The following is a 115,343-nucleotide window of genomic DNA, read 5'->3' as shown; positions in this document are numbered from 1 at the left end:
TATTTTACTTCTAGATTACCAAGTATCATCAGAGTGCTATGATGTTAAAGTTAGAATTTTTGATAAAGAATATACTTATAAATTACCTAATATTGGTAAGCATAATTTACTTAATAGTATATTAGCTATAGCGAGCGTAGTTGCTGCAGGTATAAAGCCAGCTGAGTTTTTATCAAATACTCAAAAAATTAAGAGCTACAAAGGACGATTTACCAGTGAAAAAATAACTGATAAATTAACTTTAGTTGATGACACTTATAACGCTAGTGTTGCTGCAATGAAAGCAGCTGTTGATGATTTAACTGATTTTAAAGGTAAGAAAATACTTGTTGCAAGCTCTATGAAAGAGTTAGGTGATGAAGCTGAGAATTACCATAGGCAAATGGGACAATGGCTAAAGCAAGCAAACTTAGATAAGGTATTTTTATTTGGTGATAGCCAATTGATGAATTGTGTGCTTAAGCAAGTAGATGGTCATAGAGTAAGTTATTATAAATCAAAGCAAAGCTTAAATAATGACTTGCTAGATTTTATAAAAAAATCTCAGCTATCTGAGACTAAAATAATAGTCAAAGGGGCTAGAAGCTATAAGATGGAAGAGATAGTTGAGCATATAAGAATTTCTTTTTCTAAAAAAAATAAATAGTATATAATCGAATCAACCTATAAATTTATAAGAGTATTTATATGAAGAGATTATCAGTATTTGTGATGTTGTTATTCACGTTAACTTACGCGTATTCTTCAACTGCCACGAAAAACTTTAATTGTCCAGTTTTTAAACCTGGACAGGTATGTACTAGTGTTAATCCATTCTGTGGCGATAATTGTAGTAATACTCCATTCTGTACAACAACTTGTTGGCCTACTAGTGCTGGATCTGCTTGGGCTGGCGCGGGTGTAACAAGTGAAACTAAACAGTTGTATTGTCCTCAATCGACATTTGCAAATTGTCACTTCTCAGGTCCTCCTACTCCTACAGGAGTAAACCCTAGTGAGAATCCAAGCCTGCCTTGTAAAGTAAACAAAGATGGTAAAACAGCTAATTGTAGATGTAAGGTTTTTACTGGGCCAAGCTATGTCAATATTGATGGCATTATGAATTTAGGAGTCTATTATGAAACAGTTGCTGTGTGTGGCAAAGATGGTTCTAAATGCAAAAATTTATCTACCTGTGAGCCTGGAGGGAAAGGTAAGTGTGTAGGTAAAATAGCTCCTGTATGTTCATACGTTGCTGCTCAAAATAGAAAAGATGATAGAGTTTCATTTATACCTGGGTATGATTTAATATCAACTTATAGTTTTGATATGAATAAAGCCTATGATGCTGCAGGGCCAAAAGGTGGTCCAGCGTGCTCTAATATAGATGTAGCTGGTTGTATGGCTCAACCGTGTAAGTATGAGAAAGGATCTAAAGAGTTTGCAAATTGTACTTGTCCTATCACTAAAAATGTTAAATCATTTAGGTTACATTCAAAAATTGCATCTTGTGATCTTCCAAAAGGTTATGTTTGGGAGTAGATTTAGGCTTAACAATTATTCTTTTTTATCTTAGATTTTTGTTTTTATGATATTTAATACTCTTCTTAAAGGTTCAGCTGCGCCCCAAAGTAGCTGGTCACCTACTGTGAAACAATGAAATATATCATCAGCTAATAGCGATGGTTTAATACGTCCAATAGCAATATCTAAAGTTCCAGAAGTTGCTTGAGGTGTTAGGTCTCTTAATGTATCTTCTTTATTGTTTTCAACTACTTTGACCCATTCATTACCTTTAGAGATCTTTTCTTTAATTTCTTCGATAGTTAGTTTTTCTCTAAGCTTTATAGTTAGTGCTTGAGAATGAGATCTTAAACTAGGCACTCTTACACATACGCCATCAACTGGAATAGTTTTCTTAGTATCAAGGATTTTGTTAAGCTCTGTTGCTGCTTTATACTCTTCTTTAGTTTGACCATTATCCATAGCAACATCTATCCATGGCAGAAGGTTATAGGCAAGTGTCTGACCAGTCTTTTGCTGAGGTATCAAATCAGCATTTTTTGATAGTTTACGTAGAGTTTTCTCTCTTGTTAAAATATCTTGGTTAGTATCGTCAGCTTTGTTTAATAAAGATGTTTGCTCTAGTAACTCCTGCATTGCTGCAGCACCAGAACCTGAAATAGCTTGATAGGTGCTAGAATTAACCCATTCAACAAGATTTTCTTTTAATAAACCAGCTATAGCAAGGGACATTAAGCTAACTGTGCAGTTGCTTCCAATAAAATCTTTTTTACCATTATTTATAGCTTCAGCTATTTGATCGTGATTTAATGGATCTAGTACTAGAGTGCTGTTTTTATCTAGGCGCAGTGTTGAAGCAGCATCTATCCAAAAACCTTGCCAACCATGGGCTCTAAGTTTTGGATGGATATCTTTTGTATATTCTCCGCCTTGACAACTTAACAGGATATCCATTTTACTAAGTTGCTCTATATTAAAAGCATCTTGTAATACGCCATATTGTTGCATAAAACCCGATGGATTTTGCCCAGCTTGAGATGTTGAGAAGAAAGTAGGTGAAATGTCATCAAAATCTTTTGATTCAATCATTCTAGACATTAAAACAGAGCCAACCATTCCTCGCCAACCAATAAAACCAACTTTAAGCATAAAATCCTCCATAACTACTAGTGTATATAACCTAATGATAAAGTATAATACAAAACTAACTAATTTAATATTTGTTAAAATCTTAAGGTATAAATATGATAGTACATAAATTTGGAGGAAGTAGTCTCGCTACAGCAGAAAAAATAAAAAATGTGTCTAATATTATAGAATGTCATGATGAAGCTGTGGTTGTTTCTGCATCAGCAAAAACTACGAGCAATTTGCAAAAAGCTATAGATCAAGCAATTCTAGGTAGTGACTACGATGAGACACTTAATCTGATTTTGGAGCACCATACTCAGATTATTAATGAGCTAACTCCAGAAGATACAACTATCAAAGCCTTAGTTATTAGAGATTTACGGAATATAAGAAATATATTAAATACTATTACTATTACAAACTTTTGTGCTGATAACTTAAGATTCTTTATTCTAGGGTTTGGGGAAATATGGTCAGCAAATATCTTAACAGCATATTTAAAATCAAAAGGTAAGAATGCATACTTTATAGATGCTTCTGATTGTTTGATTGTTAATGATCGTAGCTATCCTGTTACTGTAAATTGGCAGAAAAGTTTAGAAGAACTTGAAACTATCAAAAGAGAAAATCCAGCGGATGTATATGTTATAACAGGGTTTATTGCTCAGAATAAATATGGTAAGAGAACTATTTTAGGTCTAAACTGTAGTGACTATTCAGCAGCAATCTTTGCAAAATTATTACAAGCTGAGAAACTATATATTTGGACAGATGTAGCAGGTGTATATAGTGCAAACCCTCAAGTTGTGCCAGAGGCAAAACCTCTAACTCAGTTAACTTATAAAGAGGCGTTGGAGTTAGCTTATTTTGGCGCATCTGTTGTTCATCCTCTGACTATTACACCTATGGCTTTAGAGAGAACTCCTATTTATATAAAAAGTAGCTATGCTCCTGAAGAACCAGGTACTAAGATTTGTGCAGATAAAGATGAAAATCAAGGACTTATTAAAGGTTTAACAAGTGTATCAGATGTTGCTATAGTTCGAGTACAAGGTGCTGGGATGATTGGGGTATCAGGTATATCATATAAAGTATTTGGAGCTTTAGAAAAAGCCGAAATATCTGTGATGATGATATCTCAAGCAAGCTCTGAGTATTCTATATGCTTTGCTATAGATAGCATAAATGCGGATAAGGCTACAGAAACTTTAAAGCAAGAATTTGCTAGTGAAATAAAAAGCAATCTTATAGAGGAGATAGTTGTTCATAAACATCACTCGTTAATTACCGCTGTTGGTGAAGGTATGAGAGCGAAAACAGGATCACTCGCAAAATTAGTAAACTCACTTAGATTAGCAAATATAAATATACATGCTATTGCGCAAGGATCATCGGAACGAAGTGTTACTTTTGCTGTTAAAACAGAAGATGAAGCACGCGGCGTTCAAGCAATGCATCGTCATTATAATACTATAAGTGATGATATTGCTATTGCTGTGATTGGGGCAGGAAATATTGGTAAAGAGTTTATCAAACAAATGAAACAAACATATCAAAAATGGTATGAAAAGGGTATTAATCTTATACTTATTGGAGCAACTAATTCAAAGCAGATGAGAATTGTATATGAAAATCTGTTGTTTGAAAATGTAGATACTTTACTTGAAGAAAATATCGAGCCAGTAAATTTAGAGAAATTAGCAGAATTTATGTCTCGTGCTTCAGCAGTTAAAAAAATCATTATTGATACAACTGCAAGTGAAGAGGTATCAAAAAGTTATATTAACTTCTTACAAAAAGGTATAAGTATTGTAACACCAAATAAATACGCAAATTCTGGTAACTATGATTATTATCAAGAATTAAGAAAGGTTGCTGGTGAGAGTGGCTCTATGTTTCTATATGAAACAAATGTTTGTGCAGGGTTACCTCTTATTGCGACTTTACAGAGTATGGTGCGAAGTGGCGATCAGGTTAAAGCAATTAGTGGTATTTTCTCTGGGACATTAAGCTATTTATTTACACAGCTAAACAATGGTGTGATCTTCTCAGATGCTGTAAAAATGGCATATGATGCTGGTTATACTGAGCCTGATCCACGTCAAGATTTATCTGGAATGGATGTGGCTAGAAAGACTATAATTTTAGCTAGAGAAATAGGCTTAAATCTTAGCTTAACTGATCTAACAGTAGAAAACTTAGTTCCAGAAGAACTTAGAGAATGTAGCGTTGAAGAGTTCTTTGAAAAGCTGCCAACATTTAATGATCAGATAATGAATCAAATAAAAGAGAAGAAACAAGATCTAGCAGGGGTGCACTATGTAGGCTCTATTAATAATGGAGCTGCAAATGTTGGTATTCAGGCTTATAATGAAGCTAGCCCCTTTGCTAATGTTAAAGGTACTGATAATATAGTAATGATAAACACACAAAGATATACACAGCCAATGGTTATTCAAGGAGCTGGTGCAGGTATCGAAGTAACTGCTGCGGGTGTTTACGGTGATGTTATAACTGTAATAAGAGAAAAATAATTATGAAATTAGCGAATGTAAATTTTGCTAAAGCTTTTGCGCCAGCTACTAGTGCTAATTTTGCGGTTGGCTATGATCTGTTAGGCTTTGCTTTAGAAGGCGTAGGTGACACTATAGAGCTTATCAAAAGAGATGATAATAACTTAGTTATAAAGCAAATATCTGGTACAACAGGGGCAGATAAGCTTCCATATGATAGCGATAAAAATGTTGCTACAGCTGTTATCAAAAAATTCTTAACTGATAAAAATATAAACATAGGCTTTGATGTTTATATTCATAAGGGAATAACTCTTGGTTCAGGAATGGGTGGCTCAGCAGCATCTTCAGTAGCAGCGCTAGTCGCTATGAATGCTTTCTTTGAACAGCCATTATCATATGATGAGCTGGTTGATTATGCGATCTATGGTGAGAGTCTTATATCTGGTGCTTATCATGGGGATAACGCAGTACCTTGTATGTACGGTGGTTTAGTTTTACTGCAAAGCTCAAAACCATGTAAAAAAATACAGTTACCAATTGCTGATTGTAAAGTGGCTATAGTTTGTCCTGACTTATCAATCGAGACAAAACAAGCTAGAGAACTTCTAAAAGAACCATATGATTTATCAACAATCGTTAAGCATGGTGCATGTTTAGCTTCAGTAATAAGTGCTTTGTATACAAAAGATTTAGATTTATTAAGTGATAACTTAAAAGATATACTTGTTGAGCCAAGAAGAGCAAAATTAATTACTGGTTTTTATGATGTCAAAAATGCTGCATATAATGCTGGTGCACTTGGATGTGGGATATCAGGATCTGGACCTACAATGTTTGCACTGGCAACAGAAGATAATATTGCAAAAGTTAGCCAAGCTATGCAAAATAAATTTAATGAATTTAACTTAAAGTCTGACAGTTGGATTAGCACTATGAGTGACAAAGGTGCATATATATTAGAGAAAGGGTAGTAAAGGTTATTAACTATGAATTTTATTAGTACAAGAGATAAAGATATTAAAGTTTCACTAAGTGAGGCTATGCAGTCAGGGTTAGCTCCTGATGGTGGATTATTTGTCCCAGAAAGATTCCCAACAGTTAATTGGCAGAACTTTGATGAAAATATAAGCTATGCTGAGTTTGCTGCAAATACATTAAGAGAGTTTTTTAAGGGTGATGAGCTAGAAAGTTCATTAGATAAAATCTGTAAAAATGCATTTACTTTTGCAGTGCCAGTAAAAAGATTGGATGATAATACTTCTATTTTAGAACTTTTTCATGGTCCAACTTTGTCATTTAAGGACTTTGGTGCAAGGTTTTTAGCAAATTGTTTAAGCTCTATCAATAGTGATAAACCTTTTACTATATTAGTTGCAACTTCTGGTGATACTGGATCTGCTGTAGCAGCAGCATTTCATGGTAAGAGCAATATCCGAGTGGTAGTGATGTTTCCTAAAGATAAAATATCTAAGAGACAGGAAAAACAAATAACTTGTTGGGGTGATAATATCCAAGCTGTAGAAGTTGAGGGTGTATTTGATGACTGTCAAGCACTGGTAAAAGAAGCCTTCAAGACATCTTGGTGGACAGATAAGACAAAACTAAATACATCAAATAGTATAAATATTGGTAGATTGCTACCTCAATCAACTTATTATGCATATACTTCATGGCAGTATTATCTACAAACTGGTAAAAAAGCTAACTATATTGTACCATCTGGAAATATTGGTAATATAACAGCTGCTTTTTGGGCTAAGCAAATGGGCTTCCCAATCGATGAAATATCAATGAGCTTAAATGCAAATGATACTGTCATAGACTATTTAAATACAGGTGAATTTAATCCAAGAGCTAGTGTCGAGACTTTAGCAAATGCAATGGATGTTGGTAATCCTAGTAATTTTGAGAGATTATTATATCTGTTAGGTAATTATGAGAATTTCAAAAATAATATAAAAGCTACGTGTGTATCAGATGCCGAAATAAAGGATGAAATAAAGCAAGTATATAAACAATATAACGAAATTGTTTGTCCTCATACAGCAACTGGCTTTGTAGCTAGAAAGCAAAGTGATAGCAACAAAGATTATATAATTGTAGCTACAGCGCATCCAGCTAAATTTGAATCTGTTATTGAGCCGGTATTAGATATAGAAGTTGCTCCAACAGAAGCGTTACAGCAATTATTAGATAAAAAGCAACATAAAGTATCAATAGATAAGTCTATGAATGAGCTTTGTGAAGTTTACTCAAAGGCTTTTGATATTTAATCCAATAAATATATAACTTACTATTTACTTGTAGAATATTATTTGAAAACCATAATTTAACATTATCAATAATAGAACTCTATAAAAATCATTGTCATCCTCGTGCTTGACACGGGGATCTCCTGGTTATTTAAGATATTTCTGTCTTCGTGGGGAAATAACAGCAAGTCATTAAATCAAAAGTCTTTGAGATATGTGTTCGAGAACCTGTTTTTTTGAAGAAGACAGGTTTACCCAAAATATAATCCAAAGAATAAAAGAGGCTAAAATTGCAACTAAGCCAATTAAAGGAATCATAGATAGGAAGCTAATGCCAAAATAGCAATAAAACAAAGTTGGATTATAAGTTGCTTTTATGCCAGTATTCTGAGAGAAAGTTTTTGCTTGTTCAGATATTTTAGTAACACAAACGATAATAGCTACCATATTCCATAGCGGTATTAGTTGAGTCCAAAACCACGCACCACTAATTTTATCTGTTTGGTTGGCATCACTATAAGCATTAGATAAGCTCTGTTGCGACATGATATATCTAACAGAAATAAATATGTAGATAGCAAAGAATACTAGAAATATTATAGGAAGTAGAGTCGCTCCAGCAGAATCTTGATAGTCATTAAAATCGGCGGCCATTGAGATAGATGATAATCCAATTAGACTCGAAAAAGTAATTAATGATTTTTTTAACATTATTCTACTCCTTATATTATCTAAAAAACTAGAGAGTTATATTAAGTAGAATAGAATATGATAGCAATTTATTCAAAGTATTTATTAATTTATTTAGCTGATACTAGTGACTTGTGTTATGTCACCATTTTTAGATATTTTTATATAATTACCATTTTTAAACCAATCTCCTAATACGTATCTAGTATAGTCATTATTGGTGTGTATAGCCATTTTATGGGTATGACCATGAATCACAATATCACAATCTTTACGATACTTGTTGATAGCTTTTGCCGTGACATCAATATTTGGCTTTTGGGTGTTTTTAGAATAGCTATGGCTACGGGCTGTTTTAGCTAGTCTTTGACGGAAAAAGAGTGGTAGTTTTAAAAATATGAATTGTAAAACTCTATTTCTAGCTAGAGATCTATAAAACAAATAGCTTTTATCATCGCCACACATACGATCCCCATGAGCTAAAACTATTTTTTCATTAGCAATATCTAAATAATATGGATCTTTGATTAATTTAACACCACTTTGCTGAGTAAACTTTTTACCAATTAGAAAATCGCGATTACCGTGCATAAAAAAGATTTCTAAACCTTTATCATGAGCTTGTTTTAGATATCCTGTAATTTGGTGATAAAACTCATCTGTATGATCATCACCTATCCAATAATCAAAAAAATCACCGAGAATATAAAGACAATTATTTTCAGATGAGATACTTTCTATGAACTTTTTAAATACTTCAGCAGTCTCAACATGAGAAATATTTAGGTGTAAATCTGCGATTATATATATATCTTTATTATGAGCCATATTTTTTACGGTAATCTTTAAATTTATTAATCATCTCTTTATCAAGATTCTCTTTAACATACTCAAAGATGCTTTCAAAGTTTGTCACAGCTAGCACAGGTATATTAAAGTCTTGAGAGATCTTTTTTGTCGCTGAAATATTACTATCTTTAGCTTTTTCTTGGCGGTCGATCGACAGTACAACGCCTGCAATTTCTGCATTTATTGTTTTAAGTTTATCATATGATTCATAAAAAGCTGTACCAGCTGTCATTACATCATCAACTAACAAGACTTTTTTATCTGTCATATCAGCGCCAACAAAAACACCACCCTCGCCATGAGCTTTAGCCTCTTTGCGATCAAAAGCATAGGGGATATCAATATTATATTTGAGAGCCAAAACTGTTGAAATAGCAGCTACCAAAGGGATTCCTTTATATGCAGGGCCAAATAAAACATCGTACTTAATATTACTTTGAGCAATTTTTTGAGCATAATAATCTGCTAATGTTGCAAGCTGACTACCAGAGTTAAACAAACCAGCATTAAAAAAATATGGACTTATACGTCCTGATTTTAGAGTAAACTCCCCAAATTTAAGAACTTTACTTTCCAGAGCAAACTCGATAAACATAATTTATCCTCAGACATTTAAATCTTGATATAAGTATAAATAATAATTTTTGTAATACCAAGATAATCTATTAAACGAGCTAGATTGCTTAAGCTATAAAGTATAAATAAACTACAAGTATATTTAAAAATTATAAACTGCTATAATTTAGCAAATTTTGTAAATGCTTAAAATCAATTAATGTCAAAACATATTCATATCTTAGGTATCTGTGGGACTTTTATGGGCTCTTTAGCTGTTTTAGCAAAACAAAAAGGCTATAAAGTTACAGGATCTGATACTAATGTATATCCTCCGATGAGCACATATCTTGAATCTCAAGGAATTGAAATATTACAAGGGTTTGATTGCTCACAGTTAGATATAAATCCAGATGAAATTATTATTGGTAATATTATGACAAGAGGAATGCCAATAATAGAAAAGATTCTTGAAGATAAACTAAATTACTTTTCAGGTCCAGAATGGTTATACCAAAATATTCTTAAATATAAAAAGGTTATTGCAATAGCTGGAACTCATGGTAAAACCACTACTACAACAATGACTATAAAGGTTCTTGAACAAGCAGGTCTAAATCCTAACTTTTTGGTTGGTGGTGTAAGTAGTGATTTTGGTGTTTCGTCACGTTATACTGATTCTGAGTATTTTGTTATAGAAGCAGATGAGTATGATACGGCCTTTTTTGATAAACGTTCAAAATTAATACATTATGCCCCGAGTATTTTTGTTATAAATAATATTGAATATGATCATGCTGATATTTTTAAGGATATTGATGCTATATATTGGCAGTTTCATCAGCTTATTAGAAAAATGCCAGCTAATGCGAATATTATCTATAATGCAGCAGATAAGAATGTACAAAATATTATAGCTATGGGTTGTTGGTCTGAAACTACAAAGATTAATTCATATGAAGGTATTCATATTCGCGAAAACTTACCTGATTTCTCTGAGTTTAAGCTGAGTAATGATCACAAAAATGTAGATATCTCATGGGGATTAATAGGTGAACATAATGCATTAAATGCGATGAGTGCTTATGCTGTAGCAAAGCAGCTAAATATCTCAGATGATGATATTAAAAAAGCTTTAGCGAGTTTTAAAGGTGTTAAAAGACGTTTAGAAGTCTTATCTAATAAAGATAATATTACTTTGTATGATGATTTTGCTCATCATCCAACATCTATAAAGCTAACTATAGAAGCTGTACGTAACAAGGATCCAAAAGCTTATATTTTGGCTTTAATTGATCCTCGTTCAAATACTATGAGACAAGGTGATAACAAAGATAATCTCCCTATGGCTATAGTTGATGCAGATCAGGTCCTTTTATATAACCATAGTTTATTAAAGTGGAATGCTAAAGAGCTTTTGAAGAATTCTAATAATGTTAGTTTTATGACTAATGTAGAAGATTTTATTAAAAATATTAAAGACTTAATAATTAAACATCAAAATAGTAATATTCAGATTGTTATGATGAGTAATGGTTCATTTGATGGTTTAAGAGAAAAGCTAGTTGAGCTTGTGGAGGCATAGGTGAGTAGTTTAATTTATGGAATACATGCAGTTGATAGTTTGGTAGAGTCAAATCAAGCTAAAGAAGTGATTGTATTTAAAAAACAGCAGAGTATTAATCCTAAAATAGAGAGTATTATCTCTAATGCAGAGATAAAAAATATTAAGATCACTTTTATTGATAACTTTAAAGCATTACCGGGTCGTATAAGAAAAGATGCTAATCATCAAAATATTTTTGCAATAGAGAAAAATGATTTTAAAACATATACAGAAAAGGATATAAAAAATCTAATACCTGAGGATAAAAATACCTTTATCTTAATATTAGACAGTGTTCAGGATCCTCATAATTTTGGTGCGTGTATTCGTAGTGCTCACTCTGCTGGAGTCGATTTTATTATTGTACCTAAAGATAATAGTGCGCCGATAAATGCGACAGTCAAAAAAGTGGCTTGTGGAGCTGCCGAGCATACAAAAATAATGGTAGTTACAAACTTAGCTAGGGCAATTGAAAAGCTAAAAGAACTGGGTGTTTGGATTATTGGTCTAGCTGGTGAAGCAGATGAGAGTTTATATGATATGAATTTAAGTGACTCTATTGCGATAATTGCAGGTGCAGAAGGAAGTGGTATGCGTCAGCGTACTAAAGCAAGCTGTGACTTTTTAGCTAAACTACCAATGTTTGGTGAGGTTTCAAGCTTAAATGTCTCTGTAGCTACTGGTATTGCTTTATATGAAACTGTAAGACAAAGAATTTAATTATTAGCTCCTTTTGTGAACTTAACTATATACAGTGTAGCTACTGTAATTAGAATAATAGTTAACTGTTGTATTGGGAGGTTTGATAGTAATTTATGTCCAGCAGAAAAACTCATTATAAAGTTCGCGAATCCAGCTAATGAGAATTTGAAAAAGTTATTTAAAGCAGTAGCAGATCCAAAATTGATTGAGACTAGTTGTAATGATTCGCTTAAAAGTGATGTTGAACTTAGACTCACACCATAGCATATGGCTAGCATTATAATCATAAAAATATATGCATGATTAAAGCCACTATGGTTATATAACAGCATCATTAATACTCCAGCAAGAGATATGCTAAGTCCAGCATATGAGAAGACTTTTAATGGAAATGATTCGCTAAGTTTTTTTAAAGTAAAATTTGCCAATATTAGTCCAATTACAGTTATTGCAAAATAGATCACATATAAAGCATATCCAGTATTGTAAACTTTAAGGTAGATAATTGAAGCAGCTCCAACATAGCTAAAAAAGGCAGCAAATAAAAGTCCAGAACAAATAGTATATGCTATAAACTTTATATTTTTAAAATGACAAAAATAGGCAGTGAGTAGTTTTTTTATAGATCTTTGTCTTTGTTCAATATGATGAGTTTCAGGTAATAGACTACATAGAATTAGTAATAATACGCCAAATGTAGATAAAAAATGAAACGAACTCTGCCAACTAGATGTTAAAACTATTAAGCCCGTTCCTATCATTGGTGAAATCATCGGTGAGATTAGCATTATTATTGATAGAGTTGCAATAGTATTTGTTAATTTCTTGCCATTGTAACAATCTCTTGCAATAGCTAATGCTATTACAGTTCCAGATGAATCAGTTAAACCTTGAATTAATCGAAATATTGCAAGCTGTGAGAAACTTTGACTATGAGCACATAGAAAAGTGCTTACTATATATAGAAACATTCCTGAAATTAGGCAACGTTTTCTACCATATTTATCCGATAGAGATCCCCATAAGAGCATACCGATTGAAAATCCAATAAAATATGTTGTAAATGTAAAAATTACATCACTAGGTTGTACATTAAAATGATTTGCAATATCGGGAATAGCAGGCGCATAAGTATTTACCGCAAACGGTGGTAGCATAGCTAAAAAAGCTAAGGTCAACAGGAATAGTTTACTATCTTTTTTTATTATCATGAGAGAATCCTTTAAGATCTAAGAGGTAGATAATTTAGCATGGTATATTTTAGCAAACAAAGATATTAAAGAAAGAAATTTGTTATCAAACTTTATTATAGAAATAAGTATATTTGCTGCAAAAAAAATGTGATTAATTAAAATTTAATTTATATTTAAATTATAAGTTAACACTTATTTGCTATATGAAAAAAACAATAACGATTATAGTGTTATCATTTTTTATCTTCTTGGTAGGCTGTACTCCAAAGAGTAACTACCAAAACTCTAGAGTTATAGAAACACCTAATTCTATAAATGTTAGAACAGTTAGAGGTTGGCCAAATCAAGCTTGGCATATGGCTACTTTTAACAATGGTGTTAGAGTTGTAGCAAAAAAAGGTAATACAACTATAAAAGTAATATGTCCTAAAGGTCAGGTTTTACTTGTACAAGATTCAGTTAATGCAGGCTCAATTATTGGTAAAAAATGTAATGCTAAAGATGGATGTATCGCTTCAGGTGTCCAGTTTATTTTAACAGGAGGCAAATCTAATTTTGTTGCCTACAATAAAACTATACAAACAGGAGTTACCATAGAAGATCTAAATGCATGGATTCTAGGTCCGGATAATGGACTTTCAGCAGTAAACTGCATACCTAAAAATCACATTAATGATTGGACAGATGCTTAATAATATAATTTATCTCAGTGTCTTTTAAGAATCTCAAATTTTGTTTAATATTATCTCTAGTACCTTATATAAGATTGTGAGATTTACTTAATAAATAAATAAAGTATGAGGCTGTAAGGTAGATGATTTAATCATCTAGGTTTTTTTTATAAATTTTAATTGTATATATAATAGCTACCGTAATTAGGATAATAATAAGCTGAAGCATAGGAAGGTTTGAGAGTAGCTTATGTACACTTGAAAAGCTCATTATAAAGTTTGCAAATCCAGCAAGTGAAAATTTAAAAAAATTGGTTAAAGCAGTTGCGGATCCAAAATTAGCAGGCACTAACTGTAATGACTGACTTAAAAGAGATGTTGAGCATAAACTTTCACCATAGCATATATTAAGCATTAATATCATAAAAATATAAGCGTGTCTATACTGAGTATGAGTATATATCAACATGATAATGACACCTATTAATGCTATGCTAATACCAATAAATGTAAATGTTTTTAGCTGGAAATAATTACTAAGTTTTTTTAAGGTGAAATTTGCTAAGATTAATCCTAGTGCTGTTGCAGCAAAATATAAGATATATAATATATATCCAGTATTATAGACTTTTAGATAGATGACTGAAGATGCACCAACATAGCTAAAGAAGGCGGAAAATAAAAGTCCTGAGCATATGGCATATGCTATGAATTCTAAATTCTTCAGATGCTTTAAATAAGCAACCAACAGTTTCGTGATAGATTTTTGTCGTTGATTAATATGATGTGTTTCTGGTAATAAACTACAAAGAATAATCAGTAACACCCCAAAAGCAAATAAAAAATAAAATGAGCTTTGCCAGCTAGCTGTCATAACTATTAGTCCTGTTCCTATCATAGGTGATATAATAGGGGCAATAAACTTTATTATAGATAAGCTTGCTAGAGTAGTTGTTAGTTTTTTACCATTATAACAATCTCTTGCAATAGCTAATGCTATAACAGTTCCAGATGAATCAGTTAAACCTTGGATTAATCTAAATATTGCAAGTTGCTGAAAACTTTGACTATGGGCACATAATAAGCTGCTTACTATATACAAAAACATTCCTGATATTAGACAAGGCTTTCTGCCATATTTATCAGATAAAGATCCCCATATAAGAATACCAATTGAAAAGCCTATGAAATATGTTGTAAAAGTAAAGATTATACTATTAGTTTGTATATTGAAGTGCTTAGCAATATCAGGGATTGCTGGTGAATATGTGTTCACTGCAAAAGGAGCTAACATTGTTAAGAAAGCTAATGTTAGCAGGAAAAGTTTACTATCTTTTTTTAACATTATGAAATAAATCCTTTTAAGACTAAAGAAGGCGATAATTTAACAGCTAGATGTTTTAGCAATAAAGCGATTAAAGAAAAAAGTTTATTAAAATATTAGCTGTAGTTATACCGTTTCAAAAAGTCACTTTATGCTAAAATATTCTAAAGTTAGCATCTAATAAAGTAAAAGATTATGCAATTTGCTTTTTTAAATAGCAATAAATATGCAGCTATTAATGCTTTTAAAGCAAGTGTTGCTGTAATGCTAGGGTATTTAGTCGGAGATATATTAGGTGATATACTTGATATCCAAAGAATGTATTTATGGATTGTAATAACAATACTTGTTGTGATGTCAACCCAACCAAATTTGGGTGGTGCATTAGATAAAGCTATTATGAGATTCTTAGGAACACTTATAGGAGCAATTGTTGCTACAGTAATAGTAGCGTCTATAGATAATAATATTATCCAAGTTTTACTATCTGTACCATTTATATTTTTAGCAGTATATTTTGCTGGAGCATCTAAGTACAGCTATGCAGGAACTTTAGCAGGTATAACACTAATTATTATTGTATTGAATCAACAGCCTGGAGTCCAAGTTGCAATATATAGAGCTGTAGAGATATCTTTAGGGATAATAATTTCTCTAATTGTAAATAGATTTATTTTTCCTATTAGGGCTGAGACTAGACTCAAGGAGAGTTTTGCTAAAACTATTTCACAGATTCATGACTTTTTTGATATTCTCTTTATCGAGCGTAATCATTCTCACAAAAAACTTAGAGAAAGCATTTTTCATGAGTTTACTAAGCATTTGACACTTGTGAAAGAGTTAAAATATGAAAAATCTGCTAAAAAAGTGCGTGAGTTTGAGAAAATGAGCCTATATATTCGCAGACTATATCGATATATGATCGTTATGTATGAATATATAGAAGCATCATTTGATGCTAAAACTATCGAGAAGTTAGATAAAGAGCCTGCTTTTATTGAGTTTAAGAAATATATTATGCAATCATTGTCTGATATTTCTAATGATATTAAAGTTAGAAAAAGAATAAGTTATAAAGAATTATTGCGCTTTGAAAAACATATATTGCCTTTATTAAAAGATGTTGAGTTCTTAAATGATAAAGATGAAAGTTTTACTTTTTATATCAATATGTTTTTAAATGCTTTAAAAAGATTATCCTTAGAATATAACTATATTCTGCAAATTTCAAAATATTGATTAAATAGAGGCTTTAGGATAGTATGTAGCCTTGAGATTTTATTATTACATTTTTATTTATATGAGGTTTAATATATTATGAATCTTCACTCAAGGAATATCTTAATTCCTATACTTATCATAACAATTATTGTTGATATTATGGGGGCTGGTTTAGTTTTTCCAATAATGCCGTCATTATTTTTTGGTAAGGCATATATTACATTTGGTGATCCAGGGGGTAATTTCCAAAACTGGTATTATTCAATTGCCTTAGCTTGTTGGCCACTAGGCTTACTAATAGGATGTCCAGTAATTGGTGAATTATCAGATAAATATGGTCGTAAGATCATATTAATCGTTGCACTAATAACAACATGTATTTCATATATGCTATCAGCGTATGCGATATATTCGCATGATTATTTATTATTTATTTCAAGTAGATTCATTAGTGGTTTAGCAGGAGGAGCTTTTGAAATTGCTCAAGCAGCAGTTATTGATATATCCTCAGAAGAAGAAAAATCTAAGAACTTAGGTTATATTACAATGGCGGCATCATTAGGTTTTGTGGTTGGTCCTATTGTAACTAGTTTTGTCTCATCTATGAGTATTAATCATATGATACCATTTATGTTTGCTGCACTTTTATCTTTTATAAATATGATCTTTATTGTGATAGTTATGAAGAAGGATCTGCCTAAAAACCCTGGGTTAGTTGTTGAATTAGAAACAATATATAAAACGATATCATTTTTACTATCTGATAAAAGAGTTAGGCTAATTGGGGTTGTTTACTTACTTATACAATGTGCATGGGGATTTTATGGTCAAGGTGTAGCATTATTCTTGAATTTGACATATCACTATAGTATATCTCTAACAGGGCTTTTCTATGCAGTAATGGGGTTATCGACAGCTATTGCAAGTATTACAATTCAGCCTAAGATTTTTGCTAAAGCATCAAAGCAAGTAGCTTTTGTTCGATCTGCTGTTATATGCGGTATAGGTTTTGCATTCGTTGCTATTTTAGCTAATCAAGAAGTCCAATGGCTATTAGCCGTTATAGTATCGGTTGCTCAGCTAATTTGCTATACAGCTTTACTATCAATGATATCTGATGCTGTTTCTGATAAAGAACAAGGTAAAGCAATGGGGGCAGCTGGAGCAGGATTTGGATTAGCGTGGTTCTTAAATGATATTATGATGGGGCATTTATCAGCAATATCGCCATCATCGCCTATATCATTTGGTTCGATTATGTACTTTAGTGCTGCGATTATTTTTGTATTTTCTATCAAAATCTTGCGTGAGAGGGTACAATAATAGCCAATTTAATTAATATTGTTTTATTTTCTTAAATGCAATTAATATCTTTAAAAAATATAAGTCTTAATTTTGGTACACATATAGTTTTAGATCAAGTTGATCTTGATATATCTAAAGGACAAAGAGTGTGTTTGATTGGCCGTAATGGTACAGGTAAATCATCTTTATTAAAAGTCATTGAAGGAAAGGTCATTCCAGATGATGGCGAAGTTATAGTTCACAATAATGCTAAAGTTGCTAGCATGATTCAGGAAGTTCCTAGTGATATTAGTGGGAGTATTAGTGATGTTATACTACAAGGTTTAGGCGAGCTTGGAAAAAAACTGATCTCATACCAAAATGTTCTAGAACATGATCCTCAATCAGCAGAGTTAGAATCTTTACATAAATATATAGATGAAAATCATGGTTGGAGTTACCTTAATGATGTAGAAGTCTTAGCATCAAAACTTAGTCTTGATTCAAAAGCTCAATTTAAAGACCTATCTGGTGGAATGAAAAGAAGAGTTATACTTGCTCGAGCATTGATAAATAGACCTGATTTATTACTTTTAGATGAGCCAACAAACCATCTTGATATAGATTCTATTAAGTGGTTAGAGGAGTTCTTGGCTAATTTTAGTGGAGCTATACTTTTTATTACACATGATAGGAAGTTTTTAAATAATGTTGCAAAAAGTATTATTGAGTTAGATAGAGGACACTTATATTCCTTTGATGGGAATTACACTAAGTTTTTAGAAAAAAAAGAGCAGATTTTAGATGCACAAGAGAAAGCTAATAGTGAGTTTGATAAGAAGCTAGCTCAAGAAGAAGCATGGATTCGTCAGGGTATAAAAGCTCGGAGAACAAGAAATGAAGGGCGTGTTAGGGCTCTAGAGCAAATGAGACGTGAACGTAAACAAAGACGAGAAGGTGTTGGCAGGGCGGATATCAAAGTTGCACAAGCTGAGAAATCGTCTAAGAAAGTTATCCAAGCAAACAATATTGGTTTTGAGTATCAAGGAAGCTATCTTTTTAAAGACTTCTCAACAGAGATTCACAAATCAGATAAAATTGCGATAATAGGTCAAAATGGTTGTGGGAAAACTACACTTTTAAATTGCTTATTAGGTATTGAAAAACCTACACAAGGGAATGTGGTATTAGCAGATAATATTAAGATAGCATATTTTGATCAGCTAAGAGATCAGCTAGATGAAAGCTTAAGTATTATTGATAATGTTAAAGAAGGTTCTGATTTTCTTAATATAAATGGCAAAGAAACTCATGTAATAACATATTTACAAAAGTTCTTATTTACACCAGAGAGGTTGCATTCTCCGATTACACATTTATCAGGCGGGGAGAAAAATCGTTTACTATTAGCTAAGATTTTATCTAAGCCTAGTAATGTAATAGTTCTTGATGAACCTACTAATGATTTAGATATTGAAACTTTAGAAATCCTAGAGGAAATGCTAATTAACTATCAAGGTACTATAATTTTAGTTAGTCATGATAGAGAGTTTATAAATAACGTTGCGACAAGTTCAATAGTATTTGAACAAGGTCATTTAAATGAGTATGTTGGTGGATATGATGATTGGATATCACAGCAAAAACAAGTTGAGCAAGTTAAAGCACCTAAAAAAGTTGATGAGCCTAAAAATAAACTGACTTATGAGCAACGTAAACAATTACGAAATCTACCTAATCAAATAGAGAAATTGGAGAATAATATCTCTAAGATAGAGGCACAAATGGGTGAGTTAGATTTTTATCAACAAGCTCAACAAGAAATAACAAAAACTCAAAATCAATTAGATCAGCTGAACCAAGAATTAGAGGAAAAATATGCTCTTTGGGAAGAGCTTTTAGAATTAGAATAATCAAAATTTGTTAGTTTATCTATGTTATTATACTAGTTATGTTCATTTAATTTTTAATTGTTATTACTAAAGTATGGTTACACAAAAAATAGATTCTAAAGATCTTAAAGAGGAAAAAAAAGTTTTAGCCATAACATCATTAGCAGAATTCGCTGAGAGATATGGTTATTACATAATTCAATCATTATTAATATTTTATTTGATAGATAAATTTCAAATATCTCAAAGCTTGTCAGCATCGTTGGTAGGTACTACTCTTGCGATGGTGTATATCTCAGCTATTTTAGGAGGATTTATAGCAGAACGATATCTTGGTTATTATAGGGCTGGATTACTAGGATCATTTTTTATGGTTGGCGGCTTTTTTATCATAGCGGTATCAACTAGCCAAACAGTCTTATATTTAGGACTAAGCTTTATCTCGGTAAGTACAGGGCTTATAAAATCTAATATGTCTGCTTTTATAGGAAGGTTTTATGATAAATCTACTTTAAATGATTCAAAAAGAGATTTTGGTTTTAATATTTTCTATATGGGGATAAACCTAGGTAGTTTTGGGGCACTATTTATAGCTAGCTGGTTAAAAGATAATTATGGCTTTGGCGCACCGTTCTATAGTAGCATGGCTGTTAGTATCTTTATGCTATGTTTACTTCTTTTAGGATTTAAGTTTGTAGGCAAACATATTATAGATTTTAAACTTACCGTATCGATTATTTTAAAAGTAAGTGTTTTATTAGCTGTGTACATTGTTATTTTATTTTATATATTTAAACAACCTATAATAGCTAATTTTTCTATAATTGTGGCTTTGGTTGGAGCTATAGTAATCCTTGTACTTTCGATAAAAAAATCTAGTATTAAAAAAGTTATAGTAGCAGGAATATTTTTCTCATTATCAATAATATATTGGGGATTGTACTTCCAAATGTTTATTAGCTTATTACTATTTACTCAATATTCTGTGGATAACTCATTACTAAATCCGAGTCAATTTTTAAGTGTTGAGTCACTTAGTGTTTTGTTTTTTGCGAGTATCTTGGGTAAGTTTTGGATATATTTGGATAAGAGAGGCAATAAAATAGAAGATGTCGATAAGTTTAATATAGCTTTTGTACTAATGATTGTGACATTTTTAATTATACTAGTTTCAATACTTGTCTCTTCAGAGGGGACTAAGGTTGCTGCCTATGGGATTATATTTGGTTATATAATTTTGGGTATTTCAGAGTTATCTTTATCTGCAATTGGCTTATCAATGATTACAAAAATAGCGCCAAAAGGTTTTGTAGCATTATATATGGGGATATGGCTAGTTACTTTAGGTGTAGGTGGTAAGCTTGGGGGCTTTATAGCTAGTTTCTTCTATATATCCGAAACTAACCTAAGCTTAGCTAAAGCAAATATGTGTGATGGCTTAGATACGTTTATTGTTTTAGCAGTATTAACAAGTCTTTCAATTTTATTATTAAGAAAGTTTGTAAATAAGAATGTTTAAATATAAGCTAATTTAATGATTAGAAGATTTTAATTTGAAGATTTTACTTTTTTACTTCCCAAGTATTTCTAAGAGTTACAGTTCTATTAAATACAAGCTGATCTTTTTTACAGTCTTTAATATCTGAGATAAAATAACCAATCCTATTAAACTGAAAACGTTGCTCAGGAGTTACATCTTCAAGAGATCTTTCAACTTTAGCATTCTTTATGATTTGTAAAGATTCTGGGTTTATGATTTCTTCGATATTATCAAAACTTCCAGGATTTTCATCATTAAATAAACGATCATATATTCTTACTTCAGCATCTAAACAGTTATTAGCATCAACCCAATGGATAATTCCATTTGGTTTTATACCATCATCTGGCTTTTTGCCACCTAGTGTTTCTGGTAAGTATGAACATTTTAACTCAATAACGTTTCCTGTTTCATCAGTTATAACTTCAAGACACTCGATGACATAACCATTCATTAAGCGGACTCTGCCATTAGGACTAAGCTTTTTCATACCCTTTTCTAGTTCAAATACAAAATCATCTCTTTCGATATAAATCTCTGAAGATATGCTAATATCACGACGACCAAAATCTGGGTCTTGAGGATGGTTCGGTACGTTTAGCTCATGACTAGGCATATCTATAATAGTTACTTTTACCGGATCTAATACGGCATTTTTTCTTAGTGCATTTTTATTTAGATCATCACGGATTGATTCTTCTAAAACAGATACATCAATTATAGAGTCTTGCTTAGATATTCCTACCAGCTCACAGAAGTTACGAATTGATTCTGGCGTGTAGCCTCTACGACGATAGCCTTTGAGAGTCGGCATACGAGGGTCATCCCAGCCATTGACAAGCTTATTATCTACTAGGTATTTTAGTTTTCTTTTACTTGTTATTGTATAGTTCAAGTTAAGTCTAGAAAACTCAATCTGCTGAGGTTTTTCCTCAAACTCTGTTTCAGAGACTACCCAGTCGTAAAAAGGTCTTTGATCTTGGAACTCTAAAGTACATAGTGAATGTGTAATACCTTCTATAGCATCTTCTAGAGGATGAGCAAAGCTATACATAGGATATATACACCATTTGTCACCAGTTTTAGGGTGGTTTGAGAATTTTATTCTATATAGAGCAGGGTCTCTTAGGTTTATATTACCTGAGGACATATCAATTTTGGCTCTTAATGTTTTGCTTCCTTCAGGGAACTTACCATCTTTCATTGCTTGGAAAAGCTCTAGGTTTTCTTCAATAGAGCGATTTCTATATGGACTATCTTTTCCAACCTCTTTTAAAGTGCCTCGATATTCTCTAACTTGTTCAGCTGATAAATCACAAACATAAGCTTTACCTTTTTTAATAAGTAATACAGCTAGCTCATACATTTTATCAAAATATTCTGAAGCAAAGTGAGGGTCATTCTGCCATGTAAACCCTAACCATTGAACATCCTCTTGGATAGCGTTTATATATTCGATATCCTCTTTATCAGGATTTGTATCATCAAAACGTAAGTTACATTTCCCATCAAACTCTTTTGCAATACTAAAATTTAGGCAGATAGATTTCGCATGTCCAATATGCAAATACCCATTTGGCTCAGGCGGAAACCTTGTTAGTATGCTTGAAACCTTTTTAGTTCCTAGATCTTTTTTTATAATATTTTTTATAAAATTAGTTTTGTTTATTTTAGTTTCATTACTCATGATTTTTTATAAAGAAATAGTTGGATTAACAAATTTACTAATAGTTTACTTTATTCACAAAACAATAACATATTTTTTTGAAAAAAAAGTATATACTGGCTATAATTTTCATTTAAAAGCTAATTGTTATTTAAGCTAAGGAACTTTAGCAATGGATCCCTCTACCATAGATGATAATAAATATTTATATACTTCAAAAAATGTATATCGAAATTTATCTTTAGAGCAACTTGCAAGATATGCTGAAAATAGTTGTGGTTTTATACAAAGAGAAGGTAAAACTCTTGTAGTTGATAGTGGTAGTATCAAAGGAAGACTTCCTGATGATAAATATATTGTAGAAACCAAATATGCGAAAAAGAATGTCTGGTGGAATGAAGAAGGCTCTGATAACAAAAGATTAAAGAGAAAAAGTTGGAAGCTTATAAAGCAAAAACTTTGCCAAGATGTTTCTCAAAGGGATTTATTTGTAGTAGATGGCTTTTATAATCATGATGATAAAAGAAAAGTTGCTGTTAGACTAATAACAACACAAGCTTCAGCTGCCTATTTTTTTAAGCTTGTAACAATATCTGATAATAACTTAGGTCACTTTGATCCGCAGTGGGTAGTAATGCACTCTCCAGAAACAGAGATTGAAAATTATGAGGAGCTTGAACTAAACTCATCTAAAGCTGTTGCAACAAATTTAAAACAGAGAGAGAGTATACTTGTTGGAACATATTATTTAGCAGAGATAAATAAAGTTCTCTTATCTGTAATGAGTTATTATTTATCATTGAATGATATTGGTGTTTTTTACTGTGCGGTTGGTGTTGATGCAGAAGCAAAAAGTAGTATGTTTTTTGGATTATCAGGTAGTGGTAAAACAACATTAGCTTTAGATAAGCAAAAAACGTTAGTGACAAATGAGGCTATTGCTTGGACAGAAATGCGTGGAGTATATAGCTTAGAGTCTGGATTAACTATAAAATCTGCAAGCTTTAAAAAAGATGACCCTCGTATTGAGAACTCTTTAAAAGGAGATCTCTTAATAGAAAACCCTAATTTTGATGAAGATCAAAACATTATATTTGGTCAAAAAAGTCAATCTCAGAGTAATACTTATATAACTTTTTCGCGAGAAAATTTTGATAATCTTATTAATACTGATAATCCAAGTACTATAATCTTTCTTGTTAAAGATGCTAAAGGTATTCTGCCAAGAGTTGCAAAGCTAAGTAAAGGCCAAGCAATTTATTACTTTTTATCTGGTTATACATGTACTTCTACAGGCGTTGAATCTGGTGTTACAGAGCCTAAGCCAGAATTTTCAAGCTGTTATGCTCAGCCTTTTTTATTGCTAAGACCAACTAGGTATGCAAGTATTCTTCGTCAAAGATTAAAGCACAGTAACGCTAATATTTATATGGTTAATGTTGGTTGGATTGATGGTGATTATAAGACAGGTAGAAGAGTGCCTACAGAAGAAACAAAAACTATCGTTGACTATTTATTAAATAAGCCAGAAAATGTAGGCTTTAAGTTTGAAAGACAGAAGTATTTTAATTTTAAAGCATTAACATCTATTTATGATAATGATGAAGTATTTCATTTAAATAATATTTGGGATGATAAATCAGAATATAAAAAACAATATAAAGCTTTAGCAAAAGACTTCATTAAAAACTATACACAGTTTGAGAATGATGAGTTTGCATTAAAATATAAAAAGTTCCAGCCAGATATCTAAGAGTTAACCTTATTGGCTATAGGAAAAATATTCTTTATTTATTATAATAACTCTAACTTGTAAAAACTTTAAAACAGAATGTTAATTTATCTTTTTAAATGGCTAAGCCATTACTTCAATGGTTTAGGAGTCTTTAGTCATTATCTTTCTATCAGAATTATTATGATTTCTATCACATCTTTGCTAATAACACTTTTCTTAGGTGGCCCTATGATTCGTTGGTTGCAAAAGATGCAAATAGGTCAAGTTGTGAGAGATGATGGTCCAGAAAGTCATTTTTCAAAAAAGAATACTCCGACAATGGGTGGAGTTTTGATATTAGCATCGATAGTTATATCTTCATTGCTATGGGGGGATTTATCTAGTATCTATTTATGGATTTTAATACTGGTAGTTGTTTTTTTTGGAGCTATTGGGTTTATTGATGACTATTTGAAACTAGTTCTTAAGAACCCTAAGGGTCTAAGGGCTAAACATAAATTTGCATTACAGACCATATTCTCAATTATACTAGCAATAATTTTGTTTTATCTTTTATCAAAAGATGGACAAATGAGTTTATCTATACCGTTTTCAAAGAGTTTATTTATACCTATGGGAATAGTATTATTTATAGTTCTAACATTTTTTATTATTAATGGTAGTAGTAATGCTGTCAATCTCACAGATGGTTTAGATGGTTTAGCAATAGTGCCAGTCGTTTTAGTAGCTATGGGGTTAGGGATATATGCATATATTGAAACTAATAGTACTTTAGCTAATTATCTTTTGTTTAATTATTTAGGTAATCCAGGGCTTGCTGAGGTTGCTGTTTTTTGTGCTGCTGTATGTGGTTCAGGATTAGGGTTTTTATGGTTTAATTCATATCCAGCTGAAGTTTTTATGGGAGATGTTGGCTCATTAACTTTAGGTGCTGTTTTAGGTGTTATAGCTATAATGATTCGTCAAGAGTTAATATTCTTTATAATGGGTTTACTTTTTGTTGTAGAGGCTCTGTCTGTGATGTTACAGGTAGGTTCCTATAAGCTTAGAAACGGTAAAAGAATCTTTAGGATGGCACCAATACATCATCATTTTGAGCTAAAAGGTTGGCCTGAAACTAAAGTAGTGGTACGTTTTTGGATAATATCATTAATACTTTTTTTAATTGGCTTGGCAGCTATTAAGGTTCGATAATGTTCAGTTTTCACTATAATGATATTAAGATTTCTAAGTTATTAATGGTTGGATATGGAGTCACAGGGAAGTCAGTTTGTGATTTTCTGGCAAATTTTATTGATCTTGAAGTAGATATATCACAAAGTGATGAAGAATTTCAAAGTTATGATTTAAATAGTTATGATTTAATAACAGTCAGTCCAGGCATACCACTTAATAAATCACCATATAGAGCATTATCTAAATACAAAGATAAAATTGTTAGTGATATAGATATATTTTATCAATATATTAAAAATACAAAAGCAAAAACTATTGCAGTAACTGGATCAAATGGCAAAAGTACAGTAGTTACTTTACTTGATTTTGTGCTTAAAGAGCTTGGATATAAGAGTATCTTAGTTGGAAATATTGGTACACCTGCACTAAATAAAATAGATGAGAAGTTTGATTACTGTGTTATAGAAGCATCAAGTTTTCAGATAGATATATTTCACTCAGTAAAGTTTGATATTGGTTGTGTTATTAATGTGTCACCTGATCATTTAGATAGGTATGCAAGTTTTGGCGAATATAAGCAATCAAAGTTAAATCTAGCAAACTTTAGTAAGGATTTCTTTGTATATGATGTCCATAACAATGGTGTTAAATATGCCGGAGAGTATGAGATAGTAAGGTCAAGTATATATAAAAATGCTACAAAACTACTTGATATTAAAGATACGAAATTATTCGGCGTACATAATTTAGAAAATATTATTGTTGTATTAAATATATTAGATAGATTAGGTTTAGATGTTTTAAAAGCAATTAATGCTATCAAAAAATTTAAAGGCTTGGATCATCGTTGTAAAATCGTTAAGAGTGTTGATGGTGTAACTTATATAAATGACTCAAAAGGCACAAATGTTGGAGCTACTGTTGCAGCACTTAATAGTATTACTAATACAAAAAATATTATATTGTTATTAGGTGGTGTAGCTAAGGGTGGCGACTTTAGTCTTATGGTTGAATCACTTAGAAGATATGTTAAATATGTCTATATATATGGGCAAGATAAACAATATATTCAAGAGTATATCAAAGATAGTTGTAATTATGAATTATGTAATAATATGCATGAAGCTCTTGAGTTAGCAAATAAAAAAGCACAAGGTAGTGAAATTATTTTATTGTCACCGGCATGTGCAAGTTTTGATGAATTTAAAAATTATGTGAAACGTGGTGAAGCTTTTGAAGATTATGTTGCACAATTAAAATATCTAGGAAGCTAAAAGTGTTATATAGACTAAAACTTTTATTAAGTAGGAAAAATGTAAAAAGAGAGCGCGTAAGGGCAAAACTTGAGATTGATATTTCTATAGTTTTTATAATGCTTGGATTGCTCACTTTTGGTTGGGTTATGGTTACTTCAGCATCTATGGTAGATGCATTATATGATTTTAATGATCCATATCATTATTCTATAAGACAGGGTTTCTTTGCAATCATATCGATATTTTTATTTTTACTAGCACTGCTTGTGCCAACTAAGAATTATGAGAAAAACTATAATGCATTTTTCTTTATAATGCTTCTAGTTTTAGTTGCTGTTCTAGTTCCAGGTTTAGGTAAGAGTGTTAATGGTGCTAGACGTTGGATACCTTTATTAATCATCAATATCCAGGTTGCTGAGTTAGCTAAACTTTTAGCAATTATATTTTTCTCTGGCTATATTGCTACAAATCTAAAAAATATGGGGAATTTTAAAGAAGGTATTCTTACTCCGATAACTTTATTGGGCTGCATAGCTATACTCTTACTAATGCAACCAGACTTTGGTTCTACAGTTGTAATATCAATATGTGTCATGGGTATGTTATTTGTATCTGGTAATAAAGTACGTTGGTATGGATTGCTCTTGGTAGCGATGGTTCTAATGGCATCAATGCTAGTTATTATATCTCCTTATAGAATGCATAGGATTACAGGATTTTTACATCCGTGGGAGAATGCTAATGGCTCTGGTTATCAACTAGTTCAAGCTCTTATAAGTTTTGGTAGAGGTGGTTGGTTAGGTGATGGTTTAGGTAATGGGGTGCAAAAGCAGTTTTTCTTACCAGAGGCGCATACTGATTTTATCACTTCTGTTATAGCTGAAGAGATAGGTGTTTTTGGTTTGATGGTTTTATTATTAGTTTATTTATTTATTGTTTTAAAGGCAATAAATATTGCTAAGCTAGCTTTTGAATTAAAGAGATACTATCAAGCATTTCTTGCTTATGGTATTGGTTTTTGGATTAGTTTTCAGGTTTTTGTAAACGTTGGTGTAAATACAGGGTTATTACCAACAAAAGGTTTAACTTTACCTTTAATAAGTTATGGTGGAAGTAGCTTATTGATAATGTGCTATACATTAGGAATTTTAGTTAGGGTTGATTTTGAGAACAAACTTTTAGCAGATACGATAAACCCTAGATATGTTTACAAGAAAGTTAGATAATAAAAAGCTTATTGTTTTTGGTTTTTTTCTGAGGTATGTACATTTCTAACTATATACAATGGTCTATGTTTTGTTTCTATAAATATTCTACCTATATAGCTACCTAACATACCTATTCCAATCATCTGCAGACCACTAAAAAATAGTATGAAAGTTACCAATGATGGGTAACCAGGGGTGTTAATTCCAAATATTAGTGACTTTAAGATTATTATTGAGCCGTAAATAAAGCTTATAAAAGCAACAAAGACACCAATATAAGACCATATCTCTAAAGGAGCTTTACTAAAACTTGTAATTCCATCAATTGAGAATTTAAATAATTTCCAATAGTTCCACTTAGTCTGTCCAGCGACCCTTTCTTCTCTTGTGTGATAAACAAGCTTTTCTTTAAAACCTATCCATGTTAATAGCCCTTTATTAAAGCGAACTTTTTCTTTTAGCTCAAGGAAAGCATTTATTGCTGCTCTGTTAAGTAGTCTATAATCTCCAGCATTAGGTGTAAGTTTAGTATCACTAATACGGTTGATAAGCTTATAAAAAAGACCCGCAGTATGTTTTTTCGTTGTTGTATCAGTATTACGATTTTCTCTAACAGCAGTTACAACTTCATAACCATCTAACCAATATTCAACCATCTCTAAAATAAGCTCAGGAGGATCTTGTAGGTCAGCATCTATAGAAATAGCAGCATCTCCCTTACAATTTGCAAAACCAGCAAATAGAGCAGATTCTTTACCGAAGTTTCTTGATAGGTCAACCACAACAATTTCTGGAATATCTTGCTGTTTTTTTAGCAGTAAGTCTAGAGTGTTGTCACTACTACCATCATTAATAAAAACTACCTCGTATTTTGTTGGTAGTTTCTTTAGAATAGGCATTAATCTATCGAATAAATGATCTATAGTATCAGACTCATCTTTTACTGGTATTAGTATACTGGTTAGCTTATTTTGATTGGTCATTTAAGAAATTGTGTCCTTTTGATTTCTTTAAATATTTTAAAATTAATACTATTCTAAAGCAAACTTAATATATGCAATCAAGTGAGTATTACATTACTATCACTTTGATCTTTTAGTGCTTGCTCTGATTGGAAGTATTTAAACTCATTAACTCTAGATTTTGATATGGGATCTTTTTCATCAATGTCTATAGCTGGGTGACACATTATTAGTCCACCATCTGTGATTTCTGAATACGCTTTTAACATAACTTTTCTAAAATCTTGATTATTACTCTCAAGTGAATATATTCCAGAAAAACTAGTGTTATGATTAATGTTATTATCCACTAATAATTTGTTGAATTTCTTTGCACCACTGCGATAGATTATTAATGATTTAAAATCTGATTTATCCATGTTAAATGTTGAGCGGATATATGTTTGTTTTTTAAACATATCAAAGTCTTTGTACAAATCTATGACAACTTTTCTAACTATAGGAAAATGGTGTACATGTTGATGTCCATCAATAAAATCCGGCAAGTCTCCCCATTGAGCTATAAAATTGTCTATTTGAGCTTTAAGTTCATTATAGACATCAGTATAGCTTATTGCCCTTAGTTTTGATTTAGCAAGTAGTTTTGATAGAGGTAAAAATTCTTTATTTCTGCTAATAGAAGTAGCTTTTGTAAAAGGAGTTCCTTCTGTTAGGTTTAGGTGTATACCTACATCGATAAAGTTACTATAGATATTTTTTAAATTAGGTATACCGCGTTTTAACGCGGCCATGTTTGACATACAGCTTGTAGCATTGATGACTTTTTTTTCAAGAAGTCTAATAATGCCTTCATTAACATTATCACTTAGGCCAAAATCATCAGCACATATTATTATTTTTTTGTACATACTATATTAAGGAAGTGATATTATATTGCAAACTTTGATTCTACTATACTTTCTTTATGCTTTCAAATAAGAGGTATTTTTATTCACAAGCTTTAATATTTATATTCTTTTTTTACATATTCTCCTGTATGCCTTTAATGGTAGATGATATTTGGAGATCTCAGCTAGCAGCTTTGTACAATCATACAGTTTTTGTAACGTTGACTCATGACTATATGACTCATACAGGAAGAATATCAGCAAAACTGTTAGGTTCTATATTTTTTAATAAGCCAATGCCTTATATGATAACTATAGCTGATGCGATTAGTGCACTATCTTTTAATATACTTATTATATATTTATACAAAATTATTACTGGCAAAGAAAAGGTTGTTTTTGATAAAGCCTATATAAATTACTTATCGATTTTTTTCTTTGTATTCACTTTTAGTGCCTTTATTGGGACAACTATGTGGAAAATGGTTGCAATGCAGTATCTTTGGGGAATATCTTTATGTACTTACTTAGCGTATAAATTATTATATGGAAAACAAATAAATATTTTTTTAGCAATTTTCTCATCAGTATTTATTGGTTTATATAATGAGCAAGTTTTTGCGTTTTGCTTTATTCTTTTATTTGTGTTTGCAGTTTATAACTATAAAACTGATCATTTGAATAAAAATATTGTAATTATGCTTTTATTGTTGTTTATTTCAGGTCTTATTGATTGCTTATCACCTGGAAATATTTATCGAGCTCAAGAAGAGGTGATGAAATTTGGCTTTAATATTTATATAGATCAGCTTATTACAATACTTCTTGCAATTTTTAGAGGACTTCTAATTTTACCATTCTTAATTTGGTCTTTTAAAAGTACAACAAGAAACCAAACTCTCACAAATATGCAGAAAACAGCTATTAAAACAGCTTTGATATTAACTTTTTTAGTCGCTTTTATGTTTTTTAGATATGCAGGAACTGGAAGGGTATATATGGTATATATCATTTTGTACTTTTGTACTATATGTTATAACACTAATATAATTAATAAAGTTGCAGATAGTATTAAATTAAAAAGAACGGCATATATCTTTTCTATATTAGCTATATTATTATTGCTTCTAGGAAGTACTTTTATACACCATAAATTTAATCAGAGACTTAAATATATCAATAATCATATAAATCAAAGTGTATGTCTTGATGAAATATACTCACCAGTTTGGTATTTGATTTATTTTAAAGATTTTAATGCTTACGGCGATACTAAAGGTGAAAATGGTTATGGTTACCGTAATTATAATCAGGATTATGCTAGATATTATAATTTAAAGAAGATTTGGTATTGTAAGTAACTAGCATACCTCAAAAAAATATCCATTTTTGGATTTTTAAAGTTATAATTACATTCATTAGTTAGACATTTTTAAAAAGATGACAAATAGGAATATTGAAAATCCGAAACTCTATGCGGTAATACCAGTTTATAATGAAGAAGCGTTAATAGGATCCTTCCTAGAAGAGCTAGCTACTAAACTTGTAGAAATATCATCGAACTATAAGATAGTTGTAGTTGATGATGGCAGTGTAGATAAGTCTAGAGAGATCATTCAAGGGCTTGTTGGTAAGCTAAATATAAAGCTTATTAGCTTTTCTAGAAACTTTGGCCAAGAAGCTGCTATTACAGCCGGATTAGAAGCCTCTTGTGATGCAGATGCTGCAGTTATTATGGATTGTGATTTTCAACATCCGATAGAAGTGATAGATCAGTTTTATGAGAAATGGTGCGAAGGATACTCTAATGTTTATGGTATAAGAACTAGAGATGATCAAAGCAAAACTAGAAGCTTTTTATCAGAAACATTTTTTAAGTTTAGTAAGAGTATGATGGGTGTTGATATTCCAGCTAATGCGGGATACTTTAGATTGTTGGATAAACAATGTATCAAAGCTTTTAACTCATTATCGGAAAATAATCGTTTTATTCGTGGTCTTTTCTCGTGGATAGGCTTTAAAGGTTATGCCATACCATTTCAAGTTGCTGATAGGAAAGATGAAACACCTAGTAGATGGGGATATAAGAAGCTTTTCAAATTAGCTTTTACGGGGATCTTCTCATTTTCATCTGTTCCGCTTAGAATGATATCTCTTATGGGGATGATAATCTCTATATTTGCATTAGCATATGGTCTATATACGATTTTAGCTAATTTACTCTTTGGTGTCGGTGTTAGCGGTTGGCCAACTATTGTAGTGAGTATTATGTTCTTTAGTGGTGTTCAGCTTATTTCACTAGGAGTTTTAGGAGAATATATAAGCCGTATATTTGATGAAGCAAAAAATCGTCCTAAATATATTATTGATGAAGATGAGAGCCGAAATATTTAATTATTCTAAATAAGTTTGTTTTTTCCTTAATCTATTAAGTTTTCCTTCTAATCTAATAAATAGCTTATTGTAAAAGTAATCTGTTTGTTTGATATTTGAAGCTATAACTAAAATTTATTACACAATACAATTAATTCGAAAGAAATATGCCATTCTACGATCAAATTCAGAACTGGCTTTGATAGTAGAGTCTAGTTTTAAACTCGTAATGAGTAGATTCCTATATTCAAACTGTATGATGACAAAGAGATTTCATTCAAAAAATATTCCAATTAGCAATAAGATTAAAATATAAGTAATAGAGAACTATAAGTATAATAACTTTAAAATAGATTCATATCTATTTAGCACAGAGTTAGTCATTGAGATTACTACGTTAGAAGCTTGAAATGAAATCTTCTGTATAATTATTTGGGATATTGTTTAACAATCAATTTTTAATTACTTTTACTACAACGTTTTTGTTGTATCTTCCTTTAACTTGGAAGTCTATATTGGGATATTTTTCTTTAATTTTTTGTAATTGCTTCTCTTTTGTAAAAATAACAATATCTTTTTTAGTTTTTAGAAGTTCACCAAATTGAGGGTAAGTTATTAAATACTTTGGCCATTCGCCATTATGAGATTGCTGATATTGTTTGATACCATAATGGAATTCTCTTGCCCAGTTGTCGATTTCTGGTCTATAAGTTTTCCAGTTATAAACGATATAAATATTATCATTCAATAATAATGGAAGATCTTCTTCATAACCTTTTTTCTTTATCTCTTCTTTTAGGATAAAATGCTTTGGTTGAGGTCTATTATAGTAGACGAATATAGTATCTTTAGGTGAATCGTTTATTACTTTTTCAACTAAAGGTTCAGATGTTCTAATATCAAAATAAGGAATAACTAGTTGCCCTAAGATATTAAGTACCATAAGAGCAGCGATTATTAGAATAATTGCTTGCTTGATTTGTCCTTTTACTGATAGTCTTAGGCTAAATGCAATTGCAAAAGCACATAATGCTACTAGTAAAATATATATTGCTGGGGCGTGAGTATCTAAGAATAAATGTTGTACTATTGGAAATATAGCAACCACAAAACCTGTTATTAAGAATAGTGTACTAGCAGCGATATGCATCTTTTTAAAAGTGTTTACTCTATCACTATTTTTGATTATTTTCTCAAACGATAGAGCCATTAGTAATGATAATGGTCCAAAAATAGGCAAAATATAACTTACAATTTTTGAGCTAGGGATTGAGAAGAATATTAGGATAAGTAGGCACCAAAGAGCTATTAAAAATGTAGTATAATCTTTTTTTCTATTTTGCCAAATAGTTTTAAACCCTTTTGCGAGTCTATTAAGTAGTAAAATACTAAATGGTAAAAATACAGCTAATATAATTACAAAATAAAACCAAGGTCCAATAGCATTATTGAAACCATGTCCAACAAAGCGATAGAATTGTTGGAAATAGAAGAAGAAATATAAGAAATCTGGGTTTTGTTGTTGCGCTAAAACTAACCAAGGTGTGACAATAACCACAAATATAATAGCACCCGTTGGGATATATAACTCTTTTATTCTAGACCAATTATTTGTTACAAGCATCCAGACAAAAATTGTCATGCAAGGAAAGGCTATAGCTATCAAACCTTTAGTTAAAAATGCTAATGCAGATACAAAGTATGCAGCATACATAAAAAAGCGTTTTTTATTGCCTATTGGTTGTTTTAAACTAACTAGACATAAAAAGAATGCAATCCAAAGTAAGTTTGCAACTATAAGATCCATGTTTGCATAGTGAGCCTCAAAGAAATATAAAACATTCGCTGCGAGTATAAAACTTGCTAAGACACCAGCAAAGCGTGAATAAAAATATCTACCGAAAGAGTATATTGATATACATCCTAATATACCAAAAAGCGCTTGGGGTAAGCGAATAGCCCAAGCATTTATACCAAAAAAGTGCATTGAGGTAGCTTCGAGCCAATAGTAAAGGGGAGGCTTATCTAGAAAAGGAACACCATTGATTAAAGGTGTAACCCAGTTGCCAGTACTTAGCATTTCTCTAGCAATTTCAGGGTAGCGACCTTCATCTGGAATACTTAAGTGTCTATGACCAAGAAATATAATAAAATAGACTACATAAATTACTAATAGAATTATGATGTCATAAGCATAAGAGTTTTTAAATTTATTCATTTATGTTTCTAAAAAAGATAAATTAATGACTTAATGTATCTTTTAATTATGATTTTTTCAAGAGAATTATATTAAAAGTAACTAATGGTAAAAGCCAAAAATTATTTTAGGATATTACATTTTTAAGAGTTAAATTTCACTGAATTGCTCTGGTTTATCTTCTTTATTTTCAAATAAGAACTTATGCATTTCTTGTTGAAGGAACTCTTTTGCTTTTGGGTCCATAAGGTTAAGTCTATACTCATTTATCAATATAGTTTGATGAGATAACCAAGCCTGCCAAGCTTTGTTTGAAATTTCTGTATGAATTTTTTTACCTAGCTCACCTGGTAAAGGCTGAAATGGTATAGCTTCTAATTCTTGATTATATTTTTTGCAAAAAACGGTAGACATTTTTTCTCCTTTAAAACTTTTTTAGATACATCTTTTAGGTCTTGGTAGTCCAGCTAATTTGGCAGCTTGTACGGCTGGAGAAACTGGGAATAACATTTGTAAATATAAACTATTACCTATTTTATCGCCATACTTCTCTTTTAGTGCTTTCACAAGTTCTCTAATTGCTGGTGATTTTTTGTTTTCTTGGTAAAAACTTCTTAAAAAGCTAATAACTAACATATGATCTTCAGTTAGATCAATATCTTCATTTGTAGCAGCTAATTTACAGAAATCTATATCCCAAGTTTCGAAATCTATTAAAAAGCCTTGTTTGTCTATGTTGTAGTTATCCACAAATATGATAAAATTTGTTACTAGTTTTACTATCTGACAATTATAGCAAATAAGAATAGTTGTTTTAATCTATAAAAAGGCATATTCAATGAAAGTTACTTTATATACTACAAAATATTGTCCATATTCTCTTAGAGCAAGAATCGCTTTAGCAGAGAAAAAAATGAGTATGGATGTTGTTGAAGCTGGTGATTTAGCACCAGAAAAGTTAAAGAAAATATCACCTAATGGTATTTTTCCGGTACTAAAAGAAAAAGATTATAGTATAAATAATAGAAAAGCTCTTTTAATATATATTGATGAGAGATTCCCGGCACCTGGATTATTACCTAGCTTAGTTAATGAGCGTATAAAAATTCGTTTATCATTAGAAAAAATAGATAATGAATGGTATCCAGTATTAGATCAGATTAGAAAAAATAAAACAGATCATGAAAAATTAGCTGTGTTGTTTAAAGACCTAAAAGAAAGTTTTTTAACAATAGAGAAAGCATTTAGTGAATTTGATTATTTTATATCATCTAGCTTTACTTTAGCGGACTGTTATGTTGCAGCATTAATAATTTGCTTAGAAGCAGAAGGTTTTGTTATAGATGAAACATTTGGTGCTATGCATGATTATAAGAAAAGAGTCTTTGCTAGAGATTCTGTTAAAAAAGCTAATTTAAAAGGCAATGCGAATGAGTCATTGCTAAAAACTTTAAGAGCTCACAGGTAGGTAAAATTATATGTGGTATCAAGGTTTTGTAAATTTTGTTTTTTTTACTCTTAGTGTACTACTTGTTGTAGCTGCTATAATTTTTGTTGTTGGAAGTTTTTTCTCACTACTAGCAAAGGCAAAGCAAGAAGTTGCAAAGTTGACTAAGGGTAAACTAGAAATTAATAAAGTTGGTAATGACTACAAAGAAACTAAAAAGGAAGTTTTAGAAACGTTACTAGATAAAAAAGATTATAAAAATTATCTTAAAGAACAGAAAAAACTAGATAAGCAAGATGATAAGCCTGAAGGAAAAGTTTTTGTAGTTAACTTTAAGGGTGACATACATGCCTCACAAGTTGAAAATCTACGTAAGGAAGTATCTGCTATCTTAGCTGTAGCTAAATCAAATGATGAGGTTATTGTTAGAATAGATAGTCCTGGTGGAGTTGTGAATGGCTATGGTTTTGCTGCAGCTCAATTAGAAAGAATTCGTCAGGCAGGTATTAATTTAACTATTTGTATCGACCAAGTTGCTGCAAGTGGTGGTTATATGATGTCTGCTGTTGGACATAAGATAATCTCAGCACCTTTTGCTATAGTCGGTTCAATAGGTGTAGTTGGAACTATTCCAAATATTAGAGATCTACTTGAGAAGAACGGGATCAATGTCGAGATGCATACTTCTGGCGAGTATAAGCGCACATTAACTACAGTAGGTGAAAATACTGAAGAAGGTCGTAAGAAGTTCAAGCAAGATCTAGAAAATATTCATCAATTATTTAAAAAGCATATTTTAAATTATCGTCCTAATCTAGATATGCATAAAGTTGGTACAGGAGAGTACTGGTTTGGTAAGGATGCTCTTGAGTTGGGCTTAGTTGATGAGATTCAAACTTATGATGATTATTTGATAAGTTTGCTCGGTAAAAGACATGACGTATATGAAGTAAGTTTTGTTAGAAAAAAAGATAAGGGATTGTTGAAGTCTAAACTTGCTATGATCAAAAGAACTATAACAAACTTCTTATACGCACGCAAAATATTATAGGATCAAAGTGTTTTCTTTAAATACACATCAAAAAATCTTAGATAATTTTCTTGAGCAAAAGTCTAAGCAGATGCTACATCATGCTTTTATTTTTAGAGTTAAAGATGCTGTACTTTTAGATAGTTTTATAAACTCTTTATGCCAAGTATTATTAGGACAAAAAGTTGATGACTATAATGAGTCACCATATGTAACAATAGCTAATTCAGAAAATAATGAGATCAGAGTCGCAGAAGTTAAGAAAATAATAAAAAATTGTGAGCTAACAGCACATAATAACTTGGCTAAAATTATTATAATCCCAGAACTTGGATTTTTAAATGAATCTGCAACTAATGCTATTTTAAAAACACTTGAAGAGCCAGCTGAGAATACATTCTTTTTAATGTTTACACGCAACTATAATAATATTTTAGCGACTGTAAAAAGTAGATCTTTAACTTATGATATAAGCTTTGATCAAGAGGATAAGTATAATTACTTAAAATACACATTTGATATGTCAAAAGATGCTATAGAAAAATCTTTATTGATGGCTAGAGATGATGTTAATGTTATTGCTAAGATTAAGTTAGAGCAACATTTTTGGCAAGTTAGAAATAGTTTGATGAGAGTTTTAGTAAATCAATTAAATCCTAATGTTTTTCTTAAAGAGGTTAACCCTAATTTTAAAGATACGCTTTATTGGTTAACAAGTTTAATTGTTGATGTGTATTATCATAAGCTTAATGATGAAGATCAAAATATTGCTAATTATGATAAAATTGCTGTTGTTAAATATCTGGCTGCTAAATTCTCAGAAGATGAAATATATAAGCTATATCAAAAAACATTAGAAGCTAACGATTATTTTCTTAATTTTAAAAACGTTGATAAAGAATTAGTTTTAGAAAATTTAATATTAAAAATTATAAAGTAGGTAAAAAATGGAAGTAAAACAACAACAAAAATTAAAGGCTCAAGCTCACAGCTTAAAACCTGTAGTTTTAATGGGTGAGAAAGGTCTTACTGAAAATGTAATGCTAGAGATTGATTTAGCTTTAGCATCGCATGAGCTTATAAAAGTGAAAGCAGGACGTTTACCAAAAGAAGAAAAGCAACAAATTGCAACTGAGATTGTTAAAGCAACTAAATCAGAGTTAGTGCAAATAATAGGTAATATTTTAGTCCTATATAGAAAGAATCCTAATAAAAATAGAAAATAGGTTTAGATATGAGTTTTCCAATATCACGTCCGCGTAGACTTAGAGTGTCACAAAACATTAGAGATATGGTTGCTGAAACAACCTTAAATGTTGATGATCTAATGTATCCAATATTTGTTGTGCATGGTGAGAATATTAAAAAAGAAATCTCAAGTATGCCAAATCAATACCATTGGTCTATAGATATGCTAGATGAGCTTGTTGAGAGGGTTCTTAAAGCAGGTATAAAAAGTGTTATGATATTTGGAGTACCAAAATCTAAAGATTTAGTTTCATCTGAGAACTATGATCCAAATGGTATCACGCAACAGGCAATTAGAAAAATTAAACAGCTTGCTCCAGAGCTTGTTGTTGCCACTGATGTATGTATGTGTAGCTTTACGCCGCATGGACATTGTGGAATCTTAGATGAAGATGAATATGTTGATAATGACAAAACATTAGAAATTTTAGAAAAAACAGCAGTGTCTCATGCAGAGGCTGGTGCTGATATAGTTGCACCAAGTGGTATGATGGATGGCATGATTATAGCTATGCGTCAGGCTTTAGATAAGGCTAATTTTGAAACTGTAAGCATTATGTCATATTCAGTGAAATATGCTTCAGCTTACTATGGGCCATTTAGAAGTGCTTGTGACTCATCTTTAAAAGGTGATCGTAAAACTTATCAGATGGACTATCGTAATAAGAAGGAAGCTATTCGAGAAGCTATTGCTGATATAGAGCAAGGTGCAGATTTTATCATGGTTAAGCCTGCATTAAGTTATCTTGATATTATAAATGAATTAAACCATATAGTTGACTTACCAATTGCAGCGTACCATGTAAGTGGCGAGTATGCGATGATAAAAGCCGCAGCTCAAGCTGGATTAGTTGATGAAAAAGCTATTACAATTGAAACATTAGTATCTATGAAACGTGCTGGAGCTAAGATTATACTTACATATACTGCCCTAGATGTAGCTGATTGGATCAAGTGCTGATAGGATTAATTGTAATATAAATAATTTTATGTAGAATTTTTGATAAGCACAGTATATTTCTATAAGTAAATAATGACTAGATTCATTAAGTTTTTTTCATTGATAGTGTTAGCTATTACTCTCTCAGCCTGTGCTATTATTACAGATCATAATTTTGTATATCTAGGGCATCCTGTAAAATTACCAGAGTATCAAGTTTATTATGATAAAACCCAGAATCTATATCTATTTATAGATAAGCATAGTTGTTTTGATAAAAGTATTGAGGGGGCTGGGACATGCATGGCCTTAAATCAGCAGGAAGCAGATAACTTTATCAAGCAGATATTGCCACAGTTAAAAGAGATTGAGAGTCGATTAGAAAAAGAGCATAAAGAAGAAGTTATCGAGGCTTTAAAAAAATATAATAAGAAAGTAGTTAAAAGGCCACTTAAACTTGACCTTAAACTACGACCAGTAAAACAAATTAATGCATATGGTAAGAAAGAATATCACTTAGTACCAAGAAAATATAATGTAAAAGTTAACTTAATACTTATGCTAGATGAATCTAATAAGCAAAAAAGTAATATTCGTGTCATATATTCGCTAAGAATGCCAGCAGTTATTCGTAATCAGAAAACCTCTACAAAACCATTTTTAATAGATCCTGAGTATTTAGAAAAGGTTATGAATGAAAAGGCCGTAAAAGACTTTGAAGATTTATATAATAAACATATAAAAAAAACAAAAGCTAAAGAAAATGAATTTGAACATTTTCTAAACGATGAATTACATATATAAGTTTTATAATTAAATTGTAAAAAAAAGGAATATTATATAGAATTTTAGTAATTAAGTTATAAATTTTACTAAGTATATCTGTGAATCGAATAATCAAATTTTCAACTATTATATTTTTAAGTATTATCGCTTATGCTTGCGCAATAATTTCAAAAGACAATTTTGTGTATTTAGGCCATCCAAAATCATATCCTGATTATAATATTTATTATGATAAATCAGAAAAAATGTATCTTTTTATAGATAAAGATGGTTGTTTTGATAAAGATGTAGATGGACCTGGGACATGTTTTGCTCTTAATCACAAAGAGGCGGATGACTTTGTTGGCAATATTTTACCAAAGATGCTTGATAGACGCAGTAAAATCTTAGAAGAAAGTAACAAAGAAAAAATAATAAAATACTTAAAAGAATCCAATAGAAATGCTGTTACAAAAGTAATTGACACTACAGGTATTAAAGTTACTCCGGTTAAAGATATTGAAGTAGATGGCAAGAAACAATATCATTTGGTTTCAAGAAAATATAATGTAAAAGTTAATCTGAGAATTATATTAGATAAAGCTGGAAAAGGTAATGATCTAAGAGTCTTATACTCTCTAAAAATTCCAGGTGTTATAGATATGCCAAATATATCACTAAAACCATTTATGCTTGATCCTGAATTCCTAGATAGAGTAATGGATAAAAAATATATTAAAGACGCTGAGCAGAGAGAAAAGAGTAATTTAGAGCAGCGCAAAAAAGAGAAGCAGAAGTTTAAGGAATTGAATCATTACTTAGACAATAACTTGGAAGTTAAGTAATTTATATGATAAATATAGCTCTATACGAACCAGAAATACCACCAAATACTGGCAATATTATTAGATTGTGTGCAAATGTGGGTGCTAATTTACACCTAATAGAACCTTTGGGGTTTAAGTTAGAGGATAAACAGTTAAGAAGAGCGGGCTTAGATTACCATGAGTTTGCGGATCTTAAGATTTATAAAGACTTTGACGAATTTTATGAAAAAAATAAGTCCAAAAAGATTTGGGCTTGTACTACAAAGGCTAAGCAATATTACCATCAAGTAGATTTTGATTGTGATGATATTTTACTCTTTGGACCTGAAACACGAGGACTTCCTAATGAGGTTCTAGAGCTACTAAAACAAACTCAAATTAAGATTCCAATGCACAAAAATAGCCGTAGCCTAAACTTATCGAATTCAGTAGCAGTTATATTATATGGGGCTTTAAATAATATAGGTTTTGATAAGCTTGGATTGTTATAGTTATCTAGTTTAGTTTGAAAACATCACAAGTATTTTCATAAGTTTGTTTAGCTACTTTTTCATAATTTTCATTTCTTAATTCAGCAAGAAATTTTGCAACATATTTAACATATTCAGGATAGTTCGCTTTACCTCTGTATGGCACAGGAGTAAGGTATGGGGCATCAGTTTCTATAAGAATTCTATCTAAAGGTAATTTTTTTGCAGTTTCTTGAATATCTTTGGCATTTTTAAAAGTTAGTATTCCTGAAAATGAGATATACATTCCCATATCTATAGCTTGTTTTGCCATATCATAATCTTCTGTAAAACAATGTAGAATACCACCGCATTTTTCGACATTTTCAGATTTTAGAATATCTAAAGTATCTTGCTTGGCAGCTCTAGTATGTACAATTATAGGTTTTGCTACTTCAATAGCTGCTTGGATATGATTTACAAATTTAGAAACTTGTTTAGGTTTTGTTTCTTGGTCATTATAGTAGTAGTCTAGACCAGTTTCGCCTATAGCTACGCATTTTGGATGATTTGACCTAGTAATAATTTCTTCAATGCTAGGCTGATGTGAGTCTAATTCACTAGGATGGACCCCAACAGAAAAATATACATTATTGTAGTTTTCAGCTATTTTTTGGATATCACCAATTTCATGCCATGCTACAGCAATTGAAACTATTTTGTCGATGCCTGCATTTTTAGCGTTTGTGATGACATTCTCAAGGTTTGTATCTTCTAGTTTTAAATAATTAAGATGGCAATGTGAATCTATAATCATTTTCAGATAAATTTTTTTTAAGTTGCTACAGATTATAGCAAATATTTTATTTAATATATGTATTGATACATTTGATGAGTAGTTTTGCAGAAAGAGTGCTATTATGTATTCTAATAGGTTTTTATATTAATATCAGAATAACTTATACTAAGAGCTAAATAGTAATGAGTGAAAATAGTTTACATAGTAGTATTTATGATATCTTTCCAAAGTCTTCTAACGATGAGGTTTTCATAGATATTTTAAATCATAGAAATGTCAGCATCGAGAAAATTATTTCTTATGGGCAAGTTACAGATACTAATAAACCATACATCCAAGATCACGATGAATGGGTTTTAGTATTAAAAGGTAAGACAAAACTAAAACTAGAAACTAAAGAATATAATCTTGATGAAGGCGAGTACCTATTAATTCCTAAAAATACTAAACACTGGGTCACCTATACTGCTAATCCAACTATATGGTTAGCTATACATCTAAAAGGAAAATAAATATATGCAGGAATTTTTTGCAAACCATTTTTTTATATTATGCTCGTTTATAATATTGATGGGTTTTTTAGCTAGTTTTATTGATGCTATTGCTGGAGGGGGTGGTCTTATAAGTATTCCAGCTTTGAGTATGACTGGTTTACCAATTGTAATGGTTTTAGGTACAAATAAGCTTCAAGCTAGTATTGGTACAGCTATGGCAACTTTTAAGTATTATAAAAATGGTTTGATAAATTTTAAAACAGTATTGCGAGGTTTGATTGCTGGCTTTATTGGTGCATCTTTGGGTACGATATTGGCTGTTGTGATTCATAATGATTTTATGAATAAACTTGTTCCAATACTCTTAATAGTTGTTTTCATTTTTAGTATTGTAAATAAAAACCTTGGGGTCAATCAAGGCAAAAAAAAGATGTCAGAAGTGGCATTTTTTATATTATTTGGATTTTTGTTGGGAGCATATGATGGTTTTTTTGGTCCAGGTACAGGTAACTTTTGGATTATTGCAATTGTGTATTTTCTTGGTTATACATTCTTACAAGCTTCTGGATATGCCAAAGTATTAAATTTAAAGAGTAATGTATTTTCACTTATTATATTTATTTTATCAGGACATGTGAATTATATATTTGGATTCTTAATGGCTATAGGAAGTTTCTTTGGTGGTATTGTAGGATCTAGAATGGTTATATTAAAAGGATCAAAGCTTGTTAGACCTATATTTATAGTTGTGGTTGGTTTAAGTATTATCTTTATGATAAAAAAGACATATTTCTAAAATACTAATTTTTATTAAAGACCTTAACAAAAATTAATTTATAAAATCAATAAAACTATAAAACCATAATGCTATAATAGTCCTCATATTTTATAGTTAAAATAAATCTTAGTCATATGAGTGAAAAAGCGTTAGAAATAAAAAATCTGACTAAAATCTACAAAGGTGGCTTTAAAGCCGTTAATGATATTAGTTTAGATGTAAATAAGGGAGATTTTTTTGCTCTTTTAGGTCCTAATGGAGCAGGCAAATCAACAACATTAGGGATGATCTCTTCTCTTGTAAATAAAACATCAGGTCAGATAAAAATATTTGGCCATGATATTGATAATGATTTTATAAATGCTAGAAAGCACTTAGGGGTTATGCCTCAGGAGGTAAACCTTAATCTCTTTGAAAAGCCTATAGATATTTTAATTACACAGGCAGGCTTTTTTGGGATTTCTAGAAAAGAGGCTATACCTTATGCAGAGGAGCTACTTAGAAAAGTTGATCTATATGATAAGAGAAATACTCAGGTAAGATTCTTATCAGGCGGGATGAAAAGAAGATTAATGGTAGTCAGAGCTTTGATACATAAACCAAAACTTTTAATATTAGATGAACCAACTGCAGGTGTTGATGTAGAGCTTAGAAACTCTTTATGGGAAATGATTACTGAGTTTCATAAAGAAGGCTTGACTGTAATCTTGACTACACACTACTTAGAAGAAGCTGAATCTATGTGTAATCGTATTGCTCTTATCCATAAGGGTGATGTTCATGTAAATACAGATATGAAAAGTTTCCTAAAAACAGCAGATCAGCATACTTATATCTTTGATTTAAAAGATAAATGCCTAGTGGATATTAAGCTTAGTTCTGGTAATGTAAAGTTGGTTGATGAGTATACGCTGGAAGTAGAAGTTTCAAAAGGTGTTGTGTTAAATGAGATTTTTTCAGAATTGACAAATAAGTATCATCTAGATGTATTAGATGTACGTACTAAAGAAGCAAAACTAGAAAAATTATTTATAGATGTTGCAAGGAATAAATAGGTAAATTTATGAATTTAAAAGATTATTGGATAACTTACGTAACGATCTTTAGTCGTGAATGTAAAAGGATGTTCAGAATTTGGCCACAGACATTATTACCATCAGTTATAACTATCATTTTATATTTTTTGATATTTGGTAAAGTGGTTGGATCGCGTATTGGTTCTATGGGAGATGGTATTACTTATATGCAGTACATCACACCTGGTCTTATTATTATGGCGGTGATTCAAAACTCGTATGGTAATGTTGTAAGCTCCTTCTTTGGGATACGTTTTAGTAAGGCTATTGAAGAGTTGTTAGTTTCTCCTGTAAGTAACCATGTAATAGTTCTAGGTTATATCTCAGGAGGAATTTTTAGAGGTATTATTGTTGGTATATTAGTAAGTATTGCAGCATTTGCATTAGATGGCTTTAGTACTATTCATAGTGTATTTTTAGTGTTAGCTGGGTTTATATTCTGTGGGGCATTGTTTTCACTTGGAGGTCTAATAAATGCTATATTTTCGCAGAAGTTTGATGATACTACGATATTCCCAACATTTATATTAGCACCTCTTATTTACTTAGGAGGGGTTTTCTATAATATAAATAACCTTACAGGTTTTTGGCACTTTATATCTTCATGTAATCCATTATTTTATATAGTTGATTTTGTTAGATATGGATTTATTGGTGTTTCGACTGTTAATCCATATTATGCATTTACAGCAATTATTATCTTTACATTCTTATTGTATTATCTTTGCTGGTACTTATTAGAAAAAGGTATTCGTTTGAAATCATAGAAAATATTTGCTAGAAAAATTACTTGTAAATAATAAATTTAGATTATAATCAGTCAGTTTAATTATATTGAGGCTGATTTTATGGGATTTATTTTTTAAAAAAATATAAGTAAAGATTTAATAATATATTTATTTTTATACTTGTTTATATGGGTTGGATTAACAGCATTATTTTATAATAAATATGCTATTGCTGGGAATGTTGCTGAGAATCTAGCTTGGTCAAACTCTCTTAGTTTTATGTATGATAAACACCCTGGACTAGGCGCTTTTATCTTGAAGGTTTTATCACTTCTAACTTTTGGAAATGCTATCTTAGCAGATGTTTTGTCTAGTGGTTTATGTGTGCTAGTTTCTTTGATTTATATTTATAAAATTTGTAAAAGATTTTTCTCAAAAGAAGAAGCTACCTTTATAACTGTTATTTCGACATTTAGTGCGTATTACATATTACAATATTTTATAATGTATAATCAAAATGTGATACTTTTACCTTTTTGGGTTATCGCATCATATTATTTTATTCTTGTGTTAGATAAGAATCTTTATAAAAATTGGATAATGTTAGCGATATTTACTGCGTTAGGAGTATATGCTAAGTTTGAAATATTATTACTTTCTGGGATAATGTTTTTGTATATTCTTTTTTTCTTTAAGAGAGAATATGTATCTAAATTAATTACATCAGCAATTGTATTTTTTATAGCTATAATACCAGCTATAATAGGTATAATTAAACAAAACTATACTCCTATATTATGGATAGTCAAGGAAACTAATTCATCTGAGAGCGCGCATCACGATGGCTTATTTGCTAAATTTTTTATAGGCCAGTTTTATAATATACTCCCTTTTATATATTTAGCTGCGCCAATTATAATACTTTTAATATTCTTTAGATTAAAAAAGATTGGCTTTAGTGGGAATAAGATTGTACCTAATCTTAAACATCCGTTGGTAGCATTATGGCTATATCCATTAGTTTTTGTTTCTATATTGCAAAGTTTTTATGGAAAACTGCCAGATGGTTGGGTATTACCTTTAATGGCGTTATTTATTCCCGCTGTTTATAAATTATTTAATTTTAAAATGTTAAGCAATATCAATTTTAAAAAGCTTATTGTTATATTAGTAACGCTACAGTTTGTTATTTTTGCATCGTATAATTTAGTTAAATATTTTAATAGTACTATTATTTCAGAAAACACAGGTAATGATATAGCTAATAAAGCAGATATTTTTTGGAGTAAATATTATAAATCACCAATTTTATATGTTGGAGGTTATCAGGTACTTTATTTAGCTTCATTTTCTAAAAGTAAGCCAACTTTTTTAAGAGATTATAATTTAATATCTAAGGGTAAAAAGGTACTTATAGCATTTGGCAATTGTGATAATAAAAATTATCAAGCTTTAGAATCATCAGGATTTAGTATATTACATAAAGAATGTACAGATATAAAAACTGTGAATAAATATAATAATATCAAAAAGAAAATTTCTTTAGTGATCGCTGAAAAGTAATTTGAATTTTGTATAAAGTTTCTAATTACATACTTAAATAGCATAATAAAAATTTTTCTTTTGCTATACTAGCTTTAATAAAAAAATTTTTTAAAGATAATGTTTGAATATCAAAAAGTAGCTATTATAGGTAAGCACTATAAGCAGGATGTTAGTCGAACTGTTGAAATGCTATGTAACTTTCTTATTGAAAAAGGTTTACAAATAGTTGTAGAAACAGAGACTGCGGAAGATATTAATTTAAGAGATCTTGAAGCACTTAGCTTAAAAGAAATAGCGCTTAATTGCGATGTTGCAATTGTTGTCGGCGGCGATGGAAATTTCCTAAAAGCAGCTAGAGTATTAGCATTGTATAGTAATATACCTGTTATGGGAATCAACAAAGGTAAGCTAGGTTTCTTGACGACTATAGCTCCAAATGATAGAACTTTAAAAGACGATCTTTTGAATATTCTAAAAGGTCAAGTTTCTGTTTCTAATGTAAGTATGCTTAAATGTCGAGTCGATGATAATTTACGTGTTCCTTTAGAGGCATCGATAGCGCTTAATGAGATAGCAATAACTTCAAGTAGAGGATTGATGTTTGGTTTAAAAGTTTATATCGATGGTAGATATGCTTTTGATCAGCGTGGAGATGGACTAATTGTATCAACACCTACAGGTTCGACAGCACATGCTATGGCAGCAGGTGGTCCGATTTTAAATCCCAATCAAAATAGTATAGTCCTTGTGCCGATATGTTCGCATTCATTAAATAGTAGACCTTTAGTAATATCAGATGATAGTATTATTGATATCTATATAACAGAATATAATGATCCAGAACCTGTTTTAAGTATAGATGGTAGACATGATACTATTCTTAGTTCTCACCAGAAAGTAACAATCAAAAAGGCTGAAAAGAAAGTTACAGTTCTACATACACAAGATTATAACTACTATGATACTTTAAGAGAAAAATTAGGCTGGAGTAAGGTTTTATTCTAGAAAAGTTCAATCAGAATAATTATTACAAAAACGGTTATAAATACGGCTGAAATAAACTCAAGTTTTTTAATATTTCTAAAGAAGATCTGTCTAAGCCTATTATTGCCAAAAAAAGTAGCGACGATACAAAACCAGATAAATGTTGTAAGAGCTATACATATCCAAATACTAACTTTACCAAAACTAGATAAACCATCAACTAAACTTAACATTGAACTAAAGAAAACTAGTACTTTTGCATTAGCTAAATTAGTAAAGGCGCCATTTAAAAAAAGTTTAAAGTTTGGAGGCGTATCAAAAGCATTTAGATTTTTAATATGTTCACTAGCATTTGGGTTTAAGTCTTGTTGCTTTGTAAATATACTTTTATATAGATTAAAAGCTAGATAAGCTAGATATATAGCACCAACTAATATTAAACATTTAAATAATATAGGTTCTTTATAGAGCAAAAATGATCCAAACCAATAGACAATAAATGTATTTATAAGAATTCCTGACGCTATACCACAAGCTGTATAAATACCTTGTTTTTGGCCAAATTTGATAGAATTACTAATAGTTATAAAAAAATCTGGTCCAGGAAGTACTAAGCAACTAATCTGTAAAGCAAGAATTGTTAAAAATATTAACACCGAGATACTCTTATTTTTATTATAGTTGATATAGAATAGTACTAATAAAATTGTAAATCTAGAAAAATGTGTGATAAATCTAAAGAAAATTTACGTCAAGTAAAAAGTTATGTACAAAGAGCTGGTAGGGTAACAAAGAAGCAACAGCAAGCGCTTGAAAGTTATGCTGAGAAATATATGATTAGCTATGATCAAAATAGACAAATAGATTTTTCAGAAATATTTTCTAATGCTAATCCTGTAGTTTTAGAAATTGGTTTTGGTATGGGTGGGTCATTGATCCAAATGGCATTAGAAAATCCAGATAAGAACTACCTTGGCATAGAAGTACACAAAGCAGGTGTTGGAAATATCCTATATGAGATAGAGCATCAAAATATATCAAATCTTTTGATAATGAGTCATGATGCAGTTGAGATTTTAGAGAATATGATTGTTGATGAGTCTTTATCTGGTGTGCAAGTATATTTTCCTGATCCATGGCATAAGAAAAAACATAATAAACGTAGATTAGTTAATCAATCAAATATAGATCTTTTTGCTAAGAAGCTTAAGACTGGCGGAGTATTTCATTACGCTAGTGATTGGTTGCCTTATGCTGAAGATGTTTTAGAGCTACTTGAAAATGATGACAAATATCAAAATATGTATTCTGGGTTTGCACCAAGACCAGAGTGGCGTCCTTTGACTAAATTTGAAAAGAGAGGTCAAAACCTAGATCATCAAATATCAGATATATTGTTTAAAAAAGTTTAGAATGAATAAAGATTAAATAAATATGATTAATTTATAAAATAAACAGTCATGCTGAATTTATTTCAGCATCTCACTATGAGCATCAATTTTAATGAGATCCTGAAACAAGTTCAGGATGACTAAATTATTTAAAGGAAATAATAGTGAAAGTAGCCAGATATAAAAAAGGTTTTATAAAAGCTAGCGAATATAGTAGTAAACTACACTTTGGTAACATATTTTGTCCCGATTGCGGTAAAGCTAAATTAAAGCTTATACGTAAGGCAAATCAAGATTCATATTTTGAATTTGTTAAAGGTGAAGATAAGCATGATGAATTATGCCCTCGAACTAGTAGGCCAATAACTAACGATAAGATAAAAGAATTAGTTTTAAGTGACTCAAAAAAAGATATGAGTAAGCTTAACTTTCTTGTTAATAAAAATCTTGAGAGATACATAAACCTTCTTACAAAAGTTGAAAATGATGGTGTACTTAAAAAGCAAGATGAATTAAATCTGATGCCTTTTAAAAAACAACAACTAGTTGAAAATCGAACTCGAGAATACTCAAAGCAAGATATCTATACTATAAATGGTTTGGAACTAGCTGATATGGATATACAGAGTATTAATAATAAATATTGTATTATCTATGGGATAGCAGGAATTACAGCTTCAGATATAGGAGATAGCAAAAAACTCCTTTTTAAACTTGATCAAGATTCAAGATTTTCAATATTTATAGTGCCAAACCAAGTGAAATATTTAGATTTTGATAAAAGTAAAAGAGCTAAGTTTGCAGTTTTTGGAAGAATCAAAAAGACTGATAAGTTTTTAAATATTGAAATACGTTCAACTAGAGATTTGGTTATAAAGGATTAATTTATGCATATAAATATTCGTTATGAACAACTAAAAGATCAAGAATCTGTTTATCAGCTTATTGCATCATCATTTGAGACTGATGATGAAGAGAAATTAGTTAGGTTATTGCATACTGATCATCAAAGTCTAATTTCATTAGTTGCTGAAGTAGATAAGACTATAGTAGGTCAGATAGTCCTCTCTAAAATGGAGGTAAAAGCTAGTAATATAAGCATATTTGGCTTAGCTCCAATGAGCGTGGCTCCAGAGTATCAAAATCAAGGAATAGGCACAAAGCTTGTTGAAGCTGTTATAAAAGAAGCTAAGAAAAATAATATTGATGCTATATTTGTTTTAGGTCATCCAAGCTATTATCCTCGCTTTGGTTTTAAGTCAACAAGCGAGTATAGGATAAAATGCCAATATGATGTCCCTAGTGATGTCTTTATGGTTTTAGATTTAACTAATAAGCTAGAGCCTTTAAAGGGTCAAACAGTTTATTATGCAAAAGAGTTTGGAGAGGTTTTTTAATCTTTCTATCAGCTTGATATATAGTCTAGTTCTATTACTCGTCTTCTGAATAGTGTTTATGTTTATTACCTATTTTTTTGAAAAAAGGCCATCTGTTTGAAGTTAAAATAATAATACAAAGTATAGTTGCTGCTATAGGCAGTAAAAACATTTCAAAAGCGATAGCTAAACCAATTGAGGCCATAATCCATACTGTTGAGGCTGTTGTAATTCCTCTAACACGGTTACTGTCTTTGAAGATAATACCACCACCAATAAACCCAACTCCTGTTACAATTTGAGCAGCTATTCTAGTAGGATCAACAACACTTTCATAATATGCTCCACCTCTTGCATGAGTTGAGATGATTCCAAATAGACACGATCCAACACAAACTAGAGCATAAGTTCTAATTCCTGCAGACGATCCATAATGTTGTCTTTCAACCCCTACTGCAATACCACAGAGGGCAGCAACAGTAATTTGAATTATTTCTAACATTATCTATCCTCCATAGTATATATTTTTGATAAGTTCATATTTATATCTCTAGCTGTAAATTATATCATATAGTAGTATTTTAACTTTTATCATATTGCTTCAGTAAATTTTCTAAATGTTAAAAGATTAGGTTAAAAATTAATAACTATATCATTGATTTCTAAATTAGAATTTGCTAATATAATTGTATTGGGAGTTTGAGTTGGCAAGTTTAATTATGGATTTAATGCAAATGAAAGATAATGCTACCAAGGCATCATCATTATTAAAAGCTATTTCGCATGAATCTAGATTGCTGATATTATGTCTACTTTTAAGACAAGAAATGACAGTTGGAGAACTAGCTGAATACTCTGATCTTAGTCAATCAGCATTTTCTCAGCATTTATCTGTGTTGAGAAAAGAAGGGCTAGTTCAAACTAGAAAAGAAGCACAAACAGTTTTTTATAGTTTAAAGGATCCAGCTGTTAAGAAAATATTAGAAGCTTTATATAGTATATATTGTGGATAAAAAATTTATATATAATATTAGAAAAAACTAAATTAGAAAAAACTAAAGGAGAAGTGAAATGCATCAAGTGAAAAATATCTCAGTAAAAGAATTTCTTGATTTAAAAAAGAAAGAGAAAGTTAAGTTAATCGATATCAGAACAGCAGGTGAGCATAATAGAGAATGTATTGATTGTGCTGAGAATATCACAGTTGATGAAATTTATGATGCAAATATTCAGCCTGATGAGATTGTAGTGCTTCATTGTCAATCTGGGAACAGAACTAACCAAGCTGCTACGAAAGTTAAAGATTTAAATGCAAAGGCAGTTTACTTACTAGAAGGTGGTATTAATGCATGGAAACAGCATAAACAGCCAACACAAAAAAATGTTAAAGAACCATTACCAATTATGCGTCAAGTACAGATCATAGTAGGTTTTATGGTACTTTTAGGTGTTGTACTTTCATTTACAGTGTCACAGTATTTTGCAATTTTAAGTGGTTTTTTTGGCGCAGGACTTCTATTTGCAGGGTTATCTGGAACTTGTGGATTAGCAATAATGTTAGAGTTTTTACCGTATAACAAAAGAAAATAATTACAAGTAAAAGGGAGCTTCTTATGGCTAAGAGATATCTAATAATTGGTGGAGTTGCTGCAGGGGCATCAGCAGCTGCTAGGCTAAGAAGATTAGATGAATCAGCAGAGATTATTATGTTTGAAAAGGGTCCTCATGTATCATTTTCAAACTGTGGTTTACCATATCACCTTGGTGGACATATTGAACCAGCTGAGAAGCTAGTTTTAATGACACCAGAAAAGTTTGATAAGCAATATAATATCGATGCTCGTACAAACTCTGAAGTTATAGATATTGATAAGACAAATAAGCTTGTTACAGTTTTAAATCTTCAAACTAATGAAAAATACACAGAAAGCTATGATAAATTAATTGTAGCTGTAGGAGCTAAACCAATAGTACCTCCTTTTGAAGGTCTTGATTTGATAGATCATTTTATCCTAAGAAACGTAGTAGATGTTAAAAAGATACATCAAGCAGTTTTTAATACTAATAAAACAGTTAAGAATGTAACTGTTATTGGGGCTGGATTTATCGGAATAGAAGTTGCTGAGAACCTTAGAGAAAGAGGTTTTAATGTAACTATAGTTGAGATGGCTAACCAAATTATGCGTCCTTTTGATTATGAGATGGCTAAGTTCTTAGAGAAAGAACTACTTGATCATGATATTAAGTTGATGCTATCGGAAAAAGTTGTTGGTTTTGAGTCTGATAAAGTCTTACTTGAGTCAGGTAAACAAATCGAATCTGACTTGGTAGTTTTATCTATAGGTGTAGCTCCAGATACTAAATTTTTAAAAGATGTTGGAATAGATCTAGCTAAGAGTGGTCATATTCAAGTTAATGAAAACTATCAAACATCGGATGAAGATATCTATGCTGCGGGTGATGCTATTTTAGTTAAAAATGCTTTGACTAATCAAGATTTTAATTTGCCATTAGCAGGGCCAGCGAATAAGCAAGGTCGTTTAATAGCTGATCATATAAATGGTAAAAAGATTGTAAATAATGGTTATATAGCTTCATCAATAATACAAGTTTTCAACTATACTGGTGCAAGTACAGGTTTAAATGAGGCTTGGATTAAGTTTCATAATCTAGATATTGACTATGATTATACTTATGTAGTGCCTGTAGATAGAGTAGGTATTATGCCTGGTGTTAAACCAATATTTATGAAAATTATGTTTGAGAAAAATACTGGTAAATTATTAGGTGCTCAAGCAATAGGTCAAGGTATCGTTGATAAAAGAATGGATGTCCTTGCTACAGCTACCAAGGCAGGAATGACAGTAGAGGATCTTCAGGATCTTGAGCTTTGCTATGCGCCACCATATTCAACTGGTAAAGATGCTGTAAATCATGCAGGTTATGTTGCTAGTAATATTTTAAATGGTGATTTTAAACAAACACCATTTACTAAAGTAAAAGACTTAATTGAGGAAAATGCACAGATTATTGATGTAAGAAATCCATCAGAGATAGCTAATGGTATGCTAAATGGAGCAAAGAATATTCCAATGTCTGAAATTAGGGGTAGATTAGCAGATATAGATAAATCAAAACCTGTATATGTGCATTGTCGAACTGGTCAACGTTCTTACAATGTTGCATTGATGCTTCAACAGCAAGGTTATGATGTTTATAATATCGCTGGGGGATATATCATGATTTCATATTATTATGATACTATTGAAAAACTGACCAAAGAAAAGGCACCTTTTAATAGGGCAAACTTTAACTAGTAAAGAAGGAGAAACTATGATTTTTAGGCAGTTAATAGATAGAGATACTTATACTTACACCTATATTTTAGGGTGTGAAGAAACTAGGGAAGCTGTGATAATAGATCCTGTAAGGTTTAATATTAAGCAGTATATTAAACTTTTAAAAGAGCTTAATCTGAAGCTCATTTATGCAATCGATACTCATGTTCATGCTGATCATGTAACGGCTGCAGGACTTTTAAGAAAAGAAACTGGTTGTGGTATTGTACTTGGTGGAGAAACTAAAGCAGAGCATACAACGAAGAAAGTTTTTGATGGTGATATTATTGAGTTTGGGCATTATCAGATAAAAGCTATTTATACTCCTGGACATACTGATGATTCGTACTGTTTTATGACTGAGAACAAACTATTTACAGGTGATACATTGCTTATAAGAGGCTCAGGAAGAACAGACTTCCAAAATGGTGATTCTTATGCTGCTTATGACAGTATCATGAATAAGCTAATGACATTACCGGGTAATACTATTATCTATCCAGGTCATGATTATAACGGTATGACTAGTAGTAGTGTTGCTGAGGAAAAGAGAAATAATCCAAGACTACAAGTTAAATCAGCAGAAGAATATGCAAAACTAATGGATGATTTGAAATTACCACCGCCAAATTATATTGATATCGCGGTGCCTGCTAACTTAAAATGTGGTGTATAAGAGTAATAACAATATGATTTTAATAATATTTGGCTTTATCTGTGGAATTGCATTAGGTCTAACTGGAGGAGGTGGATCAATATTAGCCGTTCCTCTTTTGACTTACGGTGTTGGTTTAGATTTTCACAGTGCAGTCACTATATCTTTGCTTGTCGTTGGTTTTACAGCAATTTTTGGTATTGCAGTAAACTATAAAAATCAAGATATTCACTATATTGCAGCGGCTGTGATGATTATAACAGGTATAATATTTGCACCTATAGGAAGTTATATTTCACAGGCATTATCTGATAAGTTACTAATGCTTAGCTTTTCCGTACTTATGATTGTGATAGGTGTTTGGAGTTTAATAAAAGCTAAAGTAATGTCTAGTTCAGATAAATCTGTTTGTAAAAGTATAGGACCTAAATGTATTGTTGCTTTACTAATAAGTGGCGGTATCGTTGGTACTTTGACAGGTTTCTTTGGCGTTGGTGGTGGTTTCTTAATAGTTCCTGCATTAGTTTTTATCACCGCTATGCCTATTAAAAGAGCTATTAATACATCATTATTAGTGATATTTGTGGTATCAATATCTGGTTTTGTTTCACATTATGGACAGACAAGCGTAAACTGGTATATTGCTAGTATGTTTATAATTGGTGGGGCTATAGGTATGCTTATAGCAAATAAAATTAAGAAAAAACTTAATGATAAGGTTCTACAAACTATATTTGCAGTAATGCTTGTTGTCCTAGGAGTGTTTATATACTTTAGTAATTAGTCTATCTAGGTTAATATTTACCTAAGATTTAATTATTTCCATATCATATTAATGAGCCATTCAAATAAAGCTACTTTGGTATATTTACATGGTTGGTGTTGTCAGCCGTCAGATTTTAATGCCCAAATTGATTTTTTTAGTAAAAACTACAATGTAATAGCTCCTAATTATTCTGAAATAATTTCGCTAGGAAGATACAGTATAGAAGAAGTGATTGTATGTTTATATGATCAGTTATCTAAATATAAAGACATCATAATTATAGGCCATAGCATGGGTGGTTTTTTAGCTCTAAATTTAGCTCAAACTGATTTGGATATTAGAAAAGTTATAGCAATTGATACTACGTTAAAATTAAAACTTACTGATAATGAAAAGAGCTTTTTAGAGGCACTTGATAGTCAGTGTGGTTTAGAAACTCTGACAGATTATATACATAACTATATAATAGATAAACATTTTGATGATTATACTATTATGCAGGATAAGGCTCAGCAAATGTTGGCTTATTGGCAAAGGTTACCAAAGTTTTTTAATAGGGTTCTTAGAGAAGCATTTTATTTTGATAAGAATGATCTGTTTGATAAGTTAGATATCCCTTTATATAGCTAGTGCATCACCACGAACATCAAAAAATGATATTTTATGTTTATATGATAAAGCTAAATATGTTCAGTTAAATGCAGGTCACTTTGTTATGCTAAATGCTGTAGATGAGATTAATATCCTTATAAAAGACTTTTTGTAGTTAATAAATATTTATATAATCTATTTAAAGCGACAAGAGATTACTATATTTGTAGTTTGATGTAAAAAACCTAGTCTAGTCGCATTATCTGTAGTATTTTGAATTTAAAAGTTAGAATTTTGAGGATGAATAAGTTATGGCAATGATCACAGATCAAGTTCTAAAAGAACAATTAGAAAAAGGTGTGTTATTAGTAGATATTCGTAGTTATCAAGAGTATTTAGTTGATATTATCCCTGGAGCGATTCATATAAGTGAATTTTTAATTAATTATGATAAATATAGTCATCATAAGAGTGTAACTATATACTGTGAAACAGCAAATAGAACAAGTAAAGTACATAGTTTTTTTAAAAATCTGTTCGATGATGCTAACTGTCTATTAGGTGGTATCTCAAGCTGGCGTGATAATGGTAATGAAACTATTGTCCCACCTAAACTTGAGTATTTTGATTTTGAGAAAGTTTTATTTTTCAATTATGCTGCAACAACTCCAGTTTTCCATGAAGTTGTCCTAGAAATGCAAAAGTATATGGAAATAGATACATTTTTTGCGAATCCAGCCTCAACACATTACTTAGGAAGACTAGCTAAGAAGAAGATCGATGAAGCTGAAAAAATTATCTCTAAGTTTATAAATGCACCAGGTGGAAATATTGTTTGGACATCTGGAGCAACAGAATCAAATAATCTAGCGATTAAAGGCCTAGTTGAGGCAAGTCACAAAGATAAAAAACATATTATAACAACTTCAATTGAGCATAAAGCAGTTTTAGATGTCTGTAAATACCTATCTAAGAAAGATGATTCAATTAGTGTAAGTTATCTAAATGTTGATAAGCATGGACGTATAAATTTAGATGAGTTACGAAGCTTAATAAACCCTGATACTGTGCTAATTTCTATAATGGCAGTAAACAATGAAATAGGTGTAGCGAATCCTTTAGAAGAAATTGGTAAAATTGCTAAAGAGAAAAATATTGTATTTCATGTTGATGCGGCTCAAGGTATAGGTAAAGTTGAAATTGATGTGCAAAAAATGAATATTGATTTGTTATCTATGTCAGCACATAAATGCTATGGTCCAAAAGGTATCGGTGCGTTGTATGTTGCTGATGGCATAGAGTTAGAAGAGCAAATACATGGAGGAGGGCATCAAAATGGCATGCGTTCTGGGACATTGTCAACTCAACAGATTGTAGCATTCGCTTTTGCTATTGAACTATTGAAAGAAAAAACAGATTTAGCAAAATTGAAAAAGTATCGAGAGATTGTTGTTGAGTGCTTAACAAAGTTTGATAATGTTATAGTTAATACTCCTTTAGAACAAAGTTATGTTGGTATTCTAAGTGTGACAGTTAAAGGAGTTCCTGGAGATATTTTGTTTACCTTAATGCCAGATTTTGCATTATCTATGAGCTCTGCGTGTACTTCAAATGCTGATAAACCATCTCATGTGCTTAGTGCTATTGGTTTAGATGCAAAACAAGCTGCAAATACACTAAGAATATCATTTGGCTGCTACACAACCGATAGTGACATTGAGAAACTAGTAAAATCACTAGAAAAAAATATTGCAGTTCTAAGAAAAATCGATAAGTTTAATTAGTCTTTAACCAACCTGTAATACTTAACCTTTTATTTTCAGTAAGTACAGGTAACACTTCATGTTCTATTGTTTTACTATCAAAAAGTACGATTTTTCCATTAGTAGGGAATATCTCTAGATTTTTATCATTTAAATATAATTTTAGTTGTCCGCCAAAACTTGGTTGCCAGATTTCATTAAGGTAATAAACTATAGATATAGTTCTTCGATCATCATTTTGGAAGGTATCAATATGTTTTTTATAAAAAGAGCCTTGAGGGTATATTGCATAATGAAACTCTTTTGTAACAATACCAGCAAAGCAGGTTTTATTTATATATTCGATAAAATTGTTTATTTTTGAAAAAAATATTTGAGCATATTTTGTTTCATCTAGCCAATAGATAAAATCACTGCGAATAGATCTTTCAAGGTTTTCATTTAAACGATTACCTATGGCAGATTTTCTAAAAGAGTCAGCTTCGTTGAGCATATCTAGTTCAGATCTTAAGAATATAGTTTCAGAGATGTCCAACCAGTTATCAATTATACAATAGCCATTATTTAGATAATCATCTATGATCTTTTCATAAAATGGATTTATAGAGAGTAAATTAGACATTCATATGCCCAATATGAAATAGTGAGCGAATTATATACCAAAAACTAAAAATCAGTTATCTATTTTTATTATGAAATCTTCTAAATACTCATCAACATCTAATTCATATTCTGAAATTGCAAAATGTTTAGCAGATTTTTTCTCTCGATGCATTTTTTCTGTTGAGCCATTGTTATTTAAATGGTGCCAATCTGGTAGATCTTTGCCTTCGAATAATAGTTTATAGCTACAACTGTTTGGTAACCATTTATGCGCATGATTTTTTAGCTGTTTATAAGTTAGGTTTATACATTCAGGAACAAGCTGTTTTCTTTTTTCATACATGCTGCATTGGCATTTATTAGTATCTAAAAGCTTACAACTAACCTTGGTATAATATACTTCATCAGTTTCATCATCTTGAAGTTTGTTTAAGCAACATAGACCACATCTATCACAAATAGACTCCCATTGTTCACTTGTCATATCTTTTAGATCAATTTCTTGCCACCACTTATACATATTTTTTACTGATAGGTTATAATAGTTATTTGCGAAATAATAATATCTTAAATTATCTAAAAAAACATCAAAGGAATTTATGAAAACTACTGCTAGAGCTAGAAATAATGCTCGACTATACACTGTACAAGCTTTATACCAAAAAAAAGTTAATGATAATACTTTTGATGAGCTGAAAGTACAATACTATGCTGATAATGCTGGTCGTCATCAAACTGATTGGAACCTTTTTTATAGGCTTGTTGATGCTGTTGAGGCAAATCAAACTACAATCGATAGCTATATCTCAGAGAACTCCGATGATGGAATGGATTTTATTAATTATGTTGATTATGCAGTTTTACAAGTTGCTATAGCAGAACTTATAGAATGTTTAGAGAATCCATATCAAATAATAATAAAAGAATATGTTGAGATAGCATTTAGTATGGGAACTGAAGAAGGGTATAAATTTATTAATGCTGTTTTACAGAAGCTCTCTAAATCTATTAGAGATGCAGAGTAAAATTATCTTGAGATGCTAAGAAGTTAAAAGCTTGGCGATGTTCTTGTTGTGCTTTCTTACTCAAATTAGCCGTTAGTATTGCTTCTTTATATTCTTCATGAGCTAAAGTATCGCCATTGTAATTTATAATCATACTATCACCAGAATAACTAACATTAGGATCCTCACCAACTCTATTACATGCTATTACAAAAGCTTGGTTTTCTATAGCTCTAGCCTTAAGTAAAGCTTGCCAATGTTGACGTCGAGACTCTGGCCAACATGCTACATTTAATAGTATGTCATAGTCATTATTATTACAGTTAAATACGGGGAAACGTAGATCAAAGCATACAGTAAGCAATATGTTAAAGCCTCTATAGTTTATAATCTCTCGTTTATTACCACTAGAATATTTTTTATCTTCTCCTGCATGAATAAATAGATGATTCTTATCATAAGTATAGAGTTGTTGTTCAGGTGTTACAAAATAAAGTCTATTTGCTATTTTTGTATCTGTAAATGTAGCAGCACTGCCAACAAGAGCATAGTTTTTGCCTTCTACTTGTTTAGACATCCAATTGATAATATCTTGCTCTGTACTAGCTTCATTAGTAGGGTTCATTATAAACCCAGTGTTAAACATTTCTGGTAAAACGACGATATCTGTGTCACTATCAATTTGAGCTAATTTTTTTTCTAAATTATTATAATTTTGTTGTTTATTATCCCAAATAATATCTGTTTGAATTATGCTAATTTTTAAATTTGACATTTTAAAACCTTAAATGATTTATTTAGCTTAATATTCAGATTTTAACACTTTTTAAGCTGTTATTATTATATTTAATTATTCATGTATATAAAAAATCTTAAAGTGCTTTTAACATTATTGACAATAGTAAATACTAGGAAGATAATGAAAATTAATTTAATTTAAAATTCAGGTGTGAGATATGAGGAGTTTAAAGTTAAGGTCTAGTGTATTTGTTTTAGTAATAATATTCGCTTTAATATATGGGTGTTCTACTTTTGGGACAGGGAGTTATTATAAAGATGGTTACTATATAACTACTATCAATCAAAGTTTTAATAAGGTATATAGTGAATCATTAAGACTTATAAAAACTGGCGTAACAAGAGATAATAGTGGAAATGAGTATAGTCTTAAAGTAGATAAAAAATTAGCTGGTGGTGGGGGTGTAATTGTTGCGGAAAGTAATACTGACAATTCTGACTTTATTGAGGTCGTTATCCAGGAGCAATCAAAAGATAATACTAGAATTGCAGTAAAACATGGTAGTAATGGTGACACGATAGGGTCATCAGCTTTCGTAACTATGATACAAGATAATTTAAGTAAAACGTCCAAGAAACTTTAACTTTTTCTTTTACAAGCTAATATGGTTTGTTAAGCATTGACAAATAAGATGCCTAGTAAGATAATTAGTTCACGTTATATTGGGAGATGAAGTAAATGAGTACTTTAAGATCAAAATTTAACTTGATAGTTTTGGCTATTGTTTTGGCTATATTATCTGGGTGTTCAACTTTTGGTGGTTCTAATTTTAATAATGGATACTATACAACAGTTCTTAACCAAAGTTTTGGTAGTGTCTATAAGGCTTCTTTGGAAGCTCTAGAGAATGGTCAAACATATGACTTAAATGGTAGTCCGTATGATATCAAAATAAATAAAAAAATGGAAAACGAAGCAGTTATTGCTGCAGAGAGTGATAATACCCCTAGTGATTTCGTTGAAATTGCTATTGAGAAAAAAGCAAAAGATAAAACTCAAATATCTATAAAATATGGTAGTGAGGGTAATGCTATTAGATCATCTGCTTTAGTTTCTCTTATACAAAATAATATCAATCATCACTAATATCTAATCTCTTAGATTGACAAATAAAAACTCTGATAACATAATCTATGATATAGCAATAATTTCTGCAAAAACATGAAAAATCTAAATTCAAAAATCTCTGTTTTAATTTTGTCTATCATTTTTACTATGCTATCTAGCTGTGCTATGTTTAGCAGTAGCTCTAATGCAACTGAATATAAAGATGGTTATTATATTGCTACGTTACACCATACTTACGATGAAGTTTATAATGCAACTATTGAGTCAATAAAAGTTGGTCAGATATGTGACTTAAATGGTAAATTATATAATATTAGCTCTACTGATAAAATGAACACTATGGCCGTAATAGTAGCTAAAAGCCAAAATAGCTCTTCAGACTATCTTGACATTATAATCAAAAAAGTCTCAAAAGATACAACAAAGATATATATAAAAGATGGGGCATCAGGAGCATCGATAAGATCATCATCTCTAGTTACTGCAATACAGCAAGATATTGATAGACCGCAGTTAGTTAAGGGGTAATCAAAGCTTTTATTTTTAATCATTATTACTTCTAATATCAGATCGGATATTAAATATAGATTGTTAATTTAACTAATTTTAAAATATTGACAAACTAAAGTTCTAATAACATAATTGAAACTACATATACCTTATATATTTAACAGATGAAAAATATTAAGTTGAATTTTAGGCTATTAATACTAGTTGTTCTTATGGCTATGGTTTCAGCATGCGCTACTAATAATATTAGATATAATAATCAAGGTTATTCTACAGTAGATGTACATAAGAGCCTAAATGACGTTTATAGTGAGGCACTAAGGTTAATAGAGTCTGACCAAGCTCCTAGTCTAGCAGGTGAGTCGTATGCAATAAACACAAATCAGAAGAATGAGCAAAAAGCGTTGATTCTGGCGGTTAATGATAATGATCCTAATGACTTTATAGAAGTTGTAATGAAGAGAGTATCTCAAAGTACAACAAATTTAGCAGTGAAGTATGGTAAACAAGGAAACTCACTTAAATCAGCCACATTCATCAGTATGATACAAGAAAAATAATATTAATCTCAACTGACTTAATTATCTACTACATGAAATATATATAAACCAATGAATTTAGGAATTGGACATAGTATTTAGTTGCTATAGGTCTTAAAGTTAGATTCTATGGTCAAAGCCTGTGCTGAACTTGATTGAGTATCGTAGAATGATGAATCTCTTTCGGATTACTATATCTGCGCTAATATTTTAGCACCTTTGATTATTTCAGCATCTTTCTTTGCAAAACAAATTCTTAAAAATTTATGCTGAGGAGTCTCAAATAGTGTTGACATTGGTACAACTCCAACCCCATATTCTTTAATAAGTTTAGTTGCAAAAGTGTGATCATCTTCATTACTTATTTCACTATAATCTATCATTTGGAAAGGAGATCCTTGCCACTCTAAAACTTTGAACCTTGACCCTTGCATATTTTCTCTAAGTAGAGCATTTTGCTTTTTATATAGCTTATGTAAGTTTTCATAGTATTCAGGGTGTTCTAAGATTCCTTCAGCTAATGAAAGTTGTAGAGGGTGAACTGCTGAAAAAGTTGAAAATTGTTTTATAGCTAAGACATTTTTTATAATATCTGCAGGGGCAATCATTACACCTTGACGCCAACCTGTAACGTTATATGTTTTACCGAGAGATTGTAATACAACTAGTTTATCTCTTAACTCAGGTATTTCTATAGCACTTGTGAAGCTATCACCTGCATAAATATGTTCATAAACTTCATCAGATATTACTAGAATATCTTTATCTTTGACTATCTTTGCAATTTCTTGATACTCACTTTTTGATATTATAGTTCCCATAGGGTTATGTGGTGAGTTTAAGATTATAATTTTTGTTTTATCAGTAATGGCATTAGCAATAGCTTGGATATCAATATTACCATTTGGTAGTAATGTAAGCCTTACACATTTTCCTTGGTTGAATTTTGTAACACCAGCATAAGTATCAAATATAGGGTCAAACATAATGACTTCATCACCAGCTCCAACATATGTAGATATCGTGGTAAATAGGCCTTCTTGAGCGCCTGCAGTAATTACTACATTATCAATAGCTACATCAGCCCCATAGCAATGCTTAGTTTTATGAACTATAGCTTGGCGTAGAGCCATAGCTCCTGGAATTGGAGCATATTGGTTTTTGCCTTTTTTCATATAAAAATTTGCACGATCAATTAGCCATTCTGGAGTATCAAAATCAGGAGCGCCTTGTGTGAAGTTAGCTGCTTTGTATTCTACTGCCATTGTTGAAAATTTACCGTATACAGAAGGGGAAGTATCAATATATGGTTTTGGTTGTATCATATTTGTTTCTCTTTTATACAAGAATATTAGCTAATTATAGTATAAAATTTGGCTATGTACTATCGTTGATTTTTAAAGCATAATTTTATTTAAGAAATTAGTTTTATATAGTTTAAGCTATGGATGATAATCAGAAAATTAGAGATCATTATGAAGACATTACTTTTCAAAATGATGATAAGGAAATAAAATTTAGCCATAGTGATGATACATCTAGTATTGGAAATATTGAAGGGTCAATAGTTACAGTTAATAGCGATAAGATCCCTTGGAAAAAATATTTTATTATAAACTCTATTAAACAGCTTGAAGAAAATAGTCTACCAGACTCCACTTCAAATAAAAAAACTATAAGTTGTCGTGTTTTTAGAAACCAAAAAATTATAGATGAAATCTTAGAAAAATATTCAACTAAAGATATAAATTTTGTTAATTGTTTTTTTGTCTTCTCAGGATCTATAAAGTTAAGCCTTAGTTGTGAGAAAAACAATATTAGATTTAGTAACTGTTCTTTTAAAGGACAACTAGAGTTATTAGGGATGTTAAGAAGACTATCTTTTATGTCATGTGACTTTCTAGGAATTGTTAAATTTTTCGATATTAAGTTTTTTAATATTAAAGTGAAATCTTGTGTGTTTAATAAAGGAGTTCTTTTCCCTGGAAGATTATATAAGCTTACTAAAGATAGTCTACTATATTTCAAAAATACTATATTTAGAGATATTATAAAAATGCAATATTCTCAATATGATTCAGATATTTCTTTTGAAAAGTCTAAGTTTCATAAAGAAGTAGATTTAAATATAAAATCTAAATTCTTTGGTATGTTAGTATTTAAGGATATAAAGTTTTATGAAAATGTAAGCTTTAGTAATTCCAAGTTTGAAAATCGTATTATTTTAAATGGAGTTACTTTTAAATCAAATATTGATCTATCATATACAGAATTTCTAGATGTTATAGAGTTTTCAAGTTCAAATTATTTTGAAAAAATTAATCTCAAAAATACGAAATTTCATAAAGATAGTATATTTGAGGAAGCAACCTTTAATAATCATGTAGATTTTAGATATACAACATTTAAGGAAAATGCTAGTTTTAGAGCTGCTGAATTTAAAGAGGGGTTAAATCTAGCTAGAGTAAATATAAATAATTCAGCAATTTTGGACTTCTATGATGCTGAAATTAATGGTAATAAGTGTTCAAAGGAAATATCAATTAAAGATAAACAAGAAACTTACAGAATCCTAAAGCATGAATCACTTAAAAAGAATGATACTATTAAGGCCGTTGAGTTTTATAAAGAGGAATGTGAAAATCACTATCAAACTTTAAAATTTAAAAGTCGAGATTTTTTTAATAAGCTTATATTGGGTTTTGAAAAATATGTTAGTGATTATGGAACATCAGCATTTAAATCTTTAATATGGCTAGTATCTATAAATATTGCATTTACTATATTGGTATTGTTAAAGCCATATTTGTTTTCACTCTTTTTAAGTTTATTTTCGGTATTTTTAATAGGATATTTATATTCTCTTGATAAACAAAGTAGTACTTTAAATAAAGTTGTTTATTTTACTTTTAGTATTTTTGTAAGTTATGTAATATTAAGTTTTGGTACATTTATATATGAACTACTTGATTGGTTAACGATTAAATCTACGCAGTTTCTAGCTATAAAAGCCTTTAAGGGGATAAGTCTTGCAATGTTGATACATATTGTTATTAATGCAACCTTAGTCTATGAGATAGTAAAAAGCTTTAGAAAATATTCTAGAAAATTATAGATTTATTTTAAGATCTTCAGTAATTGCTCAATAGTTATTTCTTGTTTCTCTTGAGTTTTACGATTTTTATATTCTATTAGTCCTTGATCAAGGAGTCTATCACCGATTACCACATGATGAGAATAGCCAACAAGATCAGCATCAGCAAACATTACACCAGGCCTTGCGCCACGATCATCTAATAATACATCTAACCCTTTATCTAATAGCTCTTGATATAAAGTATCCGCTACCTTTTTTACATTTTCTGATTTGTTGTAATTGATCGGAAGTATGGCAACTTCAAATGGCGCTATAGCTTCTGGCCAAACTATACCTTTATCATCGTGTGATTGCTCAATTGCTGCAGCCATAACTCGAGATACACCAAAGCCATAGCAACCCATTAATATAGGCTTAGATTTACCATCTTGACCAATTACAGTTGCATTCATTGGTTTTGAGTAGACATCTCCTAATTCAAAGATATGACCAACTTCTACACCATTTGTTAACTCTAAAGTACCTTTACCATCAGGAGAAATATCTCCAGCTACTACATTTCTAATATCAGCAACTTCATAATTAGTTACATCTTTATCCCAATTTATATTTGTCAGGTGATAATCATCTTCATTAGCACCACAGCATAAGTTTGATATTGCTACAGCGCTATAGTCAGCTATTATTTGAATAGGACAATTGTATATCCCAAGAGAGCCTGGGTTTGCATTGAAAATTTCAAAAATCTCTTCATGCGAAGCTAGAGTATATGGAGCAGATATTTGAGGAAGCTTATTGATCTTTGTTTCATTAAGCTCGTGATCACCTCTAACGACTAATGCAAAGAATTTCCCTTGAGCATCTTTGACAACCATAGTTTTTATAGTTTGTTTAATATCGAACTTCATTTCTTTACAAAGCTTCTCGATAGTCTTTATGTTAGGTGTATGGATTTTTTCTATAGAATTTTGCGATGTTTCTTTTTTGTGAAGATCAGGTTTTGCATAAGTAGCTAGCTCTATATTTGCAGCATAATCGCTATCATTACTATAGCAAATAATATCTTCTCCAGCATTTGCTAGCACTTGAAACTCATGACTATTATCACCACCAATAGCTCCAGTATCTGCTTTTACAGGACGATATTCTAAACCTATCTTATCTAAAATATTACAATAAGTTTGATACATTACTTGGTATGTATTATTTAGACACTCACTATTTTCATGAAAAGAGTATGAGTCTTTCATTATAAATTCACGAGCACGCATCACTCCAAAGCGAGGGCGTATTTCATCTCTAAATTTTGTCTGGATTTGATATAGGTTCAAAGGAAGTTGCTTATAACTTTTGATAGTATCTCTAGCCATATCTACTATAGGTTCTTCATGAGTTGGGCCATAGCAAAAGTCTCTGTCATGTCTATCTTTTAGTTTTAAAAGTTCTGGACCAAATTTATCCCAGCGATGAGTCTCTTGTAAAAGCTCAGATGGTAGTACACTTGGTAATAGTAGTTCACTAGCGCCAGCTTTATTCATTTCTAAACGAACAATTTCTTGGATTTTTTGTAATACTTTTAGTCCCATAGGCATCCAAGTATATATACCTGAAGCTAGCTTTTTAATGAGACCAGCTTTTAACATGTATTGGTGACTAATAAGTACGGCTTCTTTAGGAAGCTCTTTAGTAGTAGCAATAAGAGTTTGTGTTGCTTTCATATGGCTTGTAATTCTATAAATCAAAATATGAGCTAAATTATAGCAAAAAAAATATTATAAAATATAAAAATTGACCTTAGATAGGGAAAGTAAGGAGATATGAAAAAACTAAAAAGGAGTCTCTATCTAAAGTCATTTTTTATGGATTTTAAAGTTACATGTAAATAATAAAAATATTTTAAAATATTAGTAACTTTTAAGGTTAGGCATTTTAATAATAAAAAAAAATAAATCAATAATTGTTATAGCAAAAATTTAACTTATTTAGAAAAAAAGTTAAATAACCAATAGCTAGTTGGATCTGATGGACATAAGTATGGTCCGCACTCAATAAAAACATTTACTGTATTTGCAAAGGTTAAAAATATAATTAAACCAATGGCAAACTTTGAAAGAATACCAATCTTTTGATTTATTTTATCTTTATTAGGTGTTAGTAAGCCACAAACTGTTGCATATAGGATAAACATAATACTTACGATAAAGTTCCATGTATACATATGTAAAGAAAATACCTCATCTCCATAACTACCAGTTCCTGGAACTATATGCAAAAGAATTTGAGTAGTAGCCATTGCAGCATTTAGTAAAGCAACTAATATTATAAAAAAGTAGTGATTATACTTATTTCCATTAACCAAATTTAGTATTAATCCAAAGCTTAGAAGACTTAAAGCCATTCTTTGGAATACACATAGCGCGCAAGGTAGTTCCTGAAAGAATATTTGATAATAAAAAGCCATAATTAACATTGTAGAAATACTGATTAAAGCTAAGCTATCAAAGAAATCTAAAATATTATGTTTCATAAGGTATTTCCTATAATTGAATATTAATATATCTAATAGTGTGAGGAATAAATACTACTAGCAGTAGTACTAGTGAAATCAAAAAAAGTATTTTTGAGGTCTTATATTTTTTTGTAGTTGCAAATATAAGACTAAGTAAGGTTGTTAAAAATATTAAAAAGATCATTATGTTTCTCCAGATAACTCAACTTTATAGAAGAATTATATCTGGAGCTTATATATATGAAAAACTAATTTATCTTTTTTAGTATATAAGTTTTATTTATATCAAAAGGTCTATAGATTGAGCAGTATTTTATTATTATGATAGTTGATAAGTATTAGAAGCAATAATTAAAATAAAATTATTATTTTATTAAATATAAGTTTGCATGATATGTTTTTGATATCATATAAGTCTAAGTTATATACTATGTACGCGCGCACTTAGAGCTGTTTAGAATTCATAATTTAGAGATAAGAAAGGAGGAGAAAAATATAAACTACTAAACAGCTCTAAGTAAAACTTAATTTTAATAGTAGTGTATGAAGAATTTTTTCTGAATTTAGTGTGGCTCCCCGAGACGGACTTGAACCGCCGACCAATTGATTAACAGTCAACTGCTCTACCGACTGAGCTATCGGGGAGTAACGAGATGTATTATATGACCATTTTTATATACTGTCAATGATTTTTTAGAAATTTTATAGCTTTTTATAATCTTTTATATGATTCTTTATTTATGTTAATATATTCGCTAAGTTTTTAGCTAATTTACATTTAATGAAATGACTAATCAAGTTATACAAAAACAACAAGATTTAATAGATGAGTTATCTTTTTTTGATGATTGGGAAGATAAGTATGATTATATTATTTCACTTGGTAAGCAATTGCCAGATTTTCCTGAAGATAAGAAAACTGAGGATAATTTAGTGAGAGGTTGTCAATCTCAAGTTTGGTTTGACAGTAGTGTTGAAAATGGCAAGTTAAATTTTATTGCTACTAGTGATGCATTGATTGTCTCAGGGCTTATAGCAGTGTTGTTGCAGGTTTATAACGATGCAACTCCAGCTGAAATTTTAGAGTCAAATACAGATTTTATTCAGCAGATTGGTTTTGGCAATAATCTAAGTTCAAATAGAGCTAATGGTTTAAAATCAATGCTTAACTATATATACACAACAGCAACTAAAAATCAGTAAATGGAAATACTCGTTTGTAGACCAGAAACCGATGCATGTGATTTGGTAGAGTTACTTAACTCTAAAAATCATAATGCTATTAGTTTTCCAACTATAAAAATCTGTCACAAAGCAATATCTGAAGAGGCCCATAAATATAGCTCGATTATATTTACAAGTAAGTATGCAGTACAAGGCTTGTTTAAGCAGTACTCACCGGAATCTTTTGCAAACAAAAGAATATACGCCGTTGGAGCAAGTACAGCTAAACTTTTAGCTAAGTTTGGCTTAGAAGCGAAATATCCGCATGCTAAGTATAACTCGCAGGAGTTATTTAAATTACTCTCTAAAGATAACTTATCCCTTTCTCAGCAGAGTTTCGCAATCATCTCAGGTGTGGGAGGAAACAGCTTTTTAATAGAAGAGCTTTCTAAAGTAACAAAAAGCAATAAGTTTGAGGTTTATGAAAGAGTTTTTGAAGATGTCGATCTTTTAAATACTAGGTATAAGCAATTTTTTTCAGAAAAATATCCTGAGCTTATAGTTGTAACAAGTTTAGATGTATTTAAATCATTAATTAGAATTTTTGCAAAAACATCGCTACCAACAGACGCAATTGTTACCATAACTAGCTCAAAAATGCTAGAATTTGTAAATAAGCAGGGCTTTAAAAAGACTTTAGAGCTAGAGAAAATAAACAACGATTATATTTGTAAGAAAATACTGAAAATTACAGAGGCTAGTAAAAATGTCGGCAACAGAGAACTCTAATCAAAAAAGTAGCGATGTTAAAAGTGCTACTGTGCAAAAAAATACTACTAAAGTAAAAAAATCAAAGTCAATTTTACCTAAACTTAGTATTGTAATATCATTAGTAGCTATAGGAATGGCTGGATATGTGATAGCTGACTCAGTAATCAAAGATAAAAATAATACTAATAGTGAGAATCAGCAGTATTCCTCTTTAGAAAGGCAGTTAAATAAACTTAAACAGGATCAGAGTAATCAAAATGGTATTATTAATGATTTAAGTAGCCAAAATGATTCACAACAAAATAGTATAAAAGCAATCCAATCACAGCTTACTACAGTTAATAGCCAACTAGAGACTCCTGCAAAAGATTTATATATGCAAATGAGTATCATAAATATTCAGTCAGCTATTGATTATCTAATTTTAGCAAAAGATGTTGTAGCGTTTAGTGGAGATACTCAAAAAGCAAATTATTTGGTTAGTATGGCTTTTGATAAGATTCAAGCAAGTAAAGTTGCAAATGTTAGTGCATCAGATCGTCAGAATATCAGTAGTATTTTAAAAGGCTATGCTTCAAAAGAGGATATTATAAAAGAATTTATTAATATTGAGCAACAAATTGGTAAGTTACAATATATAACACCCGAGAATGCAAGCACTATGGAAGTAAAACAGCCTAAGAGCAAGTATATGAAGTTACTAAGCTCAATTGTTGAGATCCAAGATATACCTAAAAACCAAACTCTTGTGTCAAGCAAGCAGGCAAAACAGTTTGTATCTGACAATTTATATCAGTCTTTAATATCTTTACAAACAGCTATGTATACAAATGATCAGTCTGATATTACAAAAGCAAAAGCAAATCTTACAAATATCTTAGGGGAATACTTTGTTCAAGATAGTAATGCAAAAGCTCTTGAAAAGGCTATACAAAATATTCATGCTCGCAGAACTCAGGATTTAGATAGTGTCCTTGATAAGGTGATTAGCCAATTATCTAGTCAGCAAAATGAGCTTTTAACTAAAGAATCAGTGCTAAAGGTTAGTGCAAGTAAAAAAGGAAGTAACAAATGATAAATATTATAAAACTTATAATAGCAGTTATCATAGCTACGATAGTTGGTATTTGGGCTACTAAGTATCATGGTTACATTATGCTTGTGTTATCTGATAAAACTATAAAAATGAACTTGGTGGCGTTTGTTTTTGCTATAGCGGTACTTTTTTTCTTAATAGTTTTTGGGGTGAGGATTATCAAGTTAGGTATTAGTTTTCCTTACTTATTATTTAGCTGGTTTTTTGGCTTATTTATGGTTGATAAGCAAGAAAAGTTTATAGATATCGTTGCAGATATTTCATTAAGAAACGATAAGCTAATACGCCAAACAAGTATTTCAAGTTTAGTCAAATTAACACCTAAATATTTAAGAGATTATATTCTTTTTAGGAAGTTTGAAATCATAGCTAGCACAGGTGAAGTAAAAGAGCTTGAAAAGTCTTTAAAGCAGCTAAAAAGTGACAGTATTACATACAAGTATTTTGAAATATATAAATTTTATATGGTTCAAAAGTTTGGGGAGGCTAAATCAAGAGCTTTAGTATTATTGGAGTGTAATAATAATAGGTTTTTGCCAAGTATTGCAAATTTAGCTGGTACTATTGCATTAGCTGACAAGGATGACACATTTGCATTAAAAATTTTGGAAAAGTTTGATGCATATCTAAAAGCGGATATCGAAGAAAAACTAATAGTTTTAGCATTAAGACAGGCAAAAGATGTTGATAAATTATCAGATGTTTATAATAAGGCAGATGCTACACCAGTTTTAAGTAGAGTATATTTAGAGCAATTAGTTGCATTTAATGAGATGATTTTCGCAGAGAAGTTTGCAAAGAAACAATTTAATAACTCTAATATGTCTGCAGAAATGTTAAGGCTTTATATTAATGCTTTAGGTATTCCAGTTTCAAAGCTTGTGCCTAAGATTCTTGATAAAGCTAATAGTGATTACTATAGTATTATCACATTATTAGAGCTAGCAGTGCTAAAGTCAGATAATGTAAGTTTTAAAATGATTTATGATTATATTGAGAGAAATATAAAAGACTTACTTTCAAAGTCAGATCTAGAAAGATACTCACATGTTTTATGTAAGTTTTTCATAAAAAATGGCGAGACTGCAGGCCTAGATTTATCAGAGGCAAGACTCGTTTATAGAAATAACTAATTAAGAGGTTAATATGCAGGTTAAAAGATGGTTCTTAAACAATAGCTTGAGAAACTACCAATATCTTTTATTTGATAATGATAATGCAATAGTTATAGATCCTTTAAAAGCTGATATTTTTGATGATTTTATTAAAAAAAATAGTCTACAGCTTAGAGCAATACTTATAACACATAAGCATGGAGATCATATTGCGGGTGTTAAAAAGCTAATTGAGTTGTATCCTAATGCTAAAATTTATGCATATACAGATAATGATTTGTTTAAGCCTGATGTATATGTTGAAGATGGTGATGTAATTGATTTGGGCTTTACTAGCTTTAAAGTTATGTATACACCTGGACATATTTCGGATCATGTTAGCTTTTTATTTGAGAAAGAGAAAGCTCTATTTTGTGGAGATACTTTGTTTAATGCAGGTGTTGGCGGTGTTCATGCTGAAACTGCAGATGTAAACAAGCTATATGAATCATTAGTCAAAATAGCAAAATTAGATGCAGAGATAAAACCTTATCCAGCCCATGATTACTGGCAAAGTAATTTAGATTTTGCATTAAGCATCCTACCGGATGATGAGAGCTTTAACTATTATAGAAAACAGATTTGTGACTTAGATGCCGAAGATAAGCCAATAGTAGATCTAGCAGAGGAAAGTAAACTTAATATTTTTATTAGATCTATTGATGACAGTGCTCTTAAACATGCATTGCCAGATTATTCGTTAGGTAGAGATATGTTTGTAAAATTGCGAGAATTAAAAAATAATTTTTGATTTATTTTACTGGTTGTCTTGAGTTTTTTCAGTTGAGTTGTCTTTTTCATCAGTAGATGTATTAGAATCTTTCTTATCATCTTTAGGCTCTATCTTAGTACGACTAACTTCTCTAGGGAATCCACCATTTAGACCTATTCTTTGTAGTTTAATAATATCTGGAGCCATAGCACGTTGACTATCATATGGACCTATATACATTCTAATCCAGTTTCCTACACGCTTGAATTGAGGGTTTAAGCCAACTTTTTTCATTTTGCTAACATACCAAGATGTTTCATCCATATTTCTAAAAGATGCCACTTGATATATATATGTATATTTATATTGAGCTCTTTTAGCCTCAGGCTCTACGTTTACATTAACGCTATCATGTTTAAGGTTGTCATAAAATGTAAACACCATCTTGCCACTGGGAGTGTTTTCAGAGAAACCTTTCTTTTTATCACTATCAGCTTTTTTATCTGGATTAGTGTCTTTTGAGGTTTTCTTAGTTTCACTTTTATCAGCTAGTTGCTCTATTTTTGCTTTTTCTTCGGCTTTAAGCTTCTTAAAGTGTTTATTTATAAGTTTTGAAGCAACAGCAATACATAAAAGGCATACAACAGCTATAATAACTAATTTCTTTTTCTTATTTAATTTAGGTTTTTCAGGTTCTTGTGGAACCTCATTTTTTTGTTTTTTAGGTATATCTAATTTTGATAGATCTTTCATAAGCTTTATTTTGGCAATAATTTTTTTATAAACTAAACTATGGTTTAATTTATTAGTGTTATACTAAACAAAGATTATAATTAATAGTGATATAAAAATATATAGGGTTTTGTAATGAGCTATCAGAAAAATGATAAATTTATTATCAAAGGTTTCCATGAAAGTTGTCCAAGTGCTTTTAAAGATAAGATAATAGCTATGGGAGTCATAGAAGGCCAAGAGATGACAGTTATAAACAAATCGATATTAGGAGGTCCTATAGCATTTGAAACAAACTGTGGAATATTTTCATTACGTAAGAAAGATTTAGATTTTTTGAAATTAGAAAAAATAAATTAAAAAGAGGGATAAAATGAGTTTTAGAAAAGCATTTTTAGTTACATCAATTTGTACAGCTACTTTGGCTACTACTAATCTATATGCAGCAGCAGTTACACCATCACATCAAACGACAACACAAGATACTAGTGTTATAAAGAATACTATTGTTAGTAACCTAGATTCTTTGTTTCCATTTCAAACTAATGTAACAGTAGGCAAAGTTGATAAGGATAGTAATGGTGATTTCACTGCGTCAAATATTTTGATAGTAAGTAGTGGTAAAGATAATCTTAATGTATCTATTGATAAACTTGTTGTAAAAGGATTGAAAGTTAATCAAAAAATTAATGATGATGTCTCTATAAAAGTAGAAGGCCTAAGAGTTACAAACTTAGCAGCTTCTGTAGCAAGTAGTAGTGCCGTTAGTGCAAATGTCGATCCTAAAGATTTATCAGGTGATGATAATCTTTATAAGATAGCAATGAATACTATCGGAAAGGGTGTTTATAATTTTGAAATTGACTATGATCATAGTGATAGTACATTAAAATTTGAGCTTGACTCTACAGTGAATAAGCAAGCTTTCGTTAAAGAAAATTTTGAGCTAAAAGGTTTTGATCTATCTGATACTAGCTTTGATAATGATTTCTTGGCGAGTTTGAAAAATAAGGTGATGAGTTCAAAAATAAAAGATCTTGAATTTGATGGTAACTTTACAGAAGTGCTGAAAGAAATAACTTCTGAGTATTTAGGTAAAGACTATAATCAAACTCCTAGTTTAGATATCAATGGATCTTTAGGTAAAACACCTGGTGAGCTTGAATTTAATGTAGATGGAAATTTAGGTTCTCAAAGTCATGTTAAATATAACATTGTAGTTGATGGTATCGATTTAGAAAATACTCCTATAAAAGATATTATAAGTGGCTCTAATGACTTTTTGAAAAATGCTTATATTCAAACGAATTCAGCAGATGTTGCTATTGATTTGAATTTTGATAAAGATTCTTTCTCTAAAAAATCTCCAATACAACAAGTTCTAAATATTTTAGGTAAAAAAGATTTAAATATAAAAATAACTTCAAACAACAGTTATAAAGACTCTAAATACAATAATAACTTTAATATGAAAGCTGATGGCCTAGCTAGCTTAAATGCTAATACAAAGGCTATAGTTAATGGTAAACTAAGCTTATTACCATATGTTGGGGCAGATGGTAAAAACCAAAAAGATCTTTATAACTGTAATAACCAGTTATGTTTAACAGATATTGATTTTAGTTTTGCAAATAATGGTCTGTTAGAGAAAATCGCAAGATATACTAATCAAGATCCAAATACAACTCCACAGCAAGTGCTTGGATCATATGGTGCATTATTACAGCTTTTTGCAGTACAACAGCAAGATCAGTTCTTGAGAAAAGCATTGTCATCTTTTGCGATGTTTTTACAGAATCCTAAAAATATAAGCATCCATGCCAAAGCTAACAAACCTGTTAATCAGACTGCATTATTGAACATGTTGGTTGATGATACTAAGGAGTTGAAAAAGCATAATCCTATGCAAAATAATGGAAATGCTGACCTAAGTAAGTCACCTAATATTAAGCTAATAAACGATATACAAAAAATATTTAAAATAACATTTGATGTTAATAGTTAATTTAATAATCAAAATAAAGAAAATATTATAGAGATTTAGTGTATATCAGTGTTGACAAAACTTTTAAATAAGGTAATATATGTCTCTATAAAGCGGGAATAGCTCAGTGGTAGAGCACAACCTTGCCAAGGTTGGGGTCGCGAGTTCGAGCCTCGTTTCCCGCTCCACATACTCTTGCATGTGTGGCTGAGTAGCAAAATGGTTATGCAGAGGCCTGCAAAGCCTTGGACGCCGGTTCGATTCCGGCCTCAGCCTCCATACTGCCCGGGTGGTGAAATTGGTAGACACAAGGGACTTAAAATCCCTCGGAGCTTAACCTCCGTGCCGGTTCGAGTCCGGCCCCGGGCACCATTTATTCTTTCTATATAGTCTCATAAAGTATCACAAAACCTTATAAAATAAAGCTTACACAGTATTTAGTGTTTCATGTAGTCTTATACAGAATTACTAAATCCTAGTTATAGTTGTGTGGCTAGTTGTAAGGCTGACAATATTTATTTACTTTTGTTTGGTATGTACATGAGCTTGTTAAATATGGTATCTAGAGCGTTTGGTAAGTTGAACTTACCAATCTGGAATCTATGAAGACTTTGATATATATCGTAAATTTGTCATTACCAAATAGTTTTAGATTAATTAAACAGAGGGTAATGAAATGACAAAACTAACCAAGAAACAAATAGATAATATTAAACATTCAGGTATAACTAAAAATGTGCAGAGAATTAAAGATATAGATAATCTGTATTTAGAGATAAAACCAAGTAATGCTAAAAGTTGGCTGTATAGGTATCAATTTAGAGGAAAATCAAAAAGTATAGGTTTAGGCGGCTATCCTAAAATATCGCTTGCCGAGGCTCGTGAAATAGCTATTGAATTTAATAGTAAGCGAGCTAAAGGCATAGACCCTAAATTAGAGTTGCAGCAATCTAAAATAGATAATAATAAGGACTTTAGAAAGATAGCTATCGACTGGTTAGAAAAGAAATCTAAAGAAATTGCTTTAGCTACTTACAGAAAATCAAAAGGGTACTTATTTAATGATATTTTACCCAAGTTTCAAAATAGAAATATTGATGAGATTAAGTATACTGAGATAGTAAATTTCCTTAAATCTTTTAGCTCAACACCAACAAAGCAAAATAAAATTAAGGTTACATTGTCAGGGATATATCAATTTGCAAAAGCTCATGGTCTTTGTGAAGTTAATCATATAAGTAGAGATTTAAGCTTTATTATGGAAAAAGAAAGAAATGAAAATTACTCATTTATTCACCCTATAGATAATCAATATAACTTATCCATGCTTTTAAATGATATAGATAGCTATCATGGTAATATCATAGTTAAAAAAGCTTTACAGCTTGCACCGTATTTAGCATTTAGACCAAATATGATTGTTAGCTTAAAATGGAGTGATTTTAGAGAAAAAGATAAGCTACTAGTAATTAATGCTGAAAATATGAAAATGAGGCAGGAATTTAAACAGCCATTGAGTAAGCAAGCTTTTGATATCATAATGAGTATGAAAGATTATACAGGCAGCAGTATTTATATATTTAGTAATAGAAAAGGTAAGCATATAACTCCCGATAGTCTAAGAGGGGCTATGCAGAGAGGTTTAGGTTATGATGGTAATAAAAAGCTCAAATTCACTACTCATGGTTGGAGGCACACGACTAGCACAGGGTTATATTTCTTACAAAGAAAACATAGATGGCAGAGTGAAGCTATTGAAATGGTATTAGACCATAAAGAAAGAAATAGTGTTAAGGCTGTTTACAATAATTATGATTATTTGGATGAAAGAAGAGAGATTTTATCTGTATGGTCTGATTTTATAGATAATATAAAACAAAGTGCTAATGTGATAGACTTTGAGAAAGTAAGTTAATGTTATATATACAGTGTCAGAAAGGCTATATTTTAAAGATATTAGAAACAAATTAATCAGTGATAACCTTATAGGTGTAAATGAGGATATTCGACTTTTTAGATCTATCGAGTATTTTAGTAAAGATTATCCAATATATATAAATATCTATGAATTATTATGTTGTGATAGCAATTATTTGGGTGAAGTTTCTGGAGCTGATAAAAGTATAACCATTGAAGAGTTTTGTAGTAGGTATAAAAGTCGAGAAAACTGGTTTTTTGAAAGTTTATCTTATGAGAAAGTCCAACATCTAAGTTTTAAGAACTTTAATGGTATATATTATATATCAGAGTTTCATCATCCAAGTTCTCTAATATTCTCAATCAACCCCAATAATTATAATGGTATTAGCATATCAGATGAAAAATTATATCCATTCTATATAGAACAACAAGATTATGATAGTTATTTTGGTCAATACTTTAATAATACAACCAGTCTAGTAGAGCCTTTGCGATGTTTAGAGTTTATATCTATGTTTATTGATGAGATTAATAAAAAGTATAGAGAAAAAGAAAATTATCGCTTACCTAGTATAAATCACGATATAAAGTCAAAGATCAAGGCTATTATAATAGATAGAGAAATAACTAATGTTCATTTTAAACTTATAATGGAAAGTAAAAAGGATTCTGGCTTAGATAAGCCTTATACATCTTTGGTAGAGTATGTTCTAGCGGAGTACTATCTTTATAGCAATAAAACTGTTATTCGAGATTTATCAAAATATATAGCTAATTTCTTTAAATATCATACTGGTTGTAAGCAACAGAAAACAGAAATAAAAAAAGTTCTTAAAGATAGTGACATAAATACAGTTTTTAAAGTTAATAATATTAATATAGGTAGTAGACTATATACAGGTAAAAAGACTCATGCTTTAGCTGACATTATTTGTGAACATCATAATATAAAAATTAAGGATACAACTTCTAAAAAAAAGTAAAAAATAATTTGGTCAGTTTTAAACTCATTTAGTCTCTAAGCTTCATATATTTCGGTCACTTTTTCTTACCAAAGTGGTACGAAGATTACTCTCTTTTTTTATGTTTTAATAGCAACAAATCTATGATTTTGTTTCGTAGGTTGAAGTTGATGTTTTGTAATTATTTATAAGTTACAGAATAAATTTAAAAATAAACATATCAATAGGAGAAAGTATGAAGGCTATGAAAATAAAAGAAGTAATAGATAGAGTGGGACTATCTAAATCAACAATATACCGGCTCGCAAAAGCAAATCAATTTCCTAGACCAATCAAGTTGGCTGAGAATAGTTCAGCTTGGATTAAGTCAGAAGTTGATGCTTGGTTACAATCAAAAATTGAAGCTAGAGGGTAATATAATGGATAGTATACAATTGAGAGATTTTGCAGAATCAAATGGATATACACTACCCAACAATTTTGATTATAACATAGGTATAGGAGAGATAGTTCGATTTAAGGATATTAATAAAAATAAAGATAATAAAGATTTATGGATAAAGAATATTGATAATAATATATTTGTCTTTGGCGATTGGAAGACAGGCGAGAAGTATACCTATATAGATAATGATAGCCAATATAACTACCATGGTAAAAAAGAAGTTAGCTACAAAGTACAACAGCAAAAAAAAGCAGAGTTACAGAGTAAACAAGAACTAGCTAAAAAGTTAGGAGCTTATTATTTATCACTGCCTAAAGCAAATGATAACCATGCGTATTTAGTTGCTAAGGGTATTAAAAGCCATGGAGTTATTAAACAGGATAAAGACAAATTAATTATTCCATGTATTGGTATAGAAGAGCCTTTTAAGGGTAAATTACAGAGTATACAAACTATACTACCTAATGGCTTTAAACAATTCTACAAAGGAGCTAATGCTAAAGATAGTTTTCTAATGCTAAATAAATCATCAAATGATAGTTTTATTTTTGTAGAGGGGTTGGCAACTGGTATTAGTGTATTAAATGCTATTTATGATAAAGATAATATCAGTGTAATAGTTTGCTTTAATTGTAACAATCTCAAACCTATTGTGAGCTACTTTTATAGTTTATATCCTAATGCTAATTTATGTATTTTTGCAGATGATGATAAAAATGGTGTAGGTATTAAAAAAGCTAATGAAGTTGCTGCAATAATACCAAGTATAAAAATATATCCCCCTCCATTTGATCCAATACTAAAAGAAACTTTTTCAGAGCTTAGTGATTGGAATGATTATTTACAAATATACAAAACTACAATAATAAAGGGAGATTTTTAATATGGATAATATTTTAGAGTTACAAAAAGAAGTTACAGAGGTTAAGCCATTGGAACTACCAATCAATAGAAAAGAATTACCAAAATTTAATACGGACTGCTTACCTAAAGTTATAGCTGATTATGTTGAATATTCATCTAATGTAATGCAACAGCCTAAGCAATATATCGCTACAGCAAGTTTAGTTAGTATAGCTGGATTATTGGGTAATAAAGTGTGTTTAGAAGTTAATAGTCAAAAAGCCTATCCTATTCTTTGGGGTATGTTAATTGGCGATAGCGGTACTGGGAAGACACCTAGTATTAATGAGCCATTAAAGTTTATAAAAGAAATAGATCAAGATAATTTAAGAGCCTACGCTAAGGAATTTCAAGCTTATTCAACTGCAAAAGATATTTATGATATTGAATTAAATGAATTAAAAAATAATTTTAAAAAAGCTGAAAAAAATAAAAAAGAAAGTATAAAAAATGAGATAGTAGATTTTGGAAAATTAAGTCCAATAAAACCATATTCAAGAGAGATAATATTAAATACAGCCACCAAAGAGGCTTTCCTTAAGAAAATATCAAATGATAGTCCAAACGGCTTATTACTTGAAATTGATGAGTTGATGGACTTTATAAAGTCGTTAGTTAGGTCTGAAAAGGTCGAGGATCATAAACTTTATGTGGAGGCGTACAATAATGGGGAATTTAAAAGTGAAACTATATCTAGAGGAATGCAAGTGGTAGATAATGTAACAGTTTCTATTATTGGAGGCGTACAAACATCAAGACTTTTAGATTTTACTAAAAGTTATGATGGAAGTGGTCTATTAGCAAGGTTTCAGTTGATTCCACTAGCTGAAAAGCAGTTAAGAGAATATAGAGAGCCAAACATAAGTACACTCTATACTTTGCCATATCAAAGTATGTTGAATGAGCTCAATAAAATTCCCCAAAGATTTAATATCATTGATAATGAAAGAGTTAAATCAGAACCTAAGAAATACAGCTATACTAAAGAAGCTAAGAGTTTATATGCAGATTGGTTTGATAATAATGAAAAAGTAAAAAATGAGAGTGGGCAAAGTGATTTAATGATAGAGTATCTAGGTAAAGCTAACAATACTTTCCATGCTTTAGCTTTAATATATCATTTAGCTTATAAGAATAGTGGCAACCATATAAGCAAAGAAGTAGTACAAAAGGTTATAGCTAGTCTAAATTACTTTTATGATTGTGCAGATTATTTATATAGTGATAATTTTAATAAATCTTTAGATTTGGCTAAGAAGATAGTAGATATAAAACCTAAATTAAAAAATAAAAATGGTTTTAGTATTGGAGATATTACTAGAAGTAAAAGTAGTTTTAGAGTCTTAGGTAAAGACTTAGTGCAGGAGGCTTTAGATGTTTTGGAACAATATCATCATATTAAGAAAACTAATAACAAAGGTACTAAATACAATAAGTATTATTGGTTATATTAAATTTATTTTCTAATCTTTTAATATAATCAACACATTTAACACAATATAGTTTAATCCCCTTAAAATAAAGGCTTTATTATGTGTTGATTATCTAACACTTATATAACACAAAGTTTAAACTTGTTATAAAGTATATTATAAATACAGTATAATTAACATTTATAGTTTATAAATATTGGGTAATGACAACAAGTATAGGAAATGCTTATGAGCTTAATTGATAGAATATCTAAGCGGTGGGCTACGAGACAAAAAGCTTCACGCATAGAAGAAAAGTTAAAAATAAGAAAAATAAAAGCAGCAGAAAGAGAACAAAGAAAGCTGAAAGAAGAAATCCTAGAGAGAATAAATAATGTCATAGAAAAGTGTGATAAAGACACTGTTGCTGGAATAAATGTAAGTTTTTTAAATGATTGCGATTACTCACAGCTCACTGGTTGGTTTAGATGTAAAGATGATTTCTTTAAAGATATTGCTAATATAGTTTTTATATTTCACTTGGCTGAGTATTATTTAAATAAATATGTCGATATATATTTTAACCAAAAATTTCTTCCAGCTATGGAGAAATGTCGGAATCTATATCAAGGAGAAGAATTCTTTCCTAAAGAAGAAATTTATAAAAATTTAATTGTAATGTGGGAAAATCAAGATTTACATAGAGATAATTTAGAAAAACTTAGTAAAAATTATGAAGAGCAATATTTAGGTATTGAAAAACTTAATGAAGCTGCAGAAGAAGATACTGAAAAAACTATTAAAAATATTAAATATATAGAAGAGTCAAAATCTAATGGTAGACTTAATCAAGAACAAATTTCACAATATGATAATATTTTAAAAACATATGTAGAAGCATGGTCAGTTAATAAAAGAACAGCAATAATATTTTGGGAGGATGAAGATTTTAAAACACATCTCAAAGATCTAAAATATACTGAACAATACAAAATACTTAAAAAAATTGAAAGTCACTCTTTTGAAGCTTACTTTTTAGAAAAGGTAATTATGTGTATCAATACCTATTTAGCTAATAATCAAATATTTTCTCAAGAAAAGATACCATATAAGTATAGTATAGATGACTACTTTAACTATAAAAAAACTTATCTGCAAGAAAAAGAGAGAAATGAATTAGAAGATTTTTTTACATCTGAGGGCAAAAGGGTTAATGCTAGTAATGAATCTAGTGAAGAGAAAAATAATATTCTTAAAATAGAATCAATCGATCAAATGAATGGAGCTGAGTTTGAAGATTTCTGTGCAAAACTATACCAAGCTAAGGGATATATAGTAGAGCAGACACCATTAAGTGGTGACCATGGTGCAGACTTAATCGCAAAAGCACCCGATAATAAAGTATATGTAATCCAATGTAAAAGATATTCTAATACAGTTAGTAATACAGCTATTCAGGAAATATATGCTGCTAAATCATATTATAATGCTGATTATTCTTGCGTAGTTACAAATAGCTATTTTACTCAAGGAGCGAGAAAGCTAGCTAAAGCGACAAATACTTTGCTTGTAGACAGAGACTCATTAATATTAGATATTAATTATCTACAAAATGTACTTTAATTAATAATACTTATTTACCTTGCTAACGATAAATAACAAACCCTTAAAATTCATGTAAAAAATACTTTTTTATAGTTAAAGGTAAGTCAAAATATACAACTTAATGCTCTACTTTTGGCATAAATAATAAATTAAAGCTTATCTGAAACATTATCAATGTATATCAGAAGTGTACTTTAAAGCATAATCAATATTATTTCACTACATAGTAAAGTATAGGCTACTAGTGATAAAAGTAGTATGGTTAATGCTTTATAAAAATACATAATTATCAATAGCCTTAGTAGTCAAAAACAATCTATTAATGTACTGCTTTTAATAGTAGTTAGCTATATATATCAGATAACCTAAAATAAAAGTGTTATTTGAGTGTTAATTATATAACACATCTTAAAGCGTTATATATGTTGGTTTGAACTACGTTGTGTTAATTGTGTTAGCTTTTAGAGAATATAAAATATTAAGAGTTTATTGGTACTACCATATTTAATACTTATATGAGCATTAAGTTTATGATTGACATGTTTTGTGTGTTGTATTATTCTTAGTTGTAAGGCTATTTAGGTGGCTGACAAATTTAACAAAAGCTATAAGTGTTGATACATAAGGCTTTCAGAGAGATAGTTATTGTCCGGCCCCGGCACCATTTTTATTATTTTTTTTAAATGTTCTTTACGTTTCCTAACTTACAGATTGTGATATGATACTTATTATGTATTTTGATTTGTGTTTTGTAAAATAGGATTATTGAGTGCAATATAATACAAGAGTATTTAATCTCTTTAAACGAACTACTCAGTCATATAAGTTTCTTTGGGGTTTAGCATTATTAGAGTTAGCTAATGATGATAGTGTGATATCAAATAAAATTAGGTTAGATGATATTTTAGCTTATGCAGCTGTATATGCTTCTAATCTTGCTACTAAATATAAAGTCAGATTGAGTTGTAATAGTGATAGTATATTTGAAAAAAATATATTAGAAGCTCACTCAAAAACAAAAGATTACAAAATTAAATTTACACAAATATATAGTAAAGATTCTAGAGAAATTATAAAGAAAGATTTTCTAAAATATGTACCATATAGATTTCAATCAAGTTTTTTTGATATAAAGGGTAATGATAGTCAAAAGCAAAGACACTATGTTGATTCTATTGACTCTAATAATAATCGGTATTCAGATATACTAATTTATCAAATAGATTACGATAATGAAAGTTTGATTTTAAACCCCAATTGGCGTGAATATCTAAGAAAAAATTACTTACTATTAAAAGCATATATTACTCAAGAGTTTGCTAAATATCTCGCTAAGTATAATGTTGATGTTCCTAATCTAATGCTTAAAGTTGATCCTGTAGCTGATAAAAATAGAGAAAATCTAACTAAGCAGAGAATTATTTGGAATGATTTTATAAAAGATAATCTCAATATTTACGATATTTATGATGGTTCAATCTTAACTAGTTTAAATCAAGGTATTGATTTAGATCACTATGTACCTTGGAACTATGTTGCTCATAATATGATTTGGAATTTAACACCAATTAAATCTAGCCTAAATAGCCAGAAATCAGATAGGATTTTAATAGATGATAGATATCTTAGTAAGTTGGCTAATCAGCAATATCAGTTATATGACTGGGTCAAATCAAATAACAAAACTAAAGTTATAGAAGACTACACTATAGTTTCTTTGAATAACTTAGCAAAGGATAGTTTTATTAATAGTTACAAGATTATGATAGGGTCGTTATGCCAATCTGCTATTAGACAGGGGTTTAGTGAATGGAAGATCTAACATATGAGTGCTAATACTAAAAACTACTATGATGAAAAAGCATTAGAGTATGTTGCAAATACTGCCAATGTAGATTTTTCAGATTTATATGAAAGATTAAATAAATATATGACTGTTGTTAAAAATGCTTTAGATATTGGTTGTGGCTCGGGCCGTGATGCTTTGTATTTCGCTAATAAAGGTATAGAAGTTACAGCAATAGATTTCTCAAGCAATATAATTAATGAAGCTAAAAAAATAAACAACCATACAAATATTGAGTATATAGCAACAGATATCGAAAACTATAAGACTAATGAGAAATATGATTTAATCTGGGCTAATGCTTCTTTATTGCATCTAAAAAAAGATAAGCTAGTCGAGGTGCTTAAGAATATTAAAAAAATGCTAAGCACAAAGGGGTATTTTTATTCATGTTTTAAGCAGGGTAATAATTCTGAGATTGATGATTTAGGTAGGTATTTTGCATATTATGATGAACAAATACTAAGGAAAGTATTTGAAAACTTAAACTTCAATATTAGAGATTTTTTTATCTCGTACGATAAAACAGGCAGGAATGTTACTTGGCTGAATTTTGTTGTATCTAACTTTAAAGGGTAGTTTGATTACAAATTATTCTTACTCTTTGAAGTGGCATTGAATTTAAATGCTTATCAACAACACCATATCTATTAGTTAAAACATCATGTGGGACTTTTTCAATAGTCTTAACCTCTATCATTTAAGTACTCTAATATTCTACTAACCGTACCATTTATTTTTCTTATCAACTCAAGTTTAAAAAAACTCACAGCTAACTGCTGATTATATTTATAATAATAGGTCTTTGACTTTGTTATAATTATTAATAAATCTGTAATAATTAAGTCTATTTTGAAACTACTAAAATTCTATAAAATGCATGCATCTGGTAATGACTTTATTGTGATTGATCAAAGAGATAATTCTCAGCAATTGGCAGTAAAAGATATCAAAGCACTATGTAATCGGCGCTATGGTATTGGTGCAGATCAACTTTTGTTATTAAAAAGCTCTAAGTCAGCGATATGTCAAATGAATATCTTTAACCAAGATGGAACAACTGCTAAGCAGTGTGGTAACGGCTTAAGATCGGTGGCTTATTTAATGTATCAAAAACATAATATAAGACATTTTGAAATTGAGGTTAATGGTGCGTTGCATCGCTGTGAAATAATTAAAGACGATGAGGTTTTGGTTGAGTTTCCCTTGCCTCAGATTATAAGTAAAAAGCCTTCGTTAAATATCAATATTGACTATCTTGATGCGATGGAGCTCTCTGTTGGTAATCCTCATCTAGTTTTATGGTTGAATGAGCTTATAAGCTTTGATATTCCAAAGTTAGGAAAGTGCTTGCAAAGTGCTTATTTACCAGAAGGGATTAATGTTCATTTTGTTGAATGTGTGGATCAACATACAATCAATATCCGCCATTTTGAACGTGGCTCAGGAGTGACACCATCTTGTGGAAGTGGCTCAATTGCTAGTGTGTATTCGGGTGTAACAAGTGGTTTGATTGAAACACCGGTTATAGTGAAAACTGCCACAGATAGTTTTCAGATAAATTTGACTGATAAAGCTTGTACACTTATTGGCAATGCGGTGTTAGTATTTGAAGGCAATTATTTTTTGGAGGAATAAAATGAATATTAGAGAAGTGCCACTTCGAAAAACGATCTCAGGGTTAAGTCATAGCCTCAGTGTTATTGAATATACGGTCGATAAACCAAAGGCCAGTATTTATATGCAGGCAGCGCTTCATGCTGGAGAGCTTAATGGCATTGCTATTATTCAAGCATTACAAGCATATTTAAAAGAAAATCCTGTTGATTTTAATTTCAAACTTATTCCGTTTGCAAATCCTTTTGCAATGGATGTGAAAGTTGGAGAGTATACATATGGCCGCTTTGATGCCAAAACAGGTGATAACTGGAATAGAGGATTTAAGAATCTGTTAGAACCTATCGCTGATAAACCAAAGATCAATCTAGAGCGTTTTATCTATGATAATAGTACTGATTCATTTGATTTGGTCTGTAGTAAGTTTACTAGTTTGTTAAAAAAGCGCTTAGAGCTGCTTTTGAGCCTAGATTTAGCCCCTTATGAAAGACTTGCAGCATTGTTACACTATGAGGCAATTGATGCAGATTTTAGCTTTGATTTACATAATGATTCGATTTCCGTGCCTTATATTTATGCGCCAGATTACTTAAATACAAAACGTCTTAAGCATTTTAATAGTGATTATTTTGTCTTAACTCCAAATGAGATTAGCACGTGCTTTAATCAGGCAATATTTTATCCATGGTGGCAGTTAACAGATACATGGAATAAAATTAAAAATGATAATAAGCTTCCGCCAAAACATGCCTTTACCTATGAGACAGGGAATAAAGAAGACTTTGATTTGTGTACGGCAAAAAAACTATTATCAGGAATCTTGGCTTATATTGGGGGCGATACAGTCCCTGCTGGCGCAATTAAGTATGCTTGTTATGAACGTGACTTTTTTCGTATTCGTGCGCAAAATGGAGGCCTTATTGATTATGATGATAGTAAGCTTGGTCAGGTACTTACATCAGATGAGCGAATTGCACAACTTTATACAAAAGAGCATATTGTCTCAGGAAATGCACCGATAGAGATTAAGGCGCCTTGTGATAGAAGTGTACTCATAACTAGAACGTCATCATCAAGTGTGCATGAGGGTGATGAGGTTGCTAAAGTGATGAGTAATATCTTTAATATCGACTAAGAGTGTGTTTAATGTAGAAACTTAAGTATCTAGCTTCTCTTTTAGTTGTTAAGTGGTTTATCAGAAATTGATAAATGACATAATTAGATGTATGGTTAGCTATTTTAAGGTTCTAATGATGACTCTCTCGATTGACAATATCCTGAATATCTTATAGTATTAATTTTAGTCGTGATTTAATTCAACTTGCAGCGACTTAAAATAACTTGCTAAAGCGTTTCAAAATTATCATTTGATAAATAGTTCTAGAGATGTCTTTTGCATTAGTTGATATTACCTAAATATAAAAATACAAGAGGGAAAACTAATGAATAATAGTCATAAAAATCAAACACATTTAGAAGTAACATATAAAAAAATCTATAAGGATATCGTTGAGCTTAGCTTTGAAATAGATATCTTAAAAAGAGATATTAACAAAATCGATTATCAAATCACTTATGACCAGATTAATAGGTATTTAAATTTGCAAAGCTTATATAAAGAGATTGCTGATGAATATGAAAATCTTATAGATAACTGTAGGTTTGGGAGTGTGAAGCTAGACTTTAAAGAAGTTATAGATATAACAAAAGTAGTTGAAAGTAAGTTAGAAAAGATATTTGAATCTTTATCGGATAAAAATAAATACTATCTATCTAAAGTTTCTGAAAATAGGGTTTTATCACTTTCTGCTTTAAAAAGAAGATATGATCTAACAGTAAAAAGTGCAGGTTGGGCGTCAACTAAAGCAATATACTTGGTTTCTCTTTCTCAAGAAATTCAATATAGAGCAAATTAAAGCTTAGTTTATCACATTAACATAAATGGGTTAGTTTCGTAAAATAAATTGAAGATCTCAAATAGGAAAATCAAACTTCCCATGGCTACAATATATGTATGAGAAAAATATATTTTAAGATCTGTTTTTGTACTGAGAAACATTGGTGTGTAAATAAATATTATAACAGTAAATATTGAGGCATATTGTAGTACAAGAATAAATTCTGAAGGATATAATACGGTGAAAATTAATGGAGGTATAAAACATATTAATAATAAGTTTAAACTGCTTAAATGTTTATTGTAATTACTAAATAGGTCGCGGATGTAATGTGCTAGAGATATACTAACTCCGATAAATGATGTGACTATTGCAATATGAATAAACAGATTTAATGCTAGATTTAGTATATTAGATCCCGATATTTCTTTAATCTCATAAATTAAGCCACTTGGTGTATAGTTATTTGATAAAAAAAGGCTATGGAAACTATATGGATTGTGCTGAGGAACTACTCCTAAAGATGCAAAAATCCATATTATATAAATAACTAAAACTATTACACTACTTATTAATATATCTTTTTTTATACGTTTAACATCACCTTCTTGATACTCATAAACAAAAGGGATTACACTATGAAAGACGAATGCTGGTAAAATAGTTGGAAAAGCATATATGATTGCGGATGTTCCTGAAGGAGCATCACTTAAATAATTAGTATTTATATAAAATAACATAATTACTACGGCTATTATAAAAAATATAAATTTTAAAATAACAAGAATTCTATTTGTATAGTCACTAGCTTTATAACTAAATATTAAAGCTCCAAATATTAGTATGAAAATAATTGAAGATATTCCAACTTGAGATTCATTTAAATTATTCGCGCCATCTATACTATATAAAAGTGAAGAGCCTTGAGAAATATAGCTTGATAACATTGAATAAAAGAAAAGTAAGTAGATAAGAGTAAAAAATATTAAGTATTGCTTTGGCACTTTTGAGTACATTATTGATGTGAAATTAGCACCAATAGGATGTTCAGCACAAGTATTTAAAAGTTTTATAGCTGCAATATACATTATAGTCCATGATAAAATCAGGAGTATGATTGCCATAAAAAAGCCACACGCTGCAACAATCAATGGTAGCGACAACATTCCTGCACCAGTACTTGTACCAATTATTAGGAAAATTGAACCAATAGATCTAGAGTTCATATTAAAAAATAACTATGAGAGTGGACTTAAAAATATCATAGCTTATTTTAATGATAAATTATAGTTTGTTAATAGTTATACAAATTAATGTAAACCTAAAGTGTAAGTATTTACTAAGTATATAAGATAATCTTATAGGAATATTAAGAACTATATATTTAAATATTGGGAAATTTTTAATCATAATAGGAGTGTGAGATATAAATTTAAACGAGAGGTTGATTAAAATGAAAAAAGTAATATTTTCTATATTAATAGTGTTAAGTTTAAATTCGGCTGGTTATAGTTATGGGCTGGCAAATCAAGTATCTAGTGACTCTTTTCCACCTCCAGTAATAGAGTTAGCTTAAGATATAAGTAAAATAGTAATAGTTAATCCAAATACCCTTTGAAACCATTTCGTCATTCTATAGCTTGACCATAGGATCTACTCATTATAGTCTTAAATTAGGTTCTACGAGCAAGTCCTAGAATAGCATGCATCTTTGGGACTAACTATATAGAAATAAATCTTTTAAAGACTAAAAAATTTATTGCATAATTTAGTTGTTTGAATATTGATATTAACTTGAGGTTAAGCTTTAATAACATTATTTAAAAGGATTAAAAATAATGATCAAAAAACTAATAAGCTGTGTATTTATTTTTCTTATACTATTTAACTATGGTTTATCTAGCGATAATACAGCTAAAGCTCCTGTAAATACTCAAAATACTTCTAAAGACACGCAAGTTAGTGATAAAAGTACTTTAAATAAAATTGTTGTTACACCTATTAAAGATATTGGTATCGGCGCTGCGTCGCTAATTATGGCTCCAGTAGGTGCATTCGTTGGGCTTTTTAAAGGGGCTACGATGTCGCAACAAATCCTTTATAATGGAGAACATCATTCTGGAGATAGTGACATAGTTAATATCGTTGTGGCTCCAATTGCAGCGGCAGGATTTGCTTTAGGAGGAGCTATTTATATGGTATTCAAACTACCTCAAGAAACAGCAAAATCTTTAAGTCAAAAAGAAGATAATTAATACATTCTCCTAGTTTAAAGCTAAGTTTCTAGCTTACTACTTGTTTTAGATTATTGATAATAGTATTTTATTACCACATACTATAAGAAATTATAAATAATGAAATTTTTTAAATATACACTTTTATTATCAAGCATAGTAATGCTACCTCTATCTAGTTTTGCAGATGGAAATCTTTGTAATCTGTATATAAGAGTTAAACCAAGTGTTTATAATGACTCTGATAGGGTCGTTTTTAATATGACAAATACTAAAAAAGATCAAGACTATAGAAATATAGCTTTCTCAGGACAAACTAGGGCTAGTGTCGGTGAAGTAGAGTGTGGTGATGATTATAATATTTATGCTACAGCGTTGCCAACTCCTAGACGTAAATTATCTTCACCACCTATAAAGTCAGTATATACAAGTAATCCAATAGCTTTAAATCATGATATTGATATTTCTTATCCATCAGATTTTACAACAATTGAGTCAACACCTACTGAAGACGAGACTATTATACCCAAATAGAGTCTAAATATTTAGCTAGCAATTATTGCAAAATCAACTTTTGAAGAGCATTATAATTACTATATTTAAATAGTTTCTGTGGAAAATTTCCCATGCATATAAGCGAACGTAGAAAATGGTATATTGGTTTAGGCATTTTCGTAATAATAGTTTTATTATCTCTTTCTTTATTCCATGCTTCGATATGGTTTAGTATAGGTTTTATAGCGATCTTAGCTGTAATAGCTATATATGATCTTACTCAAAAGAGTCACTCGATTTTAAGAAACTTTCCGATACTTGGCCATATCCGTTATATTTTAGAGTTTTTACGTCCAGAAATTCAGCAGTATTTTATTGCTGATAATGAAAGTGAAAAACCCTTTAACAGAGAGCAACGTTCTACTATTTATCGTCGAGCTAAAGGCGTTAATGATACAGGTGCCTTTGGTACAGAGAAGAATATTTATGAAATTGGGTATGAGTGGGTAACACATTCATTAGCGCCAAAACACTTAGATGAAGTCGAAACTCGTGTTAAATTTGGTGGTCCTGATTGTAAGCAGCCATATATGGCATCGCATTTAAATATTTCTTCGATGAGTTTTGGAGCACTATCAGGCAATGCTATTATGGCTTTAAATAAAGGTGCTAAGCTAGGTGGTTTTTGTCATAGTACTGGTGAAGGTGGTTTGACAGATTATCATCTACAAGGTGGTGATCTTGTATATCAAATTGGTACTGGATATTTTAGCTGTCGTACCGAAGATGGTAAATTCTCACCAGAAAAATTTGCTGAGAAGGCTAACTTAGAAAATGTAAAAATGATAGAAATCAAACTATCTCAAGGAGCAAAGCCATCTCATGGTGGCGTTTTACCAGCTGCTAAGATTACACCAGAGATTGCTAAAATCAGAGGTGTACCTATGGGTCAAGATGTATTATCTCCCCCTGCTCATAGTGCTTTTTCGACACCGAAAGAGCTTTGTTATTTTATAAAAGAGCTAAGAGAGCTATCAGGTGGTAAGCCTGTTGGGTTTAAGCTATGTATAGGAAGCCATATTGAGTTTCTGGGTATATGTAAAGCTATGTTAGAGACTGGTATAAAACCAGATTTTATAACTGTTGATGGTGCAGATGGTGGAACAGGAGCAGCTCCTGTAGAGTTTGCTAATCATATTGGTATGCCTTTAGAAGATAGTGTAGTCTTTCTTCATAATGCTCTTGTTGGTTGTGGGATCCGTGATGATATTCGAATCGTAGCAAGTAGTAAAGTTGCTTCAGGTTTTGATATGGTGAGATTATTTGCTATGGGCGCTGATACTTGTAATTCAGCTCGAGCAATGATGTTAACTATCGGCTGTATTCAGTCTCGCCAATGTAATAACAATACTTGTCCTGTTGGAGTGGCTACTCAAAATCCACGTTTAGAGAAAGCTTTAGTTGTAGATGAGAAAAAACATCGTGTTCACAATTTCCATAAAGCAACTATTAGATCATGTGCTGAGATTATTGGAGCTATGGGCTTAACCTCTGCTAAAGATGTTGGTCCTGAAAATTTGAAGAAGCGTATATCTGTAAATGAAGTTAAATCATATATTGATTTGTATGACTTTATCCCTGAGAACTGTTTAGTCGAAGGAAATATTCCAAAAAGTTTCCAAAGATCTTGGGAGAAAGCACAAGCATCTTCATTTTAAATAATCTAATTTTAAGAATTTTCTTTGAAAGTCTCGTAACTTCCTGTTTTTGCAAAACTAATCTTATAATCTGAATTTGATAATTTATCTATACGAACACTATCAATATCTAGTATTTCTAATCTTTGATTGGTAAGAAGTTGTCCTTCTTGTAGAGCTAAAACATCTCTCAATAACCATTTAGCTAGAGCTCTGTTGGGATTAGTCATTAAAGCTTTTCCATTCTCTTGACATATTTTCGCAGATAAAATCTCTTTATTAGGTAAGTGTAACTTAAAAGAGGTATTTTTATCTGGAAAAAAAATTATTATATTTTTTATATATTAATTTTGGAACAGGGATATAAACTTCTCCTACATCTCGTTTTCTACCATTAGCATTCCATTGATTGAGTTGACTTCTTTCAGAGACATTTCCATAATCTTTTCCATTTCTAGTGCTATAAAGAGGTAGGTAAACGTATTCTTGTGCGACAGCATCAGTTTTCTTAGCAGTTTGTAATATCTTTTCAAGTTCTAGAAGAGGATTTTTAAGAATAGTTATTGGGATAAAGTTGCTTATAGAGTTTATAGAATCAAATTGCTTAAATAGAGTGCTTTTTGTTAAATTGAATTTATATTTTGCTTTTTGATCAGTAAATTAAAGAACTTTTTATGTATATGAAGAAGCTATCCACACATTATATAATCATCTACTATATCTTCTAATAAGGCATCATCTTCACTCATGACTATTCTACTTTTTAATTTGTTAATCCAATTTTTTATTTCTTCTTCTGAATTTAGTTTTTCTAAAAATAGATAATCATAATTTTCGCTAATAATATAAATATCATCATTAAAACTATCTGCATATGATTCTCTATTCTGAGAAAGTATGTCTAGGAAAATTTTTAATTTCTTTTGAAAATTTAGCATATGGGTTTTAATAGGTGGTATTCTTTTGTTGATTTTGACATTATTATCTTTTCTTCAAAAGAAAGGTTTTTGATGGGGTTTTCTATAGATAGTATCCTTGGAGAATTATTCAGATTCATGATTAGAGTTACTATGTAATTATCTTTATATTCCAATGCTTTTCTGTACTCTTTTTCTGTGAGTCTAAATGTTCCTTTTTTCTCTCTAATACCTTTAATTTCAGCTAAATAAAAATCATTTCCGACATCTACTTGAAAATCATAACCATCTCCATAGAGTCTTGCATCTTCAAGTATGCCATCTCTAAAAATATCTATCGAATTATAGTTATTTATAAAGTAAAGTTCAGCTTCTAAGCCTGTCTCTTGTAATTTTTTGAATCTAGTTTGAGATATTGGTTTTATATTACTGCTTATGTCTTTAATTTTAAAGTTCTTCTTCATATAAAATTTAAGAGTACTTACAAATTCTTTAACATTTTCATTCCCAAATAAACTATCAATTAAAACTTTTCTATGAATATATGTATTACCTTTTTGCCACCAGCCTTTTCGAGGATTTGGAAAGAATGGATCAAATAAGTCCATTCTATTTTTGATCACACCTGTAGTTTTTGCTATTTTATTTTTGACACAAAAGTTATAAAAATCTGTTTTAGTAGAAAAGCCAAATTCTTTTGTAAAGTCATTATCAAATTTAGATAAGCCATAACCTATTAAATTTAGAATTTCATAATTCTCATGTTTACTTGTACTCATCTCAATTTAGCCTTTTAGTAAAATGTACATTGTATATATGTGGAGATCGAATTATAGGTATTCTTATTCCTGCGATATCAGCAAAAAGGTCAATAAATTTATATTTTTCTAAATACATTTGATAGAATTTTTATTATTAATAGACAAAGGGTATTATATCAAGAATATTCTTATTATTTAATTGAAGTATTTTATATATGTCACTATATACCTATCCATCAAATAAGCTAGAGTATTTGGTTAGAGTTTTATCTAAGCTCTTAGATCTTGAAGAAAAAGATCTATTTATACCAACACAACTGATAGTTGGTAGTCGTGGTATGCAACACTGGTTGAGTATGCAGTTAGCAGAAACACGAGATATTGCCATGAATCTCAAGTATGACATGATTAATGGTTATATCTTAGATATTTGCTATGAGCTGACTAATAAACATGAATATAAAAAAGCTTATACAAAAGATATATTAGCTTGGCGAGTTTTTAAACATTTAGATGATATTGATAATGATAAGCTTAAAGAATATTATAAAAATAGTGATCTAAAAAAATATCAATTATCAGCAAAAATAGCTGAAGTTTTTTCAAAATATCTAGCTTATCGTACTGATTGGTTAGAAGCTTGGGAACAAAACAAACTTTTAAATCCTGCTAGAGAAGAAATAGATGAGCCTTGGCAAATGCAACTCTGGCAAAGACTGGTTGCAGAGATTCCAGCAACTCCATATAAAATACAAGCTCAAGCATTAGAGTTATTAAGCAAAGAAAGTCTGAAGAATATAAATGTTCCTAAGAGTATCTATATTTTTGGTATAAATAGTATTTCAAAGAAAAATCTTAATTTTATATTTGCATTAGCTAAGCACATTGATGTGAATATTTTGTATATTAATCCATGTAGTGAATATTGGTATGATTTGAAGAAAGATAAAGTTTCTGCTTGGTTAGATAATGATGATTATGAGATACAGCCACTTTTAGCAAATTTTGGTCAGCAGGGCAAAGAGTTCTTTAATGAGTTATTAGATAATGAAGAAAAAAATGAGCTAGAAGTATTTGAGAAGTTTGATAAGGATTGTTTGAATTTTGAAAAGCTTGAATATAATAATCAAAGCCAATTAGTCAGTTTACAACGTAACTTACTTGAGCTTGATTGTCAAAACTACTCACAACAAAAAGATATATCAATAAGTATCAACTCCTGTCATAGTCCTCTTAGAGAAGTACAAGTGCTGCATGATAGGCTCTTGGATATGATAAATGATAATCCTGATATTAAGCCTCGCGATATTTTGGTAATGTGTCCGAATATTGAGGATTATTCACCATATATTGATAGTGTTTTCTCTAGATATGCGGAAGATAAAAAACTACCGTGTTCAATAGCAGATAGAACACTACTTGATTCAGAGCCATTAGCTGCTAGTTTTATAGAACTTCTGCAGTTGCCAGAGAGTGATTTTGAGGTTAATAAAATATTAGATTACTTATCAGTTCCAGCAATTCAGCATAAATTTAAAATCTCAAATGAGCAGTTAGAAACTATACGCTATTGGTTAAAAGGGGCGTGTATCCATCATAGAAATGATGGTGAGACATTCTCATGGAGCTGGGGTCTGAAGAGGTTAATGCTAGGATTTAGCTATAGTGATGAAAACTATATTATTAATGATAGTTTGATGACTATACCTATTATCGAGGGTAGTGAAGTAGCTGAATTAGGCGGACTATATGAGTTATTAGAGCTTTTAGCAGCTTACTCTGAGGAACTACTTGAAACTAGAAGTCTTGAAGATTGGCATAGCTATCTTTTAGAGATGTTTGATAATGTTTTTGATATCACGCAAGAAGAGCAATACATAGCTAAAAAAATAAATAATATTATAGCTAGGACAGTTGAGACTGCTAAAGAAATATCTGCTAATATACTTATTGATTTATATACTATTAGATATTGTTTAATCTCGCAGTTATCTGAGCCAATTATTAATAACCACTTTCTTAATGGTAAAGTTACTTTCTGCTCAATGACGCCAATGCGAAGTATACCATTTAAGGTTGTGGCGATGCTTGGCTTAAATAATGGTAAATTTCCACGCCAAGAGTCAGCAATTAGTTTTGATCTAATGGCAAGGCTAGGTAGAAGAGCTTGTGATAGAACTAAACGTGATGATGATAGGTATTTATTCTTAGAAGCGATATTATCAGCACGAGATTATCTATATTTTAGTTATCTAGGTAGAAGTGTTAAGACTAATGTTGAGCAACAGTCTAGCTTAGTTCTTAAGGAATTAATTAGTTATTTACAAGCAAATTATAGTTGGCAAGATGAAGATATAAAAGAATATCCATTACATGCTTTTAGTCCAAAATGCTATTCTGAAGAGTACAGAAGCTATGATAATGCTTGGCTTAATTTATTACAGGCAGAATCAAAGCCTTTTTATGATTTTAAAAAAACTACCCCGTCTTGCTTACGCAATCCACCCCTTCACGAAGCGAAGGGGAATGCTAATAACTCTGTCATTCCGTCAGGCGTGACCACGGAATCTATCAATAAAAAGCATAGTCATACCCGCGCACATTCGACTCCGCTCAGTGACCGAGAGCATCTCAGTAGTGATAAAATAAGTTTAAAAGATTCTTACCTGCGTAAGAGTGACGATAGCTTTAGTTTAACTACTAAACTACCACAAAGTCTAACAATATCTAAATTAGCTAAGGTTTTTGAAAATCCTTTAAAAGCATATGCAAACTATAGTTTAGATTTGTATCTTGAAGATAATTTTGAAGAGTTAGAAGATAGCGAACCTTTTGATATTAATGGTCTTGAAAAACATAGATTAAAGCAAGAGCTGTTTGATGTTTTGAAAGAGAACAAAGATATAAGCTTAACAAGAAAAACTGCAAAATTAAGTGGTAAATTTCCAGATTCTATATTAACTGATGATGAGATTGATTTAGAAGTTGAAAATATTCAAAAACTATTAGATTCACTGGATTTGGCAAATTATGAGAGTAAATATTTTCAAAAAGAAATACTTGGGTTAGAGTTAGAGACAAACTGTTATATTAATAATAATCAAGTCTTACTACATACAACTTCTACATTTAGCATAAAACATAAGTTTGAGTTATATTTGACAGCTTTATTAGTAGCATACCATGAGCAAAAAGATATATTTGCTGTTTATCATTGTTTGGATAAAAATAAAAAGACAGATCCTTTTGAATTACCTCAAATTTTATACTCTAATGCAAAAGAGAAGTTAGAGCATTATGTCCGAAATGCTATGCAAATAGTAGACCAACCAAAGCTTATTTATTTATCTTTAGCAGAAGCTTTGTTTGCAGATGGAGAGAGTTATGGTAAGAAATATAAAAAGTCAGATAAACAAAAACAGGATTCATGGGATGAAGTTATTTCTAATGAAAGAAATCATAAATCATTAGATAAAGATAAGTATTTTAAACTTTTCTATACAAAGCTCCCCAAAATAGAAGATTTTGAAGGGGAAGAAATTTATAGAGACTTTTTTAGGATAATAAATGAAAATTAAATATAAGAATCTTGATCTTTTACAATTGTGCAAAAACATTTATATAAGTTTTGAAATTGCAATAGCGGCATGTTTATGCTTTTTATTTGGTTTCTATGTATCTAATTTACTACATGGAGGGCAGTCGATCATCGGAGGATTCTGGTGTTTGATCACTGTATCTACAATATTACAGCTAAGTGTTAAAGACTCTTATTCAGCAGCTTTCCAAATCTTTGTAGGATCAGTTATTGGCGGAATTACGGCTTTTATATTTACATCTATATTCGGATATTATTATTTGGTGATGATTTTAGCTGTGGCTATTAGCGTTTTTATTACAGCAAGCATTGGTCTTGAGAATGCTGTGAAAATGAGTAGTGCTAATGCTGGTGTGATAGTAGCCTTAGGTTTATATCAACCAACTTATTCTCCTTTTGTAAATACAGGTTTGCGTTTGATAGAGACTTTTAGTGGTACAGCAATAGCTTTATTTTTTATATTTATAAGTAGGATTTTTAAGATACGGACTAGTTAGTTGCGACATAAAGATGTCATTTTGATGCGTTATATTTTATGTAAAGATATTTTATTTTTTCAAAAAAGGATAAATATATAGATACAGTAGATAAGTTTGAAAATGTACCAGTAGACGATGAAACAGTCATTTTGTCATCAAACCAAGTAACTATAGATAAATATGATGTGTTATATCAGCTATTGGAACGGGACTATATACTTGCAGAGAGTATGATATTTGTTAGTGAAGATGTAGATAAGCTAACAGATGATGAACTTAAGCAGTTAGTTATAAATGCGGTATCTGTTTCAAAATCAGAAATGACATTAACGCGTAATCGTAATGAGCATGGTTTTACATTTGTTAATTTTAATTTTGTTGAGCTGGATTAATCCTATCAAAATAAAAATTTACGACATGATATTGTCTGGGCTGTGGTGTATTATGGATTGTAGATGTTTTAAAGGAGATTGAAAAGTTATGGGAAATATAGAAAGTAACTGGATAGATGATTTAAAAAGATCGCCAATATTTAATATGTCGTTAAGTTCAAAAGAGCTTTTTCATAGTAACTTTATAGCTTGGGTATTAGAAACTTATTTTGAGCAGATGGGTAAGTTTTTCTCAGAAAAATTAGAGTTATCAAATAGTAATAAAATAGAAAAAATCCAAAGAGAAAAACAAAATATAGATATATCTTTTAAGCTTGGTGATACTCTTGTTCTTATTGAGAATAAAGTTAAAAGTATTGCTAGTATTGAGCAGCTACAAAAATATACTGATAAATTCAAAAAAGTAGAAAATAAAAAGCTAGTATTACTCTCTCTAAAAGATAGCAAAATATCAGGTGATGAATTAAAAGGTATTGGTTGGAAAAAATTATCATACGATGATTTATTGGACTTTTTTAAGAAACTAAAGGTTGATGATCAGTATCATCAGTCTTTAATTGCTGACTATGTTAAGTTTGTAGCAGATATCAAAAAAAATATAATTGATAGAATCAACATAAATGAAGTCCAAATATCTAACTTATATAATAAAAATGAAGAGTGTTACAAATACTACTTAGAGTCTCTAAGAGAGATTAAGATGCACGATATATTTTTAAAAGGATTGTATGAGGATTTTGCTTATGCTATATATGATGAACTATCTAAACTTGATAAGTTAAAAAGTAAAGTTGAGTATACGAGTAAGCCGAATAATGATAAAAATATTTTTGTTTCCCATGACTTTACAGATGGCAAAGGTTTAGTAGATATAAAGTATAAAATTGATAAGTATTTCTTTATTGGTATACAAATTCAAGGTGATGAGTATCGTCATTTTGTTGTACTGTATAATGATAAAACAAGACATGTTGAGAGTATATTGGGTGAGTTAAAAGATATTTGGTTTAAATTTAAAGAAATTGGAGAAAGAGCTACTTATCCAGTTCGAAAAGGTTTAGAGTATAGATCGTATACTACGAAAAACTATATATTCAAGCATAAGTCTTTCAAGATAGATAATATGGAAAATTCTGAAGTTATCAATAGAGTCAAAGAAGATATTGAATATTTAGTCAGAAATCGTGAAGGAATAAAAAATATCTATAAAGAAGTGAGTAAATAGGAACTCCAAAATGCCATATAAACACGACTACGACAAAACCCTAACAAGATTAGTAAGTATCCTAAATATTCTCAATACAGGGCAGGGGGTGGCTAGTAAAGATATCGCTGAAGAGTTTAATGTCTCGGTGCGAACTATCCAAAGAGATTTTAGCGAAAGGCTAGCGATGTTTCCAATCTACAAGGAAAAGGGAAAATGGTATTTTATCAAAGGTTATACACTTGAGAAGAACTTAAATACTGAAGATTCTCTTGTGCTTAAAATCCTTGATAAATTTGCTGAAAGTGTTGGTGAGCAGTTCTATAGTCGGACAAAAAAACTATTAGCTAAAATCACCAACGAGCAAGATAACCCAATCTATGCAAAGCTACATATAGAAGATGTATCAGCAAACTTAGCTGAGCTTAAACAATTAGAATCGGCTATTAGTCAGCAACTTTGGGTACAGTTCAAATATACTTCAAATAAAGCTAGCTATAGTGTCAAAGCTAGACCTTTGAAGATTATTAATTATGATGGTTTTTGGTATCTAATGGCTGTACATAATGAGATTGTCAAAAAGTACTATCTGAAAGGTATCAGTAATATAGTTATCACAGATCAAACTTTTAAGATAACTAGAAATATCAATAAGATGCTTAAAGAATCAACAAATGTGTGGTTTCAAGAGAGCAATGAACCATTTGAAGTGAAGTTAGAAGTCTCTCAAGAGATAGCTAGATATTTGATTAGAAAACCATGCTCACCAACGCAAAAGATTATCAAGCAAGATGAAAATGGTTTAGTAATATCTGTAACAGTTAGTCATGAAATGGAGATTTTACCAGTTATCAAAAGATGGCTTCCTGATATCAAAGTCTTAGAGCCACAATCGCTAAATGCTTCTCTAAAAAGTATGCTAGAAGAGTATCTGAAAGGTATTTAAATAAGTTTTAAAACATAGCCTACTATCCTTAAAAGTAGCACTTGAGCAAATAGCTTATAGATAAGCTATTTGCTAGATTGTGTGGTCAAGCCTGACACAATGACATACTACTTTTACTTTGCTTTTAGTTATACTGATCCTGTTAGTCTAGCGGTTGCCACCACTTCAATATTTTGAAGGGAAATAGCTAAATTAAATTCTTTAGAAGTTTAAATTAACGACACAAAGCTGTCAGATGCTCTTATTATAATTAGAGTATGTAGAATCACATATATAAGGGCGAAGATATCAACGTATGAATAACAATACAAAGTTGCTAGGAGCTGCTACTGGTATATCTAGTTTAGATAATATGCTCTCAGGCTTACAAGAGGGTAAACTATATTTAGTTGGATCAAGACCTGCTATTGGCAAGTCAACTTTGGGTTTTAATTTAGCAAAAAACATTTCTAGCTCATCTGAAAAGCCTGCTCTTATATTTAGTCTAGAAATGAGTTGCGAGGATATTGTGGCTAGAGGACACTTTAATTTTACAGATAATCGAGAAAATAATAACAGGTTAAGAAAAGTAGAAGCTGCACAAATATATATAGATGATTCTGTTAGTATGAGTCCAAATGAAATGAGATCAACAGTTAGAGATCTATATAATCAATATGATGGTTTGTCTTTAGTTGTAGTTGACTATCTTCAGTTAATGAAGATTCCTGATTGTATATCTGATAGAACTCAAGAGATATCTGAAATTCTAAGATCTCTTAAGTCTCTTGCAAAGGAGTTCGAAGTCCCAATCATTGTCTTATCTCAACTTAGTAGAAATGTAGACAGTCGTGAGAATAAAAGACCTAAAATATCTGACATAAGAGAGTATACGCCATCAGAGTCAAATGTTGATGTGATTATGTTAATGTACACAGATGGACTCTTACAATCTAATACAAGTAACGGAAATAATAAAAGCTCGTGTGAAATCATTGTTCTAAATCAGCTAGGTGACATTATTGGTATTGTTCATACAGAGCTTAACCAAATAATCTTCAGATAAAATCAAAATTGTATAGTAGGCGACATAAGGCTGTCACGCCTATTATCTATAATCAAACTGTATTAAATAAAGTTATGGGAGATATTATGGATACTATTATGAATTATTTAGATGCTCATCCTTATGTGTTTTTGGGGGTGGTAGTATTTGTATTTATATTTATTGTAAGTATATATTTATCAATCGTTGGCTGGTGTGTGCATACAGTGCAAAATCCTCAATCTGGATTTTTCAAAAAAGGCCTTGCTGTAATGATTGGAATGCTTCTTATGAAAAATGTAATGGGCATGATGTATGGACAAGATCAGGAGAAGAAAAAATGAGAGCAATAAAAACAATCGATCAAATAGCTAGAGAAAAGCAAAGAGATGTCTTATTTATACAGGTTAACCCCAATCATTTGAAATCTTTTGAGCATTATGAAAGTTACAAACCATGGCAAGCAACAAAGAAATGGCTAGAAGACAACAGCATTCCTCATGAAATTTGCGGTCCATTTTTTGAAAATAGGCTTATCTTAGCAGGATATTGTGGCGATATTTATATTGATCTACCTAATGATGACTCTCTCGAAATGATACAAAAGATAGATGAGTATTTTAACTATACTGGCGAGCGACTAGATGGCAAGCAGAGGCTTTGTATATTCTCGTATGATGAGGCTATCAAATACGCAGAACGAGACACAGCAGAATTTTGGGAGGATATGTGATGTATGGTGTTAGATTTAGAAGGCAAGGTAATGTTATAGCAAGGAAATCATTAGATGTAGAAGAGGCTTATGCTTATAACTATGATTGTCTAAAAGAGCCAATGCCTTTGCTAATAGATATGTATAATCAAGATATACCTACTTTAATCAAAAAATATTTCCTAAGTTATGAGTCTATAAATAAAAAGTTACGCGAACTAACTCATGTGATATCACATGAGTATCTTAAAGTTGCAGATTTATATATGCGTGGCAAGATCTTTCTTTGGCGTACTGATCTAGAAGTTATAGTTGATATCTATGCTCATGTTGATAAGTTAGATCCTTTGTATAGTGATGAGGAAGATGCAGAGATTGTTAAGTTAACAGATTCTATACACTTATCTAGAAGCGATATGAAAATTCCTTCACTTATAGATTCTAGACTTAAAAAAGATAGTTGTACTATTAAAGGATTTGAGAGTCTCAATCATTGTTATCTCTTTCATGCTTTATATGATCATACAGATTTAGATTTGTTTAATATTCTGCGTATAGATAGATTCACATTTAATATTAAATTAGTGACACATTCTATTTTTTAGTAAAAGGTAAAGTAATGAAAGATATATTAGATCAAATAAGGGACTATATCCAACAAGCTGACGCTATACTTATAGCTACAGGTGCGGGTATGGGAGTAGATAGTGGCTTGCCTGACTTTAGAGGTAAAGAAGGCTTTTGGAAAGCTTATCCACTCTTTGAGAAGTTAGATATAGACTTTATGGATGCAGCTTCTGCTCAAAGCTTTTTTTCAAACCCTGATGTTGCATGGGCATTTTATGGACATAGATTAGAAATGTATCGCAAAACTAATCCACACGCTGGCTTTAGTATGCTTCTTGATTTAGTTAAAAGTAAAAATAACAACTATTTTGTATATACTTCAAATGTTGATGGACATTTTCAAAAAGCGGGTTTTGATGCTGATAGGATATGTGAAGTACACGGCAGTATTCATCACTTACAATGCACGATGAATTGCAACGATGAAATATGGAATAATCGAGAAATTATCCATATCAATAAAGAGCAGATGTCAGTTGATAGATACCCAAGGTGCAACAGTTGTGGTGGTATAGCTCGTCCAAATATCCTGATGTTTGATGACTACTACTGGGTATATGAGCGTACTAAAAAGCAAGAGGGAAAATTTAACAGCTGGCTAAACAATACTGTAATTGCCAAAAAGCAAAAACTAGCAATTATAGAAATAGGTTGTGGTATGAGTATCCAAACAATACGAATGAACAGTAATTGGCTAGTTAGTAAGTGTTTAGGCAATGCAAAGCTAATCCGCATAAACCCAAAAGATAGCGAAGTAGCACCTGCCAAAGGTTGGGGGCTGGAGATGGGAGGTTTAGAGGCTTTGGGGCAGATTTTAATCTAATTCCCCTTCGAGTGTCGAAGGGGTGAGCTGCGAAGCAGGTCGGGGTAGTACTTTGTATAGAAGTTAGTCTATAACATATTCATTACATTTGGTTTAATTATGTAGTTGAAAAGAGTGGCGAATATTTAATTTAAATAAGCTATAATGCATGATGTAGGAATCTAAAGATTAATAAGTAGTGATTTTAAATGAAATTTACAGTTGGTAGTGTGTGTTCTGGTATTGAAGCTGCATCATTCGCATGGGAGGGACTAGATTTTAGTTTTGATTGGTTTTCTGAAATAGAAGATTTTCCATCATTAGTTTTAAAAAATAAATATCCTAATATAAATAATGTTGGAGACATGAAATATATTAGAGAAATGCTTTTGAGTAGAGAAATAAATAGTCCTGATATAATTTGTGGAGGGACTCCTTGCCAAGCTTTTTCTTTAGCAGGATACAGAAAAGGTATTAGTGATAATAGAGGTGACTTAACCTTAGAGTTCGCTAATATAATAAATATTAATGATGAGATTAGAGCGAAGTCAGGACTTCAGGAAACAGTAGTTTTTTGGGAAAATGTCGAAGGTGTACTTACTTCTAAGGATAATTCTTTTGGGTTGTTTTTGAGTATTCTATCTGGTAATGAAGAATTACTAAGTGTTTCAAAATGGGCAAATTCAGGTGTTATTAGAGGAGTAAAAAGGAATATTGCATGGCGTGTTTTAGATGCAAAATACTTCGGATTGCCTCAGCAAAGAAAAAGGGTTTATTTACTTGCTGGTGGGAAAGATTTTTATCCTGAAAATATTCTTTTCGAAGAAAAAGAACAAGTAAATATATCTAGTTTCTATATAAAACCACAAAATTTTATAAAAAATAATAATGATATAGCCATGTATAGGGGGTATACAGATTGTCTATATTCCGCTTATGGGACAAAGTGGAATGGTAATGCGGCAGCATATAATGGATCCTTATTTGTTACACAAAATGGTCGTGTTAGGAGATTAACGCCTTTAGAATGTGAAAGGCTTATGGGATTTTCCGATAACTATACTAATATCAATAAATCTAGTGATACAAGTAGATATAAAGCTATTGGTAACTCATGGGCAGTGCCTGTAGTGAAAAAAATAGGAATTAAATTAGAAAATTACTTATTTAATGGTTTTTTTAATATTAGTAGTAAGTTAGATTTGTTAATAGGTAATAAATCATATATTCCATTACATAAAGATGAATATTCTATCAATACCTCTGAAATTCCGAATAATATTAGATATGGAGATTTATATTCCATTATTGATACTGAAGCTAAAGAAAAGTTTTACTTATCTCCTCAAGCATGTGCTGGGATTCTCAGAAGAGGTGGCAAAAAAATCAATCAAAATCTATTTACAGATCTCCAAAAATGCTCTAGCTTTTTAATTTAGTTTCTATACTCTTTCGCCATTCTTCTATGTCGTACCATGGACAGCCGATACAACCATTTTCAGCTTCTTTTCCTATTTTTGGAATGTTAGGATCCCAGTTTTCATCTCCTTTATAAAAGAATTTTATACCAAAAATGTTTCCTCTAATATTTGTTTGAAAACAATTTCTACATACTTCTCTTTTCTGTAGATTTCTTTGGTTACTTAGAAGCTGAAAATCTCTTTTAATATCCTTATCTGTAAGTTTCTCTAGGCATTCTCTTTTTGTTATAGAATCCCATCTTATTTCAGGAAATTTATGATCTGGTAATAAACCTTCTTTTTTTACTGTTTTAGCTTCGTATGAGTCGTAAACTTTAAGAGTTTTTATAATTTTGTCTCTTAACTTTGGACTCCATGTTTCATACCCTGTTACACCACCTTTTCTAATAGGTATCAAACATAGTTGAGTAGTTTTCTTTTTACATTTTTGACAATTAGTGTTTGTTCTAGTTGATATGGTATATCCAAATTCTTTTAAATCCTGTATTCTTCTTGCCCAATTAGGGTTTTCAGGTAGTTCACAAGATACACAAAACCATCGAACTTCTTTTGAAAGGATATCAAAAAAAGCTTTTGTAGTTTTTGCCTTGGGTTTGGTGTTCCAAAAATTAATCTGTTCTATTTTCCATTTTTTTATATTTTCTGGAGAAATTTCTTTATATATTTTATCTAAATATTCATCTATTTCATTATCTTCAATAGAAGTACCAGTTCTTCTATATTCAATAGGTATTGAAATGTTGAAATTTAAATTGTCATAATTAAATTCGACATCAATATATTTTTCTGAAGCTTTTGAATGGTATCTAATTTCTTTTCTAGTTATTTTTGTTTTCATTTCTATTCTAATCCTTTAAAAATGTTTGATAAATCAATTTCTAAGGCTCTAGAAAGTTTTTGAATACTTGTAAGTGTTAAGTTTTTTTCGCCTCTTTCGATCATACCAATGTATGTCCTATGTAGGTTTGCAATTAGAGCTAGCTCCTCTTGAGATATATTTTTTTCACTTCTTAATTTTTTGATTCTATTTCCGAATTGTTTTAATATATCCACTATGTTTAAGATTTAGACTATACTTTTATATTAATATTTATATTTGTTTGCACACTATAAGTCTACATACTAAAGTTATCATTTCATGAAAAAAGAATGCTTGATACTATAAACCAAACCGCCACAAAGCTGTCGTAATGACTGTTTATAATTGTAATATCTACAAATAGAGTATCAAAGCATTAACCCAAAGCTATAAAAAATGTATCGATAGCTAAAAAACTAAAAGGATAATATTATGGAAATAAAGAAGATATCAGAAAAATTAGCAAACCAAAACCTAGACCAATTAGCAAAATCTCTAGGTTACAAGACCACAGAATCATTCCAAAAAACTCTAGATAAATTTAACCAAAGTGAAACCTTGAAAGACTGGTTGTGGGATGGTGGATATGATTTAGTAAATACTTCAACAGAATTTGTCACAAAGCTTGCGAATGCGTTAAATATAGACATAACTCAAAGCATGAATGTAGCTGTAAAATATAATAGTTTAACAAAGAAACTCAAAGATAGCTATATCTATGCTATTACAGACTACAAGAGAAATACAGAAACAGTATTTCAGATGATGCACGACAATAATAAGCGAAAAATACCCTTATACGCCGATGATTTATTATTTAAAACTAAGCAAGAAGTTATAGATACAATCTCTAAAAAAGTTGTACATCACTATGAGAAAAACCGTGAGGCTGTAAAGGGCAATATCTTGTATTATGAAGTGTATTTACTTACCGAAAAATACATTTGCCATATTGATGGGAGTTTTAAAGAGCCTATAGGCTGGTTTAACTGATAAAATAAACAACCACATAAGCAGAAATCCAACTCTAAATAAGCTACAATAAATGAAGTTGTTTTTATAAGAGAAAAGCAATAATGAATCAAAAAGCAGATGATATATCTAACTTTTTAGATGATATTTTACTAAAGACTATAAACCAAACTATGAAATTATAGGAAACATTAATTTTAGCAGTGCAGAAGCTAGTTATAAAAGATGTAGTGCTATATGTGGATAAGAAGATACAAGTAACTAGAGAGGTTGTTAAATAACTCTCTCCCAGCCTCTCTCTTACTAAGAGAGAGGAGCTATTCCTCCTCTATTTTAGAGGAGGTTAGGAGGAGTATTTTATGATTATGAAAAACCTAAACGCAAACACAATAACCCTACAAGGTCGCCATATAATCGAAGCAAGTGCTGGTACAGGTAAGACTTTTAATATTACTAAGATCTATATCCGACTTTTATTAGAGAAAAAGTTATTACCTAATAACATCCTTGTGATGACCTTTACTAAAGATGCAACCCAAGAAATTATTGGTAGAGTTGAGGGTGAAATAAGAGATGTATTAAATGACATATCTAACGGAAAGGAAGTTGAAGTTTCTATAAAAGGTAACGATACCTTAATTCAAAAAGCTGATGAAAATTATAAACATTTAAAACGAGCATTACTTGAAATAGATGAAGCAGCTATATTTACTATTCATGGCTTTTGTAAAAAAGTCTTGAGTGAGCAAGCTTTTGCAAGTGGTATGGAGATGGATGTTTCAATGGAAGTTGATACTTCTGACATTTTGCAAAAAGTAGTTGAGGATTTCTTTAGAAAAAATATCAATAAAAATAAAACTAATTTTGAATATCTAAAAGCATATAAACTACACACGCCAGAAAAATTTTTAGATAGAAATGGTTTGTTAAATGTTATTAGATCTAATTATGAGATTTTATCAAGTAAAGAGGTTTTAGTAGATGATATTTACTTTTATAAAAAAGACATAAAAACAAGTATTAGTAGTAATTTAAATGCTGAAATTAGAAAATATATAACTCAAAAAGGCTTTGATGAAGCATTTGAAAGAGTTTTAACTTGGTTAGAATCTAAAGATATTACTATTCCTAGTGACGTCTACTTGATTACCAAAGGTAATTTAAAAGCAGTATATAAAAACCTTGTTTCAATTCCATTGAAAGAGTTGATTGGATTGATAGATGACTACAATAATTTTATGCAGTCGCAGTTTATCAAACAATCATGCCTAAAAATCCGTCAAGATTTTGCAAAGGCTAAAGAGCAAAAAGGAGTTTTAGACTTTGATGATTTAATTACTAAGCTTTGTCAAAGTGTTAAGAACTCACCAGATTTAGTTAAAACTCTACAGGCACAGTATCCAGTAGCTCTTATTGATGAGTTTCAAGATACAGATGCTGAGCAATATCAGATATTAGATACTATTTATCCTAAAGATAGAGAAGATCTATTACTATTAATGATAGGCGATCCTAAACAAGCAATTTATGGTTTTAGAGGTGGGGATATATTTACATATCTGAAAGCTAAGAATAGTTGTCCAGAAGAGAATAAATGGAGTATGGATACTAACTGGCGCTCAACTAGCGAAATGATAAAAGCCTATAATCGTCTTTTTTATAAAGAGGATTATGAAGCAAAAGATGAGGGAAAACATGGAGAAGATATCTTTAGTAAAGGTATTGGCTATCAGCTTGTTAAAGCATCGCCAAAAGCAAATGAAAAAGCTAGAGATTTTGCAGATGGTTTAAAGCCGATAAACTATTTCTATTATGAAGTATCAGAAGAAGACAAGAAAAATGATATTGATAAAAATTTATCAGCATGGACAGCAAATGAAATTGTCAGACTATTAAACTCTAAAAAAGTAGCAGAAAATGATATTGCTATACTAGTTGAAAATGGTACCCAAGCTAAAGAAATCCAGCAAGCTTTGAGTAATAAGAAATTAAGTTCAGTTTATCTAAGTCAAAGAGATAATGTCTACCATAGCCAAGAAGCTACAGAGATATTAGCTGTTATGGAAGGTATTAACGAGCTTGAGAATAAATCTTTATTAAAAAAAGCATTATCAACTAGTCTTTTAGGAGGTAGTGCTGATAAATTTATAAAATATACAGACGATGATGATATCTCAGCATGGGATGAGGAAATAGAAAAAGCTAAAAATCTACGCATGAAATGGCATAAATATGGTTTTATGGCTTTTATAATGCGACTAATCCATGAAAGCTTTAGTCAAAGAGATGATTCAAAACAAAGGACTATCACAAATATATTACATCTAGCAGAGCTTATAAAAGTAGCTGAGAATAAATATAAACATCCGAATCAACTTATTAAATGGTATCGTCAAGAGATTAAAAGTTCATCAACAGCAGAGGGTGAGCTTAGGCTAGAAAGTGATGATAATCTTATTAAAATAATCACGATACATGGTTCAAAAGGGCTTGAGTATTCAGTTGTTTTTATACCTTTTGCAAGCTATACAAGTTCTAAAAAACTTAGCTTAAATAATGCTAATAAGTATTACGATGATAATCTAAAACAAACTGTTTATAAAGTTGGTAAAGATGATACGACTAAAAAACTAGTTGAGCAAGAAACTATACAAGAGTTAATGAGATTGTTTTATGTCGCGGTAACTCGAGCTGAACATAGATGTTATATTGGCGTTGCTAAATACCAGTCTAAAAAGGGTGGAGCTAAAGTAGCTAGTGATGATTCATTTAATAGTCCTTTAGCACAGTTTTTAGGGTATGAAAAAGATGAAAGCTGGTTAGAAAAGGTACAAAAAATCACAGCTAATCCAGATAATCAAAGTCTGCTTTTAGAGATAAATAACTTTGAAGCTTTAAAATTAAATAATCTAAATAAAACTGAAGTTAATCAGCAGCTTAAAGCTAATGAAATAGCTAAATTGAAAGATGATAATTGGGAGATGTTATCTTTCTCAAAAATATCCAAATCAAAAGCACAAAATACAGCTTTAGAAAAAGAAAATGATGAGTCAGAAGATAGTGAAGTTCAAGAATCACAAGATGAACTAGAGTTTAGATTTACAGCTCCTAAGGGTGCTGATATGGGTAATATATTGCATAATTTATTAGAGCATACTGATTTTAGTGCAGGTTTTATTGATGATACTCTGTTACAAGAGCAAATGGGTAGATATAGAGTAGTTGCTGCAGAGGATTTTGATAATTTAAAAACTTGGTTAGAAGAATGTTTAGTTGCAGAGATTAAGCCTATAAAAAATAGTGACACATCAGAATCTAGTTCAAAATCGTTAAACTCTAATGAAGATATTCAATATAGCTTATTTGATAATAACGGTGAAAAGCCAAAACAATCTCAACATAATGCAAATAAGAAAAGCTTTTGTTTAAAAGATATTCCAAACTCAAAAACTCTTAAGGAAGCGGAATTCTACTTTCCTATTACTAATGAGAAGCTTTATAAAAATAATATTATTAAGATCTTAGAAGAATATCGTAATAACTCAATAATGGTTGATGAACTAAGTAATTATAAAATCTTTGGTATGCTACATGGTTTTATAGATTTGGTTTTTGAGTATGATGGTAAGTTCTATGTCGCGGATTATAAATCAAACTATCTTGGTGATAAGTTAGAGGATTATAATCAGCAAACTATGCAGGAGAAAAACCAAAGTAGTTTTTATGATTTGCAGTATCTAATATATAGTGTTGCGTTAAATAAATATTTAAAACAAAATATTCCAAATTATAATTTCGAGAAGCATTTTGGTGGCGTATATTATTTCTATTTGCGTGGTATGAAAAATGGCTATGGAATATACCAAGCTAGTCCATCTTTTGGAATTATTAGTAAATTATCTAATTTACTAAATGGAGGTTCTAATGTATAAAACTTTCCATAAGGCTAAAGAGAGATTAGCAGATATTCAGGCTGTAGATTTTTTCTTTGCTAAAGAAGTATTAACATTGATTAACTCCCAAAGTATACGATTAGAGAACAGTTCTAAAGATATTTTATTTCATTTATTAATAGAGCTTATGTCAGCTTATAGCTTTGGTCATAGTTGTATTAAGATAAAAGATTTAGCAGATAAGACTTTGTTTGCTTCACAAGAAGATGAGCAAGAGCCTAGAGAAGGGTATAAACTACCTAGTTATAAAGAGCTTATAGATATTTTGGGCTTTATAAATTATAAAAAACTCCCTATTTATTTTGCTAAAGATTTTGATTCCTTATATATCAAAAGACTTTGGTGTTATGAGAAAGAAGTTGCAGAATTTATTAGACAAAAAACTAGCAAAAACATAGCTTGCAGTGATAATGCTAAACTTAATGAGATCGTATCTAGATTGTTTGAAACTACTGAAGAGATAGATTATCAAAAACAAGCTGTTTTAAATAGCTTTAATTATGACTTTAGCATAATTTCTGGAGGACCTGGAACAGGTAAAACAACTACTGTAGCAAAGTTACTATTAGCTATGCAAATGTTTAATGATTCACAACAAAAAGTAGCACTTTTAGCACCTACAGGTAAAGCAGCACAGCGAATGACTGAGTCTTTAAAGCTATCATTAAAACAACAAAATACAGACATTATGCAAACCAAAGATGAGTCAATAGCATATCTAAAAAACTTAGAAGCTCAGACAATACATCGCTTTTTAGGCTTACGTCCAAATTCAAAATATATTAAGTATCATACAGAAGTAAAAGCTCCTTATGATGTGATTATTGTAGATGAAGCATCTATGTTAGATATAAATATTTTTATTAAACTCATACGAGCTGTTGGTGAAAATACTAAACTAATACTATTGGGAGATATTAATCAATTACCCTCAGTAGAAGTAGGAAGCCTTTTAGCAAGCTTAACTGTTGACATAACTGGAAATATACCAAGATATACGACTAAGCTTCTAAAGAATTATCGTTCACAGCAAAATATAAATAATCTTGCAAATAGTGTATTGATGGGTGAGGTTTTACAAGCAGAGCATGAGAGTGAGAATATCAAATTCTATGACTCTAAAGATATAGAAAAATTCTTTAGAAACTATGCAGATAAATATAAAGCTTTAGAAAAATGTAGTAGCTATAAAGAGGCTTTGGAACTACTAAGTAAATTTAGGATATTAGTAGCAAATAAAAATTTAGATATTGGTACAGATAAGCTAAATCAGAAGATTGAGAAATTATTAGGTAAAACAATAGGTTCTAACTATAAAGCCAGACCTATTATGATAACGCAAAATAGTTATTCATTAGGTTTGTTTAATGGTGATATTGGTATTATTTGGCCAGACTCTAGCGGTAAGCTTCGGGCGTATTTTGATGGTAAAGATGATAGAGTATTTTCTTTGAATATGCTTCTTAATTATGAAACAGTATATGTAATGACAATTCACAAAACTCAAGGTTCAGAGTTTGAAGAGGTAGCTATTATATTGCCTGATAATGATAATGAAGCTTTAACAAAGCAGCTTATATATACAGCGATAACTAGAGCTAAGAGTAGATTAGATATAGTTAGCCAATCAAAGATATTCAATAAAGTTATAAAAAAATCAATAACTAGAAATTCAAATATAAATTATTTAATAAAAAGAAGTGATATAAATGATTTTAATTAGTTTCTTTGTGTACTAAAAGATAAACATTTGTATCTCTATATTCACCATTAGGCTTTTTAAAATCATTTAATTTAGTCTCTAATAAGTGAAATCCAGCATTTATGGCTAACTTATTACTTGGGATATTAGCAGTATCGGTAGTTATAACTATATTTGTATGTGGTATATTTTTATTTATATATTCTACAAGTCCTAAAAGAGCTTCTAGCATATAGCCTTTTTTAGTATATTGAGTGCTAATCCAATAACCAATTTCTAGATGCTGAGGGTTGTTTTGATAGTTAAAAGTATTTACTCCTATGCATCCAATAAAATCATCACTCTTATTGTTTACAATAGCAAATTGCATAGACTTTTGATTTAAAAAATCTTTATATATTTCTCTACAAAACTCAAAAGACTCAGCTTTAGTAGGTCTTTTGTCTAACCAGTATAACCATTCTTTTAACTCAAAATATGATTCATTTATTGCGCTATTCATTTTAAGAGCATGTTTCTCTTGTATAGGTTCTAGATAGATTCTTTTTAGTTTTATTATCATATTTGAATAGATAAAAATTTTGAGAACATTCTTCAGATTGTAAGTTTATTTATTCATCTTGTGAATTATTTTTAAACCGTGAAGTAATAAATCAGGAATAATAACATCAAAGTATTTTTCACTCTCAAATAAGTGAGCGTAACCACCTGTAGCTATTAATACAGGAGCTATTTCAGGAAAACTTTCTTGAGATATACGACTAACTATTTCTTTGATTGCGCCTAATTGTCCATAGACTAAACCAGATTGGATTTGTGAGATAGTTGTCTTACCAAGAGCAGAGTCTGGTTTTGCTATTGTGACATCAGATAGTTTTGCTGTCTTTCTAGATAAGCTATCCATTGATAGGCTAATTCCAGGTAAGATCGCACCACCAATATAAGTTTTGCTATCTGAGATGGCACAGATAGTAGTAGCAGTACCAAAATCAACAATGATAATATTTTTTGCAGGGAAATGTGACATTGCTGCAACTGAATTTGCTACACGGTCTGCACCTAAATCTAGCGGGTTTTTAATACTAAGTTTGAGTCCTGTTTTTATTCCAGGTTTTAGCTCAAGTGGAGTTATACCTAAGTATTTCTTGCATGCTGAGTTAACAGAATACTCTAAATGAGGAACTACAGAAGATAGCACAACTGCCTCAATATCTTCGATATCGAGCTTCTTTCTTTCAAAAAATGAAAGTAAAAATATACCTAAAGTATCAGAAGTACATGGTGTAGTTGATGGGTATCTAAAATTATATTTAATTTCATCACCTATAAAAACTCCACCGAATATATGCGTATTTCCGATATCAATGCATACTATCATATTTTATTCTCCGTGTTTTAGATCCACTAGCTTCGGCTCAAGTATTTCTTTGCTAGGGTCAATCTGTGCATATGAGATTATAAAAAGTTGATCTCCTATTTCGCATTTTCTAGCAGCAGGGCCGTTAAGAGCTATAGTTTTACTATTAGCTTGTCCTTTTATTACATATGTTTCTAGGCGTTCACCATTATTTAGATTCACTACCTGAACCTTCTCATTTTCTACGATATTAGCTTGCTTCATTATTTCACTATCTATAGTTATGCTTCCAACATAAAATAAATCTTTACCTGTTACTGTAGCATATGAGATTTTTGATTTTAACATTGAAATTAGCATGATGGACCTGTCTCCTTTAAAAAATTATCAATTAAACGTACTTTACTGACATAAAATGCCAAAAATATTCTTTTATCTATTTCTTTTATATATTCCGATTTTGCTCCTGTAGCTTCAATTTTCTTACTGAGATCTTCTAAGTTAGAAAAATCATCTTGTTTTAGAATGTTATAGACCTCTTTAGTAATCTCGATATCAGAGATTGATAGATTTTTGTTTCTTGAGCTAAGAGGTAGTCCAAAGTTTTCTCTAACTGTTGGACAACCAATTACTTTAGTATCAATGAAAAAATCTTTTACAAGTTGCCTAATTAAAGCTAGTTGCTGATAATCTTTTTCACCTAGATATAAATTATTCGGTCTAGTTATTTGTAAAAGCTTTAGAACTACGGTTAGCATGCCACTAAAGTGTCCAGGTCGTGCTTTTCCTTCTAGTATATTAGCTATTTCGATATTAGGTAGTATCTTAAGAGAATCGCCATCTGGATAGATATCATCTTGATTCGGATTAAATAATATATCTACCTCTAGTGATTCTAATGTTTTTATATCTTGCTCTAAATTATTAGGGTAAGTTTGAAAATCATACTCATTATTAAATTGTGTCGGATTTACAAAAATACTAACTATAACTAAATCATTTTCTGCTTGAGCTTTCTTGATTAAGCTAATATGACCACTATGTAAAGTTCCCATTGTAGGGACAAAACCAATTTTTTTCTCTCCTCCAAAGCTAGACCTTACTAACTGAAAGTTTTCAATGTTATTAGCTATAATCATAAGTGTGCTCCTTACTTGGGAAAATACCTGCTTTTGTTTCTTCAACATAAGAGTTAATCGCTTTATTAAAAGCTTGAGATGCATCTATATATTTCTTTACAAATTTAGGTTGAAAATCATTATTCATCCCTAACATATCTTGTAAGACAATAACTTGACCATCGGTATTTGAACTAGCTCCTATGCCTATTGTTGGGATATTTAAAGTTTGTGTTATTTTCTTAGCAACTTTAGTAGGAATACATTCTAATACTATTGAAAAG

The 115,343-nt window shown here is 30.4% G+C and carries 118 protein-coding genes, 4 tRNA genes and 1 riboswitch (2 of these 123 only partly in view); of the genes, 87 read left to right on the top strand and 35 right to left on the bottom strand.

Annotation, left to right across the window (positions count from 1 at the left end; genetic code table 11):
* Both murF and FIP56_RS08160 read left to right on the top strand, forming a co-directional pair.
* Positions 1-646, top strand: partial view of a UDP-N-acetylmuramoyl-tripeptide--D-alanyl-D-alanine ligase gene (gene murF, locus FIP56_RS08165; protein ID WP_192578433.1) — the final stretch only. Its footprint begins 728 nt before the window's first position; 646 of the gene's 1,374 nt are visible here — the last part of the coding sequence; its start codon lies beyond the left edge, outside the window; its stop codon occupies positions 644-646.
* Between the two features lie 41 nt (positions 647-687).
* Positions 688-1,521 carry a hypothetical protein gene (locus FIP56_RS08160; RefSeq protein ID WP_192578432.1) on the top strand — a complete coding sequence of 278 codons (834 nt, stop codon included), beginning with the start codon at positions 688-690 and terminating at the stop codon, positions 1,519-1,521.
* A 30-nt stretch (positions 1,522-1,551) separates the two neighbouring features.
* Here FIP56_RS08160 and asd read toward each other — a convergent pair whose 3' ends face one another.
* Complete coding sequence (gene asd, locus FIP56_RS08155) at positions 1,552-2,652, bottom strand: aspartate-semialdehyde dehydrogenase (RefSeq protein ID WP_192578431.1); 1,101 nt, start codon at positions 2,650-2,652, stop codon at positions 1,552-1,554.
* A 95-nt stretch (positions 2,653-2,747) separates the two neighbouring features.
* On the opposite strand from asd, the gene thrA reads away from it, so the two are divergent.
* From thrA to thrC, 3 genes are read left to right on the top strand one after another with little or no spacing between them, the layout of a single operon-like run.
* Entirely contained in the window at positions 2,748-5,168 is a 2,421-nt protein-coding gene (gene thrA, locus FIP56_RS08150; protein ID WP_192578430.1) for a bifunctional aspartate kinase/homoserine dehydrogenase I, read from the top strand.
* 2 nt (positions 5,169-5,170) lie between these two features.
* Positions 5,171-6,121: a homoserine kinase gene (locus tag FIP56_RS08145; protein WP_192578429.1), complete on the top strand. Its 951-nt coding sequence runs from the start codon at positions 5,171-5,173 to the stop codon at positions 6,119-6,121.
* A 15-nt stretch (positions 6,122-6,136) separates the two neighbouring features.
* Positions 6,137-7,423: a threonine synthase gene (gene thrC, locus FIP56_RS08140; protein WP_192578428.1), complete on the top strand. Its 1,287-nt coding sequence runs from the start codon at positions 6,137-6,139 to the stop codon at positions 7,421-7,423.
* 171 nt (positions 7,424-7,594) lie between these two features.
* Here the strand turns inward: thrC and FIP56_RS08135 are convergent, their stop codons facing one another.
* The 3 genes from FIP56_RS08135 to pyrE form a co-directional block, all read right to left on the bottom strand.
* Entirely contained in the window at positions 7,595-8,113 is a 519-nt protein-coding gene (locus FIP56_RS08135) for a hypothetical protein (RefSeq protein ID WP_192578427.1), read from the bottom strand.
* A 93-nt stretch (positions 8,114-8,206) separates the two neighbouring features.
* Positions 8,207-8,920, bottom strand: a complete 714-nt coding sequence (locus FIP56_RS08130) for a UDP-2,3-diacylglucosamine diphosphatase (RefSeq protein ID WP_192578426.1) — start codon at positions 8,918-8,920, stop codon at positions 8,207-8,209.
* Positions 8,910-9,536 carry an orotate phosphoribosyltransferase gene (gene pyrE / locus FIP56_RS08125; RefSeq protein WP_192578425.1) on the bottom strand — a complete coding sequence of 209 codons (627 nt, stop codon included), beginning with the start codon at positions 9,534-9,536 and terminating at the stop codon, positions 8,910-8,912. Before pyrE ends, FIP56_RS08130 begins: the two co-directional genes overlap by 11 nt.
* Before the next feature lie 180 nt (positions 9,537-9,716).
* Between pyrE and mpl the strand changes: the two genes are divergently transcribed.
* The gene (mpl, locus tag FIP56_RS08120; RefSeq protein WP_192578424.1) at positions 9,717-11,081 is read left to right on the top strand and encodes a UDP-N-acetylmuramate:L-alanyl-gamma-D-glutamyl-meso-diaminopimelate ligase; all 1,365 of its coding nucleotides are present in this window, start codon (positions 9,717-9,719) and stop codon (positions 11,079-11,081) included.
* Positions 11,082-11,822: a 23S rRNA (guanosine(2251)-2'-O)-methyltransferase RlmB gene (rlmB, locus tag FIP56_RS08115; RefSeq protein ID WP_192578423.1), complete on the top strand. Its 741-nt coding sequence runs from the start codon at positions 11,082-11,084 to the stop codon at positions 11,820-11,822.
* Here the strand turns inward: rlmB and FIP56_RS08110 are convergent.
* Positions 11,819-13,012, bottom strand: a complete 1,194-nt coding sequence (locus FIP56_RS08110) for a multidrug effflux MFS transporter (protein ID WP_192578874.1) — start codon at positions 13,010-13,012, stop codon at positions 11,819-11,821. The two genes, rlmB and FIP56_RS08110, sit on opposite strands and share 4 nt — an antisense overlap.
* 188 nt (positions 13,013-13,200) lie before the next feature.
* Between FIP56_RS08110 and FIP56_RS08105 the strand changes: the two genes are divergently transcribed.
* Positions 13,201-13,689 carry a hypothetical protein gene (locus FIP56_RS08105; protein WP_192578422.1) on the top strand — a complete coding sequence of 163 codons (489 nt, stop codon included), beginning with the start codon at positions 13,201-13,203 and terminating at the stop codon, positions 13,687-13,689.
* Between the two features lie 127 nt (positions 13,690-13,816).
* On the opposite strand, the gene FIP56_RS08100 is transcribed toward FIP56_RS08105, so the two are convergent.
* Entirely contained in the window at positions 13,817-15,013 is a 1,197-nt protein-coding gene (locus tag FIP56_RS08100) for a multidrug effflux MFS transporter (RefSeq protein ID WP_192578421.1), read from the bottom strand.
* A gap of 174 nt (positions 15,014-15,187) precedes the next feature.
* On the opposite strand from FIP56_RS08100, the gene FIP56_RS08095 reads away from it, so the two are divergent.
* The 4 genes from FIP56_RS08095 to FIP56_RS08080 all read left to right on the top strand — a co-directional run bounded on the left by FIP56_RS08095 (position 15,188) and on the right by FIP56_RS08080 (position 20,908).
* Positions 15,188-16,231 (top strand): FUSC family protein, encoded by a 1,044-nt coding sequence (locus FIP56_RS08095; RefSeq protein WP_192578420.1) that lies wholly within the window; start codon positions 15,188-15,190, stop codon positions 16,229-16,231.
* 78 nt (positions 16,232-16,309) lie between these two features.
* A complete protein-coding gene (locus FIP56_RS08090) occupies positions 16,310-17,536 on the top strand; it encodes an MFS transporter (protein ID WP_192578419.1) in 1,227 nt (408 codons plus the stop codon).
* Between the two features lie 35 nt (positions 17,537-17,571).
* A complete protein-coding gene (locus FIP56_RS08085) occupies positions 17,572-19,410 on the top strand; it encodes an ATP-binding cassette domain-containing protein (protein ID WP_192578418.1) in 1,839 nt (612 codons plus the stop codon).
* 73 nt (positions 19,411-19,483) lie between these two features.
* Positions 19,484-20,908 (top strand): peptide MFS transporter, encoded by a 1,425-nt coding sequence (locus FIP56_RS08080; RefSeq protein ID WP_192578417.1) that lies wholly within the window; start codon positions 19,484-19,486, stop codon positions 20,906-20,908.
* Positions 20,909-20,951: 43 nt separating this feature from the next.
* Here FIP56_RS08080 and FIP56_RS08075 read toward each other — a convergent pair whose 3' ends face one another.
* Positions 20,952-22,616, bottom strand: a complete 1,665-nt coding sequence (locus FIP56_RS08075) for a glutamine--tRNA ligase/YqeY domain fusion protein (protein ID WP_192578416.1) — start codon at positions 22,614-22,616, stop codon at positions 20,952-20,954.
* Between the two features lie 151 nt (positions 22,617-22,767).
* On the opposite strand from FIP56_RS08075, the gene FIP56_RS08070 reads away from it, so the two are divergent.
* The 4 genes from FIP56_RS08070 to ftsW all read left to right on the top strand — a co-directional run bounded on the left by FIP56_RS08070 (position 22,768) and on the right by ftsW (position 27,988).
* Positions 22,768-24,348 (top strand): phosphoenolpyruvate carboxykinase (ATP), encoded by a 1,581-nt coding sequence (locus FIP56_RS08070; RefSeq protein WP_192578415.1) that lies wholly within the window; start codon positions 22,768-22,770, stop codon positions 24,346-24,348.
* Between the two features lie 78 nt (positions 24,349-24,426).
* On the top strand, positions 24,427-25,524 hold the full coding sequence (mraY, locus tag FIP56_RS08065) for a phospho-N-acetylmuramoyl-pentapeptide-transferase (protein ID WP_192578414.1): 1,098 nt from the start codon (positions 24,427-24,429) through the stop codon (positions 25,522-25,524).
* On the top strand, positions 25,524-26,780 hold the full coding sequence (murD, locus tag FIP56_RS08060; protein ID WP_192578413.1) for a UDP-N-acetylmuramoyl-L-alanine--D-glutamate ligase: 1,257 nt from the start codon (positions 25,524-25,526) through the stop codon (positions 26,778-26,780). Before mraY ends, murD begins: the two co-directional genes overlap by 1 nt.
* A 2-nt stretch (positions 26,781-26,782) precedes the next feature.
* The gene (gene ftsW, locus FIP56_RS08055) at positions 26,783-27,988 is read left to right on the top strand and encodes a putative lipid II flippase FtsW (RefSeq protein WP_192578412.1); all 1,206 of its coding nucleotides are present in this window, start codon (positions 26,783-26,785) and stop codon (positions 27,986-27,988) included.
* Positions 27,989-27,996: 8 nt separating this feature from the next.
* Here the strand turns inward: ftsW and FIP56_RS08050 are convergent, their stop codons facing one another.
* Complete coding sequence (locus FIP56_RS08050; protein ID WP_192578411.1) at positions 27,997-28,953, bottom strand: glycosyltransferase family 2 protein; 957 nt, start codon at positions 28,951-28,953, stop codon at positions 27,997-27,999.
* 77 nt (positions 28,954-29,030) lie between these two features.
* Entirely contained in the window at positions 29,031-29,840 is an 810-nt protein-coding gene (locus tag FIP56_RS08045; protein ID WP_192578410.1) for a ChbG/HpnK family deacetylase, read from the bottom strand.
* Positions 29,841-29,896: 56 nt separating this feature from the next.
* On the opposite strand from FIP56_RS08045, the gene FIP56_RS08040 reads away from it, so the two are divergent.
* Positions 29,897-31,180: a DUF6056 family protein gene (locus tag FIP56_RS08040; RefSeq protein WP_348633304.1), complete on the top strand. Its 1,284-nt coding sequence runs from the start codon at positions 29,897-29,899 to the stop codon at positions 31,178-31,180.
* 79 nt (positions 31,181-31,259) lie between these two features.
* Positions 31,260-32,213: a glycosyltransferase family 2 protein gene (locus FIP56_RS08035; protein ID WP_192578408.1), complete on the top strand. Its 954-nt coding sequence runs from the start codon at positions 31,260-31,262 to the stop codon at positions 32,211-32,213.
* 430 nt (positions 32,214-32,643) lie between these two features.
* Here FIP56_RS08035 and FIP56_RS08030 read toward each other — a convergent pair whose 3' ends face one another.
* The 3 genes from FIP56_RS08030 to FIP56_RS08020 all read right to left on the bottom strand — a co-directional run bounded on the left by FIP56_RS08030 (position 32,644) and on the right by FIP56_RS08020 (position 35,139).
* Positions 32,644-34,410 carry a glycosyltransferase family 39 protein gene (locus FIP56_RS08030; protein WP_192578407.1) on the bottom strand — a complete coding sequence of 589 codons (1,767 nt, stop codon included), beginning with the start codon at positions 34,408-34,410 and terminating at the stop codon, positions 32,644-32,646.
* A 129-nt stretch (positions 34,411-34,539) separates the two neighbouring features.
* Positions 34,540-34,803 carry an oxidative damage protection protein gene (locus FIP56_RS08025; protein WP_192578406.1) on the bottom strand — a complete coding sequence of 88 codons (264 nt, stop codon included), beginning with the start codon at positions 34,801-34,803 and terminating at the stop codon, positions 34,540-34,542.
* A 21-nt stretch (positions 34,804-34,824) separates the two neighbouring features.
* Positions 34,825-35,139 (bottom strand): TusE/DsrC/DsvC family sulfur relay protein, encoded by a 315-nt coding sequence (locus FIP56_RS08020; protein WP_192578405.1) that lies wholly within the window; start codon positions 35,137-35,139, stop codon positions 34,825-34,827.
* A gap of 88 nt (positions 35,140-35,227) precedes the next feature.
* On the opposite strand from FIP56_RS08020, the gene FIP56_RS08015 reads away from it, so the two are divergent.
* The 8 genes from FIP56_RS08015 to trmL all read left to right on the top strand — a co-directional run bounded on the left by FIP56_RS08015 (position 35,228) and on the right by trmL (position 41,137).
* Positions 35,228-35,857 carry a glutathione S-transferase N-terminal domain-containing protein gene (locus FIP56_RS08015; RefSeq protein ID WP_192578404.1) on the top strand — a complete coding sequence of 210 codons (630 nt, stop codon included), beginning with the start codon at positions 35,228-35,230 and terminating at the stop codon, positions 35,855-35,857.
* A gap of 10 nt (positions 35,858-35,867) precedes the next feature.
* Complete coding sequence (sohB, locus tag FIP56_RS08010) at positions 35,868-36,887, top strand: protease SohB (RefSeq protein ID WP_192578403.1); 1,020 nt, start codon at positions 35,868-35,870, stop codon at positions 36,885-36,887.
* Between the two features lie 7 nt (positions 36,888-36,894).
* Entirely contained in the window at positions 36,895-37,806 is a 912-nt protein-coding gene (locus tag FIP56_RS08005; protein WP_192578402.1) for a DNA polymerase III subunit delta' C-terminal domain-containing protein, read from the top strand.
* Between the two features lie 7 nt (positions 37,807-37,813).
* The gene (gene yhbY / locus FIP56_RS08000) at positions 37,814-38,092 is read left to right on the top strand and encodes a ribosome assembly RNA-binding protein YhbY (RefSeq protein WP_192578401.1); all 279 of its coding nucleotides are present in this window, start codon (positions 37,814-37,816) and stop codon (positions 38,090-38,092) included.
* An 8-nt stretch (positions 38,093-38,100) separates the two neighbouring features.
* The gene (hemB, locus tag FIP56_RS07995) at positions 38,101-39,075 is read left to right on the top strand and encodes a porphobilinogen synthase (RefSeq protein WP_192578400.1); all 975 of its coding nucleotides are present in this window, start codon (positions 38,101-38,103) and stop codon (positions 39,073-39,075) included.
* A 72-nt stretch (positions 39,076-39,147) separates the two neighbouring features.
* On the top strand, positions 39,148-39,858 hold the full coding sequence (locus FIP56_RS07990; protein ID WP_192578399.1) for a hypothetical protein: 711 nt from the start codon (positions 39,148-39,150) through the stop codon (positions 39,856-39,858).
* An 80-nt stretch (positions 39,859-39,938) separates the two neighbouring features.
* The gene (locus FIP56_RS07985; protein WP_192578398.1) at positions 39,939-40,664 is read left to right on the top strand and encodes a hypothetical protein; all 726 of its coding nucleotides are present in this window, start codon (positions 39,939-39,941) and stop codon (positions 40,662-40,664) included.
* Between the two features lie 5 nt (positions 40,665-40,669).
* Positions 40,670-41,137: a tRNA (uridine(34)/cytosine(34)/5-carboxymethylaminomethyluridine(34)-2'-O)-methyltransferase TrmL gene (trmL, locus tag FIP56_RS07980; protein ID WP_192578397.1), complete on the top strand. Its 468-nt coding sequence runs from the start codon at positions 40,670-40,672 to the stop codon at positions 41,135-41,137.
* Positions 41,138-41,141: 4 nt separating this feature from the next.
* Here the strand turns inward: trmL and FIP56_RS07975 are convergent, their stop codons facing one another.
* On the bottom strand, positions 41,142-41,912 hold the full coding sequence (locus tag FIP56_RS07975; RefSeq protein ID WP_192578396.1) for a TatD family hydrolase: 771 nt from the start codon (positions 41,910-41,912) through the stop codon (positions 41,142-41,144).
* A gap of 164 nt (positions 41,913-42,076) precedes the next feature.
* Between FIP56_RS07975 and FIP56_RS07970 the strand changes: the two genes are divergently transcribed.
* From FIP56_RS07970 to FIP56_RS07945, 6 genes are all read left to right on the top strand, one after another.
* Entirely contained in the window at positions 42,077-42,406 is a 330-nt protein-coding gene (locus FIP56_RS07970; RefSeq protein ID WP_192578395.1) for a cupin domain-containing protein, read from the top strand.
* A 4-nt stretch (positions 42,407-42,410) separates the two neighbouring features.
* Positions 42,411-43,184 (top strand): TSUP family transporter, encoded by a 774-nt coding sequence (locus tag FIP56_RS07965; protein ID WP_192578394.1) that lies wholly within the window; start codon positions 42,411-42,413, stop codon positions 43,182-43,184.
* 116 nt (positions 43,185-43,300) lie between these two features.
* The gene (locus FIP56_RS07960; RefSeq protein ID WP_192578393.1) at positions 43,301-44,221 is read left to right on the top strand and encodes an ABC transporter ATP-binding protein; all 921 of its coding nucleotides are present in this window, start codon (positions 43,301-43,303) and stop codon (positions 44,219-44,221) included.
* An 8-nt stretch (positions 44,222-44,229) separates the two neighbouring features.
* The gene (locus tag FIP56_RS07955) at positions 44,230-45,009 is read left to right on the top strand and encodes an ABC transporter permease (RefSeq protein ID WP_192578392.1); all 780 of its coding nucleotides are present in this window, start codon (positions 44,230-44,232) and stop codon (positions 45,007-45,009) included.
* A 141-nt stretch (positions 45,010-45,150) separates the two neighbouring features.
* Positions 45,151-46,533 carry a glycosyltransferase family 39 protein gene (locus FIP56_RS07950; protein ID WP_192578391.1) on the top strand — a complete coding sequence of 461 codons (1,383 nt, stop codon included), beginning with the start codon at positions 45,151-45,153 and terminating at the stop codon, positions 46,531-46,533.
* A gap of 96 nt (positions 46,534-46,629) precedes the next feature.
* The gene (locus tag FIP56_RS07945; protein WP_209451878.1) at positions 46,630-47,520 is read left to right on the top strand and encodes an NAD(+)/NADH kinase; all 891 of its coding nucleotides are present in this window, start codon (positions 46,630-46,632) and stop codon (positions 47,518-47,520) included.
* On the opposite strand, the gene FIP56_RS07940 is transcribed toward FIP56_RS07945, so the two are convergent.
* On the bottom strand, positions 47,517-48,155 hold the full coding sequence (locus tag FIP56_RS07940; protein WP_192578389.1) for a LysE family translocator: 639 nt from the start codon (positions 48,153-48,155) through the stop codon (positions 47,517-47,519). The two genes, FIP56_RS07945 and FIP56_RS07940, sit on opposite strands and share 4 nt — an antisense overlap.
* A 66-nt stretch (positions 48,156-48,221) precedes the next feature.
* Here FIP56_RS07940 and trmB point away from each other — a divergent pair, with 66 nt between their 5' ends.
* The 3 genes from trmB to FIP56_RS07925 all read left to right on the top strand — a co-directional run bounded on the left by trmB (position 48,222) and on the right by FIP56_RS07925 (position 50,287).
* Positions 48,222-48,911: a tRNA (guanosine(46)-N7)-methyltransferase TrmB gene (trmB, locus tag FIP56_RS07935; protein ID WP_192578388.1), complete on the top strand. Its 690-nt coding sequence runs from the start codon at positions 48,222-48,224 to the stop codon at positions 48,909-48,911.
* Between the two features lie 143 nt (positions 48,912-49,054).
* Positions 49,055-49,774: a hypothetical protein gene (locus FIP56_RS07930; RefSeq protein ID WP_192578387.1), complete on the top strand. Its 720-nt coding sequence runs from the start codon at positions 49,055-49,057 to the stop codon at positions 49,772-49,774.
* 3 nt (positions 49,775-49,777) lie between these two features.
* Positions 49,778-50,287: an N-acetyltransferase gene (locus FIP56_RS07925; protein ID WP_192578386.1), complete on the top strand. Its 510-nt coding sequence runs from the start codon at positions 49,778-49,780 to the stop codon at positions 50,285-50,287.
* A 34-nt stretch (positions 50,288-50,321) separates the two neighbouring features.
* On the opposite strand, the gene FIP56_RS07920 is transcribed toward FIP56_RS07925, so the two are convergent.
* The gene (locus FIP56_RS07920) at positions 50,322-50,768 is read right to left on the bottom strand and encodes an MgtC/SapB family protein (protein ID WP_192578385.1); all 447 of its coding nucleotides are present in this window, start codon (positions 50,766-50,768) and stop codon (positions 50,322-50,324) included.
* Between the two features lie 217 nt (positions 50,769-50,985).
* On the opposite strand from FIP56_RS07920, the gene FIP56_RS07915 reads away from it, so the two are divergent.
* The 7 genes from FIP56_RS07915 (at position 50,986) to FIP56_RS07885 (ending at position 57,400) form a co-directional block, all read left to right on the top strand.
* The gene (locus FIP56_RS07915) at positions 50,986-51,279 is read left to right on the top strand and encodes a metalloregulator ArsR/SmtB family transcription factor (protein ID WP_192578873.1); all 294 of its coding nucleotides are present in this window, start codon (positions 50,986-50,988) and stop codon (positions 51,277-51,279) included.
* A 58-nt stretch (positions 51,280-51,337) separates the two neighbouring features.
* Positions 51,338-51,856 carry a rhodanese-like domain-containing protein gene (locus FIP56_RS07910; protein WP_192578384.1) on the top strand — a complete coding sequence of 173 codons (519 nt, stop codon included), beginning with the start codon at positions 51,338-51,340 and terminating at the stop codon, positions 51,854-51,856.
* Positions 51,857-51,879: 23 nt separating this feature from the next.
* Positions 51,880-53,583, top strand: coding sequence for an FAD-dependent oxidoreductase (locus FIP56_RS07905; RefSeq protein WP_192578383.1), 1,704 nt, complete (start codon positions 51,880-51,882; stop codon positions 53,581-53,583).
* A 16-nt stretch (positions 53,584-53,599) separates the two neighbouring features.
* Complete coding sequence (locus tag FIP56_RS07900; protein WP_192578382.1) at positions 53,600-54,280, top strand: MBL fold metallo-hydrolase; 681 nt, start codon at positions 53,600-53,602, stop codon at positions 54,278-54,280.
* Positions 54,281-54,293: 13 nt separating this feature from the next.
* A complete protein-coding gene (locus FIP56_RS07895; protein ID WP_192578381.1) occupies positions 54,294-55,043 on the top strand; it encodes a sulfite exporter TauE/SafE family protein in 750 nt (249 codons plus the stop codon).
* Positions 55,044-55,094: 51 nt separating this feature from the next.
* Complete coding sequence (locus FIP56_RS07890) at positions 55,095-55,655, top strand: alpha/beta hydrolase (RefSeq protein WP_192578380.1); 561 nt, start codon at positions 55,095-55,097, stop codon at positions 55,653-55,655.
* A 272-nt stretch (positions 55,656-55,927) separates the two neighbouring features.
* Entirely contained in the window at positions 55,928-57,400 is a 1,473-nt protein-coding gene (locus tag FIP56_RS07885) for an aminotransferase class V-fold PLP-dependent enzyme (RefSeq protein WP_192578379.1), read from the top strand.
* Here the strand turns inward: FIP56_RS07885 and FIP56_RS07880 are convergent.
* Both FIP56_RS07880 and FIP56_RS07875 read right to left on the bottom strand, forming a co-directional pair.
* On the bottom strand, positions 57,393-58,001 hold the full coding sequence (locus tag FIP56_RS07880; RefSeq protein WP_192578378.1) for a 2OG-Fe(II) oxygenase: 609 nt from the start codon (positions 57,999-58,001) through the stop codon (positions 57,393-57,395). The two genes, FIP56_RS07885 and FIP56_RS07880, sit on opposite strands and share 8 nt — an antisense overlap.
* 51 nt (positions 58,002-58,052) lie before the next feature.
* Positions 58,053-58,502 carry a YcgN family cysteine cluster protein gene (locus FIP56_RS07875; RefSeq protein WP_192578377.1) on the bottom strand — a complete coding sequence of 150 codons (450 nt, stop codon included), beginning with the start codon at positions 58,500-58,502 and terminating at the stop codon, positions 58,053-58,055.
* A 79-nt stretch (positions 58,503-58,581) separates the two neighbouring features.
* On the opposite strand from FIP56_RS07875, the gene nusB reads away from it, so the two are divergent.
* Positions 58,582-59,007, top strand: coding sequence for a transcription antitermination factor NusB (gene nusB, locus FIP56_RS07870; RefSeq protein ID WP_192578376.1), 426 nt, complete (start codon positions 58,582-58,584; stop codon positions 59,005-59,007).
* Here nusB and FIP56_RS07865 read toward each other — a convergent pair.
* Positions 58,991-59,761 (bottom strand): amidohydrolase, encoded by a 771-nt coding sequence (locus FIP56_RS07865; RefSeq protein WP_192578375.1) that lies wholly within the window; start codon positions 59,759-59,761, stop codon positions 58,991-58,993. The two genes, nusB and FIP56_RS07865, sit on opposite strands and share 17 nt — an antisense overlap.
* A 181-nt stretch (positions 59,762-59,942) precedes the next feature.
* Between FIP56_RS07865 and FIP56_RS07860 the strand changes: the two genes are divergently transcribed.
* The 4 genes from FIP56_RS07860 to FIP56_RS07845 all read left to right on the top strand — a co-directional run bounded on the left by FIP56_RS07860 (position 59,943) and on the right by FIP56_RS07845 (position 61,923).
* Entirely contained in the window at positions 59,943-60,368 is a 426-nt protein-coding gene (locus FIP56_RS07860; RefSeq protein ID WP_192578374.1) for a DUF3568 family protein, read from the top strand.
* A gap of 95 nt (positions 60,369-60,463) precedes the next feature.
* Positions 60,464-60,871, top strand: coding sequence for a DUF3568 family protein (locus tag FIP56_RS07855; RefSeq protein ID WP_192578373.1), 408 nt, complete (start codon positions 60,464-60,466; stop codon positions 60,869-60,871).
* Positions 60,872-61,018: 147 nt separating this feature from the next.
* Complete coding sequence (locus FIP56_RS07850) at positions 61,019-61,381, top strand: DUF3568 family protein (protein WP_245323066.1); 363 nt, start codon at positions 61,019-61,021, stop codon at positions 61,379-61,381.
* A 146-nt stretch (positions 61,382-61,527) separates the two neighbouring features.
* Positions 61,528-61,923 carry a DUF3568 family protein gene (locus tag FIP56_RS07845; RefSeq protein WP_192578371.1) on the top strand — a complete coding sequence of 132 codons (396 nt, stop codon included), beginning with the start codon at positions 61,528-61,530 and terminating at the stop codon, positions 61,921-61,923.
* A gap of 170 nt (positions 61,924-62,093) precedes the next feature.
* On the opposite strand, the gene FIP56_RS07840 is transcribed toward FIP56_RS07845, so the two are convergent.
* Positions 62,094-63,227, bottom strand: coding sequence for an aminotransferase class I/II-fold pyridoxal phosphate-dependent enzyme (locus tag FIP56_RS07840; protein WP_192578370.1), 1,134 nt, complete (start codon positions 63,225-63,227; stop codon positions 62,094-62,096).
* A gap of 119 nt (positions 63,228-63,346) precedes the next feature.
* On the opposite strand from FIP56_RS07840, the gene FIP56_RS07835 reads away from it, so the two are divergent.
* Positions 63,347-65,017 carry a pentapeptide repeat-containing protein gene (locus FIP56_RS07835; protein ID WP_192578369.1) on the top strand — a complete coding sequence of 557 codons (1,671 nt, stop codon included), beginning with the start codon at positions 63,347-63,349 and terminating at the stop codon, positions 65,015-65,017.
* A 2-nt stretch (positions 65,018-65,019) separates the two neighbouring features.
* On the opposite strand, the gene FIP56_RS07830 is transcribed toward FIP56_RS07835, so the two are convergent.
* The 3 genes from FIP56_RS07830 to FIP56_RS07820 form a co-directional block, all read right to left on the bottom strand.
* Positions 65,020-66,717 carry a proline--tRNA ligase gene (locus FIP56_RS07830; RefSeq protein WP_192578368.1) on the bottom strand — a complete coding sequence of 566 codons (1,698 nt, stop codon included), beginning with the start codon at positions 66,715-66,717 and terminating at the stop codon, positions 65,020-65,022.
* 260 nt (positions 66,718-66,977) lie between these two features.
* Entirely contained in the window at positions 66,978-67,526 is a 549-nt protein-coding gene (locus FIP56_RS07825) for a disulfide bond formation protein B (protein WP_192578367.1), read from the bottom strand.
* A gap of 551 nt (positions 67,527-68,077) precedes the next feature.
* Positions 68,078-68,153, bottom strand: a tRNA-Asn gene (locus FIP56_RS07820).
* 141 nt (positions 68,154-68,294) lie between these two features.
* Between FIP56_RS07820 and FIP56_RS07815 the strand changes: the two genes are divergently transcribed.
* Genes FIP56_RS07815 through FIP56_RS07795 form a run of 5 tightly spaced genes read left to right on the top strand, consistent with a single transcriptional unit; the run spans position 68,295 to position 72,444 of the window.
* Positions 68,295-68,711 carry a SufE family protein gene (locus FIP56_RS07815; protein WP_192578366.1) on the top strand — a complete coding sequence of 139 codons (417 nt, stop codon included), beginning with the start codon at positions 68,295-68,297 and terminating at the stop codon, positions 68,709-68,711.
* Complete coding sequence (locus FIP56_RS07810; RefSeq protein WP_192578365.1) at positions 68,712-69,461, top strand: uroporphyrinogen-III synthase; 750 nt, start codon at positions 68,712-68,714, stop codon at positions 69,459-69,461.
* On the top strand, positions 69,439-70,518 hold the full coding sequence (locus FIP56_RS07805) for a hypothetical protein (RefSeq protein ID WP_192578364.1): 1,080 nt from the start codon (positions 69,439-69,441) through the stop codon (positions 70,516-70,518). The genes FIP56_RS07810 and FIP56_RS07805 overlap by 23 nt, the downstream gene beginning before the upstream one ends.
* Positions 70,515-71,672 carry a heme biosynthesis protein HemY gene (locus FIP56_RS07800; RefSeq protein WP_192578363.1) on the top strand — a complete coding sequence of 386 codons (1,158 nt, stop codon included), beginning with the start codon at positions 70,515-70,517 and terminating at the stop codon, positions 71,670-71,672. Before FIP56_RS07805 ends, FIP56_RS07800 begins: the two co-directional genes overlap by 4 nt.
* Positions 71,673-71,685: 13 nt before the next feature.
* The gene (locus tag FIP56_RS07795; protein WP_192578362.1) at positions 71,686-72,444 is read left to right on the top strand and encodes an MBL fold metallo-hydrolase; all 759 of its coding nucleotides are present in this window, start codon (positions 71,686-71,688) and stop codon (positions 72,442-72,444) included.
* A 6-nt stretch (positions 72,445-72,450) separates the two neighbouring features.
* Here the strand turns inward: FIP56_RS07795 and FIP56_RS07790 are convergent, their stop codons facing one another.
* Positions 72,451-73,158: an SPOR domain-containing protein gene (locus FIP56_RS07790; protein ID WP_192578361.1), complete on the bottom strand. Its 708-nt coding sequence runs from the start codon at positions 73,156-73,158 to the stop codon at positions 72,451-72,453.
* A gap of 114 nt (positions 73,159-73,272) precedes the next feature.
* Here FIP56_RS07790 and FIP56_RS07785 point away from each other — a divergent pair, with 114 nt between their 5' ends.
* From FIP56_RS07785 to FIP56_RS07725, 13 genes are all read left to right on the top strand, one after another.
* Entirely contained in the window at positions 73,273-73,497 is a 225-nt protein-coding gene (locus tag FIP56_RS07785) for a FeoA domain-containing protein (protein WP_192578360.1), read from the top strand.
* A 13-nt stretch (positions 73,498-73,510) separates the two neighbouring features.
* Complete coding sequence (locus FIP56_RS07780) at positions 73,511-75,142, top strand: hypothetical protein (protein ID WP_192578359.1); 1,632 nt, start codon at positions 73,511-73,513, stop codon at positions 75,140-75,142.
* A gap of 92 nt (positions 75,143-75,234) precedes the next feature.
* Positions 75,235-75,309 (top strand) — tRNA-Gly (locus FIP56_RS07775).
* A 17-nt stretch (positions 75,310-75,326) separates the two neighbouring features.
* Positions 75,327-75,400, top strand: a tRNA-Cys gene (locus FIP56_RS07770).
* A gap of 4 nt (positions 75,401-75,404) precedes the next feature.
* Positions 75,405-75,493 (top strand) — tRNA-Leu (locus FIP56_RS07765).
* A 304-nt stretch (positions 75,494-75,797) separates the two neighbouring features.
* Positions 75,798-77,036 (top strand): site-specific integrase, encoded by a 1,239-nt coding sequence (locus tag FIP56_RS07760; RefSeq protein ID WP_192578358.1) that lies wholly within the window; start codon positions 75,798-75,800, stop codon positions 77,034-77,036.
* Positions 77,037-77,049: 13 nt separating this feature from the next.
* Complete coding sequence (locus FIP56_RS07755) at positions 77,050-78,024, top strand: hypothetical protein (protein ID WP_192578357.1); 975 nt, start codon at positions 77,050-77,052, stop codon at positions 78,022-78,024.
* Positions 78,025-78,238: 214 nt separating this feature from the next.
* Positions 78,239-78,418 carry an AlpA family transcriptional regulator gene (locus FIP56_RS07750; RefSeq protein WP_192578356.1) on the top strand — a complete coding sequence of 60 codons (180 nt, stop codon included), beginning with the start codon at positions 78,239-78,241 and terminating at the stop codon, positions 78,416-78,418.
* Between the two features lie 4 nt (positions 78,419-78,422).
* Positions 78,423-79,331, top strand: a complete 909-nt coding sequence (locus FIP56_RS07745) for a DNA primase (RefSeq protein WP_192578355.1) — start codon at positions 78,423-78,425, stop codon at positions 79,329-79,331.
* A 1-nt stretch (position 79,332) separates the two neighbouring features.
* The gene (locus FIP56_RS07740; protein WP_192578354.1) at positions 79,333-80,805 is read left to right on the top strand and encodes a DUF3987 domain-containing protein; all 1,473 of its coding nucleotides are present in this window, start codon (positions 79,333-79,335) and stop codon (positions 80,803-80,805) included.
* A 207-nt stretch (positions 80,806-81,012) separates the two neighbouring features.
* Positions 81,013-82,386, top strand: coding sequence for a restriction endonuclease (locus tag FIP56_RS07735; RefSeq protein ID WP_192578353.1), 1,374 nt, complete (start codon positions 81,013-81,015; stop codon positions 82,384-82,386).
* A gap of 751 nt (positions 82,387-83,137) precedes the next feature.
* Positions 83,138-84,190 (top strand): HNH endonuclease domain-containing protein, encoded by a 1,053-nt coding sequence (locus FIP56_RS07730; protein ID WP_192578352.1) that lies wholly within the window; start codon positions 83,138-83,140, stop codon positions 84,188-84,190.
* Between the two features lie 3 nt (positions 84,191-84,193).
* Entirely contained in the window at positions 84,194-84,793 is a 600-nt protein-coding gene (locus FIP56_RS07725; RefSeq protein WP_192578351.1) for a class I SAM-dependent methyltransferase, read from the top strand.
* Here the strand turns inward: FIP56_RS07725 and FIP56_RS10420 are convergent.
* Complete coding sequence (locus FIP56_RS10420) at positions 84,783-84,914, bottom strand: hypothetical protein (protein ID WP_281062958.1); 132 nt, start codon at positions 84,912-84,914, stop codon at positions 84,783-84,785. The two genes, FIP56_RS07725 and FIP56_RS10420, sit on opposite strands and share 11 nt — an antisense overlap.
* Positions 84,915-85,066: 152 nt before the next feature.
* Here FIP56_RS10420 and dapF point away from each other — a divergent pair, with 152 nt between their 5' ends.
* The 3 genes from dapF (at position 85,067) to FIP56_RS07710 (ending at position 87,747) form a co-directional block, all read left to right on the top strand.
* Complete coding sequence (dapF, locus tag FIP56_RS07720) at positions 85,067-85,852, top strand: diaminopimelate epimerase (RefSeq protein ID WP_192578350.1); 786 nt, start codon at positions 85,067-85,069, stop codon at positions 85,850-85,852.
* 103 nt (positions 85,853-85,955) lie between these two features.
* On the top strand, positions 85,956-86,966 hold the full coding sequence (locus FIP56_RS07715; protein WP_192578349.1) for a succinylglutamate desuccinylase/aspartoacylase family protein: 1,011 nt from the start codon (positions 85,956-85,958) through the stop codon (positions 86,964-86,966).
* Between the two features lie 158 nt (positions 86,967-87,124).
* A riboswitch (SAM riboswitch) is annotated at positions 87,125-87,200 on the top strand.
* Positions 87,201-87,273: 73 nt separating this feature from the next.
* Entirely contained in the window at positions 87,274-87,747 is a 474-nt protein-coding gene (locus tag FIP56_RS07710) for a hypothetical protein (protein ID WP_192578348.1), read from the top strand.
* A gap of 11 nt (positions 87,748-87,758) precedes the next feature.
* Here FIP56_RS07710 and FIP56_RS07705 read toward each other — a convergent pair whose 3' ends face one another.
* Positions 87,759-88,955 (bottom strand): aromatic amino acid transport family protein, encoded by a 1,197-nt coding sequence (locus FIP56_RS07705; RefSeq protein WP_192578347.1) that lies wholly within the window; start codon positions 88,953-88,955, stop codon positions 87,759-87,761.
* A 227-nt stretch (positions 88,956-89,182) separates the two neighbouring features.
* Here FIP56_RS07705 and FIP56_RS10415 point away from each other — a divergent pair, with 227 nt between their 5' ends.
* The 4 genes from FIP56_RS10415 (at position 89,183) to FIP56_RS07690 (ending at position 92,176) form a co-directional block, all read left to right on the top strand.
* Positions 89,183-89,305 (top strand): hypothetical protein, encoded by a 123-nt coding sequence (locus FIP56_RS10415; RefSeq protein ID WP_281062957.1) that lies wholly within the window; start codon positions 89,183-89,185, stop codon positions 89,303-89,305.
* A 262-nt stretch (positions 89,306-89,567) separates the two neighbouring features.
* Positions 89,568-89,984, top strand: coding sequence for a hypothetical protein (locus FIP56_RS07700; protein ID WP_192578346.1), 417 nt, complete (start codon positions 89,568-89,570; stop codon positions 89,982-89,984).
* 99 nt (positions 89,985-90,083) lie between these two features.
* Positions 90,084-90,497 carry a hypothetical protein gene (locus tag FIP56_RS07695; protein ID WP_192578345.1) on the top strand — a complete coding sequence of 138 codons (414 nt, stop codon included), beginning with the start codon at positions 90,084-90,086 and terminating at the stop codon, positions 90,495-90,497.
* 92 nt (positions 90,498-90,589) lie between these two features.
* Positions 90,590-92,176 (top strand): FMN-binding glutamate synthase family protein, encoded by a 1,587-nt coding sequence (locus FIP56_RS07690; protein WP_192578344.1) that lies wholly within the window; start codon positions 90,590-90,592, stop codon positions 92,174-92,176.
* A gap of 11 nt (positions 92,177-92,187) precedes the next feature.
* Here FIP56_RS07690 and FIP56_RS07685 read toward each other — a convergent pair whose 3' ends face one another.
* The 3 genes from FIP56_RS07685 to FIP56_RS07675 all read right to left on the bottom strand — a co-directional run bounded on the left by FIP56_RS07685 (position 92,188) and on the right by FIP56_RS07675 (position 93,851).
* Complete coding sequence (locus FIP56_RS07685; RefSeq protein WP_192578343.1) at positions 92,188-92,385, bottom strand: hypothetical protein; 198 nt, start codon at positions 92,383-92,385, stop codon at positions 92,188-92,190.
* Between the two features lie 459 nt (positions 92,386-92,844).
* The gene (locus FIP56_RS07680) at positions 92,845-93,093 is read right to left on the bottom strand and encodes a hypothetical protein (RefSeq protein WP_192578342.1); all 249 of its coding nucleotides are present in this window, start codon (positions 93,091-93,093) and stop codon (positions 92,845-92,847) included.
* Positions 93,087-93,851: a DUF3883 domain-containing protein gene (locus tag FIP56_RS07675; protein WP_209451835.1), complete on the bottom strand. Its 765-nt coding sequence runs from the start codon at positions 93,849-93,851 to the stop codon at positions 93,087-93,089. Before FIP56_RS07675 ends, FIP56_RS07680 begins: the two co-directional genes overlap by 7 nt.
* Before the next feature lie 197 nt (positions 93,852-94,048).
* Between FIP56_RS07675 and recC the strand changes: the two genes are divergently transcribed.
* The 11 genes from recC to FIP56_RS07620 all read left to right on the top strand — a co-directional run bounded on the left by recC (position 94,049) and on the right by FIP56_RS07620 (position 105,056).
* Positions 94,049-97,411, top strand: a complete 3,363-nt coding sequence (recC, locus tag FIP56_RS07670; RefSeq protein ID WP_192578341.1) for an exodeoxyribonuclease V subunit gamma — start codon at positions 94,049-94,051, stop codon at positions 97,409-97,411.
* Positions 97,401-97,928, top strand: a complete 528-nt coding sequence (locus FIP56_RS07665; protein WP_192578340.1) for an FUSC family protein — start codon at positions 97,401-97,403, stop codon at positions 97,926-97,928. The genes recC and FIP56_RS07665 overlap by 11 nt, the downstream gene beginning before the upstream one ends.
* A gap of 131 nt (positions 97,929-98,059) precedes the next feature.
* Positions 98,060-98,302, top strand: a complete 243-nt coding sequence (locus FIP56_RS07660) for a hypothetical protein (RefSeq protein ID WP_209451834.1) — start codon at positions 98,060-98,062, stop codon at positions 98,300-98,302.
* An 88-nt stretch (positions 98,303-98,390) separates the two neighbouring features.
* On the top strand, positions 98,391-99,527 hold the full coding sequence (locus FIP56_RS07655; RefSeq protein ID WP_192578339.1) for a PD-(D/E)XK nuclease family protein: 1,137 nt from the start codon (positions 98,391-98,393) through the stop codon (positions 99,525-99,527).
* Between the two features lie 10 nt (positions 99,528-99,537).
* Positions 99,538-100,452, top strand: a complete 915-nt coding sequence (locus tag FIP56_RS07650; protein ID WP_192578338.1) for a transcriptional regulator — start codon at positions 99,538-99,540, stop codon at positions 100,450-100,452.
* 295 nt (positions 100,453-100,747) lie between these two features.
* Positions 100,748-101,497, top strand: coding sequence for a DnaB-like helicase C-terminal domain-containing protein (locus FIP56_RS07645; protein ID WP_192578337.1), 750 nt, complete (start codon positions 100,748-100,750; stop codon positions 101,495-101,497).
* Positions 101,498-101,595: 98 nt separating this feature from the next.
* The gene (locus FIP56_RS07640; protein WP_192578336.1) at positions 101,596-101,820 is read left to right on the top strand and encodes a hypothetical protein; all 225 of its coding nucleotides are present in this window, start codon (positions 101,596-101,598) and stop codon (positions 101,818-101,820) included.
* Positions 101,817-102,209: a hypothetical protein gene (locus FIP56_RS07635; protein WP_192578335.1), complete on the top strand. Its 393-nt coding sequence runs from the start codon at positions 101,817-101,819 to the stop codon at positions 102,207-102,209. Before FIP56_RS07640 ends, FIP56_RS07635 begins: the two co-directional genes overlap by 4 nt.
* On the top strand, positions 102,206-102,793 hold the full coding sequence (locus FIP56_RS07630) for a hypothetical protein (RefSeq protein WP_192578334.1): 588 nt from the start codon (positions 102,206-102,208) through the stop codon (positions 102,791-102,793). Before FIP56_RS07635 ends, FIP56_RS07630 begins: the two co-directional genes overlap by 4 nt.
* A gap of 14 nt (positions 102,794-102,807) precedes the next feature.
* On the top strand, positions 102,808-103,638 hold the full coding sequence (locus FIP56_RS07625) for a Sir2 family NAD-dependent protein deacetylase (RefSeq protein ID WP_192578333.1): 831 nt from the start codon (positions 102,808-102,810) through the stop codon (positions 103,636-103,638).
* 188 nt (positions 103,639-103,826) lie between these two features.
* Positions 103,827-105,056, top strand: coding sequence for a DNA cytosine methyltransferase (locus tag FIP56_RS07620; RefSeq protein ID WP_192578332.1), 1,230 nt, complete (start codon positions 103,827-103,829; stop codon positions 105,054-105,056).
* On the opposite strand, the gene FIP56_RS07615 is transcribed toward FIP56_RS07620, so the two are convergent.
* Positions 105,040-105,936: a restriction endonuclease gene (locus tag FIP56_RS07615; RefSeq protein WP_192578331.1), complete on the bottom strand. Its 897-nt coding sequence runs from the start codon at positions 105,934-105,936 to the stop codon at positions 105,040-105,042. The genes FIP56_RS07620 and FIP56_RS07615 overlap by 17 nt on opposite strands.
* Before the next feature lie 2 nt (positions 105,937-105,938).
* The gene (locus tag FIP56_RS07610) at positions 105,939-106,151 is read right to left on the bottom strand and encodes a helix-turn-helix transcriptional regulator (RefSeq protein ID WP_245323065.1); all 213 of its coding nucleotides are present in this window, start codon (positions 106,149-106,151) and stop codon (positions 105,939-105,941) included.
* Positions 106,152-106,389: 238 nt separating this feature from the next.
* Here FIP56_RS07610 and FIP56_RS07605 point away from each other — a divergent pair, with 238 nt between their 5' ends.
* The 3 genes from FIP56_RS07605 (at position 106,390) to recD (ending at position 112,605) form a co-directional block, all read left to right on the top strand.
* Positions 106,390-106,950, top strand: a complete 561-nt coding sequence (locus FIP56_RS07605; RefSeq protein WP_192578330.1) for a hypothetical protein — start codon at positions 106,390-106,392, stop codon at positions 106,948-106,950.
* A 344-nt stretch (positions 106,951-107,294) separates the two neighbouring features.
* Positions 107,295-110,861, top strand: a complete 3,567-nt coding sequence (locus FIP56_RS07600) for a UvrD-helicase domain-containing protein (protein WP_192578329.1) — start codon at positions 107,295-107,297, stop codon at positions 110,859-110,861.
* The gene (gene recD / locus FIP56_RS07595; protein ID WP_192578328.1) at positions 110,854-112,605 is read left to right on the top strand and encodes an exodeoxyribonuclease V subunit alpha; all 1,752 of its coding nucleotides are present in this window, start codon (positions 110,854-110,856) and stop codon (positions 112,603-112,605) included. The genes FIP56_RS07600 and recD overlap by 8 nt, the downstream gene beginning before the upstream one ends.
* Here the strand turns inward: recD and FIP56_RS07590 are convergent.
* The 5 genes from FIP56_RS07590 to panB all read right to left on the bottom strand — a co-directional run.
* Positions 112,598-113,086 carry a GNAT family N-acetyltransferase gene (locus FIP56_RS07590; protein WP_245323064.1) on the bottom strand — a complete coding sequence of 163 codons (489 nt, stop codon included), beginning with the start codon at positions 113,084-113,086 and terminating at the stop codon, positions 112,598-112,600. The two genes, recD and FIP56_RS07590, sit on opposite strands and share 8 nt — an antisense overlap.
* A 105-nt stretch (positions 113,087-113,191) precedes the next feature.
* Positions 113,192-113,962 (bottom strand): type III pantothenate kinase, encoded by a 771-nt coding sequence (locus tag FIP56_RS07585; RefSeq protein ID WP_192578326.1) that lies wholly within the window; start codon positions 113,960-113,962, stop codon positions 113,192-113,194.
* Between the two features lie 3 nt (positions 113,963-113,965).
* Positions 113,966-114,301: an aspartate 1-decarboxylase gene (gene panD, locus FIP56_RS07580; protein ID WP_192578325.1), complete on the bottom strand. Its 336-nt coding sequence runs from the start codon at positions 114,299-114,301 to the stop codon at positions 113,966-113,968.
* On the bottom strand, positions 114,295-115,080 hold the full coding sequence (panC, locus tag FIP56_RS07575) for a pantoate--beta-alanine ligase (protein ID WP_192578324.1): 786 nt from the start codon (positions 115,078-115,080) through the stop codon (positions 114,295-114,297). Before panC ends, panD begins: the two co-directional genes overlap by 7 nt.
* Positions 115,067-115,343 carry the end of a 3-methyl-2-oxobutanoate hydroxymethyltransferase gene (gene panB, locus FIP56_RS07570; RefSeq protein ID WP_192578323.1) on the bottom strand. Its footprint extends 521 nt past the window's final position, so the window shows 277 of its 798 coding nt (coding positions 522-798); the start codon falls outside the window, past its right edge — the gene reads right to left on this strand; its stop codon occupies positions 115,067-115,069. Before panB ends, panC begins: the two co-directional genes overlap by 14 nt.

It is taken from the genome of Francisella sp. LA112445, assembly GCF_012224145.1.
GTDB lineage: Bacteria > Pseudomonadota > Gammaproteobacteria > Francisellales > Francisellaceae > Francisella.
This window is presented reverse-complemented; position numbering and strand designations above follow the sequence as displayed.

Bases quoted from the DNA above. Each gene is read 5' to 3' on its own strand.
- FIP56_RS07855 (WP_192578373.1), top strand. From the start codon at position 60,464: ATGAGTACTTTAAGATCAAAATTTAACTTGATAGTTTTGGCTATTGTT.
- FIP56_RS07710 (WP_192578348.1), top strand. From the start codon at position 87,274: ATGAATAATAGTCATAAAAATCAAACACATTTAGAAGTAACATATAAA.
- FIP56_RS07915 (WP_192578873.1), top strand. From the start codon at position 50,986: ATGGATTTAATGCAAATGAAAGATAATGCTACCAAGGCATCATCATTA.
- FIP56_RS07635 (WP_192578335.1), top strand. From the start codon at position 101,817: ATGAGAGCAATAAAAACAATCGATCAAATAGCTAGAGAAAAGCAAAGA.
- FIP56_RS08070 (WP_192578415.1), top strand. From the start codon at position 22,768: ATGGATCCCTCTACCATAGATGATAATAAATATTTATATACTTCAAAA.
- yhbY (WP_192578401.1), top strand. From the start codon at position 37,814: ATGGAAGTAAAACAACAACAAAAATTAAAGGCTCAAGCTCACAGCTTA.
- mpl (WP_192578424.1), top strand. From the start codon at position 9,717: ATGTCAAAACATATTCATATCTTAGGTATCTGTGGGACTTTTATGGGC.
- FIP56_RS08035 (WP_192578408.1), top strand. From the start codon at position 31,260: ATGACAAATAGGAATATTGAAAATCCGAAACTCTATGCGGTAATACCA.
- FIP56_RS07705 (WP_192578347.1), bottom strand. From the start codon at position 88,955: ATGAACTCTAGATCTATTGGTTCAATTTTCCTAATAATTGGTACAAGT.
- FIP56_RS07970 (WP_192578395.1), top strand. From the start codon at position 42,077: ATGAGTGAAAATAGTTTACATAGTAGTATTTATGATATCTTTCCAAAG.
- FIP56_RS07665 (WP_192578340.1), top strand. From the start codon at position 97,401: ATGAAAATTAAATATAAGAATCTTGATCTTTTACAATTGTGCAAAAAC.
- FIP56_RS08100 (WP_192578421.1), bottom strand. From the start codon at position 15,013: ATGTTAAAAAAAGATAGTAAACTTTTCCTGCTAACATTAGCTTTCTTA.
- trmB (WP_192578388.1), top strand. From the start codon at position 48,222: ATGTGTGATAAATCTAAAGAAAATTTACGTCAAGTAAAAAGTTATGTA.
- FIP56_RS07875 (WP_192578377.1), bottom strand. From the start codon at position 58,502: ATGTATAAGTGGTGGCAAGAAATTGATCTAAAAGATATGACAAGTGAA.
- FIP56_RS07625 (WP_192578333.1), top strand. From the start codon at position 102,808: ATGAAAGATATATTAGATCAAATAAGGGACTATATCCAACAAGCTGAC.
- FIP56_RS08050 (WP_192578411.1), bottom strand. From the start codon at position 28,953: ATGACCAATCAAAATAAGCTAACCAGTATACTAATACCAGTAAAAGAT.
- FIP56_RS07695 (WP_192578345.1), top strand. From the start codon at position 90,084: ATGAAATTTTTTAAATATACACTTTTATTATCAAGCATAGTAATGCTA.
- FIP56_RS07600 (WP_192578329.1), top strand. From the start codon at position 107,295: ATGAAAAACCTAAACGCAAACACAATAACCCTACAAGGTCGCCATATA.
- FIP56_RS08160 (WP_192578432.1), top strand. From the start codon at position 688: ATGAAGAGATTATCAGTATTTGTGATGTTGTTATTCACGTTAACTTAC.
- FIP56_RS07615 (WP_192578331.1), bottom strand. From the start codon at position 105,936: ATGAAAACAAAAATAACTAGAAAAGAAATTAGATACCATTCAAAAGCT.
- FIP56_RS07805 (WP_192578364.1), top strand. From the start codon at position 69,439: ATGTCGGCAACAGAGAACTCTAATCAAAAAAGTAGCGATGTTAAAAGT.
- FIP56_RS07620 (WP_192578332.1), top strand. From the start codon at position 103,827: ATGAAATTTACAGTTGGTAGTGTGTGTTCTGGTATTGAAGCTGCATCA.
- FIP56_RS07735 (WP_192578353.1), top strand. From the start codon at position 81,013: ATGAGCTTAATTGATAGAATATCTAAGCGGTGGGCTACGAGACAAAAA.
- FIP56_RS08030 (WP_192578407.1), bottom strand. From the start codon at position 34,410: ATGAATAAATTTAAAAACTCTTATGCTTATGACATCATAATTCTATTA.
- FIP56_RS07785 (WP_192578360.1), top strand. From the start codon at position 73,273: ATGAGCTATCAGAAAAATGATAAATTTATTATCAAAGGTTTCCATGAA.
- FIP56_RS08015 (WP_192578404.1), top strand. From the start codon at position 35,228: ATGAAAGTTACTTTATATACTACAAAATATTGTCCATATTCTCTTAGA.
- FIP56_RS07795 (WP_192578362.1), top strand. From the start codon at position 71,686: ATGCAGGTTAAAAGATGGTTCTTAAACAATAGCTTGAGAAACTACCAA.
- FIP56_RS07815 (WP_192578366.1), top strand. From the start codon at position 68,295: ATGACTAATCAAGTTATACAAAAACAACAAGATTTAATAGATGAGTTA.
- hemB (WP_192578400.1), top strand. From the start codon at position 38,101: ATGAGTTTTCCAATATCACGTCCGCGTAGACTTAGAGTGTCACAAAAC.
- recC (WP_192578341.1), top strand. From the start codon at position 94,049: ATGTCACTATATACCTATCCATCAAATAAGCTAGAGTATTTGGTTAGA.
- FIP56_RS07700 (WP_192578346.1), top strand. From the start codon at position 89,568: ATGATCAAAAAACTAATAAGCTGTGTATTTATTTTTCTTATACTATTT.
- FIP56_RS07780 (WP_192578359.1), top strand. From the start codon at position 73,511: ATGAGTTTTAGAAAAGCATTTTTAGTTACATCAATTTGTACAGCTACT.
- FIP56_RS07845 (WP_192578371.1), top strand. From the start codon at position 61,528: ATGAAAAATATTAAGTTGAATTTTAGGCTATTAATACTAGTTGTTCTT.
- FIP56_RS08090 (WP_192578419.1), top strand. From the start codon at position 16,310: ATGAATCTTCACTCAAGGAATATCTTAATTCCTATACTTATCATAACA.
- FIP56_RS08105 (WP_192578422.1), top strand. From the start codon at position 13,201: ATGAAAAAAACAATAACGATTATAGTGTTATCATTTTTTATCTTCTTG.
- FIP56_RS07885 (WP_192578379.1), top strand. From the start codon at position 55,928: ATGGCAATGATCACAGATCAAGTTCTAAAAGAACAATTAGAAAAAGGT.
- FIP56_RS07835 (WP_192578369.1), top strand. From the start codon at position 63,347: ATGGATGATAATCAGAAAATTAGAGATCATTATGAAGACATTACTTTT.
- FIP56_RS07910 (WP_192578384.1), top strand. From the start codon at position 51,338: ATGCATCAAGTGAAAAATATCTCAGTAAAAGAATTTCTTGATTTAAAA.
- FIP56_RS07965 (WP_192578394.1), top strand. From the start codon at position 42,411: ATGCAGGAATTTTTTGCAAACCATTTTTTTATATTATGCTCGTTTATA.
- FIP56_RS08095 (WP_192578420.1), top strand. From the start codon at position 15,188: ATGCAATTTGCTTTTTTAAATAGCAATAAATATGCAGCTATTAATGCT.
- FIP56_RS07690 (WP_192578344.1), top strand. From the start codon at position 90,590: ATGCATATAAGCGAACGTAGAAAATGGTATATTGGTTTAGGCATTTTC.
- FIP56_RS07960 (WP_192578393.1), top strand. From the start codon at position 43,301: ATGAGTGAAAAAGCGTTAGAAATAAAAAATCTGACTAAAATCTACAAA.
- FIP56_RS07760 (WP_192578358.1), top strand. From the start codon at position 75,798: ATGACAAAACTAACCAAGAAACAAATAGATAATATTAAACATTCAGGT.
- FIP56_RS07900 (WP_192578382.1), top strand. From the start codon at position 53,600: ATGATTTTTAGGCAGTTAATAGATAGAGATACTTATACTTACACCTAT.
- FIP56_RS07680 (WP_192578342.1), bottom strand. From the start codon at position 93,093: ATGCTAAATTTTCAAAAGAAATTAAAAATTTTCCTAGACATACTTTCT.
- FIP56_RS07865 (WP_192578375.1), bottom strand. From the start codon at position 59,761: ATGTCAAATTTAAAAATTAGCATAATTCAAACAGATATTATTTGGGAT.
- FIP56_RS07895 (WP_192578381.1), top strand. From the start codon at position 54,294: ATGATTTTAATAATATTTGGCTTTATCTGTGGAATTGCATTAGGTCTA.
- FIP56_RS08080 (WP_192578417.1), top strand. From the start codon at position 19,484: ATGGTTACACAAAAAATAGATTCTAAAGATCTTAAAGAGGAAAAAAAA.
- FIP56_RS07585 (WP_192578326.1), bottom strand. From the start codon at position 113,962: ATGATAGTATGCATTGATATCGGAAATACGCATATATTCGGTGGAGTT.
- FIP56_RS08045 (WP_192578410.1), bottom strand. From the start codon at position 29,840: ATGTACAAAAAAATAATAATATGTGCTGATGATTTTGGCCTAAGTGAT.
- FIP56_RS08130 (WP_192578426.1), bottom strand. From the start codon at position 8,920: ATGGCTCATAATAAAGATATATATATAATCGCAGATTTACACCTAAAT.
- FIP56_RS07725 (WP_192578351.1), top strand. From the start codon at position 84,194: ATGAGTGCTAATACTAAAAACTACTATGATGAAAAAGCATTAGAGTAT.
- FIP56_RS07640 (WP_192578336.1), top strand. From the start codon at position 101,596: ATGAATTATTTAGATGCTCATCCTTATGTGTTTTTGGGGGTGGTAGTA.
- nusB (WP_192578376.1), top strand. From the start codon at position 58,582: ATGAAAACTACTGCTAGAGCTAGAAATAATGCTCGACTATACACTGTA.
- FIP56_RS07605 (WP_192578330.1), top strand. From the start codon at position 106,390: ATGGAAATAAAGAAGATATCAGAAAAATTAGCAAACCAAAACCTAGAC.
- FIP56_RS07750 (WP_192578356.1), top strand. From the start codon at position 78,239: ATGAAGGCTATGAAAATAAAAGAAGTAATAGATAGAGTGGGACTATCT.
- sohB (WP_192578403.1), top strand. From the start codon at position 35,868: ATGTGGTATCAAGGTTTTGTAAATTTTGTTTTTTTTACTCTTAGTGTA.
- FIP56_RS07920 (WP_192578385.1), bottom strand. From the start codon at position 50,768: ATGTTAGAAATAATTCAAATTACTGTTGCTGCCCTCTGTGGTATTGCA.
- FIP56_RS07590 (WP_245323064.1), bottom strand. From the start codon at position 113,086: ATGAATAGCGCAATAAATGAATCATATTTTGAGTTAAAAGAATGGTTA.
- panC (WP_192578324.1), bottom strand. From the start codon at position 115,080: ATGATTATAGCTAATAACATTGAAAACTTTCAGTTAGTAAGGTCTAGC.
- FIP56_RS08135 (WP_192578427.1), bottom strand. From the start codon at position 8,113: ATGTTAAAAAAATCATTAATTACTTTTTCGAGTCTAATTGGATTATCA.
- FIP56_RS07955 (WP_192578392.1), top strand. From the start codon at position 44,230: ATGAATTTAAAAGATTATTGGATAACTTACGTAACGATCTTTAGTCGT.
- FIP56_RS07975 (WP_192578396.1), bottom strand. From the start codon at position 41,912: ATGATTATAGATTCACATTGCCATCTTAATTATTTAAAACTAGAAGAT.
- FIP56_RS07840 (WP_192578370.1), bottom strand. From the start codon at position 63,227: ATGATACAACCAAAACCATATATTGATACTTCCCCTTCTGTATACGGT.
- FIP56_RS07925 (WP_192578386.1), top strand. From the start codon at position 49,778: ATGCATATAAATATTCGTTATGAACAACTAAAAGATCAAGAATCTGTT.
- FIP56_RS07740 (WP_192578354.1), top strand. From the start codon at position 79,333: ATGGATAATATTTTAGAGTTACAAAAAGAAGTTACAGAGGTTAAGCCA.
- trmL (WP_192578397.1), top strand. From the start codon at position 40,670: ATGATAAATATAGCTCTATACGAACCAGAAATACCACCAAATACTGGC.
- FIP56_RS07990 (WP_192578399.1), top strand. From the start codon at position 39,148: ATGACTAGATTCATTAAGTTTTTTTCATTGATAGTGTTAGCTATTACT.
- FIP56_RS07825 (WP_192578367.1), bottom strand. From the start codon at position 67,526: ATGAAACATAATATTTTAGATTTCTTTGATAGCTTAGCTTTAATCAGT.
- murD (WP_192578413.1), top strand. From the start codon at position 25,524: ATGTTCAGTTTTCACTATAATGATATTAAGATTTCTAAGTTATTAATG.
- FIP56_RS07645 (WP_192578337.1), top strand. From the start codon at position 100,748: ATGAATAACAATACAAAGTTGCTAGGAGCTGCTACTGGTATATCTAGT.
- FIP56_RS07800 (WP_192578363.1), top strand. From the start codon at position 70,515: ATGATAAATATTATAAAACTTATAATAGCAGTTATCATAGCTACGATA.
- FIP56_RS07890 (WP_192578380.1), top strand. From the start codon at position 55,095: ATGAGCCATTCAAATAAAGCTACTTTGGTATATTTACATGGTTGGTGT.
- asd (WP_192578431.1), bottom strand. From the start codon at position 2,652: ATGCTTAAAGTTGGTTTTATTGGTTGGCGAGGAATGGTTGGCTCTGTT.
- FIP56_RS07850 (WP_245323066.1), top strand. From the start codon at position 61,019: ATGTTTAGCAGTAGCTCTAATGCAACTGAATATAAAGATGGTTATTAT.
- FIP56_RS07790 (WP_192578361.1), bottom strand. From the start codon at position 73,158: ATGAAAGATCTATCAAAATTAGATATACCTAAAAAACAAAAAAATGAG.
- FIP56_RS10420 (WP_281062958.1), bottom strand. From the start codon at position 84,914: ATGATAGAGGTTAAGACTATTGAAAAAGTCCCACATGATGTTTTAACT.
- mraY (WP_192578414.1), top strand. From the start codon at position 24,427: ATGTTAATTTATCTTTTTAAATGGCTAAGCCATTACTTCAATGGTTTA.
- FIP56_RS07655 (WP_192578339.1), top strand. From the start codon at position 98,391: ATGGGAAATATAGAAAGTAACTGGATAGATGATTTAAAAAGATCGCCA.
- FIP56_RS07685 (WP_192578343.1), bottom strand. From the start codon at position 92,385: ATGACTAATCCCAACAGAGCTCTAGCTAAATGGTTATTGAGAGATGTT.
- FIP56_RS07810 (WP_192578365.1), top strand. From the start codon at position 68,712: ATGGAAATACTCGTTTGTAGACCAGAAACCGATGCATGTGATTTGGTA.
- FIP56_RS07860 (WP_192578374.1), top strand. From the start codon at position 59,943: ATGAGGAGTTTAAAGTTAAGGTCTAGTGTATTTGTTTTAGTAATAATA.
- FIP56_RS08075 (WP_192578416.1), bottom strand. From the start codon at position 22,616: ATGAGTAATGAAACTAAAATAAACAAAACTAATTTTATAAAAAATATT.
- FIP56_RS07830 (WP_192578368.1), bottom strand. From the start codon at position 66,717: ATGAAAGCAACACAAACTCTTATTGCTACTACTAAAGAGCTTCCTAAA.
- FIP56_RS07675 (WP_209451835.1), bottom strand. From the start codon at position 93,851: ATGAGTACAAGTAAACATGAGAATTATGAAATTCTAAATTTAATAGGT.
- FIP56_RS07880 (WP_192578378.1), bottom strand. From the start codon at position 58,001: ATGTCTAATTTACTCTCTATAAATCCATTTTATGAAAAGATCATAGAT.
- thrC (WP_192578428.1), top strand. From the start codon at position 6,137: ATGAATTTTATTAGTACAAGAGATAAAGATATTAAAGTTTCACTAAGT.
- FIP56_RS07715 (WP_192578349.1), top strand. From the start codon at position 85,956: ATGCAGGCAGCGCTTCATGCTGGAGAGCTTAATGGCATTGCTATTATT.
- FIP56_RS08145 (WP_192578429.1), top strand. From the start codon at position 5,171: ATGAAATTAGCGAATGTAAATTTTGCTAAAGCTTTTGCGCCAGCTACT.
- recD (WP_192578328.1), top strand. From the start codon at position 110,854: ATGTATAAAACTTTCCATAAGGCTAAAGAGAGATTAGCAGATATTCAG.
- FIP56_RS08025 (WP_192578406.1), bottom strand. From the start codon at position 34,803: ATGTCTACCGTTTTTTGCAAAAAATATAATCAAGAATTAGAAGCTATA.
- FIP56_RS08040 (WP_348633304.1), top strand. From the start codon at position 29,897: ATGCTTTCAAATAAGAGGTATTTTTATTCACAAGCTTTAATATTTATA.
- thrA (WP_192578430.1), top strand. From the start codon at position 2,748: ATGATAGTACATAAATTTGGAGGAAGTAGTCTCGCTACAGCAGAAAAA.
- FIP56_RS07745 (WP_192578355.1), top strand. From the start codon at position 78,423: ATGGATAGTATACAATTGAGAGATTTTGCAGAATCAAATGGATATACA.
- FIP56_RS07650 (WP_192578338.1), top strand. From the start codon at position 99,538: ATGCCATATAAACACGACTACGACAAAACCCTAACAAGATTAGTAAGT.
- panD (WP_192578325.1), bottom strand. From the start codon at position 114,301: ATGCTAATTTCAATGTTAAAATCAAAAATCTCATATGCTACAGTAACA.
- FIP56_RS07905 (WP_192578383.1), top strand. From the start codon at position 51,880: ATGGCTAAGAGATATCTAATAATTGGTGGAGTTGCTGCAGGGGCATCA.
- pyrE (WP_192578425.1), bottom strand. From the start codon at position 9,536: ATGTTTATCGAGTTTGCTCTGGAAAGTAAAGTTCTTAAATTTGGGGAG.
- FIP56_RS10415 (WP_281062957.1), top strand. From the start codon at position 89,183: ATGAAAAAAGTAATATTTTCTATATTAATAGTGTTAAGTTTAAATTCG.
- FIP56_RS08085 (WP_192578418.1), top strand. From the start codon at position 17,572: ATGCAATTAATATCTTTAAAAAATATAAGTCTTAATTTTGGTACACAT.